This is a genomic window from Bradyrhizobium sp. CCBAU 51627, from assembly GCF_028128765.1.
Taxonomy (GTDB): Bacteria; Pseudomonadota; Alphaproteobacteria; order Rhizobiales; family Xanthobacteraceae; genus Bradyrhizobium.
The window spans coordinates 55,618-166,763 of sequence record NZ_LBJG01000023.1 but is presented as its reverse complement, the minus strand read 5'-3'; the positions used below and the strand labels follow the sequence as shown (position 1 = coordinate 166,763).

The following is a 111,146-nucleotide window of genomic DNA, read 5'->3' as shown; positions in this document are numbered from 1 at the left end:
CCGCGGAGATCGGCGACGGTGACGAAGACGTGCATGGCTTCAAGGCGGTCCATGGTATTATTGCATAAGACGCAACGATGAAGTGTCAAGCGATCTGATTGTTTTGAACGCCGAAAGGCCCCAACTTGACGGCCGAAAGACGCAGCGATGCGCCGGAAGTTTTCAGGAGACAATCCGATGACCGGTGTTCAGACCTATGCCAGCGACGTGGCCTTCACCCCCGCTGTGAAGGCCATCCAGGCGCGCAAGGGGTCACGCGAGGCCTATGCTCGCGCCGAGCAGCGCGGCTGGCGCACCGAGGTCGACGAGAACCTGGAGGCCTTCCTCGCCGATGCCAACAGCTTCTATTTCGCCACGGCGTCCGCCGACGGCCAGCCCTACATCCAGCACCGCGGTGGCCCGAAGGGGTTTCTGAAGGTGCTCGACAAGCAGACGCTCGCCTTCGCCGACTATGCCGGCAACCAGCAATACTTGACCCAGGGCAATCTCTCCGAGAACCCCAAGGCCTACATCTTCGTGATGGACTACGTCCACCGCCGACGCGTGAAGATCTGGGGCGAAGCTCGCGTGGTGGAGGACGACGATACGCTGACGGAGGCGCTGATGCCAAAAGGCTATCGCGCGCGCCCAGAGCAGGTGATTCTGTTCAAGATCGCTGCCTGGGACACCAACTGCCCGCAGCACATTCCGCAGAAGTTCGACGCCCCGGATGTTGCGGCGGCCTTAGCGGCAAGAGACCAGCGGATAGCGGAGCTTGAGGCGGAGGTGGCGGCGCTGAAAGGACGGACAACCGCAGGCTAATCGTCCACGTCGTCCTGCGTGCGGCCGAAGAGGTGCACGATGCCCGGCGTCGCGATCGTCACGAACACGAAACGTGAGAGGTGATGGGCGCCGACGAAGATCGGGTCGATGTGAAGCGTGAGCGCCAGCGCCAGCATCGCGTCCATCGCGCCGGGCGCGAACGCAACGACCACGTCGGAGAATTTCACCTGAGTCGTGAGCGCGACGATGCCAACGAAGATGGCAGAGACGGCGATGGCGACGGCAAACGATCCCAGCGCCGCGTTGATGTGACCGGTCAGCGTCTTGATCCGCATCCGGGCAAAGCGGCTGCCGATCAGGGCACCGATGCCGACCAGCGAGACGCCGCGCACCCAGTTCGGCAGGCCACCTTCAACCCAGCCCGCGCCGTGCAGCACGCTGGAGGCAATCATCGCGCCGAACATCCAGCTCGCCGGAAACCTGATCAGCCGCAGCACGAGCGATGTCGCGAGGGAAGCTGCGACCAGTTCGAGAAGATCGAGCGGCGAGGCGATCGTTGTCGTGAGCGACGGCGCGACGGAAGGGGCAACGCCCGCGATCGCCAGCACCATCGGCAGGGCTGCGGTCAGGATGATCACGCGCATGGTCTGCACCACTGCGATTCCAGGCAGGTCGGCGCCGCGCTCGACCGCCAGAATCGTGATCTGCGACAGCGCGCCGGGACTGCCGGCGAGGAACGCCGAGGTGCGGTCCCAGCCGTGGACGCGCTGAAGGTAATAGCTCGAACCGAAGGTCGAGCAGAAGGTGGCGAGCGCCAACAGGCCGATGGTCAGCGGATAGGCGCTGACTTGCTGGATCAGATGGCGTGAAACGACGGAGCCCAGCGAAATCCCGAGCAGCACCAGCACGGTCTGGGTCAGGAGCGGCGGGATGGCAAGCTGGCGTCCGGCAATCGCGGCGATGCCGACCGCGATCATCGATCCCGAGATCAGTCCGCCCGGCAGGCCTGCGACAAGGAAGACGAGACCGCCCGCCGCGCCGACAACTAGCGTTTCGGCGGTCCTCAAGACCTTGGCACGGCTCGGCCATTCGAACGGCGGGGAGGCGGTGATTTGCTTCACGCCGCCTTATCGCAAATCGGCGAGAGGTGCACAATTGCAGGCTCGTCATGCCGCAATGCGTGCGCCCCTCACCGAAGGCCGGCGGTGAATTGTGACGGATTTACTTCTTGTCGGCGGCGGGAGCAGTGCCGGCCTTGGCGCTCTTGATGCACTCGGAGCGGAATTTCTTGCGCTCCTTGCCGTGCAGGCCCTTGGCATCCGCCTGCTTGGAGCATTCGAGCGATTCGGCCGAGCGCTCCTTCGGCGCCTTCTTCTCGGTGGTGGTGGCATCGGTCTTGGCCGCCGGCGCTGCGGTCTGTGCGAAGGCGGTGCCGGTGGCGAACAGGGAGGCAATGGCGACGACGGCGAGGCGGGAGGCGAGGGTCATGATGTTGCACTCTTCCTTCTTGGGAGAATTGCGGAGGACGCGACCGTCGGCCCGTATTGCTGAACGCGACATGAATAATCTCAACGGCGGCATCACTATATTTTGGCGTCGATTGCCATCGCTTCCTTGTCGGAAGTGCGGGACCCGTTAGGATAGTAATCCCGTTTTTGTCTGCCTGAGGGAGACCAAGGATGACCATTCAAGCGAAATTGTTGTGTGCGATTGCAGCATCGGGCGTTGCCGCGCTGATCGCGAGTGCGCCGGCGCAGGCGCTGACCACGCAGGAGTGCAGCGCGAAATACCAGGCCGCCAAGAAGGACGGCTCGCTCGGCACCATGAAGTGGAACGACTTCCGCAAGGCCCAGTGCGGGGCGGATGCGACGCCGGCGGCCGCGCCTACTGCCGCGGCACCGGCTGCGCCGCCGCCCGCTGCCGAGCCGAAGCAGGCGAAGAAGGAGGCTGCTCCTGCCGCAGCTCCGGCGCCGACCCTGCCTTCGGGCCCTGCGATCTTCCCGAACGCGGTCGATCCGAAATATGCCAAGGAGACCGCCGGCAAGGCTCGCCTCCATACCTGCGTCGATCAGTACAACGCCAACAAGGCTACCAATGGCAATGGCGGCATGAAGTGGATCCAGAAGGGCGGCGGCTATTACAGCGAGTGCAACAAGAAGCTGAAGGGCGCTGCCTGAGCTTCCAACAGACGCGATGGCCGGAGCAAAGCTCCGGCCATTTTGCTTAGTCCAATAGCTTCTCGGCCGATTTCGCCACGAGCTGCGACCGCTTGCGCGGGCCCCGCTCGATGAACAAAAGGCTCTGGCCGAAGATGAAGCAGTAGAACAGGAAGGCCTGCGCCTCGGCCTCTTCGGACTCGAGGCCGGTCGCGCGATAGAGCTCGGCCACATGCTTGAGCCGTGCCGCATCCACGCCGGCCACCGCCGCTGCCGCGTTTTCGTCCGAGCGCGCCCATTGCCGGATCGCGAGCTCGATCGCCATGCCTTCCGGATTGAGCCGCTCGGAATAGAGCTGGATCACCGCCCTCAGCCGCTCGCGGGGCTCTTGCCCGTCGAGACTGGTCTGCTGCGCGATGGACGCTGCGCGACCCTCGCGCCAGCGCACCAGCATGGCCTCGAGCAGCGCGGCGCGGTCGGCGAAACGGCGGTAGAACCCGCCCTTGGTGACGCCGAGATTCTTGGCGAGCACTTCGACCCGCACGCCCTCGACGCCTGCGCGGGCGAGCTCGCTAAACCCAGCCTCGACCCAGACATCGCCCTTGCCGTCACTCATGAAGGAAGCCCGCTCTTGATACGCTGCCGTATTGCTAACGCGCCTGCCTCATGATACGCTACCGTATCAAGACCAAGAACACGGGCCAGGGCAGGAAATGACGATGGAGCACGAGGCGACCTATCGCGGCACGGTCTATCCATGGCAGTGCGATCATGTCGGTCACATGAACATCATGTGGTATGTCGGCAAATTCGACGAGGCCAACTGGAATCTGTTCGCCCGGCTTGGGCTGACGCCGAGCTATCTGCGCGCCTCCGGCCGCGGCATGGCGGCGGTGCAGCAGAATATCACCTACAGACGCGAACTGCTCGCCGGCGATATCATCGAAGTCCGCAGTCACCTGCTCGAGCTTCGCGGCAAATCGATCCGCTTCCGGCACGACATGACGAACGCCGAGTCGGGCGAAATGGCTGCGTTCTGTGACATCACGGCCGTGCATATGGACCGCAGCCTCCGAAAATCTGCGCTCTTCACCGACGCCATTCGCGAGATCGCGTTGCGCCATCTTGTCGAACCGGCGCAGGCCTGAGCCATGGCGGCGTTCGAGCCGAAAAATCCGGGCTACCGTGCGGCGGCCATCGCCATGTTCGAGGGCCAGCCGGCGATGCGTACGCTCGGCATCGTGATCGTCCGCCTGGCGCCGGGCGAGGTCGAACTGGCCATGCTGCATTCGCCGACCTTTACGCAGCAGAACGGTTTCATTCACGCCGGCATCATCACCGCGGGGCTCGACAATGCCTGCGGCGTCGCCGCCTTCACGCTGATGCCGTCCGAGGCCGATATTCTCACCGTCGAGTTCAAGACCACGCTGCTCGCCCCCGCCCGCGGCGAGCGCTTCGTTTTCAAGGCCGAGGTGGTCAAGCCCGGCCGTACGCTCACCTTCTGCGAAGCCAGGGCGTTTGCCGAGCACGAAGGCAAGACCACGCTGATCGCCGCCATGAGCGGAACGCTGATGGCGATGATGCCCCGCGTCGCGGCTTCGCCCGAACCGCGCGGCCTCCGCGCCGAGCGGTGATTGACAACCCCGGCGGCGCATCCCTTGATGCGCCATGCTTGCGAGTCTCAGCCTTATCCTGCTCTGCCAATTGATCGGCGAGGCCGTGGTCCGCGGTCTCGGCCTGCCGCTGCCAGGGCCCGTGCTCGGCCTGCTGCTGCTCCTGATCCTGCTGCTGGCCCGCGATCGCTTTGCGTCGCTCGCGCGCGGACCGCTGCGCGATGACGGTGTGGAGTCCGCAAGCAAGGGCCTGTTGGCTCATCTTTCGCTGCTGTTCGTGCCTGCCGGCGTCGGCGTGGTGCAAAAGCTCGATCTGCTCGCCTCCCATGGCATCGCCATTGTCCTGGTGCTGGCACTCTCGGTGGTTCTCACCTTGCTTGCCACCGTCCTGACCTTCCGCCTGGTCAGTGGCCTGTTGAAACAGCAGGACCTCAGATGAAGGACAATCCGTTCTCGCTCTGGGTCTATCTCTCGCAGTCGCCGCTGCTCTGGTTGACGGTGACGCTGCTGGTCTATGCGACCACGGACGCGGTGTCGCTGGCGACGCGGCGGCATCCGTTCGCCAATCCCGTGCTGCATGCGATGTGGATCATCGGCGCGTTCCTGCTCGTAACAGGCACGTCCTACACCACCTACTTCGCCGGCGCGCAGTTCGTGCACTTCCTGCTCGGGCCTGCCACCGTGGCGCTCGCCGTGCCGCTTTATGAAAACCGCAAGCGCGTTGTCTCCTCCATTGTGCCGATGCTGGTGGCGCTGGCCGCGGGTTCGGTGACGGCAGTGGTGTCTGTTGTCCTGCTGGCGGAGTTGGCCGGGCTCCCGCGTGACGTGGTGCTCGCGCTGGCGCCGAAATCGGTCACGGCCGGCGTTGCCATGGGCATCGCCGAATCCCTGCATGCGGATCCGTCGCTGACAGCGGTTGCGGTCATCCTCACCGGTATTATGGGGGCGATCGTCGTCACGCCGCTGATGAACCGCACCGGCGTGACCGATTTCCGCGCCCGCGGTTTCGCGGCTGGTCTTGCCGCGCACGGTATCGGCACGGCCCGCGCGTTTCAGGTCGATGAAATCGCCGGCGTCTTCTCCGGCATCGCCATGAGCCTGAACGCTTTGGTGACGTCATTCCTGGTCCCTTTGGTGGTGACCCTGCTGGTGCGATGACATCGCCGCTGCGACTCTCTATATGGAGCGTAACAAGTGCCAGTTCCCAGGCGTATGTGCGGAAATGGGACCGAAACGGGACGAGATATGGGATTCAGGAATAGGGGCCTTGAGCCGACGCGGCGCGTCGCTTTGACGTTGATCGGGGCGGGTGCGCTCGCGGCCGGCGGGGTGACGCTGGCGCGCGCCGCAGCGACGGGTGATGACGAGGTGCTGACCGAAGCCAAGGTGCTGCGCGACCCTGATGTTCCCGTCGCCGGTAATCCCGAGGGTAACATCAGCATCATCGAATGGTCCGACTACAATTGTCCCTATTGCCGCAAGCTCGAGCCAGAGCTGCGCCAGGTCGTCCAGGACGACGGCAAGGTCAGGCTGGTCCTGAAGGACTGGCCGATCCTCGGACCCGTCTCGGTGACGGCCGCCCGGATCGCGCTCGCCGCGAAATTTCAGGACAAGTACCACCAGGCCCATGACGCCATGATGGGCGTCAGCTCGCGCCTGACCGAGTCGCGGATCAACGAACTGCTCGCATCCGTCGGCGTCGACATGAACCGCCTCAAGAGCGACCTCGCCGCGCACGGCAAGGACATCGACGCGATCCTCAAGCGCAACAACGATCAGGCCGAGGCCTTCGGCTTCCGCGGCACGCCGTCCTTCATCGTCGGCAAGTACCGCATTCCACGCGCGCTCAGCATGAACGAGTTCGAGCAGGTCATCGCGGATGCCCGCAAGGCCAAGATGAACTGATTACGGACAAGCAAAGGCGCCGCCGCGGAGCCGCGACGGCGCCTTGTTCATTGTGCTCGTTACTTCGATGAGATGCGGACCCAGTCCTTGTGCGCGCGGTCGCGCAACGCGTCCCAATCGGCCTTTGCGACATCCCAGTTCACGATGGTGCGGTTGGTGATCGCGACTTCACCATTGGCGACCGACGACGTCTGCATGGAGTCGTAGATATAGACGCCGCAAGCGAGCAGCAGCGCGCCCAGGATCATTCCGAAAAAAGTCTGCATGGCGAACCTCCGGTGACGGACCGATAACGTTGGTCCCGGAGTGATGGTTCCGCGGCAGTGCGGCGCGGTTAAGGTCGCTTCGTTCACGCCCCGTTCAGCCACGCCAGCAGCTCGGCGTTGATCTCGCGCGGATAGGTGTGGCTGAGATCGTCGATCTCGCGATAGGTGACGTCAGCACCGGCCGCGGCGAGCGCGGCTTGCGTCTGCCGTGCGGTCTGCACCGGAAACATCCAGTCAAGCCTGCCGTGGGTGATGAAAACAGGCAGTCCCTGCAGACGCGCGGCGTCCGCCACCTCCGCCATCAGCGGATGGAAGGTCGCCGACACCGGTGCGAGATGCGTGAAGGGCGAGGTGCCATCGAGTCCGCTGACATAGCAGAAGGTGCCGCCGTCGCTCATGCCCGTCAGCAGCATGCGTGAGGCATCGACCGACCAGCGGCTGCGCACGGCTTCGAGGATTCGCATCAGGTTGGGCGTGTCGGTGTCGTCGCCCATCAGCGCCCAGGTTTGTCCTGTTGCGGTCGGCGCCACCAGGATTGCACCAAGGCTGCGCGCATCGCGCAGCCAGCTCCATAGGAAGCCGCGGCCATTGCCGCTGCCGCCATGCAGTGCCACGACCAGCGGCCAGGTGCGATCGGCCGTATAATATTCGGGCACATATACCGAGAAGCCGCCGCGGCTGCCGAGCTCGTTGTGATCGTGGAAGATGCCGGTGTGCTCGCTGGCACCGACCTCCAGCCGCGCCAGCAACGCCTCATTGTCGCGATTGGCCGCATTGAGGAAGAAGTTGCTCACCGGCGGAAACTGCGCCGAGAGCGGATAAAGAGCCTCCTGCGCGCGCGGCAGATGGCGTAGCGCGCGGAACACAGCGACGAGATCGCCATTGCCGCGCTCAACGTCGCGGATGCCGGCAAAGGCGGCGAGCGTCTCGTTGCAGGCGCGATCCAGTCGCTCCCGAAGTTCGGCGAATTGCTCCGGCCACCCGCCGATCGTTGCCTGTGCCGACCGGAGCGTATCATCCGGCGCGCCGATTGCGTTCATCACCGAGCCGAACGCCGGCGGATGCAAATGCCGGGCGAAGTAGCCGAGCGCTTCCAGCGCATTGAGCAGCGGCGGCAGCACGGCCACGATGTCGTCAACGACGGCCTCGGTCATCGCCCCTTCCTCTGCTTGGAGCCGGTTCAATCTTTGTCAGTGCAGCTTCGGCGCCTTCAGTAGCTTGAAACGGTCGGTCGACGTCACGGTGACGTCGAAGGTGACGCCCTCATGATGCGCGGTGCCTTGATGATGCACGGTGAGAGGCACATCGACGCCGGCGGCGCCGAGCCCCCACATCTTCTTGTAGAATGCCGTCTGGCTCGTGACCTTCTCGCCGTCCACCGCGAGGATGATGTCGCCGGTCTTGAGCTCGGCGCGGGCGGCCGGACCGTTGGCGGAGATCCCGATCACCACCACGCGGTTGTCGATCTCGGTGGAATAGAGCCCGAGCCACGGCCGCGCCGGCTTGTTGACGCGGCCAAACTTGCGGAGGTCGTCGAGGATCGGCTTCAACAGGTCGATGGGCACGACCATGTTGACATGCTCGGCCTTGCCGTCGCGCTCACGCTCGAGCTGGAGCGAGCCGATGCCGATCAATTCGCCGCGCTCGTTGATCAGCCCCGTGCCGCCCCAGTTCGGATGGGCGGGATAGGTGAACAAGGCCTCGTCGAGCAGATACTCCCAGTAGCCGGCGAACTCCTGCTTGGCGACGATCTGGCTCGCGACCGATCGCGTCCGTCCCCCGGCGCCGCCGACCACGACGCGGTCGCCGAGCCTGATATCCGCAGACGAACCGAGCGGCAATGGCTCGATGTCGAGCTGGCCGAGAACCTGCACGAGGCCGAAGCCGGTGACCGCGTCGAACCCCAGCACATGCCCCTCCACGACGCGTCCGTCGCCGAGATGAAGCCAGACCGATTCCGCCTCGGTGATGAGATAGCCGATGGTGAGCACCAGCCCGTCGTCAATCACGACGCCGTTGCCGGCGCGCTCGGTGCCGAGCGTTTCGGCGCTAAAGGCGTCCGGCGGGATGATGGCGTGCAGTCCGACGACGGATGCGAGCGCACGATCGAGGTCGAAACCGTAGTCGCTCGCGCGCGGCTGATTGGCTGGCGGCACTCTCCATTCGGTCAGAGCGGGCATGGAGGTCTCCTGATCTGCGAGCGCGGTCCCTTCGCCGCAAGAAGGAGGCGCGCGAAGGAGAGGTAATTTAGGCCGAGGGCGGTCGTCTTGAAAGACTTGACCTCAACTATTCCGGACGCTTCGGCCCAATTCAGCGATCGTACCAGGAACTGCCGCGGCTCAGCGTCGCCAGCGCCGGACCGGGGTTGGTCGCGCGGGCCGCATGGCTGATGTCCGGCGAGCCGCTGGTCGTTGACGGGTGAAGCTGCTAACCATTGCCGCTTCGTTCGACCAAGAGATCACGGACCGAAGCAATGGATAACCGTAGCGACATCTGGCGTGGCATCGACACGATCAAGGGACGATTCATCGACCTCAGCGACAAGGTCTGGGGCATGCCCGAGGTCTGCTACACCGAGGCGCGCTCCGCCGCCGAGCATCTCGCCGAACTGCGCCACCAGGGCTTCCGTATCACCGAGAAGGTCGCGGGCATTCCGACCGCTGTGATGGGCGAATGGGGCGAGGGTGGTCCGGTCATCGCGTTCATGGGTGAATATGATGCTCTCCCGGGCCTCAGCCAGGAGGCCGGTATTGCCGAGCATCGTCCGGTCGAGACCGGCGGCCATGGCCATGGCTGCGGTCACAATCTGCTCGGTTCCGCGGCGCTGCTCGCGGCGACCGCGGTCAAGGACTGGCTCGCCGAACACAAGGTGCCCGGTCGCGTGCGCTATTACGGCTGTCCGGCGGAAGAGGGCGGCGCGGCCAAGGCCTTCATGGTGCGCTCCGGCGCGTTCGCGGACGCCGATATCGCCATCACCTGGCATCCGCACAGCTTCTGGGAAGTCGCGGTGACGCCGTCGCTCGCCAACACCCGGGCCGACTTCATCTTCACCGGGCGCACCTCGCATGCGGCGGCTTCGCCCCATCTCGGCCGCTCCGCGCTCGACGCGGTCGAACTGATGAATGTCGGTGTGAACTATATGCGCGAGCACATGCCGAGCGATGCGCGCGTGCATTACGCGTTGCTCGACACCGGCGGTATTGCGCCCAACGTGGTGCAGGCCCATGCCCGGGTGCGCTACTCCATTCGCGCCCGCGACCTTCCCGGCATGAACGAGCTGGTCGGGCGCGTCAGCAAGATCGCAGAAGGTGCGGCCTTGATGACCGAGACCAAGGTCGAGATGAAGATCATCTCCGCGGTCTCCAACATCCTGCCCAATACGCCGCTGGAGCACGCGCTGCATCGGGTCATGGAAGAGCTCGGACCGCCGCATTTCGATGATGCCGACAAGGGCTTTGCCAACCAGATCCGCGCGACGCTGACCGACAAGGACATCGCCTCGGTCTATTACGCAATCGGCATGGAGCCGACCGATCGGCCGCTGGCCGACTTCCTGGTGCCGCTGGACGCCAAGCGCAACCCGCTGGTCGGTTCAACCGACGTTGGCGACGTGAGCTGGGTGGTGCCGACCGTGCAGGTTCACGCACCCACGGTTGCAATCGGCACGCCTTTCCACACGTGGCAGGTGGTGGCGCAGGGAAAGAGTCCGCATGCCCACAAGGCGATGGTGCAGGCAGCCAAGGCCATGGCCGGCCTCGGCATCAAGGCGCTGACAGAACCGGAACTGATCAAGGCCGCGAAGGCCGATCTGACGAAGCGGACGGCGAAGACACCTTATGTCTGCCCACTGCCGGACCACGTCGCGCCGCCGCTCAATATGTCTGTGGCGTAGAATTCCATCTCGATACTTCGTCTGATCTGAAGAACAAATTTTCCGCAGTGCAACTTGCGTTCCGGCCGATTTTGACGCCGGAATGCCGAACTGTTGGGCTGCGGAACGAAGTTTTGCTCAACAGAAAGCCAGAAGTCCGTTTGCACACACACGGTCGCAGTTGACGTACGGCCTATTCAGTGTGCCATCTACGGCCAGTCAAAACCCGGCGACCGTTCCGCGGCCGCCTGCATCCATACGGGAACCAGACGGGGGACAACCATGCTGGACAAAGAACTGCGTTCAATGATCGGTGAGGTGAAGGACGGGCGGATGGATCGCCGTGCCTTCATCCGGCGCATGGCCGCGGTCGGCCTCACCGCGCCGCTCGCCAACCAGCTTCTCTCGATCGGCGGCGTCGCCATGGCCCAGAGCCCGACCCCGTATCCGCCGACCAAGCGTGGCGGCGGCGGTCCGCTCAAGCTGTTGTGGTGGCAAGGTCCGACCCTGCTCAATCCGCATTTCGCCACCGGCACCAAGGATCAGGACGGCTCGCGTCTCTTCTATGAGCCGCTCGCGAGCTGGGACGTCGACGGCAATCTCAATCCGATCCTCGCCGCCCAAATTCCGTCGACCGCGAACGGTGGCCTCGCAGCCGATGGCAAGTCGGTGACCTGGAAGATCAAGCCGGGCGTCAAATGGCATGATGGCAAGCCGCTGACGGCCGATGATTTCGTATTCACCTGGGAATACGCTAGCGATCCCGCCACAGCCGCCGTCTCCATCAGCACCTATGCCGACATGACGGTCGAAAAGGTGGATGACCTTACCATCCGTATCCTGTTCAAGAATCCAACGCCGTTCTGGGCCAATGCCTTCGTCGGCGCGTACGGCTGCGTTATCCCGAAGCATCTGTTTGCGGAGTACAAGGGATCGAAATCCCGCGAAGCGCCGACCAACCTGGCCCCTGTTGGTACAGGCCCCTACACATTCGTCGAGTTCAAGCCGGGCGATCTGGTCCGCGGCAAGCTCAATCCCGACTATCACATGCCCAACAGGCCGTATTTCGATACGATCGATATGAAGGGCGGCGGCGATGCCGTCTCCGCGGCACGGGCCGTGATCCAGACCGGAGAATTCGATTTCGCCTGGAACATGCAGGTCGAGGACGAGGTGCTGCTGCGCTTGGAGAAGGGCGGTAAGGGCAAGACGATCTATGCCACCGGTGGCGACATCGAGTTCATCGCGATCAACTTCACCGACCCCAACACCGAAGTCGATGGAGAGCGGTCGTCGATGAAGACCAAGCACCCGATCCTCTCGGATCCGAAGGTCCGCAAGGCACTGGCGCTGCTCGTCGACCGCGAGTCGGTCAAGAAGGCGATTTACGGTCGCGCCGGACGCACCACGGCGAACTATCTCAACGGGCCCGAGAAGTTCGTCTCCAAGAACACCTCTTGGGAATTCAGCGTCGAGAAGGCGTCGAAGATGCTCGATGAGGCCGGCTGGAAGGTCGGCGCGGATGGCATCCGCGAGAAGGACGGAAAGAAGCTGAAGCTCCTCTACCAGACCTCGACCAACGGCCCCCGGCAGAAGACCCAGGCCATCGTCAAGCAGGCCTGCCAAAAGGCCGGGATCGACGTCGAACTCAAATCCGTCGTTGCCTCGGTGTTCTTCTCGTCCGACGTCGCCAACCCCGACACCTACTCGAAGTTTTATTCCGACATCGAGGAATTCCAGATTCCGATGACCCAACCGGATCCGGCCCTGCACATGAGGCGCTATGTCTCCGCCAACGTCGCCACCAAGGAAAATAAGTGGCAGGGCCCGAATTTCCCGCGTTATGTCAACAAGGAGTATGACGACGCGATTACGGCGGCCGAGACCGAGACCGATCTGGTCAAGCGCGCGGCCCTCTACATCAAGTGCAACGACCTGCTATGGCAGGACACCGTGTTCATTCCGGTGATGCACCGTCTTGTGGTGGATGCCTGCGCCACCTCGCTGAAGCCCGTGGTCTCGGGCTGGGCCAACAGGACCGACAACATCCAGGACTGGTACCGGGAGGCGTGATCGTAGGCCGGGATTCTCCGCGATGAGCCAGTATGTCCTGCGCCGCCTTCTGATTGCCGTTCCGAGCCTGCTGGCGATTTCGCTTGTCCTGTTCGTCGTCCTGGCGCTTGCGCCAGGCGATCCCTTCAGTGATCTCGCGACCAACCCGAACGTGCCGCCCGAAGTGCAAGCCGCGCTTCGGGCGAAGTTCGGCCTCGACGATCCGATCTATCTCCGTTACCTGCATTGGCTGAACGCCATGGTGCACGGCGACTGGGGCTTCTCCTTCGTCAGCCGGATGAACGTCGACACGCTTATCCTCCAGCGCCTGCCGGCCACGCTCTATGTGATCGGCTCGGCACAGATCCTGGCGCTGTTGATCGCGATTCCCGTTGGCGTCTATGCGGCGACGAAGCCATATTCGCTGTTCGACCAGATCGCGAACACGTTCGCCTTCATCGGCTTCTCGCTGCCGACCTTCTTCACCGGCCTGCTGTTCATCCTGATCTTCTCGGTCACGCTGGACTGGCTGCCGTTTGTCTACTCCACCGACATCAAGGCGACCGGCATTCATTGGGTGCTCGAGATGATCCGGCAGGCGATCATGCCGGTGGCCGTGCTCGGCCTGTTCCAGGCGGCGTCGATGACGCGCTTCGTACGCTCGGCGATGCTCGACGTCATCCGGCTCGACTACGTCACCACGGCGCGCGCCAAGGGCCTCGGTCAGGCCAAGGTCATCGTCAAGCACGTCATGCGCAACGCCATGATCCCGGTGGTGACGCTGATCGCGTTGCAGATGCCGGCCGTGTTCGGCGGCGCCATCGTCACCGAGCAGATCTTCCGCATCCCCGGCATCGGCTCGCTGCTGATCTCCTCAATCCTTTCCAACGACACGCCGGTCGTGATGGCCGTGACCTTCGTGTTTGCGTGCCTGGTCGTGTTGTTCAATCTCATCGCGGACGTCCTGTATGGCTGGCTTGACCCTCGCATCTCCCTCCGCTGAGCGGCGCACCTATTCGCCCTGGCGCGAGACGTGGCGGCGCTACAGCCGTCACCGGCTTGCCGTCGTCAGCGCATTCTTGCTGCTTATCCTGATTCTGGCGGTGGTGGTCGGTCCCTTCATCTGGCGCGTGAAGATCAACGACATCGACATTGTCGCAGGCTTGCAAGGGCCGTCGCTGTCTCATCCCTTCGGCACCGACGACCTCGGCCAGGACATCCTGGCGCGCATGATCTATGGCGGCCGGATCTCGCTCGCGGTCGGATTGGCTGCAATGCTGGTGTCGGTGTTCATCGGCACGCTGATCGGCGCGCTCGCCGGCATGTCTCGCGGCGCGCTTGGCCACGGATTGATGTGGCTCACCGATCTCTTTCTGTCGCTGCCGCAATTGCCGCTGCTCCTGCTGCTGATCTATCTCTTCCGCGACGGGCTGAAGCAGGTGTTCGGCCCCGAGGGCGGCATTTTCATCCTGATCGTGCTCGTGATCGGCGGACTGCGCTGGATGCCGGTCGCGCGTCTCGTTCGCGCCCAGTTCTTGTCAATCCGCGAGAAGGAGTTCGTCGAGGCGGCGCGTGCACTCGGCGCGAGCCCGGTGCGGCAAGTGGTGAGGCACATCCTGCCGAATGCGCTCGGTCCGGTGATCATCGCCGGCACCATCGACGTTGCCGCCGCGATCATCGCGGAATCGACGCTGTCCTTCCTCGGCCTCGGCTTTCCGCCTGATACCCCCACCTGGGGGCGGCTGCTGTTCGATGCCAAGGACTTTCTCGACATCGGCCCGCACTGGGCGCTGTTCCCGGGCGGCGCGATCTTCATCGCAGTAGTCGCCATCAACTTCATCGGCGACGGTCTGCGTGACGCGCTCGATGCGCGACGGGTAATCTGATGGCGCCGCTGCTCGAGATCAAGGGACTGAAGACCCACTTCTCTACCGACGACGGCATCCTGCAAGCCGTCGACGGCGTCGACATCACCATCAACAAGGGCGAGACGCTCTGCGTCGTCGGCGAATCCGGTTGCGGCAAGACCGTCACGGCGATGTCGATCCTGAAGCTGATCGCGATGCCGCCCGGCCGCATCGCAGCAGGCGAGATCATCTTCGAAGGTCGCGATCTGGTGCCGCTGACGAGCAATCAGCTCGACGACATCAGGGCGAAGGAGATCGGCTTCATCTTCCAGGAGCCGATGACCTCGCTCAACCCGGTGCTCACCATCGGCGAGCAGATCGCCGAAAGCCTGCGCCGGCACGAGGCTGTGACCAAGAAGCAGGCGCTCGAGCGCACCATCGAGATGCTGAAGCTGGTGCAGATCCCGAACGCCGAAGGCCGCGTGCACCATTACCCGCACCAGTTCTCCGGCGGCATGCGCCAGCGCGTGATGATCGCGATGGCGCTCGCCTGCAGGCCCAAGCTCGTCATCGCCGATGAGCCGACCACCGCGCTCGACGTCACCATCCAGGCGCAGATCCTAGATCTGCTCCAGGACATGAAGGAGCGCTTCGGCATGGCGGTGATGCTGATCACCCATGCCATGGGTGTCGTGGCCGAAACCGCGCAGCGCGTCGTGGTGATGTATGCCGGCAAGGTGGTGGAGGAGGCCGGCGTCGACGCTCTGTTCGCCGATCCGCGCCATCCCTACACGCAGGGCCTGATCCGCTCGATTCCGCGCATCGATCTCGATAGCGAGCACAAGACGCGGCTCGAGGCGATCGGCGGTTCGGTGCCGATCCTGATCAATCCACCGGTCGGCTGCCGCTTCGCACCGCGCTGCAAGTTCGCCATGAATGTCTGTATCGAAAAGGAGCCGCTGCTGCGGGAGATCGCGCCCGGCCATCGCATGGCCTGTCACCTCGGCGATACGCAAGTAGGAGGCGCGGCATGAGCGAGCCCTTGCTCCGCGTCAGCGGTCTGAAGAAGTATTTTCCCGTGCTCGGCGGCCTCTTGTCGCGCCAGGTCGGCAGCGTCTACGCGGTCGACGGCGTCTCGTTCTCGGTCAATCGCGGTGAGACACTCGGTCTCGTCGGCGAGTCCGGTTGCGGCAAGTCGACGACGGGGCGCTGCGTGCTGCGCCTGATCGAGCCGACCGATGGCGAGGTCGTATTCGATGGCCAGGACGTGCGCCAACTCGGCGGCAGCGATCTGCGCGCGATGCGGCGGAACATGCAGCTCGTGTTCCAGGATCCGTTTGCCTCGCTCAATCCGCGCATGACGGTCGGCTCGATCCTCGGCGAAGCCTTCATCATCCACAATCTCGCATCCAGCGCCAAGGAGCGCGAGGAGCGTGTCGCGGGTCTACTGGTCAAGGTCGGCCTCAAGGCCGAGCACATGCGGCGCTATCCGCACGAGTTCTCCGGCGGCCAGCGCCAGCGTATCGTGATCGCGCGGGCGCTCGCGGTCGAGCCCAAGCTGATTGTCTGCGACGAGCCGGTGTCCGCGCTCGACGTCTCGATCCAGGCCCAGGTGATCAACCTCCTTGAAGATCTTCAGGCCGAGCTGAACCTCACCTATCTGTTCGTGGCGCATGACCTCTCGGTGGTCGAGCACATCTCCGACCGCGTCGCGGTGATGTATCTCGGCCGCATCGTCGAGCTGGCAAAGGCGAGCGACCTCTACCGCAATCCGCAGCATCCCTACACCAAGGCGCTGCTCTCCGCCGTGCCGGTGCCCGATCCCAAGCTCAAGCGCAACCGCATCCGCCTCAAGGGCGACGTACCGAGCCCGATGAAGCCGCCCTCGGGCTGTCACTTCCATACCCGCTGCCCGATCGCCCAGCCGCGCTGCGCCGAAGCCGCGCCGGAGTTGAAGGAAGGCGCGGGAGGACATTTCGTGGCGTGTCATCTGGCCTAAGCTACCGCAAGGGGGAACGTATGGGCCAGGTACAGGACGTGATGCTCGGCGCGATTGATATTGCCGCGACGGACCGCGACGCATCGGCGCGGCGGGCGCTGTGGGGATCGGCGCTCGGCTACGCCATGGACGGGTTCGATCTTCTCATCCTCGGCTTCATGCTGACGGCGATTTCGAAAGACCTCCATCTCACGCAGCCGCAGGCCGCCTCATTGGTGACGGGCACGCTAGTCGGCGCGGTGGTCGGCGGCTTTGTCCTCGGCATGCTGTCGGACCGGCTTGGCCGCGTCAGGGTTCTGACCTGGAGTATCGTCCTGTTCGCGGTCTTCACTGGGCTGTGTGCGCTGGCCCAGGGCTACTGGGACCTGCTGGCCTACCGGGCCATCGCCGGCATCGGTCTCGGCGGCGAATTCGGCATCGGCATGGCGCTGGTGGCCGAGGCCTGGCCTGCGGCCAAGCGCGCGCGGGCCACATCCTATGTCGGGCTTGGCTGGCAATTCGGTGTGCTCACTGCGGCGCTGGTGACCCCGCTCTTGTTGCCGGTCATCGGCTGGCGCGGCATGTTTGCGATCGGCGTGTTTCCGGCGGTGATCGCCTACGTGATCCGGCGCAAGCTCCACGAACCTGACGTCTTCATCGCGCACAAGGCGCAGGCGGCGGACACCGGCTCGTCGCTTCGCGCGCTGGTGGCTGATGCGCAGACGACCCGGACCGGCATCGGAATGATCATTCTCTGCTCGGTGCAGAATTTCGGCTATTACGGCATCATGATCTGGCTGCCGAACTATCTCTCGACGCGGTTCGGCTATGGCCTGACGCAATCCGCGCTCTGGACCGCGGTCACGATTGCCGGCATGGCGCTCGGCATTTTCCTGTTCGGCCATTTCGCCGATCGTTTCGGCCGCCGTGCGGCGTTCCTGACCTATATGCTGGGTGCGGCGATCATGGTGGTGGTCTACTCGCAGCTGACGAGCGCCGGCGCGCTGCTGATCGGCGGGGCCGTGATGGGCTTCTTCGTCAACGGCATGCTCGGCGGCTACGGCGCGTTGATGAGCGAGCTCTATCCGACCGCGGCGCGCGCCACCGCGCAGAACGTGTTCTTCAACATCGGGCGGGCAGTGGCCGGCTTCGGCCCGCTGGTGGTCGGCATCGTCAGCGCTGCCTACGGATTTCCGACCGCGATCGCGGGGCTTGCGCTGCTTTACCTGATCGACATCGTGGCGCTGCTCGTGCTGATCCCTGAGCGGCGCGGCGTCGATCTCGTCTGAGACTGGTCACTGTTCGCGAAGCAGGCCGTGACCTGCAAGAGCTTGCCTGAAAGTTTCGACAGAGGTGTGGTGATGCGCAAAGAGGCCGGCTTCTCTGGCGCCGGCGACATTCGCTGCGAGATCGTCGACAAAGAGGATGGTCTCGGGTCTCACCTTGAGCTCTGAAGCGCAGAGGCGGTAACAGAGGGGATCAGGCTTGGCCGTCTTGAACTGAGCCGAGGTGTAGATCTTGGCGCCGAACAGCGGTCGCAATTCCGGCAGCAGCGTATCGATGTGATCGGCAACCAGCGTGGTATTGTTGGTCAGGACCGCAACATCGACGGTTCGGCGCAGCTGCCCGACAATCTCCAGCATCGCGCGATCGGCCTGCATTGAACAGCGTCGCGCCTCTACCCATTCGCCGAGCGACAGCGGATAGCCGATGCGCTCGCCGAAGCCTCGCAGGTAGTCGACGGGATCGAGCGTGCCGGAGTCGCCAAGCAGCTCGAAGCCACTGTCCCAGATCGCCTGGTGAACGAATTCGTCGGTCGATCCGGCAAGCTCTGCCAAGCGTGCGACGCGCTTTCCCCTGTCATAATCGCAGAGGACATTGTCCATGTCGAAAAGGATCAGCTTGATTCCATCGGTCACGGCAGCACTCTCGGCCCGGCCAGGACGTCCGGCCGCGATCCGAGTGATATCCAAGACGCTGCCGGGCGCAAGCCCGGCTCATCCTTCCAGCGTGAAGCCGACGCGCAAGGTCACTTGGTAGTGGCGTACGGCACCGTTCTCGATGTGGCCGCGAGTCTGCACCACCTCGAACCATTTCATCTCGCGGACCGTTTTGGACGCGCGGCTGATCGCGTTCTTGATCGCGTCCTCGATCGAGGTCTCCGACGATCCGACCAGTTCCAGGATCTTGTAGACATGGTCCTTCTCAGCAGTGGCCATCGCGAGCCTCCCTCGGTTGCGCTGCGGCGTTTTGCCGTCGCGTCGAGTCTGAACGGGCACCGGCCGATCCGGTTCCGTTCCCCGCGATACCTCTGCGCGCGCGAAGCTAAGCGGGCTCGCTGTGCAGGCTGGCTGCCGCAGGCCTGGCCTCGCGCAGCAGGACCCACAGGAGCATGGCGAGCACCGCCATCAGGGCGAAGCCTCCGATGGCCGGCGTCATGGTGCGCTCCAGGCCGCCCGCACCGACGTTCTCCGCGGACAGCCGGGCCGACTGCAGCAGCCCGTAGGCGTTGGCGAGCAGCAGGAGGGCGTAGATCGCGCCGCGCTCGCGCGGGCTCGCCAGCCCGGCAAGGTCTGGAAGCAGCAGCGCGAGCCCGATCCCGACGATCGGCAGGTCGTAGTCGTAGGCATAGGGGCTGATCATCACGGATGCGACCGCGACGATGCCGAGCGCGAAGCGGGCCGACGGTCCGCGCGCAATGGCGAGAGCGACGGCGACGAGCGCCAAGGCTGCCGTGGCCATCTGCCCCCAGAACGCGCCGGCAGGCGGGAGGCCGGCCGTGTACAACGCGGCATAGGCCGAGATCATGCGGAACAGCTGATAGCGGCCTTCCTCGAGATAGCTGGCTGCTTCGCGAATGCTGCCGAGCCAGGCGGTCCAGATCTGCGGACCGAAGGCGAGCGTGCAGGCGAGCGAACTCGCGATCACCACGCTTGCGGCGGCCAGCACCGCCGGCCAGCGGCGCGTCAGCAGCATGTAGATGCCGGCGGCAACGGCCAGATGAGGCTTGATGACCATGAGGCCGAGGGCGACGCCTGATAGCACGGGGCGCCGCTCCACATTGATGCAGACCAGTCCGATCAGCGCGCCGGTCAGGACGCCATTCTGGCCGATGCCGATCGTGATCGCGATAGCCGGGAAAAAGACGATGAGCACGAGTGCGAAGTTGTTTCCCGCGATGACGCGCAGCGTCGCCAGATAGGCCGCCAGCGTGATTGTCGTGAAGAGAAAATAGGCGGCCCAGCCCGGAAGGAGTGCGAGGGGACCAACCAGCAGGTCGAATGGCGGCGGGTAGGTCCAGGGCATGACGCCGGTGGTGCCGCCCGCCGCCGCCATCTGCATCTTGGTGAACGCGGCGAACTGATAGGTCAGGTCGAGATCACCCAGCCAGATCCGCTGCGCGACGATGTGGAAGGCGGCGAAGTCCGCGGTCTGGTTGCCGTACCAGAGGCCGCCTTCGAAGAATCGCCACGTCTTGAAAGCGAGGATGGCCACCAGCAGCGCAAGGATGACGCAGACATAGATCGCCCGCTTCCGGGGCGAGGCCTGGATCTGCTCCAAGGTTGCGGTGAGCATTGGTTCGACAATCTCTCGGGGCGGCATGACTTGCCATCTGCCGGCGAGATTGCGGAGGGAATGTTAAGGTCCGGTAACGAAACGATAAGGATTTGGCCGTGCCATCCGTCCTTGCTGGCTACGGATCCAGCTCCGTATCCCAGTAGAGATAATCCAGCCAGCTGTCGTGCAGATAGTTCGGCGGAAACAGGCGGCCGTTGCGGTGGAGCTGGTGCACGGTCGGCGCGAACGCGTTCTGGCGCGGGAACATCTTGGCCTGCGCCGGCGTGAGATTGCCCTTGCGCAGGTTGCAGGGCGAGCACGCCGCGACCACGTTCTCCCAGGTGGTCTGGCCGCCTTTGCTGCGCGGGATGATGTGATCGAAAGTGAGGTCTTCGGGCGAGCCGCAATATTGGCAGGCGAAACGATCGCGCAGGAAGACGTTGAACCGGGTGAAGGCGGGATGGGTGGTCGGCTTGACGAAGGATTTGAGCGAGACCACGCTCGGCAGCTGCATTTGCAGCGTGGGACTGTGAACCGCCTGATCGTAATGCGCTACGATATTGACGCGGTCGAGGAACACCGCCTTGATCGCGTCCTGCCACGACCACAGAGACAGTGGGTAGTAACTCAGCGGCCGGAAGTCCGCATTCAGCACCAACACCGGCCAACTGCCTTGCGAGACATGTGCGTTCAAGTAACGCTCCCGGCCTCCAATATACGCTGCGAAGCAGCATGTATTGACATACTACATGCAGCGTGACGGGATTGTGAAGCCCGTTGAGCGACTTATTCAGGCGCAAGCAATGCGGCGCCGAGGTGGCAAAGCGCTTAAAAACGACGTGATTTGGGAGGGCCATGCGGCCGGTTCGCCGCGCTGCTCGCGGCCATGTTCGGCGCGGCGTCTCTGCCGAGCTGAGGATTATCCGATACGTCGCATCGCCACGATGGTACCGTTCCCCGGCGCGCGGACCACCGAATACGCTGGCGGGGTTCCCGGCCGTCACCGAGCGTGTCGGCGGCACGGCCCGATGAGCCAGCGTTGAAAGCGCTTTATCCGAGCAGGGAAAGCATGTGGCCCTGCTCAGGCGGGATGCGTCCGTTCAGCGTATCGAGATAAATGCGCTTCACCGCCTCCGGCCCACGGCTCTCGACCACGCTCAAGCATCTTTCCAGCATCGGCGCGAAGCCCGACCAGGCCGTGCCAAAACGCTGCTCGATTCCACCCGGACCCCAATCCTTGGCGCGCTTGCGGATGTGGTCGGGCGCGAAGAACCAGCGTGGCTTGGCGCCGGGCAGGGCACCTTCGTCCGCATCGGTGGCGCGATGCGTCAGACCGACGCGCACTGAGGACTTCATCTGCTCGCCGAAGTGATGATGCAGCCCGGCCCGCAATGCGCTGCTCCCGGCCATGTCGACATAGGCAACCGGCTTGTCGGTCGGCAGCGAATCGATGCGCTCATAGGTGACGATTTCGTCGTAGCAGGGCAGCGAGCCGACGAAGCCGGTATTGCTCGCCGAAGTCAGCCCGATCACCTTGCGCCCGCGGCTGTGCAGAAGATGGGCAAGCCCGAACGCGGTCTTGCTCGAAGCGCTCGACAGCAACACGCTGCGCGCGCCAAAATCGTCGTTCTCGGCCAGAAAATCGTCGACCAGGAACGACAGCATGAACAGCGGCCGGAGCAGCGCCTGAAGGTCGCCCTGATGTCCGGCGAAAGCGGGATCGCCGGTCACCCGGCTATAGAGATTGTAGACCGGCGACACCTGCTTGCGGTGCTCGGCGCCGTCACGAAGCGAGCGCCTGCTGACGTCTGCGGCTTCTACGACGAGATGTGTCGCCATCGGGAAATAGCCGAACAGTCTTTCGCCCACGGTGATACCAGGGTGGTTCGAGGCAATGACCTCGCCGAATCCCCACACCGGGATATTGCCGAACCCCTGTGGCGCCGGAAAGATCTGCCAGTATTTCAGCTGGTCGCCCATCACGGCATAGGTAATGTTGTTGGCGGTGAACGCGAACCGCTCGACCTTCACCAGAAGCGCATCCGCAGGCAGCACGGCGGCGTCCGGGAGGACGGTCTCGATCAGCTTGCATTGCGCGAGATCGTTGCGGGCGACGACGAAGTCCGTCGATGTCATGGTGATGGTCCCGGCTTTTTCCGTGCCGGTATCTTCTCTTTCAAGGTTGCACGCTTTGCAACAGCAACATTGTTTGAAACGATGTTCGCTTCGCCGGCGATGACGCCCTCGCGCTTCTTCACCGCGCGGTAGTAGCTCCACCACAGGTGCGCCGCGGCACCGCGCAACGGACGCCAGGGTTCGGCGAGCGGTGCCATCTGCTTTTCCGTCGGCCGCGCCTGAAGGCCAAGACCGATCTTGATGCCCTCCTGCACGGCGAGGTCGCCGGCGGGCCAGGCATCGCCATGGCCGAGGCAAAACAGGAGATAGACGTCGGCCGTCCACGGTCCGATGCCCGGCAGCGAGATCAGCGTGTGATGCGCGGCGTCGGCATCTTCTTCGGCGAGCACTTCGAGATTCAGCCGCTCGGCAATGATCTCGCGCGCGAGATGTTTCAGCGTCTTGATCTTGGCCGCGGACAGACCGAGCCGCCCCAGCCGGTCGGTGCGGGCGCGGCGCACGGCCTCATGGTCGAACGGATCGAACGCGGCCGACAGCCGCCCCCAGATCGCCGCCGCGCTCGCGGTCGAAAGCTGCTGCCCGCAGACGATATGGGCAAGCCCGGCAAAGCCCGGCTCGCGCCGCCGCAACGCCGGCATGCCCGCAATCTCCAGCACGGGCTTGAGGCGCGGATCGCGCTTCACCAGCGCACGGATCGCTTCTTCGAGGTCGGCTTGGGTCTGGAGGTGGATGGTCATGGTGATTTGGCAAACTCTCTCCGACGCCATGGCCCGGCCTGGCCCGGCCATCCACGTCTTTCTAAGCCCAAGCATTATTTAGCATGAGCCCTGGTCATGTGCGTCCACGAGTTAACGCGATCAGTCTGTGATACCGATGAACGTGGATGGCTGGGACAAGCCCGGCCATGACGAGATTCACTTGATGGCACCACCCGTTTTCCGATTTGCCCCCAGTCCGAATGGCCACCTGCATCTCGGCCACGCCTATTCGGCGCTGCTGAACTTCGACTGCGCGCAAAAGACCCGTGGGCGGCTGTTGCTGCGGATCGAGGACATCGACACGACACGCTGCCGGCCGGAATATGAGGCCGCAATCTACGAGGATCTCGCCTGGCTCGGGATCGCCTGGGAGGCGCCGGTGCGGCGACAATCGGAGCATCTCGCCGATTATCGTGCCGCGCTGGACAAATTGTCTGCACTCGGGCTCGTCTATCCCGCCTTTGAAAGTCGCGCCGCGATCGCAAGGGTCGTCTCGGCGCGTGAGGCGGACGGTCCGTGGCCGCGCGATCCCGATGGTGCTCCTCTGTATCCCGGCAACGCCAGATCACTCTCCAGTGACGAGCGCGAGCGCCTGATCGCCTCAGGCGCGCCTTATGCGTTGCGCCTCGACATGACGGCGGCGTGCGGGCGCATCGCCGGCCTGACCTGGAACGAGTTGGGTGAAGGCCCGGATCGCGAGCGTGGCATGGTCGTGGCGCGACCCGAGGCGTGGGGCGACGTCATCCTGGCCCGCAAAGAGACGCCGACCAGTTACCATCTCTCCGTGGTGGTCGATGATGCGCTCCAGGGCGTGAGCGAGATCGTGCGCGGCCAGGACCTGTTTCACGCCACCTCAGTGCATCGTCTGCTCCAGGCCCTGCTTGGGCTGCCCGAACCCGCCTACCGCCATCACCGCCTGATTCGCGACAGCGAGGGACGGAAGCTGTCGAAATCGGACCAGGCGACCGGTCTGCACGAACTGCGCACAGCCGGGGTGACGCCTGCCGGCATCTGCCAGCTGGTGGGATTAGGTCAAGTTTCTCTGGGGGTTAGCCAAACGCCGCCGTGACTCCAGGGGTTCCGCCGTGCCATGCTCAGCCGATAGTCCGGGGTTCGAAGAGGGTACTTCGAAGGGAATCTATGGCGGCGAAAACGCGCCCATCACGCACCACGCGGACGTCCAGGCGGGCCTCTCGGAAGGGGGCCCGGCCAACCGGCAATGTGCGCAAGCGCAGCACCAAGGCGGTCGCGCCCGACGTCGTCCAGGCCGCGCTCGCGGCCTTTGCCCATGAGGTCCGTACACCCCTGACCGGCATTCTGGCGATCAGCGACTTGCTGTCGACGTCCGATCTCGGTGAGCGGGAACGGCGCTGGGCCGACACCATCAAGGCCGGTGCCGAGCATTTGGCAAACCTGGCCACGCTGTTCGTCGATGCCGCCAAGACCGGCAACAGGGCGGCGAAGAGTGGCGGCACGCTGCGTCAGGATCTGTTCGATCTGCGGGCACTTGCCCGCAGCACCGGCGATTCGCTGGCTGGCCGCGCCGCCGCCAAGGGTCTCCACGCCGAAGTCGATATCTCCGACAAGCTTCCGGGTCTCGTGGTCGGCGATCCCGTCCGCCTCCGCGCCGCGCTCGAGAACCTGATCGACAATGCAGTCAAATTTACCGAGCAGGGCGGTGTGGCGATCTCGGTGGTACCCTGGCGCCCCGTCAAGGGCAGAGCAAGCAGCACCGCGAAGGCCAAGGATAAACGCCGGGTCGGTGTCGCCTTCTCGATCTCCGACAGCGGCATCGGCCTGACCATGGCCGAGATCAAGCGGCTGTTTCGTCCATTCACGCAGGCCAATGTCACCATCGCCTCGCGCTTCGGCGGTGCCGGGCTCGGTTTGTCCTCGGTGAAGCAGCTGGCGCGCGCGATGGGGGGCGATATCACGGTCGCTCCGCGCCGCGGTGGCGGCGCTACGTTTACGCTGACGGTAACGCTCGATGCGGCGGGCCCGGCGAAGCCGCGAAAGCTCGATGGTGACGAAGCGGATGCACTGGTGGCGCTGCGCGTGCTCAGCGTCGAGGACAATCCATTCGGCCGTGTCGTGCTGAACACGATCCTGACCGAGCTCGGACACCATGCCGAGTTCATCGGGCGCGGTGAGGATGCGGTGAGCCGGCTTGCGCAAGGCGGCTTCGATGCGGTGCTGATGGACATGGTGTTGCCCGGCATCGACGGCGTCGAGGCTATCAGGCGAATCCGCAAGATGCAGGCGCCGCTGGCTCAGATCCCGATCATCGGCGTGTCCGGCCGCGGCGAGGACGAGGCGGCCTCGCGCGAGGCGGGCGCCGACGCCTTCCTGGTCAAGCCTGTGTCCCCGCGGGCTTTAGCGACTGCGCTGCTTGAAGCGACACGCCGTGAGGAAGCCGTGACTTGATGATCGCAGCGTTGAGTTCACCGCCGTAGACGAAAATCGCAGCGATGAAATACAGAAACACCAGTGCGATGATCACCGACGCAAGCCCCGCATACATGGTGACGTAATTGTTAGCGAAGCGCGCAAGATACTGGCCGAACACGACGCCTGAGATCAGCGACGCCACCATGGTGAAGACGATGCCGGGCAGGATCTGGAGGAAGCTCCGGCGTCCCGCCGGCAGCCAGGCATGCAGGATGAACAGCGCCACCACCAGCGCGCCGATGGTGATGCCGTAGCGCAGCCAGGTCAGGATACTCTCGTTGGACTCGACGAACAGGGGAATGTGGCGCCGCGCCGCCTCGATGATGAGCGGGCCGAGCACGATCAGGAACGCCATCGCGAGCGCCGTGAAGGCCGCCACCAGCGTGTAGCCGATCGACTCCAATCGCAACCAGTACCAGCGTCGCATCTCCACCACCGCATAGGCGCGGTTGAGCGCGACCCGCAATGCCTCGACGCCGTTCGAGGCAAAATACACCGACAGCACTGCGCCGATCGTCAGCACGCCGGAGCGGGTGGTGGTCAGCACGTCGTGGACTTCGCCCGAGATCGAATCGGCGACCTGCTTGGGCCAGACCTGAAGCATCAGGCTGGCGGCCTGGTCGGCAAGCTCCTTGGAGCCGAAGAAGCCAGCCAGTGACGTCAGAACGATCAGGAACGGGAATAGCGCCATCAGCGTCGACAGCGCGATGTGGCTCGCAATCGCCCAGCCGTCGTCGGCCAGGAATGTGTAGAAGGCGTCCTCCACGACGCAGTAGATGGCGCGGATGGCTTTCACGGTGTGCCCCGGAGCAACGTTGCTCTTGCTCCGCTTGCGGCCCCGATTCCGGCCTCTCCCCGCAAGCGAGGCGAGGCGAAGAAGGGGTATGCGCGCAAATCGGAAATCATCCAGCCAGCTTCTGACATTATTGGCTCAAAAGCCAGATTGGGAACGCCATGGCGCAGCGCCGCACACGGTGTTATCACCCCCAAATGGCATCTCTCCTGAGTACTTTCATCCTGCCGATCGCCGTGGCCGCCGTTGCGGTGGTGCTGCTGCTCGGCCTCGTCAACATGATGCGCGGTGGCTCGCCCAACACCTCGCAGAAGCTGATGCGCTGGCGCGTGCTGCTTCAGTTCGTGGCCATCGTCATTGCCATGATCGCGGTCTGGGCGATGGGACGCTGAACATGGTCGTGCTCAACCGCATCTATACCAAGACCGGTGACGACGGCACGACAGCGCTGGGAACCGGCGAGCGCCGTCCGAAATACGATTTGCGCATCGCCGCCTATGGCACGGTCGACGAGACCAATGCTGCGATCGGCGTGGTGCGCCTTCACACCAAGGATGCGCCGGAGCTCGATGCGATGCTCGGCCGCATCCAGAACGATTTGTTCGATCTCGGCGCCGATCTCGCGGTGCCCGAACGGGAAGGCAAGGCGGAACGTCTGCGGGTGGTGGCGAGCCAGGTCGAGCGGCTCGAGCACGACATCGATGCGCTCAACGATAAGCTTGCGCCGCTCACCTCCTTCGTGCTCCCGGGGGGGACCCCGGCCGCCGCCTACCTCCACGTCGCCCGCACGATTTGCCGCAGGGCGGAACGTGTGATGGTGGAATTGGCGGCCCAGCCCGGCGAGCCCGTGGGCGCCGCTGGCATCCAATATATGAATCGCCTTTCGGACTTCCTGTTCGTGGCGAGCCGCGCTGCCAATCATGATGGCGCCGGCGACGTGCTCTGGGTTCCGGGCCAGAATCGCTGACCCATTGAAGGGGCGCATTTCAGGGGGCTAAAATTAGCCTTCTTCGCGCGTTGACCGGGCCGGATCAGGCCTTTAGGTTCCGCGCCAGTTGAATAACCCCCTCCTAAATTGAGTGAAAGAGGATCGATGAAGGTCTTAGTGCCGGTAAAGCGGGTGGTCGATTACAACGTCAAGGTCCGCGTCAAGGGCGATGGATCGGGCGTTGAACTCGCCAACGTCAAGATGTCCATGAATCCGTTCGACGAGATCGCGGTCGAGGAAGCGCTGCGTCTGAAGGAAGCCGGCAAGGCGACCGAAGTCGTAGTGGTCTCCATTGGACCGGCGCAGGCGTCGGAGACGATCCGCACCGGTCTCGCCATGGGCGCCGACCGCGGAATCCTGGTGAAAGCCGAGGGCGCCGTCGAGCCGCTCGCGGTCGCCAAGATCCTGAAGAAGGTTGCCGAAGAAGAGCAGCCCGGCCTGATCATCCTGGGCAAGCAAGCCATCGACGACGACAGCAATCAGACCGGCCAGATGCTGGCCGCGCTGCTGGGCTGGTCGCAGGCGACCTTCGCCTCGAAGCTCGAGGTCGAAGGAAGCGATTTCAAGGTCACGCGCGAGGTCGACGGCGGTCTCCAGACCGTGAAGCTGAAGGGACCTGCGATCGTCACCACCGATCTTCGCCTCAATGAGCCGCGCTATGCGTCGCTGCCGAACATCATGAAGGCCAAGAAGAAGCCGATCGCGGAGAAGACCGTCGCCGATTACGGCGTCGATGTCGCCGCACGTCTCGAGATTCTCAAGACGACTGAACCGGCGGGCCGCAAGGCGGGCGTCAAGGTCAAGGACGTCGCCGAGCTGGTGTCGAAACTCAAGAACGAAGCCGGGGTGCTCTGATGACGACGCTTCTGATCGCCGAACACGACAACGCGTCGCTCAAGGATGCGACCAACAAGGCCCTGACCGCGGCCGCTGCGCTCGGCGCGGAGGTCGAGGTTCTGGTCGCCGGCCAGAATGCCAAGGCCGCGGCGGATGCCGCTGCCAAGCTCGCTGGCGTCAAGAAGGTGCTGCTCGCCGACGGCGAGACCTACGCACACGACCTCGCCGAGCCGCTGGCCGCACTGATCGTCTCGCTGGCTCCGGCCTATGACGCCATCGTCGCGCCCGCGACCTCGCGCTTCAAGAACGTGATGCCGCGCGTCGCCGCGCTGCTCGACGTCATGCAGGTCTCGGAGATCATCAAGGTGGTCGCGCCCGACACCTATGAGCGTCCGATCTATGCCGGCAACGCCATCCAGACGGTGAAGTCGAAGGACGCCAAGAAGGTCATCACGGTCCGCACCTCGACCTTCGCCGCGGCAGGCGAGGGCGGCAGCGCGCCGGTCGAGAGCGTATCGGCGGCGGCCGATCCGGGCCTGTCGACCTTCGTCGGCGAGGAAGTCGCCAAGAGCGACCGTCCCGAGCTGACCTCGGCCAAGATCATCGTCTCCGGTGGCCGCGCCATGCAGAGCCGCGAGAACTTCGCCAAATATATCGAGCCTCTCGCCGACAAGCTCGGCGCCGGCGTCGGTGCCTCGCGCGCGGCGGTCGACGCCGGCTATGCGCCGAACGACTGGCAGGTCGGCCAGACCGGCAAGGTCGTGGCCCCCGAGCTCTATGTCGCGGTGGGCATTTCCGGCGCGATCCAGCATCTTGCCGGCATGAAGGACTCCAAGGTGATTGTCGCCATCAACAAGGACGAGGACGCGCCGATCTTCCAGGTTGCCGATTACGGCCTGGTCGCGGACCTCTACCAGGCGGTTCCGGAGCTGACCGCCGAACTCGGCAAGCTCGGCAAGTAAAAGCCGTTCAAAACACCGGCCGGAGGTATAAACTCCGGCCGGTGTTTCATTTCTGAGGCGTTTTCTTTGGCGTGGGGCGCGCCTTCGAAGCGATCCAATCTAGGTTTCGAGCCAGGATTCTGATCTAATCGGGTTTCTGATCAAATCGGTCCTCCCGGCTCAGGGGATGTGGCAGGGCGCGATATGCGCGCCGTTCCGGTGGATGACATTATGGCGGCAGTAATCAAGAAGATCGGCGTAATCGGCGCGGGTCAGATGGGCAATGGCATCGCGCATGTCGCGGCCTTGGCCGGCTTCGACGTGGTGCTCAACGACGTCTCGGCCGACCGCCTCAAGTCGGGCATGGCTACCATCAACGGCAATCTGGCGCGCCAGGTCTCCAAGAAGGCCGTTACCGAGGACGACAAGGCCAAGGCAGTTGCGCGGATCAAGCTCGCCGAGAAGCTGGACGACCTCGCCGATTGCGACCTCGTGATCGAGACCGCGGTCGAGAAGGAAGAGGTCAAGCGCAAGATCTTCCACGACCTCTGCGCGATCTTGAAGCCGGAGGCGATCGTCGCCTCCGACACCTCCTCGATCTCGATCACCCGCCTTGCCGCCGCCACCGACCGGCCCGAGCGCTTTATCGGCATTCACTTCATGAATCCGGTCCCGCTGATGGAACTGGTGGAGCTGATCCGCGGCATCGCCACCGACGATTCCACCTTCGAGGCGTCCAAGGAATTCGTCGCCAGGCTCGGCAAGCAGGTCGCGGTTTCCGAGGATTTCCCGGCCTTCATCGTCAATCGCATCCTGCTGCCGATGATCAACGAGGCGATCTACACGCTGTATGAAGGCGTCGGCAACGTCGAGGCGATCGATGCGGCGATGAAGCTCGGTGCGCACCACCCGATGGGCCCGCTCGAGCTTGCCGATTTCATCGGCCTCGATACGTGCCTGTCGATCATGCAGGTGCTGCATGAGGGGCTCGCCGACTCAAAGTACCGGCCATGCCCGCTGCTGGTGAAATACGTCGAGGCCGGTTGGCTTGGCCGCAAGACCCAGCGCGGCTTCTACGACTACCGCGGCGCCAAGCCGGTTCCGACGCGGTAGGCATCTCCCCATCTGTGGCAATTCATGTCGCATTAACGCCTCGCGCCTAGGCTGCGGCCGGTACGAGGGTTCGCGTAATGGACATGATGGCGATGGTCAGCACCATGCTGGCCGCCCAGCAAGGCGCGCTGCAATCGAATATCGCAGCAACCGTGACAAAGCAGAACATGGACATGGAGAAATCCACCGTCCTGACGCTGCTGGGCGCCGGTCAGCCTTCCCTTGCCAATGTCGGCCCCGGCGTTGGTGGCAATTTGAACGTGACCGCCTGAACGCCCCTAAAGCGACGCGGCAGCCGGGCTTAATGCCGCCCGAAGCAGCTTGAGCGCATCGTCGCTCGCCCATTCCGCCGGTCCCGCGATGGTCGCAATCTCGCAGCCCTGCGGGTCCACCAGCACCGAGGTCGGCATGCCCAAGGCCCGGCCTATAGATTTAAGATCCTGAAAAACCTTGGCTTTCTGGTCGTTGAAGTAACCGAGCCGGGTCAGATTGGCCTCTTTCAGGAAGGTCTTGGGCTTTTCGGAATCGCGGGTGTCGATATTGATCGCCACCACCTCGAAATTGGGCCCCGCCAGCTTGGCCTGGAGCTGGTCCAGTGCCGGCATTTCTTTTCGACACGGCACGCACCAGGTGGCCCAGAGGTTCACCAGCAGGGTCTTGCCGCGGAAATCGGACAGTTTTTTCGGCTTGCCGTCGGCGTCCTCAAAAGTGAGATCGGGCAGCTTCAGGGGGGCGCTCGCCATGGTCAGCGCCGCCACCTCGCCATGGGCGAGCGGGGCGATCCTGTGCGCCGTCGCGACCGCCGGTTTGCAGGTTGGATCGCCTGATGGCGCCCGGCTCAGGCCCAGCCCGTACAGCGCGGCGAAGCCGGCCAGGCCGCCAACCACCACGGTGGCGATGACCATCGGGATCCGGCGCGTGGCGGAGGGTTTTGGGTCGAGCATATCGTTTGTCATCCGGTCGCAGATATGGCTATCAGGGGCCTCTTAATACGGCTGGCCTTCGCCAGCAAACGTGCGGCAAATCAAGGCGTGAGCAGGGGATCATGAGCAACAAGATGTGGGGCGGCCGGTTCTCGGAGCGTCCCGATGAGATCATGGAAGAGATCAACGTCTCCATCGACGTCGATCGTCACCTCTTTGCCCAGGACATTGCCGCGTCCAAGGCTCACGCCGCGATGCTGGCCGGTCAGGGCATCATCACGGCCTCTGATGCGAAAAATATCGGCAAGGGTCTAGACACGATTTTGTCAGAGATCGGCAAGGGGAGCTTCGAGTTCAAGCGCGCGCTTGAGGACATTCATATGAATGTCGAGAGCCGCCTGTCCGAGTTGATCGGCCCCGCCGCCGGCCGCCTGCACACCGCGCGCTCGCGCAACGACCAGGTCGCGACCGATTTCCGTCTCTACGTCCGCGACATCGTCGACGAGACCGATGCCGCGCTTGCCGCGTTCCAGCAGGCGCTGGTGGACCGCGCGCTGGAGCATGCCGGCACGGTGATGCCCGGCTTCACGCATCTGCAGACCGCGCAGCCGGTGACCTTCGGCCACCACCTGCTCGCCTATGTCGAGATGGCCGCGCGCGACCGTGGCCGTTTCCAGGATGCGCGCAAGCGGCTCAATGAATCCCCGCTGGGCGCCGCCGCGCTCGCCGGTACCTCGTTCCCGATCGACCGTCATGCCACCGCGAAGGCACTCGGCTTCGACCGGCCGATGGCGAATTCGCTCGATGCGGTGTCCGACCGCGACTTCGTGCTGGAGATGCTGTCGGCCGCCTCGATCTGCGCGGTGCACATGTCGCGCTTTGCCGAGGAGATCGTGATCTGGACCTCGCCGCTGGTCGGCCTCGTCCGCCTCAGCGACAAGTTCACCACCGGCTCCTCGATCATGCCGCAGAAGCGCAATCCTGACGCGGCCGAACTGGTCCGCGCCAAGACCGGCCGCGTCATCGGCGCGCTCAATGGGCTCCTGATCGTGATGAAGGGCCTGCCGCTCGCCTATCAAAAGGACATGCAGGAGGACAAGCAAGGCGCCATGGAGGGTTTTGCGGCCTTGTCGCTGGCGATCCGCGCCATGACCGGCATGGTCCGCGACCTTGTGCCTGACGAGGCGAAGATGAAGCTGGCGGCGGGCGAGGGCTATGCCACTGCGACCGATCTCGCCGACTGGCTGGTGCGGACGCTGAAAATGCCGTTCCGCGAGGCCCACCACGTCACCGGCCGGATCGTGGCCAAGGCCGCCGCAGGCGGCGTGGCGCTGCACGAGCTGCCGCTGCAGGAGATGCAGGCAATCGAGCCCAAGATCACCAAGGACGTGCTCGGCGTGCTCTCGGTCGAATCGTCGGTGAAGAGCCGCACCAGCTTCGGCGGCACCGCGCCGAAGAACGTGACGTCGCAGGCGAAGAGCTGGCTGAAGCGGCTGGAAAAAGAGCGAAAATTGGGCTGAAGGCCAAATTTCGCTTATGTTTCATGGTCATCCGGCTCTCGCCAGAGCGCGCCAATCTCTGTATGGTGCGCCTCGCGTAGTGGGGATTTCGTCGTGACGTCAAAGTTTCGCCCGGCCGGGTCGGGGTGGGCCATCATTGTCCTGAGCGTGAGCGCGCTTGCGCTCGCCGGCTGCGGCCGCAAGGGTCCGCTGGATCTGCCGCCAGGCGCCTCCAGTGCGTCCACGGCCAATGTCGCAGCGCCTGGTGACACCGAGACCGAAGCCCAGAAGACGCCGAGCGTGTTCAATCCAACCTACGGCGCGGATGCCGCACCGGCGGCGACCCGGGGCCGGAAAAAACCGTTTATCCTCGACCCGCTCCTGGACGAATCTCCCGGCAAGAGATGAGCCGGGATTAGCTGAGCCAACGCCATGAACCATTTCGACTATCGCAACGGCGTGCTGCACGCCGAGGCGGTGAACCTGTCCGAGCTGGCCGCAACCGTCGGCACGCCGTTCTATTGCTATTCGACCGCAACGCTGGAGCGGCACTACCGCGTCTTCACGGAGGCCTTTGCCGGCGAGAAGGTGCTGGTCTGCTACGCCATGAAGGCGAACTCCAACCAGTCGGTGCTGCGCACGCTGGCCAAGCTCGGCGCCGGCGCGGACGTGGTCTCGGGTGGCGAGCTGAAGCGGGCGCTCGCGGCCGGCATTCCCAGCAGCAAGATCGTGTTCTCCGGCGTCGGCAAGACAGAGGCGGAGCTGCGGGCTGCGCTCGCCGCCGACATCCTTTGTCTCAACGTGGAGTCCGAGCCCGAGCTCGAGTTGCTGTCGCGCCTTGCGAGTGAAATGGGCAAGACCGCGCGTATTTCGGTGCGCGTCAACCCGGACGTCGACGCCGGCACCCACGCCAAGATTTCGACCGGCAAGTCCGATAACAAGTTCGGCATCCCGATCGTTCATGCCCGCGAGGTCTATGCCCGCGCGGCGAAACTGCCGGGGATCGAAGTGACCGGCACCGACGTGCATATCGGCAGCCAGATCACCGACCTCTCCAAGATGGAGACGGCGTTCCGCATCCTCTCCGAATTCGTGCAGACGCTGCGCGCCGACGGCCACACCATTTCGCATGTCGATTTCGGCGGCGGCCTCGGTATTCCCTACTACATGGACCGCGACGCGCCGCCGGCGCCGGACGTCTATGCCGCGATGGTCAAGCGCGTCAGCCACAATCTCGGTTGCACGTTGATGTTCGAACCGGGCCGCATGATCGTCGGCAATGCCGGCATCCTGGTCGCCAAGGTGATCTATGTGAAGCATGGCGACGGCAAGAACTTCGTCATCATCGATGCCGCCATGAACGATCTCATTCGCCCGACGCTGTATGAGGCGCATCACGACATCCTGCCGGTGGTGCAGCCGGCCGATGGTGCGGCCACGATCGTGGCCGACGTCGTCGGCCCGGTCTGCGAGACCGGCGATTACCTTGCATTGGACCGCACGCTGCCGACGCCCAAGCCGGGCGATCTCATCGCCGTCATGACATCGGGTGCCTATGGCGCTGTACAGGCCGGCACCTACAACACGCGGCCGCTGGTGCCGGAGGTGCTGGTGAAGGGCGATCAATACGCCGTGGTACGTCCGCGCATCGAGGTCGAGCAACTGATCGCGATGGACAAGCCGGCGCCGTGGCTGTGAGGCGTTGACGTAGCCCGAATGGAGCGGACGCGAAATCCGGGTTCGTGCCAAGCCTTCACAACCCCGGATTACGCTGCGCTCCATCCGGGCTACGAGACTGGCGTTATTTCTCGCCGCCGACGACGACTCCCGCCTTCTTCTCGATCGGCTTGATCGCCGCGGTGAAATCGGACTCGGCGCCTTCTGCGCTGATCACCGTTTCCCAAAGCCGCCCGACGGCATCGGCGACTTCCATCGACAGCCCGAGCTGCTTCATCTCCTCGAGCGCCAGTCGCACGTCCTTCACCATCAATCCGGTGGCGAAGCCGAAGTCGAACGACCGCGGCAGCACCGAGCGAGGAAACTTGTCGCGGCTCGCGGTGTTCATGCCGGAGCCGGCATTGATGACGTCGATCATCACGGCCGGGTCGAGCCCGGCTTTCACGCCCATCACGACCGCTTCCGAGGTCGCCACGATCGCGGTGGCCGAGAGGAAATTGTTGGCGAGCTTCATGGTCTGCGCCGCGCCCGGCTTTTCGCCGATGAAGAATACCTTTCCGATCACGTCGAGCGCGGGCTTCAATAATTCGAACTCCGCCTTCGGCCCAGACACCATCACCGCCAGCGTGCCCTTCTCGGCGCCGCCGACGCCGCCCGACACCGGGCAGTCGATCTGCACGATATTGCGCTTCGCCAGCAGGCCGTGAATTTTCGAAGCCATCTGGGAGCCCACGGTCGACAGATCGATGAAGCGCTTGGCGCGGCTTCCCTCGATCACGCCGTTCGCCCCCGTCGCGACTTCGAGCGACGCTTGCAGGGACGGCAGGCTCGCCATCACCGTCTCCACCTTGTCGGCCACGTCCTTTGGCGATGTCGCAGCCGTGGCGCCCCACGCGACAAGCTTGTCGACGGCCTCCTTGCGGCTGTCGAACACGACGAGCCTGTGCCCGGCCTCGATCAGCCGCCGCGCCATCGGGAAACCCATGTTTCCGAGGCCGATGAATCCGATGTCCATGGTGTTAATTCCTTCCCATCGTCATTGCGAGGAGCAAAGCGACGAAGCAATCCGGTCTATTTCCGCGGGGAGTTCTGGATTGCTTCGCTCCGCTCGCAATGAAGGAGCAATAGAGTTGAGGGCGGTCAGCTTGGCTCACGCCTTCCCATCGATCTCCGCGAGCACCTCGCGCGCGATGCGAAAGCTGTCGACGGCCGCCGGCATGCCGCCATAGATCGCGACCTGCATAAGGATCTCGCGGATCTCGTCGCGCGTGACGCCGTTGGTGAGCGCGCCTTTCAGATGGGCGCGGAATTCGTGCTGGCGGTTGAGGATCGCGATCATCGCGATGTTGAGCATGCTGCGGGTCTTGCGCGGCAGCTCCTCGCGGCCCCACACCGTGCCCCAGCAATATTCGTTGAGCATCTCCTGGAACGGACGGTTGAAGTCGTCGACGTTCTTCAGCGCGTTGTTGACATAGGCCTCGCCCAGCACCGCTTTGCGGACTTCCAGGCCCTTGTCGTGCATTTTCTTGTCCATGGCGCTTCCTCTATTTCCCTGGGATTTCCTCGGGATGATGGCGCGGAAACTACGGGGTTGCGCCGGGCCAGTCACGTCCTCGTGTTATGCGGGAAAAGGGGTGCCTCCCGTACGGGAACGGATGCCTCAGTGCTGCCGTTGTGGTAGGCTTCTCTACCGGGCAACCTGGAGAGTTGATTGAACGGCGTCACCCCCGACCCGTCAGACCCGATCCGCGATGGCGACGCTCTGTCGCGGTTGAAGCTGGCGCAGGCCCTCAAGCGGTCCACTTATGCCATCGCGTGGGAGCGTGCCTGGCCAGCTCTGGCGCGTGTTCTCACCGTTGTCGGCCTATTCCTGGTTGTGTCTTGGGTCGGTCTGTGGCTGGTGCTGCCCTTTACCGCGCGTGCCATTGGCTTGGTCATTTTCGCAGGGCTTGCCGCTGGCGCCTTATTCCCGCTGATTCGTTTTCGCTGGCCTCGCCGCGAGGAGGCACTCGCCCGGCTCGACCGCGGCTCCGGTATCCGCCATCGCCCTGCGACCACGCTGACGGACACGCTGACCTCGCAGGACCCGATCGCGCAGGCGCTCTGGCAGGCGCAGCGCGAGCGCACGCTCGCCTCGCTCAAGCGCATTCGCGCCGGCTTGCCGCATCCGCGCCTTGCCATCCACGACCCCTGGGCGCTGCGCGCGCTGGTCATGGTGATGCTGGTCGCGACCTTCTTTGCCGCTGGCGACGAGCGCGCGATGCGGCTCGGCGCGGCCTTCGACTGGAACGGTGTGCTGACGCCGACCAATGTCCGCGTCGACGCCTGGGTGACGCCACCGCTCTATACCGGCAAGCCGCCGGTGATCCTGTCGGCCGCCAACAAGGAGGCTGCGGCGCTGCCCGCGAGCGGCCCGCTCGCCGTGCCCGCCGGTTCGACCCTGATCGTGCGCTCCTCCGGCGGAAGCCTTGATGTTGTCGTGTCCGGTGGCCTCAAGGAAGTCGCGCCGACGGAGGCCACGCCCAAGGGCACCAACGAGAAGCATTTCGCCATCACCGGCGACGGCACCGCGCATGTCCGCGCGCCGTCGGGCCAGCCGCAATGGGCCTTCGCGGCGACGCCGGACCGCCCGCCGACGATCGCGCTCGCCAAGGATCCGGAGCGCCAGGCGCGCGGGGCACTCCAGCTCGTCTACAAGATCGAGGATGACTACGGTGTTACCGGCGCCGAGGCGCACGTGGCGACGCGTTCCGCCGATGCCGGCAAGGACGGCGATAACAAGCCGGCGGCGCGGCCGCTGTTCCAGCCACCGCAGTTTCCGCTGGTGCTGCCGAACGCGCGCACCCGCAACGGTGTGGGTCAGACGGTGAAGGATCTCAGTGAGGATCCCTACGCCGGTGCCGATGTCACGCTGACGCTCACCGCCAAGGACGAAGCGGGCAACGAAGCGAAGAGCGAACCGTTCAACATGCGTCTGCCCGAGCGGCTGTTTACGAAGCCGCTTGCGCGCGCGCTGATCGAGCAGCGCCGCATCCTCGCGCTCGACGCCAACAGGAATTCGGAGGTCTACACCGCCCTCGACGCGCTGATGATTGCGCCCGAGATGTTCACGCAGCAGACCGGGCAATATCTCGGCCTCTACAGCGTCGCGCGCCAGCTCGAGGCGTCGCGCACGGATGATGCGCTGCGCGAGGTCGTGGCAAGCCTGTGGGCGCTCGCCGTGACGATCGAGGACGGCAACATCTCCGACGTTGAGAAGGCGTTGCGCGCAGCGCAGGATGCGCTGAAGCAGGCGCTGGAGCGCGGCGCCAGCGACGAGGAGATCAAGAAGCTCACGCAGGATCTGCGGGCGGCACTTGACAATTTCATGCGCCAGCTCGCCGAGCAGTTCCGCAACAACAAGGATGCGCAGAATCTGGCGCGTCCGCTCGATCCGAACACCAAGATCCTGCGTCAGCAGGACCTTCAGAACATGATCGATCGCATGGAGCGCCTGTCGCGCTCCGGAGACAAGGACGCGGCCAAACAGTTGCTCGAGCAGCTCCAGCAGATGCTGGAGGGCCTGCAGATGGCGCAGCCGGGACAGTCCGGCGAGAGCGACATGGAGCAGGCGCTCAACGAGCTCGGCGACATGATCCGCAAGCAGCAGCAATTGCGCGACAAGACCTACAAGCAGGGTCAGGATTCCCGGCGTGACCGCATGCGCGGCAAGCAGCAGCCCGGCGATCAGTCGATGTCGGATCTGCAGCAGGATCAGCAGGCACTGCGCGATCGCCTGAAGAAGCTCCAGGACGAAATGGCCAAGCGCGGCCTGTCGCAGAAGGGCCAGAAAGGCCAACAGGGACAGAAGGGCGATCAGGGGCAGCCCGGCCAGGATGGCGATCAGGATGCCGACCAGGGCGACGATGACGGCGGGCTCGATTCCGCCGACAGCGCGATGGGCGATGCTGGTTCGAAGCTCGGCGAGGGCAATGCCGACGGTGCCGTGGACTCCCAGGGCAAGGCGCTGGATGCGATGCGCAAAGGTGCGCAGAAGATGGCCGAAGCGATGCAGCAGGGCGATGGCGATGGCCAGGGCGACGGTCCCGGCAATCGCGCCGGCCGCCAGCAGAGCGGCGGCAATCAGACCGACCCGCTCGGCCGTCCGTTGCATGGCCGCGAATTCGGCGACGATTATACCGTCAAGATTCCCGGCGAGATCGATGTCCAGCGCGTCCGCCGGATTCTCGAAGAACTCCGCCGCCGCCTCGGCGACCCCTCGCGTCCGCAGATCGAGCTCGATTATATCGAGCGGCTGCTGAAGGATTTTTAAGGGAAAGTCACCACGAGCGCGGAATGTGTGGGGACACCGTCGCCCGCTATCCCTTCTTCGCCGCCAGCGCATCCGCCACCGCCGTGCGGATGTCGGCCACCGAGAACGGTTTTGTCACGACGTCATGCACCAGCGCATTCAAATTCGACGCGCGCTCGCGCTGGTCGGCGAAACCCGTCATCAGCAAGATGGTCAGCTGGGGAAAGTCGCGCGCCGCGGAGAGGGCGAGCGCGATGCCGTCCATGACTGGCATCTGGATGTCGGTGAGCAACAGGTCGAACGCGCCGTCCTCGCGGGTCAGGATCTCCAGCGCTTCGGCGCCATCCTGTGCCGTGACGGTTTCGTGGCCGTCCATGGCGATGGCGCGCGCCACCAACTGGCGCATCGAATCCTCGTCATCAGCGATCAAAACTTTGGGCATGAGACCAACCTTGGGACCAACCTCCAACGCGGACCTTGCGAACCCGATTATACGCTGCCGCCGGCGATGTCGCGCCGGTTGAAGAACCGAACGTCGATATTGCGGCCTTCCGGCGGCGGCGAGGCGAGCCGCGAGCGGAAGAAGGCGCGCTCGCCGGGTTGCAGCACGGTCTGTTCCAGCACCGAATTCCAGGCGTAGATCTCGGCGCCTTGCGCATCGCGCACGGCGAATCGCAGGCGCGGTATATCCAGCGGCTTCTTGCTCTGGCCGACGATCACGCCCTCGATCACCAGCACCTGCTTACCGTCAACTGTCTCGGTCGAGAGCTTGACGTCCTTGAAGGCGAGACCGCGCAGGTTCACTTCCAGCCCAACCAGCTTGTAGAAGGCGGCCGTCTGCGGCAGGAGGCGGACCATGTCGCTGCGCCAGATCACCAGCGCCAGCACCAGCGCGCCCATGGCAGCGCAGGCAGTCGGCAGGCCGAAATGGGATTTCCGCCGGACCACGGCAGGGGCTGGCCGGCTCACCCTTGCTCCGCGACGGCTGAACAGGCTGCGGAACCAGGATTGGTGTCGCACGCCGACGACCTCCTCCTCGGCGGCCTGGGCTGCCGCCGACCACTCGTCCTCGGTCTCCGTGGCATCCTCGGTCGGCCAGTCGCTGGCGATCGAGGGGCTTTCGACCACAGGGGTGTCGGCGGCGCCATCGTCCTTGGCGTAGGAGTTCCACTGCTCGGCGAGGTCCGACTGGTCCTCCGCCTGGCTGGCTGCGGCCATGGCCGGCACGGCGGCTTCCTCGATGGCATCCTCGGGATGCGCGATCCAGGTCTCCTTGCAGCGGGCGCAGCGGACCGTCCGTCCATTGGCTCCCAGGCTTGCAAGCTTGATGGCGTAGGATGTCGTACAATGCGGGCAGACAATATGCATGGACGGCCTCGACGATGAACCTTGTCGCGCGGAACCGGACGCCAAGGATATTCCTAAGAAGGATGACTCCCGAGAAGGAATACTTCTAAGGATGCTGCCGGGGATGCTACAGGCCGACCGTTAACGAACCGGAAACCATAACGGTCGCACAACCCCTTGCAGCATGCGGCGAGACCTCGCTGACCGTGCGGCCTACGTCCCCTCTCGAACGGAGCTGAGCTTGGTTCGGTTCGAAAATGTCGGATTGCGTTACGGTCTGGGGCCGGAGATCCTGCGCGACCTCAGCTTCCAGATCCCGGCGCATTCCTTTCAGTTCCTGACCGGCCCGTCCGGCGCCGGCAAGACGTCGTTGCTGCGTCTGTTATTCCTGTCGCATCGGCCAACGCGCGGCCTCGTCAATCTGTTCGGCCACGACGTTTCCCAGCTTGGCAAGGACGAGATCGCGGATTTGCGCAAGCGCATCGGCATCGTGCTCCAGGATTTCCGTCTGCTCGACCACATGACGACCTATGAGAACGTTGCGCTGCCGTTCCGTGTCATGGGCCGCAGTGAATCGAGCTATCGCAAGGAGGTCATCGACCTGCTGCGCTGGGTCGGACTGGGCGACCGCATGGATGCGCTGCCGCCGATCCTGTCGGGCGGAGAGAAGCAGCGCGCCGCGATCGCGCGCGCCGTGATCTCGCGGCCGCAGCTCCTGCTCGCGGACGAGCCGACCGGCAGCGTCGATCCGACGCTCGGGCGGCGCCTGCTGCGGCTCTTCATCGAGCTCAACAAATCAGGCACGGCCGTCATCATCGCGACCCACGACATCGCGTTGATGGACCAGTACGAAGCACGCCGCTTCGTACTGCACCAGGGGCGGTTGCACGTCTATGAGTAGGACCGACGAACGCGGCGTGCTGGTCGATCTCGGACAGGAGCGTCCGCCGCTGCCGGCCAGGGCGCGCAACCTGTCGCCGATCGTGCCGCGCGCCTCGATCCACGGTCGTGCGCTGGTCGCTGTCGTCGCCATCATGACCTTTCTCGCCTCGATGACGACGGGCGCAGTGCTGCTGGTCAGCGCCTCCGCCGCGGAGTGGCAGTCGGATGTCGCGAGCGAGATCACCATCCAGGTCCGCCCGCAATCGGGGCGCGACATCGAGCGCGACACCGCCGCCGTTACTGAGGCGATCCGCGCGCAGGCCGGGATCGTCGAGGTCAAACCGTTTACCAAGGAGGAAAGCGGCAAGCTGCTCGAGCCCTGGCTCGGCACCGGCTTGTCGATGGACGATCTGCCGGTGCCGCGCATGATCATCGCGCGCGTGCAGCCCGGGACGTCGCTCGATCTCGGCGCCTTGCGCGCTCGGGTGACTCAGGTGGCGCCAAGCGCCAGCGTCGACGATCACCGCGCCTGGATCGAACGGATGCGCTCGATGACCAATGCCACCGTGCTTGCCGGCGTCGGTATCCTCGCGCTCGTCATCGTCGCGACGATCATCTCGGTTTCGTTCGCAACGCGCGGTGCGATGGCGGCGAACCGGCCGATCGTCGAGGTCCTGCATTTCGTCGGCGCCGGTGATCGCTACATCGCCAATCACTTCCTCCGCCATTTCCTCAGGCTCGGGCTCGAAGGCGGCGTCATCGGTGGCGGCGTCGCCATGCTGCTGTTCGGCTTCTCCGAGTCGATCGCCGGCTGGTTCTCCGGCACCCCGGTCGGCGACCAGTTCGCGGCCTTGCTCGGCACCTTCTCGCTGCGACCGTCCGGCTATATCGTGCTCGCGGTGCAGGCCGTGCTGATCGGGGCGATCACCGCCGTGGCCTCGCGCCAGACCCTGTTCGCGACGTTGAATGACGTCGATTGACTTGCTGTCTTCCTTCTCCCCTTGTGGGACAAGGTGGGCGAAGCGTCGGATGAGGGGTTCTGTCCGCGCGCACGAACGCCACCCGTCTCGCCGCCAGGGAGAGGGTGAAGAAACCGGACTCCACTTCGCCTCAAAACCTCCTAAAATAACTCGGGGAAGGGACTACCGACATCATATGACCTCGCCAACCGACGATCGATCGCCGAAACTGCCGCGCGGCTGGCTCCGCGCGACCGTCGTGTCGACGATCGCGTTCGCCTTCGTTGGCGCGGCGGCGGGCTTCGTCGCGTTCCTGTCGCAGTTGCGCGGCGCCGAGATCGCCCCCAGCCGCAAGGCCGACGGCATCGTGGTCCTGACCGGCGGCTCCTCGCGGGTGTCGGATGCGATGGAGCTGCTGGCGGCCGGCTACGGCAGGCGGCTGCTGATCTCGGGCGTGCACCCGACCTCGACGGCGAGCGACATCTCCCGGACGCTGCCGGAGAACCAGTCCTTCATGACCTGCTGCGTCGATCTGGACCGCACCGCGCTCACGACTCGCGGCAACGCGGCAGAGGCGCGGCGCTGGGCCGCGGGACGCGGCTTCCAATCGCTGATCGTGGTCACCTCGAACTATCACATGCCGCGCGCACTGGTGGAATTCTCGCACGCGATGCCGCAAACAGCGCTGATCCCGTTCTCGGTGGTTGGTGACAAATGGCGTGAGGAGCCGTGGTGGACGTCGGCCTCGACGCTGCGGCTGCTCTTGTCCGAATATGTCAAGTACGTCGCCGCCGAGCTCAGGGTCCGGCTGGAAGATTTCGGGATTGACCTTTCGCCTGAGATGTCGGAGCAGCCTGCGGGCCTGCAATCCAAGCGGCCCGCCACCGCGCAGGCGAATTGACCGGCAAATCTAACGGATCGTCGATGTTTTTGATTTTCCTGCGTTCGCTCATATTCAACGTGCTGTTCTACACCGTCCTGGTGTGCCTCACGATCGTGGCGCTGCCGACCTTCGCGTTGCCGCCGCGCGCCATGCTGAGCGTTGCCCAATGGTGGGCGAAGGCGACGCTGGTTCTGATGCGCGTGGTCTGCAACATCAAGGTGGAGTTCCGCGGCGTCGAGAAGATCCCCAAGGGACCTCTGGTGATCGTGGCGAAGCACCAGTCGTTCTGGGAGACCTTCGTGCTGCCGGGCTTCTTCGATCGCCCGATCTTCATCCTTAAGCGCCAACTCATGCAGATCCCGGTGTTCGGCCAATTCCTGGTCAAGACCGGGATGATTGCGATCGACCGCAATGCCGGGGTGAAGGCGCTGCTCGACATGACGCGGCGCGCGCGCGAGGCGGTGCGCGCCGGCAGACAGCTCGTCATCTTTCCCGAAGGCACACGCCGCGCGCCGGGCGCGCCGCCGGATTACAAGACCGGTTTTGCGCAGATCTATTCGTCCTGCGGCGTGCAGTGCCTGCCGATTGCGCTCAATTCCGGCCTGTTCTGGCCGCGCCGCACCTTCATGCGCTATCCCGGCACGCTGGTGGTGGAGTTCCTCGATCCGCTGCCGCAGGGTCTGCCCAAGGACGAGTTTCTCGCGCGCGTGCAGGCGGCCATCGAGGACGCGACCGGCCGCCTCGTCGAGGCGGGCCGGAAAGAGCAGGAGCAGTTGATCGGCTCGGCGCCGAGCTACGCGGCTTCGGGCGGCTAGCGGCTGTCCCTGTTGTCGTCGGGAGCTTGAGCATGCAGCGAATGCGCCTCGCCATGTAGCATTATCGCGAGCTGATGCAATTGCGCGTCGCGAAAGCCTTCGGCCTCGATCGCCTTTACGGTTGCCGTGACATAGTCGCGGTTGGCGCCGGATTGGCCATGGCCCTGGACGACATGACGGTGCTGATCCGCGAGCGACAGCCGTCCGGCATATTGGACATGGCCGCGATCGACGACGTAGGTGAGCGCGGAGACGCGCTGCCGCGCATCGTTCTCCAGCCAGACCGAGCGCATCACCTCGCGGTAGACCGACGTGACCTGCTCGCGCGCGCGCAGATACGCGACCACATCGGTGCGGTTCTTTTCGGCGACGCGGAAGGCGATCCCGCGGCAAGCGCCGCCGCGATCGAGCCCCAGCACCAGGCCCGGCTGTTCCGGCGTGCCACGATGGACGAAGGAATAGACGCAGAGCGCACGGTGCTCGCCGACCAGCCGCGCCGGAACGCGTTCCTCGAATACGAAGCCTGGCCGCCACATCAGCGAGCCATAGCCGAACACCCAGAGGTCGCCCTTGGCCGTGGTGATGGAGGGGAGGGTAATTTCCGACATTTCGGGCACGGCTACCAGAACCGGACTGCCATGCGAAGCGAATTCTCCGCCTTTCGGCCGAGGCCCGCCTCGCTTACATTTGACAAAATCTGGGGTCAAAGGGTCGCCGCATGTCCGATATGACCATTGCCGCAGGCCGGCGCTCCCGTTGGGGGCTTTTCATTGCTCCTGTTCTTCTCTTGATCCTTGCTGCCGCCTGGAGCGGCTTCTGGTTCTATGCGGCCTCGCAGGCCGAGGTCGTGGCCGACGCCTGGCGCGCGCAGGAGGCCAAGGCGGGCCGCATCTATGATTGCGCCAAGCGTTCGATCTCGGGCTTCCCGTTCCGCTTCGAGGTGCAGTGCTCCGGCGCCAGCGTCGCTCTGGTCTCGCAGAATGCGAGCAGGACGCCCTTCACGGCCAGGCTCGACAACATTCTGGTTTTGGCGCAGGTCTACGATCCCAAGCACGTCATCGCCGAGTTTTCCGCACCGGCAACGCTGACCGATGGTGTCACCCAAAACACCTTCGTGGTGAACTGGAGCAAGGGCCAAAGCAGCGTGATCGGCTTGCCGGCCGTGCCGGAGCGCGCCTCCATCGTGTTCGACGATCCGAGCCTCAACAGGCTTGATGGCTCGGTGCAGGTGCCGCTCGCGCGCGCCAAGCAGATCGAGCTGCATGGGCGTCTCGCGGACGGATCGACCTCCGATCATCCCGTGATCGAGACGGTGCTCCACGTCGCGCAGGGCAGTATCCAGGGCGTTCATCCCTTGCTCGCCGAGCCATTCGAGGCCGACACGCGTGCGAAGATCACCGGACTCACCGACCTCACGCCAAAGCCCTGGCCGCAACGCTTCCGCGAAATCCAGGCCGCCGGCGGTCACATCGAGATCGTGCAATCGCGGATTCAGCAGGGCGAGATGATCGCCGTCGCGGCCGGCACGCTGGGCCTCTCGGCGAGCGGCCGGCTGGACGGCGAATTGCAGATGACCGTGACCGGCCTCGAGCGCGTCATTCCCGCACTCGGCATCGAGAAGATGCTGGAAGAGGGCGTGCCGCAGGCGACGCTTGATCGCGTCGCACCCGGCGTCAAGACGCAGGACCTCAACAATTTGTTCGGTGCGCTCGATCGCGCCGTCCCCGGCCTCGGCAAGGTCATCAAGCAGAACGCCAATGCCGGCGTTGCCGCGGGCATCAATTCGATCGGCACCGAAAGCACGCTCGAGGGCAGGAAGGCGCGCAGCTTCCCGCTGAAATTCGTCGACGGGGCCGTGCTGCTCGGCCCGGTCAAGGTCGGCCAGATTCCGCCGCTGTACTGATCTGCGGTCACGGCGCCTTCGCGCCCTCGTGATGAAGAGGCGGCTTCGCATCGGGAATGCGGAGCCGCAAAGCCCGGTCTCTCTCTCTCTCTCTCTCTCTCCATGTCGGCCGCACGATGAGGCGAGCCGCACAGGCAGGAGAGATATCATGACCCCATCCAAGCTGTTCGTCGCCGCCATCGCCGTCACGGCCGCCTTCGCGACGCCCGCGTTCGCGCAGTGGCAGTCGCAGGAGCCGGCTGCGTACGCAGCCCAGTACCCGAACGGCGATCGCAATCTGTCGAGCCCGACAACGCGCGCGAGCGTGGCGTACGTGCCTTCTGCGAAATCACCGCGCCCCACGGTGATCCGCGCGACCAAGGGCAAATAGCCGCCATCCCCCTTGAGACCCAGCGCATCGCGGAGTTGGGCCCGGCCATGTCCCGGCCGGGCCTAATGCGCTGCATCACCTGCGCGCTTATCGCGCGCGTGCAGATCGGTCGAGCGATGAAAATATTCCGGACATGATCGTCAGCAAAACGTGATGCTGGAGGTAGGCGGCCCCGCGAATAATCGCGGCCGCATTCAAATCACTCCACACCAGGGAAGCAAGCACGCGCCGGGGGCGCAACCATCAGGACCTGCTTCCCAAGTGGAGGGAGGCTTACGTGCGGATCATCACTCGCGGACTCATGCTGGGACTACTCGCTGCCTGTTCGGGCCAGGCGCGTGCCGACGACAATGTCACGTCAGAAATCCAGGCGCTGAAGGCCAAGCTGAAGGAGCTGCAGCAGAAGGTGGATTCGGAGGCGCGCAAGACGCGCCAGGTCGAGGCCGTGCAGACCAAAGTCATGCCGATGCCGGGGACCTACAAGGCGCTGCCCGTCGAGGCATGTGCGGGCGGCAAGGTCTGCTATAAGGGTATCACGCTGACATTCGGCGGCTGGGTCGATCTCACCGGGATCTACCGCTCGCGCAACATCGCCTCCGACACCGGCTCAGTGTACAATTTCATCCCCTATCCCCAGGCCCACAATTTCTTTGTCCCGGAGACACGGTTCTCCGCGCGCCAGAGCAGGTTCTCGGTGCTGGCCGAAGGCAATGCCGACGCCGATACGCATCTCGCCGGCTACGGCGAAATCGACTTCGAGGGCGCAGCGCAGACGGCAAGCTCCGTTGCCACCAACTCGTTCAACCCGCGGATGCGCCAGCTCAGTCTCGAAGTTGACCGAACCGACCTCGGCCTGCACTTCCTGGCCGGCCAGTCCTGGTCGCTGAACGCGCCGACCAAATCCGGGATTGATCCGCGCGGCGTCGATGCGCCCGGCGTGATCGACTTCGAATCCGTTCCGGGATTTTTGGCGGCACGCCAGCCGGGCCTGCGCGTCTGGAAGGATATCGGACCCGAGTTCAAGCTCGCCGCGTCCGTTGAAAATCCGCAGACCGCCTTCTTCGGCGGTAACACCCCGGCAGTCGGCACGCCGGCGGTCGGCCCGCAGGGCGTGCTCAATCCGAATCTGCAGGTCAATCTGACCGGGCCGGGCGGCAGCTTCTTCAACAACCTCAACAATGTCAGCCTGAACCAGGTGCCTGACGTCACCGTCAAGGCGGCGTGGGATCCGCGGCTCGGGCCCTACAAGCTGCATGTCGAGACGTGGGCGCTCTATCGCCAGCTGTTCGACCGCTTCAACGGCGCCAACCACACCTACGACACCGGCAGCTTCGGTGGCCACGTCTTTGCCGAGCTGATTCCGAAGACCCTCGATCTCCAACTCTACGGCGCGCATGGTGTGCTCGGCCGCTTCACGGCGACGCCGTTCCCCGATGCGGCACTGGCGCAGGACGGCACGGTGCTGCCGCTGACGATCACGGCGGCCGCGGCCGGCCTGATCTGGCACGCAACGCCTGAACTCGATGTCTACAGCTACGCGGGCCTGGAGAAGGCCAAGGCCAATTTCACCAACGTCGGAACGGTGCCGTTCGGCTACGGCAATCCGCTCTACAACAACACCGGCTGCTTTACCGAGAATACGCCGCCAGCGACCTGTAACGGCAATACCAAGGAAGTCCGGCAGGTCACCGCCGGCATCTACGACACCATCTACCAGGGCAATTACGGCACGCTCAAAGCCGGCGTGCAGTACTCCTACACGCAACGCTTCGCCTTCGCTGGCGTCGGGGGCGCCCCCAAGACTGACGACAACATCGTCATGACGCAGGTCCGGTATTATCCGTTCTGATCTTCTGTGAGCGGCAATTGTCCGACGGTCTTCTGATCCTTCGGCTCGCGCACGTCGTCGCCCGGCTTGGCCTGGCGATGACGGGCGCGGTCGGCGCCACCTTCGGCGCCGCATTGCTGATGCGGACCGAACTGCCCTGGTTCGACACCGTCGAATTTACTGTCCTGCTGATCCTGCTCGGAATGATCGGCGCGTATCTCGGGATCGATATCCCGCGCTGGCCGCAGCGTCAGTCCGGCCCAGCGCATCGATCGCCCGTGATCGGCCTTGCCAGCGCGACCGGCACGTTCTCGCGGCTGGAGCCGGCCTGCTCTCGCTCTATGCTTTCGTGGTCGACGAGATATCCGATCCCGCCGGCAATCTCCTGTTCGGCATCACCTGGATGGTGGGAGTGTGCATGCAGATCGGTGCCGGCCTCGCCGGCCGCCGCCGCATTGCGCGAGTCCGGGACCGCAATTAGCCGGGCTTCTTGTCGAGCTGTCCGTGCTGTCGGCCGAAATCCGCGGCCGCCGAATCCTGGCCGATCTCGACGATGCCGCGGCGGATGGCGCGGGTGCGGGTGAAATGGTCGAACAGCGCCTCGCCGTCGCCGCGGCGGATCGCGCGGGTGAGCTTGGCGAGATCCTCGGTGAAGGTGCCGAGCATCTCCAGCACGGCGTCCTTGTTGGCGAGGAAGACGTCGCGCCACATCGTCGGGTCGGAGGCCGCGATGCGGGTGAAGTCGCGGAAACCACCGGCTGAGAACTTGATGACCTCCGACTCCGTCACCTGCGCCAGCTCATCGGCGGTGCCGACAATGGTGTAGGCGATCAGATGCGGCAGGTGGCTGGTGATCGCGAGCACGAGATCATGATGATCCGGCGTCATCACCTCGACCTTGGCGCCCATCGCTGCCCAGAACGCGCGCAAATGCGCGGTCGCCGCGGCATCGACGCCTTCCGGCGGCGTCAGGATGCACCAGCGGTTGATAAAGAGCTCGGCGAAGCCGGAATCCGGGCCCGAATGCTCGGTGCCCGCGACCGGATGCGCCGGCACGAAATGAACGGTCTTCGGCAGATGCGGCGCCATGTCCTTGACCACCGCGCCCTTGACCGAGCCGACGTCGGAGATGATCGCGCCGGGCTTCAGATGCGCGGCGATCTCCTGCGCGACCTCGCCGCAGGCGCCGACGGGAATGCAGAGGATGACGAGATCGGCATCCTTCACCGCTTCCGCATTGGTCGCCACGACCTCGTCGACGATGCCGAGCTCGAGCACCCGCGCCCGCGTTTTTTCCGAGCGCGCGGTGGTGACGATCTCGCCGGCGAGGCCCTGGCGCTTCGCAGCGCGTGCGATCGAGCCGCCGATCAGACCGAAGCCGATCAGCGCGACGCGCTGGAAGTGCGCCTGCTCGCTCATTTGCCGGCCATGAAGTCGCGCAAGGCCTCGACGACGAGGCGGTTGGCCTCCTCGGTGCCGATCGTCATGCGCAGCGAGTGCGGCAGGCCGTAGTTCTTCAGCGCGCGCAGCACGAGACCGCGCCTGGTAAGGAAGGCGTCGGCGTCGTCAGCGGTCTTGCCCTTGTCGGTCGGGAAGTGGATCAGCACGAAATTGGCGACGCTCGGGGTCACCCTCAGCCCGAGCTTGCCGATCTCCTCGGTGAGCCAGCTGCGCCAGGTCTCGGTGAACTGCTTCGACATCGCCTGGTGCGCAGTGTCCTCGATCGCGGCAACCGCGGCATACATCGCCGGCGTCGACACGTTGAAGGGACCACGGATGCGGTTGACCGCATCGATGATGTGCTCGGGGCCGAACATCCAGCCGACGCGCAGCGCCGCAAGGCCGTGGATCTTGGAGAAGGTGTGCGTCACCACGGTGTTCTCGGTGGTGGCGACCAGCTCGATCCCCATCTCGTAGTCGTTGCGCGAGACGTAGTCGGAATAGGCGGCATCCAGCACCAGCAGCACGTGCGACGGCAGGCCAGCGCGCAGGCGCTTGACCTCGTCGAACGGGATATAGGTGCCGGTCGGGTTGTTGGGGTTGGCGAGCCAGACCAGCTTCGTCTTCGGCGTCACGGCCTTGAGGATGGCGTCGACGTCGCAGGTCAGGTTCTTCTCCGCCGCGATGACGTTCCTGGCGCCGACCGCCATGGTCGCGATCGGATAGACCAGGAAGCCGTGCGTGGTCGAGATCGCCTCGTCGCCGTGGCTGAGATAGGTGTGGGCGAGCAGATTGAGGATCTCGTCCGAGCCGGCGCCGCAGATGATGCGATTGGGGTCGAGCCCGAAGGAGCGGCCGATCGCCTCGCGCAGCACGCGCGAGGTTCCTTCCGGATAGTCTTCCAGATGATCCGCCACGTGTTTGAAGGCCTCGATCGCCTTGGGCGAGGGTCCGAACGGCGTCTCGTTGGCCGAGAGCTTGAACACCTTGCGGCCTGGCTCGGCGACCGGGCTCTTGCCGGGCGTGTAGGGCGCAATATCGAGAATGCCGGGGTTCGGCACGGGGCGGGACATTTTCAACTCCGAAAGTGACTGGGGCGCGAATTTACGATTTCGCCCCGGTCGGGGGCACCGTATAGCGCGTTGCGTGGCTGCCGACGAGGGCCGTGGAGCGGACCGAGGCACCCGCTTCGATCAGGGCAGCCCTGATTTTGTCGATGCTGGTATCGCTCGTTGCGGAGACCAGCAGCGCCGCGCCGTCGAAGGCGGTATCGGGCACCGCCACGATCTCGGCGAGCGGCGACAGCGCGCGCGCGACCTCGGCGTTCCACCCCGACACGCGCACGCTGAAGGTCTCGACCTCCGTCACCACGGCGCTGTCGGCGACACGGGAGATCGCGAACACCGGCAGCGCGGCCGGATGGTCGGCACGCTCGACGAAGGGCATGCGCGCGATGATCTTCGGCGCGCCATGGGCTTCCAGCTCCAGCCACCACGGCGTGCGGCTGGAGGTCGCCGAGACCAGCGCCAGATCGCCCTTGGACTTCGCCACCGCTTCGACCGCGGCCTGGGCGCTGAAATGGGCGACGTAAGGCACCGTGAAGCCAAAATGGAAGCGTACCGAATCGCGCATCGCCGGCTCGCTCGCCGAGATGTCGGCGTGCACGGAGAACGGCGCTTGGACATAGGTGAAGGTCGAGATGATGACGCGCCAGATGCTCTCGACGGTGTCGAGCGGCAGGATGCCGCGATGGCGTTGCACGATCTCGCGCATCATCGAGGCCTCGCGCGCGGGCCGGAACGCCGAGCCGACCTCCTGGGTCTGCTTCACCTGGATCAGGCGATCGATGATGTCGCCACGCTGCATCAAGAGGCGGTGCATGGCCTCGTCGATCGCGTCGATCTCCTTGCGCAATTCCTGGAGCGATGGTGGCGCGGGCGGACGTTGGGACATGTCTGACTGGCTGTTGTGAGGGGGCGGTCGAGGTTCTGATTAGGCAGTCGGGGCAGCGAAAGCAAAGAGAAATGCGAAAGGAAATGAGACCTGCCGGGCCGAGGGACGGGAGACTATTTTGGTTGATCCGGACCGCGACTTGACGAAATCGGCCCAAACCGGTAGGTTTTTGCTTGTTCCGTGGTCATTTGAGCCGGCCGGCTTGCAGCCACGTTAAAAAATTCGCTAAACAGGCCGGGGACGCTTCCGATCCCGGCCGAGCCTATCGTTCAGGCCGGGTTTTTCATGGCCTGATGTCAGCGGCGCTCTGGTGGCAGTCGCAAACGAGGTCGATGATGGTTGGCGTCAAGTCCGTGCCCAGTCCCGCGATCAGTGCCGACGATCGCTCGCATGAGGTCGATCATCCGAGCTCGCAGCTTGCACTGTTCGGCACGGAGCAGCCGCTGCGGCTCGATTGCGGCGTCGATCTCACCCCGTTTCAGATCGCCTATCAGACCTATGGCGAGCTCAACGCCGACCGTTCCAACGCGGTACTGATCTGCCATGCGCTGACCGGCGACCAGCACGTCGCCAATGTGCATCCCGTCACCGGAAAGCCCGGCTGGTGGGAGACGCTGGTCGGTCCCGGCCGGCCGCTCGATCCCAGCAGGTATTTCATCATCTGCTCCAACGTGATCGGCGGCTGCATGGGCTCGACCGGCCCGGCCTCGATCAATCCCGCGAACGGCAAGGTGTGGGGCCTGGATTTTCCCGTCATCACCATTCCCGACATGGTGCGCGCGCAAGCGATGCTGATCGATCGGCTCGGCATCGACACGCTGTTCGCCGTCGTCGGCGGCTCGATGGGTGGCATGCAGGTGTTGCAATGGACCGCGGCCTACCCTGCGCGCGTATACTCCGCGCTGGCGATTGCCTGTGCGACGCGGCACTCGGCGCAGAACATCGCCTTCCACGAGCTCGGTCGCCAGGCCGTGATGGCCGATCCGGACTGGCACAATGGCGGCTACGCCGACCGCGGCATCCATCCGCATCGCGGCCTCGCGGTTGCGCGCATGGCTGCGCACATCACCTATCTCTCGGACGCCGCGCTGCATCGCAAGTTCGGCCGGCGCATGCAGGATCGTGAGCTGCCGACCTTCTCGTTCGACGCCGACTTCCAGGTCGAGTCCTATCTGCGCTACCAGGGCTCGTCCTTCGTCGAGCGCTTCGACGCCAACTCCTATCTCTATCTGACCCGCGCGATGGACTATTTCGACATCGCCGCCGACCATGGCGGCGTGCTGGCAAAGGCGTTCGCGGGCATCCAGACACGCTTTTGCGTGGTCTCCTTCACCAGCGACTGGCTGTTCCCGACCTCGGAATCGCGCGCGCTGGTGCACGCGCTGAACGCGTCGAGCGCGCGGGTGTCCTTCGCCGAGATCGAGACCGATCGCGGCCACGATGCCTTCCTGCTCGACGTGCCCGAATTCTTCGACATCTCGCGCGCCTTCCTGCAATCGGCCGGCAAGGCGCGCGGGCTCACCAGCAAGGACGGCTGACATGTCGGCGCAAGAAGTGCTGCCGTTCAACGGCATCGTGACCACGCAATCGGGAAACTATCGTGCCGACCATTTGCTGGTCGCCGAGATGGTCAAGCCGGGCTCGAAAGTGCTCGACGTCGGCTGCGGCGAGGGCGATCTGCTTCAGCTGCTGGAGACCCGCGGCATCGACGGTCGCGGCATCGAGTTGTCGCGCGAGGGCGTCAACCGCTGCGTGGCGAAAGGCCTCGCAGTGGTGCAGGGCGATGCCGACACCGACCTCGTAAATTATCCGGATGACGCCTTCGACTACGTCATCCTGTCGCAGACGCTGCAAGCGACACGACAGCCCAAGGTCGTGCTGGAAAATCTCCTGCGCATCGGTCGCCGCGCCATCGTGTCATTCCCGAATTTCGGCTTCTGGCGGATGCGCCTCCAGCTCCTGATCGGCGGCCACATGCCGCGCACGGAGAATCTGCCGGCCAGCTGGTACGACACCGCCAACATCCATTTTTGCACGATCAAGGATTTCGTCGAGCTCTGCGACGAAATCCACGTCAAGATGGAACGCGCCGAAGCGCTCGACCTCTACGGCCGCCCGCTGCGACTGCGGCTGCCGTGGTGGGTGTGGAATCTGTTCGGCGAGCAGGGCGTGTTTCTGCTGAGCCGGGGGATCGGAAAATAGTTCCTCCGTCCTTCCGGGGCGCGCGAAGCGCGAGCCCGGAATCCATTTTGCCTCAGCCTCTGCCGTTTGATGGATTCCGGGCCTGCGCCTGTCGGCGCATCCCGGAATGACGACTTATCCTAGCGCCATCGACCGCGGATCGCGCGCCGGCCAGCGGCCGGCTTCCACCAGCGTCACGAACCGTTCCACGCTCTCGTTGAATAGCGCGGGCTCTTCGAGATTGAGCACGTGGCCGGACTTCGGAAAGATCGCGAGGCCCGCGGCCGGCAGATGCTTTTTCAGGAACAGGCTCGGGCCGACGCATGGATCATCCTCGTCGCCGCAGATGATCAACGCGGGCGTCGTCGCGCGTTTGATCGCCTCGGTCATGGTATAGATCGACGGCCTGCCGCCCTGGAAGCCGCGCATCGTGTTGGCCGAGCCTTTGGCATCGTGCCGCGCCAGCGCGGTGTAGAAATCGGCGTGGCCTCGCGGATCCTTCACCAGGAAGGGAATCCGGCTCGGCGCCTCGCGCGTGATCTTGGCGACCTCGGCTGATCCCAGCGTCTCGAACTGTTCGGCATTGGCGCGGCACTGCTTGCGCCAGGCCTCCAGGTTCTCGAGCTCCGAGCCTGAGCCGACCCCGGCCAGCGTCATCGACAGCGCGCGCTGCGGTGCGTTCAATCCGATCTGGAGCGATGAGTAGGCGCCCATCGACAGGCCGACGAGATGCGCGCGCTGGATTCCGAGATGATCGAGCACGGCGAGCGCGTCGGTGTAGAAATGCTCGAAGGTGTAGACCTCACCATCAGGCACATCAGACGGCGTGTAGCCGCGCGCAGAATAGGTGATGCAGCGGTGGCCGCGCGAGAAGTAACGCATCTGCGGCTCCCAGTTGGTGTAGTCGGCCGCGAACTCGTGCAGAAAAATGATCGGCGTTCCCTGGCCCGCTTCTTCGAAATAGAGGCGGACGCCGTCCCTGGTCGTGGCGTGGGGCATTAATCGTTTCCCTCTCTTCAAGCCGTAGCTCCAGGATCGCAGTTAATGCTGATGTCCGCAATGAGGCAGCTCACAACAGTACTGACGCAAAATCATCGCAGCTATTCACCCTCGCCGCGTCTTTTTCTCGCCACATCCGGAAGCTTTACGGCCCGTCGGATGTCGGCCACCGCACGGGTTGACGGGAAGTGGGGTGTCAACGAAGGATGAAGAATGGCTGAGTTGTTTGCGTCTCGCCTGTCGCGTTCTGTTGCCGCGCTGGCGATCTTCTTCGCGGCTTTTGCCGCGTTCGTTTCCCCGGCCTCAGCGCGGCCGTATCATCGTCATAGCGCAGAGCGGCACGCTTACGTGCATCACGCCAGCAGATCTCATCACCACCGGCACATGGCCCGCAGCTCGCGCTTCGAGCGCAGCGCGGCGGCCTTGCAGGCAGGTGGATTCGCCAACACGCAGGCCAGCTATGATCCGAACGCCAATGCGGGTGCGAGCATGAGCAGTGGATTCGGCGGCGGATCGGGTCTCGTCTCCGAGGCGCGGCGATATCTCGGCGGCAATCCCACGGGACGCGGCAGCCTGTGGTGCGCCCGCTTCATGAACATGGTGCTTCAGAAGACCGGCCATCAGGGCACCGGCTCCGACATGGCTAGCTCGTTCGCACACTACGGCACGCGCGTCTCCGGTCCCCAGGTCGGCGCCATCGCGGTGATGTCGCGCGGCCGCCGCGGCGGTCACGTCGGCATCATCACCGGCATCGACGCGCAGGGGAATCCGATCATGATCTCCGGCAACAATGGCAATCGCGTCCGCGAGGCGCCGATCTCGCGCGGCCGGATCTACGCGTATGTGATGCCCAACTAAGGCGCGTTGCCGTCGTCATTGCGAGGAGCGAAGCGACGAAGCAATCCAGGCGGTCTCAGCGGATAGATCTCTGGATTGCTTCGCTGCGCTCGCAATGACTGAGTGTGGTGCGCCGAGGTTGGCTCACACCAGCTTCGGCTGCTCCACCGCAACCACATCACCCACGCCGATCTCGCCGTCGGCGATCACCTCGGCATAGATGCCGCAATCCATGTGGCCGAGATGGCGCGAGAGCGTCGGCGGAATGTCGAGATCGCGCACGGCGGTGTCAGGATCGACATTGGTGGCCGGACAACGCTTGATGCGCTTGACCACTTTCAGGCGGGCCTGTCCGATCGCGAGCGTCTGGTCGAGGAGATCGAGCTCCGACCAGGCCGGCCAGCCTTTGACATAGAGATTGGCGCGGAAGCGCAAGGGATTGACGGCAACGCCGCCGAGCATGGTCTCGATGGCCTGGACGCTATTGAGATTGATGATGGACACCACCTTGCGGGCGACGTCGGAAAAGCTGTGGCCGTGACCGGACAGCACCTTCGGCGGCCCTTTCAGCTCAGGCTGAAAATTCTCGCTGAAATAGATCTCGATCGCCTTGCGCCCTGCCGCGGTCTCGAGATCGCCGCTCGCGACGATCTGGCCGTCTTTGCGGATCGTCAGATGGTTCGTGGCGTCCTCGAACCGGCTGTCGAGAGACGCCAGCCGCTCGTTGCGCGCCAGCATCAGGAACTGGATCTTCGGCTTCCACTCGGGAGCTTCAGGGTCAAACCCGCTCGGGCCGTTCTCGATGGCGTAGCGGCGGTCGGCGGGCAGGGTCTGGCCTGACCGCAAGGGAACGCGGGACAGGGATTCGGGCGTCAGGCCCTTGATCGGGTAGCGGTAAAGGGCGGTGATCTCGGCGGTCTGGTTGGCTGTCATGCCGCTACTTAGGGGATTCGTCCCGCGCCCGCCAAGCGGGTCGATCAGCGCACGAAATTGTGAACTCGCCTCTTCCGATCCGAGGGCGCGCTTCCCACATCTGGGTCAGGTCGGCGCCAGCGTCGGCTGATAACGACCGTCGTCGGTTGAGGAATGTCAACGCGGCTAGCGGAAACCCAATGAAGATGCCGTTTGGGGTGCCTTGGAGGGCCCCATGGGCAGGCCGAGGGAAAGAAAAGCTATGAATATCGAGAAGTACACCGAACGCTCCAGGGGCTTCATTCAGTCCGCGCAGTCGCTCGCGATGCGCGAGGGGCACCAGCAGTTTTCCACCCTGCACGTCCTGAAAGTCCTGTTGGACGACAATGAGGGGTTAGCTGCCGGTCTGATCGACCGCGCCGGCGGCAATTCCCGCGCAATCCTGAAGGCGACCGAGGATGCCCTTAACAAGGTGCCGAAGGTCAGTGGTGGCGGTGCCGGCCAGATCTATCTGGCCCCGGAACTCGCTCGCACCTTCGATGCCGCTGAAAAGGCCGGCGAGAAGGCCGGCGACAGTTTTGTCACCGTCGAGCGGCTGCTGCTCGGCCTGACGCTGGAGAAATCCAGCGAGGCGGGCACCATCCTGAGCAAGGGGGGCGTGACTCCGCAAAACCTCAACGCGGCGATCGAAGCGCTGCGCAAGGGTCGCACGGCTGACAGTGCGACCGCCGAGAACGCCTATGATGCGCTGAAGAAATATGCCCGCGACCTGACCCAGGCCGCGCGCGACGGCAAGCTCGACCCGGTCATCGGCCGCGACGAGGAGATCCGCCGCACCATCCAGGTGCTCTCGCGCCGAACCAAGAACAATCCCGTCCTGATCGGCGAACCCGGCGTCGGCAAGACCGCCATCGCGGAGGGGCTCGCGCTGCGCATCGTCAATGGCGACGTGCCGGAAAGCCTGAAGGACAAGAAGCTGCTGTCGCTCGACCTCGGGGCGCTGATCGCGGGTGCGAAATATCGCGGTGAGTTCGAGGAGCGTCTGAAGGCCGTGCTCCAGGAAGTCACCGGGAGCGAAGGCACCTTCATCCTGTTCATCGACGAGATGCACACGCTGATCGGCGCCGGCAAGGGCGACGGTGCGATGGACGCGTCCAACCTGCTCAAGCCCGCGCTTGCGCGCGGTGAGCTGCATTGCATCGGCGCGACCACGCTCGACGAATACCAGAAGCACGTCGAAAAGGATGCTGCGCTGGCCCGCCGCTTCCAGCCGATCTTCGTCAGCGAGCCCTCGGTCGAGGACACCATCTCGATCCTGCGCGGCCTGAAGGACAAGTACGAGCAGCACCACGGCGTGCGGATCACGGATTCCGCGCTCGTTGCGGCCACGACGTTGTCCAACCGCTACATCACGGATCGCTTCCTGCCCGACAAGGCGATCGACCTGATGGACGAGGCCGCGGCGCGGCTGAAGATGCAGGTCGATTCCAAGCCGGAAGAGCTGGATTCGCTCGACCGTGAGATCATCCGGCTCAAGATCGAGCAGGAAGCTCTCAAGAAGGAAAGCGACCTCGGTTCCAAGTCCCGGCTGCAGACGCTGGAGAAGGACCTTGCCGAACTCGAGGAGAAGTCAGCGTCGCTGACGGCGCGCTGGAGCGCGGAGAAGAGCAAGCTCTCCGACGCCCAGAAGCTGAAGGCCGAGCTCGACGGCTTGCGTGTCGAACTGGCCAACGCCCAGCGGCGCGGCGAATTCCAGAAGGCGGGTGAGCTGGCCTATGGCCGGATTCCGCAGCTCGAGAAGCAGCTTGCCGACATCGAGGCCAAGGAGAATTCCGGCGAGATGATGGAGGAGGCCGTTACCGCCAACCATATCGCGCAGGTGGTCTCGCGCTGGACCGGCGTGCCCGTCGACAAGATGCTGGAGGGCGAAAAGGAGAAACTCCTGAAGATGGAGGAGCAGCTCGGCAAGCGCGTCGTCGGCCAGGCCGAGGCCGTGCGTGCGGTCGCGACCGCCGTGCGGCGCTCGCGTGCCGGCCTGCAGGATCCGAACCGGCCGACCGGCTCGTTCATGTTCTTGGGTCCCACCGGCGTCGGCAAGACCGAGCTGACGAAAGCGCTTGCGGAGTACCTCTTCAACGACGAGACCGCGATGGTCCGCCTCGACATGTCCGAATACATGGAGAAGCATTCGGTCTCGCGGCTGATCGGCGCGCCTCCGGGCTATGTCGGTTATGACGAGGGCGGCGCGCTCACCGAAGCGGTGCGGCGCCGGCCCTATCAGGTCGTGCTGTTCGACGAGATCGAGAAGGCGCATCCCGACGTCTTCAACGTCCTGTTGCAGGTGCTCGACGACGGCCGCCTGACCGACGGCCAGGGCCGCACCGTCGACTTCCGCAACACGCTGATCATCATGACCTCGAACCTCGGGTCGGAGTTCTTGGTGAACCAGCCGGAGGGCGAGGACACCTCGGCCGTGCGCGAGCAGGTGATGGGAATGGTGCGTGGGCATTTCCGCCCCGAGTTCCTCAACCGTGTCGACGAGATCATCCTGTTCCACCGCCTGCAGCGGAGCGAGATGGGCCGGATCGTCGAGATCCAGTTCGCGCGGCTGCAAAAGCTGCTGACCGATCGCAAGATCGTGCTGACGCTCGACGCTGCCGGCCGCGACTGGCTCGCCGCCAAGGGCTGGGACCCCGCTTACGGCGCAAGGCCGCTGAAGCGGGTGATCCAGCGCTATCTCCAGGATCCGCTCGCCGAGATGATCCTGGCCGGCGACGTCAGGGACGGCGATACGGTTGCGATCTCGTCCGAAGGCAACGTGCTGACGTTCAACGGCAAGGCGCCGCAGACCGCGGAGATCACCCAGTTCGAGGCGCCGATGCCGAAGCGGAAGCTGAACTGAGCGCTGACGCGCGCCCACGAATATCGCCCCGGAGAGGTGACCCTCTCCGGGCTTTGCTTGTCGACTTGCTCGCCTAGCTGATTGCGGAGGCCGAGCCGGGGCCGGCTGGGCCTGGCTCGTCATCGTCCTGGTCGAGCTCCGAGAGAATATCGACGAGCTCTCGCACCCGTCCCTGCGCCAATGGCCGCAGATCGTTGATCATCGGCTCGTCGTTGGCGAGCCAGGCTCGAGCCTCGGTAAACTCGTCGACGGTCGCGCCGGTTCCGATGATCTCGGCAACCGTGGCGTCATCGATTCCGGGGAGAGCCTTGATCACGTCATCGCGTGAGAGCTGCTTCATTGGCGTAATCTCCTCTTGCTCGTCCGGCAGAAGCCAGAGCCAACAATCGAGAACACCGCCGAACGGTTCCGCCTCCGCAGCTGCGAAGATTTAATGAAACCGCCTCGGTCGCAACTGATTACCGTCATATGGGAGGGGCCGGCCGCGTCCCGCAAGCCATCGCCTCGCGATTTTGCGAAGACCCGCCAGTTTGACGACGGGGTAAATCTCTCAAACGAGCACGCCCGGTGAATCCCTCTCACGCAAGTGAAGGATCTTGCCATGAGCAGACAACCCGCCACGCATAACCGACCGGTCTTCGACCGGCTTCATCCAAAAATCTACGGTGCCGCGGCAGGGCTGGTCGCATGGTTCGCCTTGATGGCTTGGGTGCTGTTCGACCGCGGCGGCGGCGATGTCAGCCTTTCGCTCGCCTTTGTCACGCTGTTGTTTGTCATGGCGGTGGGCCTGCCCTGGACAATGTCGCGGCTGTGGCGGAAGCACCGGATGTCGAACGAGCCGCTTCATGGGCCGGTCTCGCTGCGCGATTGGGAGGCCGGCGATTTCGTCGTCTGGGGCGCGAAGCTGCGCAGTGTCCACGCCGCCATCGACGTGCTCTTACCCCTCATCGCGGTCTCGTTCGGTCTGACGGCGATCGGGATTGTGTTCGATATCGTCCGCGCGCACGCGCTCTTCTAAGGCGCGATGACGTGAAGGCGAATCATCATCGCGCTTTAGGTTGTTGTTCGAGCACCCCTAGCGGCTTGCGGTGAGCCGCGGCGGGTTCTGGGACATGATCCAGAGCTCGAGGGCGGCAAGCGCCGCGACCAGGATGCCGACCACGACGTGGACGGTCATGGCGGTCCTGTTGCCCTCGAAGCCGAGCACCCAGGGTGCAATCAGCGTCCAAAGACCGACGATCAGGTTCAGCCACTCTTCCCAGACGGCAAACGCCGCGAGCGCTGCGATCGCCAGCACCGCGATCACGATACCCGCAACGTAGGCGTTCTGGGATGCGTGCCCGGCGTCGAATCCGAAGATCCAGGGCGAGACGAACAGGAATCCGCCGAGGATCAAGTTGGCGACGTCGCACAGCTTGGCGTTCGTCCAATTTTCCATGACATCCTCCATTGGAGCCCCTGCCACTCATGCAAAACAACCGACGCGCGCACCGCTCGGTTCCACAGGGTTCCAATAAAATCGAATGGAAGAATCGAAGGGAGAACGCTTCTGGTCGCGCTTTCGGGCTGGAGCGCTGACGGTCCCTGACGCTAGCGGTTTAGCGGTTGGTGACCTGCAACGGCCCGCCGGTGGCGTCCGACATGCGGGCGATGGCGCCGCCGCGGCCGCTCATCATCGCGTCGAGGCGGTCGCGCTCCTTCTCGAAGCTGGCGAGCATCGCGCCTTCCAGCGAACGGCCGCGCGGCAGCTTCACGCGCATCGGGTCGACGAAGCGGCCGTTGACGAGGATTTCGTAATGGACGTGCGGGCCGGTCGACTGGCCGGTCGAACCGACGAAGCCGATGACCTGACCCTGCCGCACCTTCTTGCCGGCTTCCATGCCCTTGGCGAAGGCCGACATGTGGCCGTAGGCGGTCTCGTAGCCGTTGTTGTGCTTGATGCGGATATATTTGCCGTAGCCGCCCTCGAGCTGGGCCTTCTCGATCACGCCGTTGCCGGCGGCGAAGATCGGCGTGCCGTAGGCGGTGGCCCAATCGACGCCGGTGTGCATCTTCACATAGCCGAGGATCGGATGGCGGCGGCCGCCGAAGCCGGAGCGCATGATGGCGCTGTTGACGGGTTTGCGGACCAGGAACTTCTTCGCGCTCTTGCCGCTCTCGTCGTAATAGTCGACGACGCCGTCGTCGGGGCTCTGGTAGCGGTAGTATTTCTTGGTCTCGCCGCCGACTGTGAGAGAGGCGAACAGCACGTCGTTCTTCTCGGTCGAGGTCGTGCCATCTTCTTCGCCGGCATAGAACACGTCGAACGAGTCGCCCGGCTGCACCTTGCGCTGGAAATCGACGTCGTAGGAGTAGATCTTGATCATGTCGTCGATGACAGGCATCGGCACTTTGTTGCGCATCGCGGTCTCGTAGATGCTCTGGTAGAGCCGCACGCCGCTGCCGTCGTCGTCGTCGTCGTCCTCGCTGCTCGTGCTGGTCGTGGCATCGACAACGGTATTCATGCTGGAGACGTCGACCGCGACGTATTTGCCGAGATCGGACAGTGCCGCGATCGCCTCGACCACCGTGTCGTTTGCAACCACGACGCGATAGGGCTGGAGCCGCGCGCCGGGGCTGGCCGGCGCCATCAGGATGCGAAGCTTCTCGCCTTCCTTCAGGCCGCCGTCGCGGCCGCGCGGGCCGAGCGTCGCGGTGATCGCCTTGATCTCCTCGGCCGTGGCGCCGAGATCGCGCAGCACCGAGGCAACGCTGTCGCCCTTCTTGACCAGGTGCACGCGCTCGCCGGTGGGATTGCCCCCGGTGATCTGCTCCTTGGTCTTCGGCAGCAGCGTGACGTTTTCCGGCACCACGCGCGTCTCGAAACCGGCATAGGGATCGGACGGCGACACTTCGGTGGCATAGGCCATCTTCATGTCGGAGGCGCCGGTCGCGCCGGAGACGTCGGCGGTGGCATTGGCCAGCGAGGCATAGCGCACGCCACCATTGCCGCGCCAATTGGCGGCATCGCGCACCCGCATCAGGATGTCGTCGAGGGCCACCACGGCGGAAATCTTGGCCTTCGGCAGCACCGGCGAGAGATCCCTCGTGACGAAGGAGACCTCGGCGTCGGGCTCGACGGCTTCGGGATTGTTCGGATCGTCGGCCGCGGTCTTCGGATCGGAGCCGACGTCGGTGAGCAGACGCTGGGCGTTGAACGGTGGAATCTTCGCCGACAGATCGCTCGTCGTCATCGACAGATTGCCGGCGATCCGGATGAAGGGGCGTACGCGCATCACGTCGCGATTGCCGACGCGGGCCACTGTCGAGACGCGCACGATGCTGCGCGAGGCAGCGGAGTCGTTCGGCGGCGGCAGGCGATCGCTCTTGTGCAGCGTAGCGGTGCGATCGGCGGTGCCGAAGGCGCCGCGCAGCGCGCCTTCGACCCGCTCCGGCACCTTGGCGAAGGTCATTTCGCCGTCGAGCGATGCGAAAACGGCGCCGCCGATCAGGGCTGCGCCGCAGAGTCCGGTCAGAATCGTGCCGCTGAACCATTGCACCGAGACGCGACGGCGATCGATCACGGCGGCTTCGGAACCATCGACGGACAGCGGCGGTTCGTGGCCGAGATCGATGATCCCGGTCTCTCGCCCGTAAGCGCCGCGTGACGTCCTCTGGTTCAACCCAAGTCCCCCAATCCAACGACCCGAAAAACCTGCTTCGTGTCCTCCCTGGTTGCCCTCTTGGAGGGGCATCGCAGGAAAAGCCATGCCGCACAGGTGCTCGCGCTCAGAAGGCCCCGGATTGAGGCCCGGCCGAAATTACGAACAGCTGGGCAGGTGAAGGTCTCTCGATGTCTTTCGAAGGTCCGAAGAAGGCCGCGTCATTGTCAGATCGCCTTCTCCGAACCCCATGCAAACCGCCGGCAGCCCCCACTGGCATCCCGGCGATTCAAGCTTGTGTCTTATCAGAACGCCGCGGGATTGTGGCTCTAGTACGGCGCCTAAGATGGAAAAAGTTTCCTGAACGGCCGGCCGCGATGGCCTTGGGGCGAGGGTGGCCCGAGGCCACCTCCAGGCCCCCTCGGGGGTCCCTCCCGAGCCCCCAGGGAGGCAAACTTTTTTCAGATTTTTTGCCGGGCGGCGTCGCTCCGCGCGCTCTTGGGCCACCTAATCGTCTGGAATCGCAGGAATTTTTCCACCAATCCACTGTGCGACGATTTGTTGACGATTGGCGTTGACAGCCCGGAAGGTGGGGCCTATAACCCCAACCACTGAGCGCGGCGCCGCCGGGTCACTGACCAAGGCGAGCGAACGCGCCACTGATGCTCCTCAACTTGTTGAGTGACACAACAGCCGACACAATCGGTTGGAGTCATTCGACGTCGGTAAGAGTGTCGGAACCCTTCCACTCCGGAAGGTTGGGGCCTCCACGGTCCCGGGCTGTTTGACAAGTGAAGATGAAGAAAGAGAAACGTGGACGGCGGAGTCCTTGCGGGTCTCGCTTCCGAAAAGCTTCGGCTTTTCTGATCGAGACCGGACGAAAGACTTCGGCGGTACACGTTTCAAAGGAAACACCATCGTTGCCAGCGATGTGAATCGCAGGCAGCACATCGACTTCGGTCGATAATGGTGGGACCTCGTCAAACGTTGTGATCAGCCGGTTCAAAGTTCAAGTCCAACTTGAGAGTTTGATCCTGGCTCAGAGCGAACGCTGGCGGCAGGCTTAACACATGCAAGTCGAGCGGGCGTAGCAATACGTCAGCGGCAGACGGGTGAGTAACGCGTGGGAACGTACCTTTTGGTTCGGAACAACACAGGGAAACTTGTGCTAATACCGGATAAGCCCTTACGGGGAAAGATTTATCGCCGAAAGATCGGCCCGCGTCTGATTAGCTAGTTGGTAGGGTAATGGCCTACCAAGGCGACGATCAGTAGCTGGTCTGAGAGGATGATCAGCCACATTGGGACTGAGACACGGCCCAAACTCCTACGGGAGGCAGCAGTGGGGAATATTGGACAATGGGGGCAACCCTGATCCAGCCATGCCGCGTGAGTGATGAAGGCCCTAGGGTTGTAAAGCTCTTTTGTGCGGGAAGATAATGACGGTACCGCAAGAATAAGCCCCGGCTAACTTCGTGCCAGCAGCCGCGGTAATACGAAGGGGGCTAGCGTTGCTCGGAATCACTGGGCGTAAAGGGTGCGTAGGCGGGTTTTTAAGTCAGGGGTGAAATCCTGGAGCTCAACTCCAGAACTGCCTTTGATACTGAAGATCTTGAGTCCGGGAGAGGTGAGTGGAACTGCGAGTGTAGAGGTGAAATTCGTAGATATTCGCAAGAACACCAGTGGCGAAGGCGGCTCACTGGCCCGGTACTGACGCTGAGGCACGAAAGCGTGGGGAGCAAACAGGATTAGATACCCTGGTAGTCCACGCCGTAAACGATGAATGCCAGCCGTTAGTGGGTTTACTCACTAGTGGCGCAGCTAACGCTTTAAGCATTCCGCCTGGGGAGTACGGTCGCAAGATTAAAACTCAAAGGAATTGACGGGGGCCCGCACAAGCGGTGGAGCATGTGGTTTAATTCGACGCAACGCGCAGAACCTTACCAGCCCTTGACATGTCCAGGACCGGTCGCAGAGATGTGACCCTCTCTTCGGAGCCTGGAACACAGGTGCTGCATGGCTGTCGTCAGCTCGTGTCGTGAGATGTTGGGTTAAGTCCCGCAACGAGCGCAACCCCCGTCCTTAGTTGCTACCATTTAGTTGAGCACTCTAAGGAGACTGCCGGTGATAAGCCGCGAGGAAGGTGGGGATGACGTCAAGTCCTCATGGCCCTTACGGGCTGGGCTACACACGTGCTACAATGGCGGTGACAATGGGATGCTAAGGGGCGACCCTTCGCAAATCTCAAAAAGCCGTCTCAGTTCGGATTGGGCTCTGCAACTCGAGCCCATGAAGTTGGAATCGCTAGTAATCGTGGATCAGCACGCCACGGTGAATACGTTCCCGGGCCTTGTACACACCGCCCGTCACACCATGGGAGTTGGTTTTACCTGAAGACGGTGCGCTAACCGCAAGGAGGCAGCCGGCCACGGTAGGGTCAGCGACTGGGGTGAAGTCGTAACAAGGTAGCCGTAGGGGAACCTGCGGCTGGATCACCTCCTTTCTAAGGATGGCTCTTCAGAAGCTTGCTTCTATCGAGCTGTTTTAGAAACATCAGGGGCCAACAGATCGCCAGATCGTTGAGCTCCATTGGCGGGATTTCGCCGTCTACGTTTCTCTTTCTTCGCGGACGAACACGCGCTGGGCCTGCAACGGCAGGATCCAGGGTCCTTAACGGGATGTGCGTTAGGGGCTTGTAGCTCAGTTGGTTAGAGCGCGCGCTTGATAAGCGTGAGGTCGGAAGTTCAAGTCTTCCCAGGCCCACCACTTTCATCGAGTGAGCATTCGTCTTCTGGTTACGGGGCCATAGCTCAGCTGGGAGAGCGCGTGCTTTGCAAGCATGAGGTCGTCGGTTCGATCCCGTCTGGCTCCACCAGATGGTTTGATCATCGACTGATCATGCACCGTCGTCCGCGAAACATCACTTCGCATCCTGCTAGTCTGGATAGACAGCAGATTGCGTGTTTTCTGACATCGTAAAGAGGAGATCGATCCGAGTTGGGTCGTGTAGCAGATTGCTGCGCGGATCCTTCATTATCTCCGGATCATTTTCGGCGCTCGCTTTCAGCCGTGAGGTTGAGTGCGAGTTGTAAAATGATCCTTTTAGCGAAGCTTGACCGCCTCGCTATCGGAACGATCTTACGAAGCAAGCTGGTCTTTCTAGTCAATGTCCGGCTGTACGTAGCGTTCATCGAGGGCGCGTGCCGCAAGGCAGTCGTACAGACAGCATTCTGCCGAGTGTGTGGACATTGATAATGAGAGCAATCAAGTGCCTTAAGGGTGTTCGGTGGATGCCTTGGCGCTGAGAGGCGATGAAGGACGTGCTACGCTGCGATAAGCCGTGGGGAGCTGCGAAGAAGCTTTGATCCGCGGATTTCCGAATGGGGAAACCCACCTTCGATAGCCGGAACTCCAAGACCTTGTGTCTTGGTGTTCGACCAGAAATGATCGGGACCATGACCTCAGAGGTTTTGGATTTCCGGTTATCAAGAGAAGGTATGAGACTTCTGAATACATAGGAGGTTTCAAGCAAACCCAGGGAACTGAAACATCTAAGTACCTGGAGGAAAGGACATCAACAGAGACTCCGTTAGTAGTGGCGAGCGAACGCGGACCAGGCCAGTGATACATCAAAGACAATCGGAACCGGTCAGGAAAGCCGGGCCTCAGAGGGTGATAGCCCCGTACGAGTAATGCGATGATGTATCCACGAGTAAGGCGGGACACGTGCAATCCTGTCTGAACACGGGGGGACCACCCTCCAAGCCTAAGTACTCCTCAGCGACCGATAGCGAACCAGTACCGTGAGGGAAAGGTGAAAAGCACCCCGACGAGGGGAGTGAAATAGACCTGAAACCGGACACCTACAAACAGATGGAGCCCAAGATTCGTTCTGGGTGACATCGTACCTTTTGTATTATGGGCCAGCGACTTAATTTAACGAGCAAGCTTAAGCCGATAGGCGAAGGCGTAGCGAAAGCGAGTCTGAATAGGGCGCCAAGTTCGTTGTATTAGACCCGAAACCTAGTGATCTAGCCATGAGCAGGTTGAAGGTGAGGTAACACTCACTGGAGGACCGAACGGGTGCCTGTTGAAAAAGGCTCCGATGACTTGTGGTTAGGGGTGAAAGGCCAATCAAACTGGGAAATAGCTGGTTCTCCGCGAAAGATATTTAGGTATCGCCTCGGATGAATACCTCAGGGGGTAGAGCACTGGATGGGCTAGGGGGACTTACCGTCTTACCAAACCCAACCAAACTCCGAATACCTGAGAGTACTATCCGGGAGTCACACGGCGGGTGCTAACGTCCGTCGTGGAGAGGGAAACAACCCGGACCTACAGCTAAGGCCCCTAATTCGTGGCTAAGTGGGAAAGGATGTGGAAATCCCAAAACAACCAGGAGGTTGGCTTAGAAGCAGCCATCCTTTAAAGAAAGCGTAACAGCTCACTGGTCTAAATAAGGGTTTCTGCGCCGAAGATGTAACGGGGCTCAAGCCACGAGCCGAAGCTTAGGGTGTAGTCCGCAAGGGCTACGCGGTAGCGGAGCGTTCTGTAAGCCTGCGAAGGGCGACTCGTGAGAGCGCCTGGAGGTATCAGAAGTGCGAATGCTGGCATGAGTAACGACAAACACTGTGAAAGACAGTGTCGCCGAAAGTCCAAGGGTTCCTGCGTAAAGTTAATCTTCGCAGGGTTAGCCGGTCCCTAAGGCGAGGCCGAAAGGCGTAGTCGATGGGAATGCAGTGAATATTCTGCAGCCAGTGGATGGTGACGAATCCCGTGTGTTGTCCGACCTTATTGGATTGGTCGGGCCTCGAAGGGGTTCCAGGAAATAGCCTCCACATTAGACCGTACCCGAAACCGACACAGGTGGACTGGTAGAGTATACCAAGGCGCTTGAGAGAACTATGTTGAAGGAACTCGGCAATTTACCTCCGTAACTTCGGGATAAGGAGGCCCATTGCTCGCGCAAGCGGGCAGTGGGGGCACAGACCAGGGGGTGGCAACTGTTTAACAAAAACACAGGGCTCTGCGAAATCGCAAGATGACGTATAGGGTCTGACGCCTGCCCGGTGCCGGAAGGTTAAGAGGAGAGGTGCAAGCCTTGAATCGAAGCCCCGGTAAACGGCGGCCGTAACTATAACGGTCCTAAGGTAGCGAAATTCCTTGTCGGGTAAGTTCCGACCTGCACGAATGGCGTAATGACTTCCCCGCTGTCTCCAACATAGACTCAGTGAAATTGAATTCCCCGTGAAGATGCGGGGTTCCTGCGGTCAGACGGAAAGACCCCGTGCACCTTTACTGTAGCTTTGCGCTGGTATTCGTGACTGTTTGTGTAGAATAGGTGGTAGGCTTTGAAGCCGTGGCGCCAGCCATGGTGGAGCCGCAATGTGAAATACCACCCTAATGGTTATGGATATCTAACCGCGTTCCCTTAGCGGGAACCGGGACAGCGCATGGTGGGCAGTTTGACTGGGGCGGTCGCCTCCCAAAGAGTAACGGAGGCGTGCGAAGGTAGGCTCAGAACGGTCGGAAATCGTTCGTCGAGTATAATGGCATAAGCCTGCCTGACTGCGAGATCTACGAATCGAGCAGAGACGAAAGTCGGTCATAGTGATCCGGTGGTCCCGCGTGGATGGGCCATCGCTCAACGGATAAAAGGTACGCCGGGGATAACAGGCTGATGACGCCCAAGAGTCCATATCGACGGCGTCGTTTGGCACCTCGATGTCGGCTCATCACATCCTGGGGCTGGAGAAGGTCCCAAGGGTTCGGCTGTTCGCCGATTAAAGTGGTACGTGAGCTGGGTTCAGAACGTCGTGAGACAGTTCGGTCCCTATCTGCCGTGGGTGTTGGAATGTTGAGAGGATTTGCCCCTAGTACGAGAGGACCGGGGTGAACGTACCTCTGGTGGAGCTGTTGTCGCGCCAGCGGCAGTGCAGCATAGCTATGTACGGACGGGATAACCGCTGAAAGCATCTAAGCGGGAAACCCACCTCAAAACGAGCATTCCCTTGAGAACCGTGGAAGACGACCACGTTGATAGGCCGGGTGTGGAAGTGCAGTAATGCATGTAGCTTACCGGTACTAATCGTTCGATTGGCTTGATTGCTCTCATTTTCAGTGTCCATGAGGTCTTGAAGACCCAGACAGAATGAGAGGCGCTAGTCGCCATCAAAGATCGCTTGCTTCGTTTTCTTGTCCTTCGCCGGCCTGGTGGTTTTAGCGAAGCGCCTCAACCCGATCCCATCCCGAACTCGGCCGTTAAACGCTTCAGCGCCAATGGTACTATGGCTTAAGCCCTGGGAGAGTAGGTCGCTGCCAGGCCTGCCAAGGACAAGAAATTCTCCTCTTTCGATGTTCGAAATACAAAACGCCGTCTCCCCAGCGCAGGTATGCGCAAGGGGAGGCGGCGTTTTTGTTCGTGCAGTCATCTCGGGATGGTCTGGCGTTAGCCGGTTTCCCGCGGCCCCGGCCACTGGCTTCGCGCGTTCGGATCGACGACAGACATGCCGATGCCCTCCGTCGCACGCACGGGCACCGAAGCAGGATCGAAATCCTCGATGCAGAACACGTTGACTCCAAAATGATCCGGCGCCGCGCGCTTGCGATGAAACGTGTAGATGCCGCAGCGTGAGCAGAAGAAGTGCTTCGCGCGGTGCGTATTCCATTTGTAGACCGACAGCAGATCCTCGCCTGACAGCACGGTGAGTGCGCTTTGATGGACCTTCGTCATCAGCGCGTTCTTCTGCCTGCATAGCGAGCAGTCGCAGGTCGTGAGCTCGGTGATATCCGACACCAGCCTGAACGTCACTGCGCCGCAATGGCACGAGCCTCGATAGGTCGGCATGCTGCTCTCTCTTTTTTCGATGCGCCCGAGCATGAGCCGGGATGCGTTGTCGGCACAACAGCCGAATTGCACGCGGGACAATGTTTGGTGATCGGAGCGAGCACCACAAGCTTGTGATCATTCAGCCATGATCGGCCGTTAGCTGGATGCGCAGAAGTTCATGCGGAGTTCATTTCGAGTTCCCTAGCTTTCGTCCGTCGAGACCTTCCACGGCCAAAGCCCTTCCGCCAGCAAGACCATTGATCCCCCTTCAGGAGGAGACTTCCATGCCAGCATTGCTTCGTCCCGCTCTCACCGCGCTCGGCGTCGCGTGCCTCGTGTCCGCAACGTCGCTCGCCTTCTCCGGTGCGGCGCTCGCCCAGGCCAAGCAGCAGCCGGCCCCCGCTCAGCAGGCTGCGCCGGCGCAACAGCAGGCGCCCGCGCTCAAGCAGATCGCGCTGACCGACAAGCAGATCGATGGCGTGCTCGCTGCGCAGAAGGACATGGACGCGATCACGGAAAAACTGCCGGAGAACACCGCGCCCGACGCGAAGGTGATCGCCCAGCTCGGCGGCGTGGCCAAGAAGCACGGCTTCGCCAGCTATGACGACTACAACAACGTCGTCGACAATATCAGCCTCGTCCTCGGCGGCTTTGATCCCGCGACCAAGAAATATGTCGGCAACGAAGCCGTGATCAAGTCGCAGATCGCGCAGATCGAGGCCGACAAGAAGATGCCGGCCAAGGACAAGAAGGAAGCGCTCGACGAGCTCAACCAGGCGGTGAAGACGCCGGCGCCTGCGGTCGAGAACAAGGGCAACATCGACCTCATCGCCAAATATTACGACAAGCTGGTCGCCGCGCTCGGTGACGATCAGAACTGAGGATGTAGCTTTCGTCCCCGGGCTCCGCAGCGCATCGTCGAACCGACGTTGTGCTGCGTCCGAGGCACGAAGGCGCCTCCTCGCGCTGTACTGTCATGACCCTGGCTTGCCGTCTGCGCTGAAGCTTTGCCGGTCCGAGCGCGCGCGTGGGCCCGGCTTAGCCAAGCTTAGAACTGCGGCGTCGCTCGTTCGCTACGTCAAAGTCGCCGACATCTTGCGCATCACGCGGTCGAGTACTTCGACCTCCTCGGCGGTGAGCACCGCCAGCAGCGCCGTCTCCCGCTCGCGTGCGTAAGGGACGATCTTTCGATAGAGCGCGCGGCCGGCGGATGTCAGCGAGACGATCAACTCGCGCCGGTCGTCGGGATGCGGTTTGCGGCTCGCGACGCCGCGCGTCTCCAAACCCTGGACCGCGCGGCTCACCTGCATCTTGTCGAGCGTCGTGAGCGGACCGATTTCCTTGGTCGCAATCTCCTGACGCGCGCCGAGAATCGCCAGCACGCGCCATTCTTGCCGCGTCAACGAAAAACGCTCTGAATAGACCTCGGCAACCGCGAGCGACACCTGCTCGGCCAGGCGCGCCAGCCGATACGGAAAATATTGCTGCAGGTTGAGCTCGGCCGCCGCCTGCGCTGTGTCGCCCGAACGTCCCATCACTATGTCCACCCGCGTGCCGAAGGCTGCAAAATTTCTCCGACCCCAATTGATCCAGATCAAATCCAGCAGATAGTAACATCTGTTACGAAATTGGCAATCGCAGATCCAGGGAGCAAAACGCCATGAAAATCGAGAAGATCCATCACGTCGCCTATCGCTGCGTCGATGCCAAGGCCACGGTCGAGTTCTACAAGAAGGTCATGGACATGGATCTGCTCGGCGCCATCGCCGAGGATAAGGTGCCTTCCACCAAGGCGCCGGATCCCTACATGCACATCTTCCTGGATGCCGGAAACGGCAACATCCTCGCCTTCTTCGAACTGCCGAATTCGCCGCCGATGGGCCGCGATCCCAACACGCCGGACTGGACCCAGCACATCGCCTTTCAGGTCAAGGACCTCGCCGAGCTCGAGGAAGCCAAGGCGCGGGCCGAGGCGGTCGGGCTCGACGTCGTCGGCATCACCGACCACACCATCTTCAAGTCGATCTATTTCCGCGATCCCAGCGGCCATCGCCTGGAGATCGCGGCCTGGACTGCCACGCCGGAGCAGATCGACCGCATGAAATCGGTGGCGCACGAAATGGTCGAGGAATGGTCGCGGACCAAGCGCCCGCCGCGCCACACCGCCTGGATGCACGAGAAGGAGTTCGCGGACGCCCATTAGCTTCGGTTCAGCAGGACAGCGAACATGACGAACTACATCTATCCGAAGTTCGGCTATCTGCGCTCGAAGGAGCAGGCGGACGGCATTGTGAAGCGGCATCCGATCGTGGTGATCGGCGCAGGTCCCATCGGCCTCACCGCGGCGCTCGACTGCGCGGCGCGCGGCCAGCCGGTCGTCGTGCTCGACGACAACGATACCGTCTCGATCGGCTCGCGCGCGGTCTGCTATGCCAAGCGTCCGCTCGAGATCTGGGACCGGCTGGGTTGCGCCACGCCCATGGTCGATCGCGGCGTGAGCTGGAAGGTCGGCAAGGTCTTCTTCCACGACCAGCTGTCCTACCAGTTCGATCTGTTGCCCGAGTCCGACCACCAATGGCCGGCCATGATCAATCTGCAGCAGTATCACCTGGAGGAGATCCTGGTTGCCAAATGCAGGGCCAATCCGCTGATCGACCTGCGCTGGAAGCACCGCCTGATCAGCCTGAAGCAGGCCGCCGACTATGCGAAGCTCGCGGTGGAGACGCCCGACGGCATTTTCACCATGGAGGCGCAATGGGTGATCGCGTGCGATGGTGCCAACTCCGATACGCGCAAGATGGTCGGCGCCGAGTTCACGGGACAGTTCTTCCAGGACCGCTTTCTGATCGCCGACGTCGTCATGAAGGCGGATTTCCCGACCGAGCGCTGGTTCTGGTTCGATCCGCCGTTCCATCCCGGCCAATCCGTCCTGCTGCACCGGCAGGCGGACAACATTTGGCGGATCGACTTCCAGCTCGGCTGGGAAGCCGATCCCGATGAGGAAAAGCAGCCGGAGCGGGTGATCCCGCGCATTCGGGCGATGCTCGGCGACGGCGCGCAGTTCGCGCTCGAATGGGTCTCGATCTATCAGTTCGCCTGCCGGCGCATCGACAATTTCCGCCAGGGGCGCGTGCTGTTTGCCGGAGATGCGGCCCATCAGGTCTCGCCGTTCGGCGCGCGCGGCGCCAATACCGGCGTCCAGGACATCGATAATCTCGCCTGGAAGCTCGCGATGGTGCTGCGTGGCGAAGCGCCGGTGGCATTGCTCGACAGCTATCACGAAGAGCGGGCCTATGCGGCCGATGACAACATCCTGAACTCGACCCGCGCCACCGACTTCATCACGCCGAAGACCAAGGTGAGCCGCTATTTCCGCGATGCCGTGCTGGAGCTGGCCCAGCATCACGCCTTCGCGCGACCGCTGGTCAACAGCGGCCGCCTGTCGGTGCCGACGCCCTATCTGACCTCCGCCCTTAATACGCCCGACGTGGATCTCGCCGTCGGCGAGATGCGGCCCGGCACCAATGCGGCCGATGCGCCGATTTCCATTGCCGGCAAGCCTTCGTGGTTCCTCCATTGCCTCGGCAACGGATTCACGGTCGTGACCTTCGGCAAGGCCACCGAAAAGACCGTGATCGAGATCGGTCCTCTCGCGGCCAGGATCCTTCGCGTCGGGCGCGACATCGAGGATTCCTCCGGTTTGCTCGCTGCGCGTTATGGCGCGTCCCCCGGCACCACCTATTTGTTCCGGCCCGACCAATATGTCGCCGCCCGCTGGACGGGATTCGACGAGGCAAAGATCATCGAGGCGATGTTGCGCGCCACCGGCCAGGACAGCGCAGGTCAGAAGGAGCTTGCGGCATGATGCTCAACCTCGCACCGAACATCGCCAATCCCGACGACTTCTATGCCGAGCTGATCAACAGCCAGCGCAACCTCGACGAGGAGCAGGCGCTGCGCATGAATGCCCGGCTGATCCTGCTGCTCGCCAATCACATCGGCGATCGCAAGGTACTCACCGAGGCAATCGCCTGCGCTCGCGCCGCCGGCGGTTGAAGATTATGAGCCTCGCCTGAAGCTCCGATCGAGGCGGTTCCCACCTCTTGTGGGAAGGGGAAATCGCATACGTATCGAGCTATTGAAAATTCGCCGCGCAGAAAGCCCAGGAGATATCTCCGGGGCTTTCGTCGTTTCAGCACGGGCGCGTTGCCTACGTTCGCGTCCGCATCCGCATCATGAAGCTGTCGAAGCTGAGTTCGGCCACCTGCATCCAGGCGAGCGACTCGGCGCGATAGGCGGTGAGGCTCGCATACATCTTGCCGAAATGCGGATTGCTCTTGGCGAGATCGGCGTAGATCTCGTTCGCCGCGGCGTAGCAGCCCTCGAGCACCTCCTGCGGGAACGGCTTCAGGATCGCGCCGGCGACCAGCAGCCGTTTCAACGCCGGTGGATTAACGGCATCGTACTTGCCGGTCACCCAGGTGAAGGTGTCGCGCGAGGCGGTCTCGATCGCGGCCTGATAATGCCTGGGTAGCGAATTCCATTTGTCGAGATTCATGATGTTGCGGCCTTGGCCGCTGCCGCCGGTCGAGCCGGTGGGAATGCCGATGACGTTCTGCTCCTTGACCATGTCCTGCCCGCCGCCGGTCGCGCGGTCGGCCGGCCGTCAATGGTGCGCTGCGAACGCGGCCTCCATGGCCTTGCGCGTCTTCACCGTCTCGTTGCCCGCCTCGAACTCGACATCGCTCCAGCGTACTACCGCGCCATGCGCAACGTCGCGCTTCAGCATCACGCGGTGCGCGAGGCCTATCGGTAGTGCACCCCCCTTCAGGCTCGCGGCCGCCGGCACCAGCTTGCCCCATACGGTGTAGCCGCCTTCGCCGTCGAGCATTTCGCCGGCACGCAAGTCGCGCTTGGCCACCGAAGCGACGTCGCCGCGGAAGCCGTGGGGCTGTCCGGTCGGTTCGCCCCGCAGCGCCGCCGACAGCACCGAGATGTTCAGCTCGAGCCCGATCAGATGGTAGGGCTTGTACATGGCGGCATATCGACCGCTCGCATCCGTCTTCAAGCCGTATTGTCTGAAGCAATCGGCGGCATAATCGTTCGGGGCCTCCAGCACGACATAGACGCCCCAGCGCAGATCGCGAAACACCGGCCTCCCATCGCGCTCCAGCGAAGACACGACTTCCACGACGCCGGATCGCTCCAGCACGCCTCCCTTATCTCTGGGGCGCATGATGTGCGGGAGATCGTCGACGCCGCAGGGCGGAAACAGAAGTCCCTCCGCAGGGACGTCGAGTCCGCAGGCATTTGCAATCGCCGCCATCTCGATGGCCGATTTGGTGCCGTCGAGGAAGGAGTTGAACATCTGCGGATTCATCCCGGCCGACTGCGCTTCGCCGGCAGTCAGACCGTAGTGCTGCCAGACGCCGTCAGGCGTCACGTCGTGATAGACAGGCAGATATTTTGTCCCTTTGCCGGCGGCGACGACGCGGAATCCCGTCGCGCGCGCCCAGTCCACCATCTCCGCCGTCAGTGCCGGCTGGTCGCCATAGGCGAGCGAATAGACCACGCCCGCTTTGCGCGCTTCTTCGGCGAGGAGGGGACCTGCCAGCACATCGGCTTCGACATTGACCATCACGATATGCTTGCCCGCCCCGATCGCGGCGCGCGCATGGCGGATGCCGACGGCGGGATTGCCGGTCGCCTCGACCACCACATCCATCGCGCCCCCGGCGATGGCGCGTGGACCGTCATCGGTAAAAACGGTAGCGGCGATCCGCTCGGCGCTCCAGCCGACGGTGCGACAGGCCTCGCGCGCGCGGTCGCGGTCGATGTCGACGATGATGGGCACCTCCAGCCCCGGCGTGTGCGGCACCTGGGCCAGAAACATCGAGCCGAATTTGCCGGCCCCGATCAGCGCAACACGAACAGGCTTCCCGGTGGAGGCGCGGGCCTGGAGGAGATGATAGAGGTTCATGGGGGAGGTCCTGGCAATGATCGTGTCCCGGACGCGGTGCGGCGCGAGGTGCCGCTCCGCAGCGCCGGGACCCAGAGAGAAACTATCCGCGGAGCATGGGCCGGCTCTGCAGCGCATCGTCGAAGAGACGCTGCGCTGCGTCCGGGGTACGAGATTGTCTTACTCCGCCGCTTGCCTTGGCGCACGGGCCAGCCGCAGCAGCGCATCATCATCCACCGTCTTGATCGGGGTAAAATCGCGATGCGCGATGTAGTCCGGCCGCGTCGGCGTGCGGATATAGTTCGAGACCGCGTTCAGCGTCAGGTACACGATCTTGCGCGGGAAGGGCGTGATGTTGCCGCTCGAGCCGTGCACGAGGTTGCCGTGGAACATCAGCATGCCGCCCGGCTTGCCGGTCGGCGCGACGATGCCGCCCTGCTTGACGAGGCGCGTCACCGTGTCCTCGTCGAGCGTCCACAGCGGGTAGGACGTGGTGGCGAGGTCATGCGAAGCCTCGAGGTCGCCGGCATTCTGGCTGCGCGGCACCAGCATCAATGGGCCGTTGATCGGCATCACCTCGTCGAGGAAGATCGCGATGTTCATCGCGCGCGGCTCCGGCATGCCGTCGTCGCGCTTCCAGGTGCCGTAATCCTGGTGCCATTGCCAGACGTCGCCGGTGAAAGCCGATTTCGCGTTGATCTTGAACTGGTGCATGTAGACGGGCTCACCGAACACCTGCACGACCGGCTCGATCATGCGCGGATGCGCGCCCAGGATGCCGAACGCCTCGTTGTAGAGATGGGCGGCAAAGGCCGTCCGCGGCGCGCCGCTCTTCTCGCGCCAGACCTCGGGCCGGTTGGCGTCGTAAATGCCGACCGCCTCGCGCGCAAGCAGATCGACCTCCTCCTGGCTGAATAGTTCGGGCAGGAACAACCAGCCTTCGCGATGGAAGAACTCCAATTGCTCTTGAGACAATTTCATGGATCGTCCTCCTGTTTTTTTCATTTGTTGTCTCTCTCGTCATGGCCGGGCTTGACCCGGCCATCCACGTCTTTGCTCCACGTCAAGGAAGAACGGTCATGCCGGGGACAAGCCCGGGCATGACGGTGCAAGCGGTTGCGGCTTAAGCCGCCACCACGTCCGTCGCCCTCAATCTCTCCTCGGTCATTCGTCCCGCCGTCTGTGCATGCGCCAGCGCGGCGCGTTCGGCCGCCGCCGCGTCGCCCGCAAGTATGTGCTTGGCAATATCGGCGTGTTCGGCCCAGGCGCTGCCGCGATAATCGAGCTCCGACAGCACCGTCGCCATCGAGCGGCGCATATGCGGCCATTGCGGCGTGATCGTCTCTTCGATCACGGGATTGCCGGCGAGCTGATAGATCGCGCGATGAAAATCGACGTCGAGCGTAATCAGCTCGGCGAGCTCAGTCTTGCGATCGATGCGACGGCCGGCGGCGAGCGCCGCGTCGAGCCGCGCGCGACCTGCGGCGTCGGTCGCCGCACGTTCGGCGGCTAGCCTGGCTGCGAGCGCATCGATGGCGCCGCGCACTTCGTAGAGCTGGCGAATGCGCGCGGGATCGAGCTGGGTGACTTCAAAGCCGCGCCTGCCGCTCTCGGCGACGAGGCCCTGGCGATGCAACAGATGCAGCGCATGCGACACCGGCTGGCGCGACACGCCGAGCTTGTCGGCGAGTTCGTTCTGCCTGATGCGCTGGCCGGGCTGAAGCGTGCGATCAGAGATCGCCTCCAGAATCCGGGCATAGACCTGGTCGATCAGGTTCGGGAGCGGGTCGAGAGGGATCACGCCGGCGGCCCCAAATGGAATACGGAATTCCGTATTCGAAGGTAGCGCGGGAGGGAAGGGCCGTCAATGCCGACGCGATATGGATCGGTAAGCCATTGATTTTATTGGGGTGGTCTACTGTGCATGGGGTTGTTTTCGGCGGCTGAGGCGCCGACCTATTCGGCCAGGAAGCGGCTCACCACCTCTCCGAACGCCTCCGGCGCCTGCTCGAACATCCAGTGGCCGGCATTGGGGATCACCGCCGTCTGCGCTCCCGCGATGTGTTCGGCCAGTACGCGCCACATCACTGACAGGCTGCCGGTGGTCGCGCCACCGCCGATCAGCAGCGTCGGGGTCCTGATCGTCTGTGCATCCGCCAGTGTATAGGGCCGGCGTTGCTCATTGATCTGGCCGAGCAAGGTGAGCGTGTTGTCGCGCAGCTGCTGCTTTGCGGCCGCCGGCACGCGCCGCCAGGAGCCGTCGCCCTCGATGCCTTCGTAGAAGTTCTGCAGCGCGCCCTCGATGTCGCCGGCGCGGATCATCTCCACCGAGCGCATTGTCTTGGCGGCGAGCGGCGGATATGCGGGGGCGCCCTCCGGCAGCGGCAGGCTGGCGTCGAGATCGCCGCCGGGCTCGGCCAGCACCAGCCTGCGCAGCAGATCAGGCCGCGCCTGCGCGATGCGAAAGGCGATGTGCCCGCCGCGCGAATGTCCCATCAGATCGACCGGCCCGGACTCAACCTGCTCGATGAATGCGATCGCATCGGCCACGTGCTGGGCCATCTTGTAGTCGTCGCCGACGGCATTCCAATGTTCGGGAAAGAAATGCCGCAGGCTGACCGAGATCACGCGATGGTTCTTCGACAGCGGCCCGAGCACCGAATACCAGGTGCGGAAATCGCCGAGCGTGCCGTGCACGCAGACCAGCGGACGGCCCTCGCCGATCTCGAGATATGCCATGTCGTAACCGTTGACGCGAAAGCTCTGCATGATCAGCTCGCCAGGAAATCCAGGACCACTTCGGAATATCTTTGCGGCGCCAAGCTTCTCGATGAAGGCGATGACGTCACTGACATGTTGGGCGATCGAATAGGTATCGCCGACACCATCCCATTTTGCCGGGAAGAAGTGCCGCAGACTGACGGCGATCACCCGATGCCGCTGCGTCAGCGGCCCGAGCACGCAGCCCCAGACGCGGAAGTCGGACAATGAGCCATGCACGCAGACCAGCGGCGGTCGGCCCCGATCTTCGCCCACGTCGAGATAGGGCATGTCGTAACCGTTGACGTGGCGGCTTTGCATTTTGGACTCGCGAGGCGGGCGGAACTCCTGTGCAAGATTCCCGGAAACCGGGTGGATCGCAACTATTTCCAAGCTTAGATTTGAGCCGAGATCACATTGGGGGCATGCAACGACGCTAGTCCAGGAACCAAGCCATGACCGACCAGCATTTTGCCCTGTTCGACACCAGGATCGGCCTCTGCGCCATCGCCTGGGGCCCGCGCGGCATCAACGGCACGCAGCTCCCGATGGGCGGCGAGCAGAAGATCCGCACCCGCATCACCCAGCGCCACGCCGATGCCACCGAAGCCGAGCCGACTCCTGAAGTGCAGCAGGCGATCGACCGCATGACAAAATTGCTCGCGGGCGAGCACGATGACCTCACCGATATCGAACTCGATCTCGACGGCGTGCCGGAGTTCAACCGCGGCGTCTACGAGATTGCCCGGGCCATTCCGCCCGGCAAGACGGTCACCTATGGCGACATCGCCAAGCAGCTTGGCGGCGTGCAGCTATCGCGCGATGTCGGCCAGGCGCTCGGCCGCAACCCGTGCCCGATCGTCGTGCCCTGCCATCGTGTGCTCGCGGCCGGTAACAAGCCCGGCGGCTTTTCGGCCAATGGCGGCGTGGTGACCAAGCTGAAGATGCTCGAGATCGAAGGCGCGCTGGTGAACCACACGCCGAGTTTGTTCGATTGAGGCTCAAATCTTGGCCACCGCCTTCGGCCAATACCGGTCGCGCAAATGTCGCTTCACCAGCTTGCCTGTCGGCGTGCGCGGCAGTTCGGCCTCGAAATCGATCGAGCGCGGGCATTTGATCGCCGAGAGGCGCGTCTTGCAGTAGGCGATCAGTTCGGCTTCTAGCCCCTTGCCGGCGCGCGTCATGTCGTGCGGCTGCACCACGGCCTTGACCTCTTCCCCCATCTCCTCGTTCGGCACGCCGAACACCGCGACGTCGGCGACATCAGGATGGGTGATCAGGACGTCCTCGGTCTCCTGCGGATAGATATTCACTCCGCCGGAGATGATCATGTAGGACTTGCGATCGGTGAGGAAGAGGAAGCCATCCTTGTCGAGATAGCCGACGTCGCCGAGCGTTGACCAACCCTTGGCGTTGTAGGCCTTCTTCGTCTTTTCAGGGTCGTTGTGATAGCTGAATACAGGCGCATCGGCAAAATAGACCGTGCCGATTTCGCCTGTCGGCTGCTCCTCGTCGTTCTCGTCCAGAATCTTGATCTTGCCGACCACGGCGCGGCCGACGCTGCCGCGATGTTCCAACCATTCTTGCGAATTGCAGACGGTGACGCCATTGCCTTCCGAACCGGCGTAATACTCGATCAGGATCGGCCCCCACCATTCGATCATCTTTGCCTTGACGTCGACCGGGCAGGGCGCTGCGGCGTGGATCGCGCCCTTCAACGTCAAGACGTTGTACTTGGCGCGTAACTCGTCTGGCAGCTTCAGCATGCGCACGAACATGGTCGGCACGAGCTGCGATTGCGTGACCTTGTACGTCTCGACGAGTCTGAGGAAATCCTCGGCATCAAAATGCTCCATGATGATGGACGTGCCGCCGAGCACGATTGCCATCATGTTGAAGCGCAGCGGAGCCGCATGATAGAGCGGCGCGGGCGACAGGTAGATGGTGTCGGCATTCATGCCGCACATGCCAGCGCACAGCACGCGCAGGAACGCGTTCGGCTCGTCGATCGGCTTGCCCTCGAACGCCTTCTTGATGCCCTTGGGGCGGCCCGTCGTTCCCGACGAATACAGCATGTCGTAGCCGGCAACCTGGTCGGCGATCGGCGTGGTCGGCTGCGCCGCCGCTTCCTTGTCATAGGAGCGGAAGCCGGGCAGGGGCTCGTCGACCATGTAGAAGATCGGCTCGCTCGCCGTCCCCTTGATCAGGCTTTTGATCTGGTCGGCGCATTTCGGCGTGGTGATCACGACCTTGGTGCCGCAATCGGCAATGATGTAATCGATCTCGTCCTGCTTCAGATAGCGGCTGATCGCGGTGTAGTAGAGCCCGCTCCGTTGTGCCGCCCAGCAGATCTCCATGAAGGCGAGGCGGTTCTCCATCAGCAGCGCGATGTGGTCGCCGGCCTTCAGGCCGAGCGAGCGAAACAGTTGCGCGCCCTGGTTCGAGAGCTCGTCGAGCTCGCGATAGGTGATCGCCTTGCCGGTCCCGGCCATCTGATAGGCGATCTTGTTCGGTGTGGTCTTTGCGTAGACTGAGGGGTGAGTCATGGAAGTTGGTCTCGCAACAACATAGGTGTCATCCCGGCGAAGGCCAGGATCCATAACCACCGAACCAAATGGTTGGAACGCGATGTCGCCCGAGCCCTGCATAGCCACGGCCTTCCGTGGTTATGGGTCCCTTCGCCGGGACGACACCTTTATTGCGGCAACGCTTGAGCGCTGCAACGACCCCTTACAGCCGCTCCACGATCGTCACATTCGCCATGCCGCCGCCTTCGCACATGGTCTGCAGGCCGTAGCGCTTGTCGCGCTGGTGCAGGGCATGGACCAGCGTCGTCATCAGCTTGGTGCCGGAACCGCCGAGCGGATGGCCGAGCGCGATGGCGCCGCCATTGACGTTGAGGCGGGCCGGATCGGCGCCGGTGGTCTTCAGCCAGCCGGTCGGCACCGAGGCGAAGGCCTCGTTGACCTCGAAGAGGTCGATGTCGTCGATCTTCATGCCGGCCTTTTCGAGCGCCTTCTTGGTGGCGTGCAGCGGGGCATCGAGCATGATGACGGGATCGCCACCGGTCATGGTCATGTGGTGGATGCGCGCGAGCGGCTTGGCGCCGAGCTGCTTGAGGCCGCGCTCGTTCACGACCATGACGCCGGAGGCGCCGTCGCAAATCTGGCTGGCGCTGGCGGCCGTCAACTTGCCGTTCTCGGCGATCAGCTTGACGCCCTTGATGCCGTCGAGGGTGACGTCGAAGCGGATGCCTTCGTCGATGTGGTGGACGTCCTTGCTGCCGTCGGCTCTGACGATCTCGAGCGGCACGATCTCCTTCTTGAAGTGACCGGCTTGGGTCGCCGCGATCGCGCGCTGATGGCTCTGGTAGGAATATTCGTCGAGATCGTCTTTCGACAGGCCGTACTTCTCGGCCATCATCTCGGCGCCGGTGAACTGGCTGAACACGATGTTCGGATACTTCGCCTCGATGCCCGGGCTCTTGTAATTGCCAAACCCGTTCTTGGCCGGGAGCTGCGAGGACAGGCCCATCGGCACGCGGGTCATCGATTCCACGCCGGCGGCGATCACCACGTCCATGGTGCCGGACATCACGGCTTGCGCCGCGAAGTGCAGCGCCTGCTGCGAGGAGCCGCACTGGCGGTCAATCGAGGTTCCCGGAACGCTCTCGGGCAGTTTTGACGCCATGACTGCGTTGCGCGCGACGTTGTTGGACTGCTCGCCGACCTGCATCACGCAGCCCATGATTACGTCCTCGACCAGGGCAGGATCGACCTTGGTGCGATCGACCAGCTCGTCCAGCACTTTTGCTGCGAGATCAGCCGGATGCCAGCCGGCGAGGCGGCCCCCCTTGCGCCCGCCCGCGGTGCGCGCAGCGGCGACGATGTAAGCCTCGGCCATGTCGGTTTCTCCCGGGATTCTTGTTTGGAGTGGTTGTCGGGGTTGGATTTAAGAGACGGATGATCGTTTAGTCAATCGATCAATTAACTCTTGTGATGAGGCGCTGCTTGCGCTTATCTGCGCCAGCTTCAAGCGGCGAGAACAGAGATCTCCGTGGCCACCAGCGCAACGAACCGGCTCCCGAGCGGGAAAAATTCCACGGCGGAGAAATTGCTCGTGGCCGCGAGCGAATTGATGATCGAACGCTCGTCGATCGAGATATCGCTCTCCGACATCGCGCAGAAGTCGGGTGCCAATGCCGCGCTGGTCAAATACCATTTCGGCAACAAGGACGGCCTCCTGCTGGCGCTGCTCGCGCGCGACGCCGCAACTGAGATGTCCAATCTCGAATATCTGCTGGCCCAGCCGATCACATCGACGGCGAAGCTGAAGCTGCATATCGCCGGCATCATCCGTGCCTATCACCGGTTTCCGTACATGAACCGGCTGATCCATTATCTCTTGCACGAGAGCGTGGCCGGTTCTGCTGATGAAGTCTCGAAATTCTTCGTCGCGCCCCTGCTCGACTTTCATCGCCGGCTGTTGGCTGAAGGCGTCAGCCGCGGTGAGTTCCGCCAGACCGATCCGGTGCTGTTCTACACCAGCCTGATCGGTGCTTGCGATCATCTGTTCTTCGGCCGGCACGCGATGTCTCGTGCGACCGGCGTCGGTCCGGTCACCGATGACGTCTGCCGGCATTACATCAAGCACATGGAAACGCTGATCTGCGGCGGCATCCTCACGCAAGCCGGGGAAGCTGCTGCGGCCGGATGATCCGGCCATCTCTGTCAAAGTCTAGAGAAGAAACGTCCAAGGAAAGGTAGCCTGTCATGGAATTGAAAGACGTCGCCGTTCTCATCACTGGTGGTGGTTCGGGTCTCGGAGAAGCGACCGCTCGCGCCATGGCCGCCAAGGGCGCCAAGATCGGCGTGATCGACCAGAACAAGGAGAACGCCGAAAGGGTCGCCGCCGAGGTGAAGGGCATCGCGCTTCATGCCGATGTCACCAGCGAGGAGCAGATCAAGGCGGCGATCGCCAAGGCGGAAGCTGCGCATGGGGTCGCCCGCGTGCTGATGAATTGCGCCGGTATCGGCGGCTCGCAGCGCATCGTCGGCCGCGACGGCGTCTACCCGCTCGAAAAGTTCGCCCGCATCATCAACGTCAATTTGATCGGCACCTTCAACTGCCTGCGTCTGTTTGCCGAGCGCCTCGTCACCATCGAGCCTGTCGGTGAAGAGCGCGGCGTCATCATCAACACGGCTTCGGTTGCCGCTTACGAAGGCCAAATCGGCCAGATTGCCTATTCGGCCTCGAAGGGCGGGGTCGTCGGCTTGACCCTGCCGGCCGCGCGCGACCTCGCGAGCCAGAAGATCCGCGTCAACACCATCGCCCCCGGTCTGTTCTTCACGCCGCTGCTGATGGGCCTCAACGAGGAAGCGCGCAACAGTCTCGGCGCCCAGGTGCCGCATCCCTCGCGCCTCGGCGACGCCAAGGAGTACGGCGCGCTTGCCGTCCACATCGTCGAGAATGCGATGCTCAACGGCGAAACCATCCGTCTCGACGGCGCCATTCGTATGGCGCCGCGGTAATTCCGTTGACCTTCTTTCCTTCTCCCCCTGTGGGAGAAGGTGGCGCGGAGCGCCGGATGAGGGGTTCTCTCCGCGGAGACAGACCCTCATCCAAGCGAGTATGTGGTCAGCGATGTACATGCCCTCTCCCACAAGGGGAGAGGGCGCAATAACCGCCATTGGAAGAGCGGATGCAGGAGCGCCCCATGTCCCAACCGCTGCTGATCGAGCATGACGATGGCGTCGACCGGGTGACGCTCAATCGTCCTGACCGCCTCAATGCGCTCGATCCTGCACTGATCGATGCGCTCAACGTCTATTTCCAGGGCCTGCAGCGCAATTGCGACACGCGAGTCGTGGTTTTGAAAGGTGCCGGCAAGGATTTTTGCGCAGGTCTCGACCTCAAGGCGGCGATGGCGCGCCGGGCCGGGCAACAGGAGCCGCCCGGCGTCACGGTATCCCTGGACTCGCAACGTCGCATCGCCGACATCGTGATGCTGATGCGGCGCTGTCCGCAGCCGATCCTGTCGCTGGTTCAAGGCGCGGCAGCCGGCGGCGGTTTTGCGCTGGCACTAGCCTCCGACATCCGCATCGCAACGAAGTCGGCGCGGATGAACTGCGCTTTCATCAAGCTTGGACTCGGCGGTTGTGACATCGGTACCAGCTATTTTCTGCCGCGGCTCGTCGGCGTCTCCGTCGCGTCCGAGTTGATCCTCACCGGCCGCTTCATCGGCGCCGAGCGCGCGCTTGCGGTCGGGCTTGTCTCCGAGGTCGTCGATGAAGACAAGCTCGACGCCGCGGCCGAGCCCTACGTCGATGCGATGATGACGGCCTCGCCGGTGGGGCTGCGCCTGTCAAAGGAATGCCTCAACATGAGCATCGATGCGGGATCGCTGGAGGCGGTGATCGCGATGGAGGACCGCAACCAGGTCCTATGCAGTCGCTCCGAGGAATTTTCGGAAGGCATCAGGGCCTTCCTTGAGAAGCGAAAGCCTGTCTATATCAAGCGCTGAGACGACCAAGATCCGCCAAGGACAGTAATTCCGGGAGACGCAAAATGAGTGGAAGCGCGGCGGCGGTGATGTCAAAGCCTGCCTTTCGCAAGGTCGAGTGGCTGAAGCGCGACATCGACGTCGAGCGCCGCGCTGACGGCACGCTGGTGCTGAAGTCGCGCATCCCGCTGCAAGCCTACGAGAAGCACCTCCCGGCCTCGCTGGCCAAATGGGCGTCGGAAGCACCCGAGCGCATCTGGTTGGCGCAGCGCGGCGGTCCCAATCGCGAGTGGCGCAAGGTCTCCTATGGTGAAGCCAAGCGCACGGTCGATGCGCTGACGCAGGCGCTGCTGAATCTGAAGCTTGAGGGGCACCCGGTCGCGATCCTTTCCGGCAATTCGATCGAGCACGCGCTGATGACGCAGGCTGCGATGCAGGCGCGCGTCCCCGCAGCGCCGGTGTCGCCGGCCTACTCGCTGATGAGCCACGACCACGTCAAGCTGAAGTACCTGTTCAACCTGATCAAGCCGGCCGTGGTGATGGTGCAGGACGGTCCGACCTTCGAGAAGGCGTTGAAGTCACTCGATCTCACCGGCGTCACTGTGGTTCACGTCGTCCGTCCCTGCGAGGGCATCAAGAGCGTCGGCTTCGCCGAACTCGCGGCCACGCCGGTGACGAAAGACGTCGAGGATTCGGTGGCGAAAATTACGCCTGATACCGTTGGCAAGCTGCTGTTCACATCAGGCTCGACTGGCATGCCCAAAGCCGTCATCAACACGCAGCGAATGATGTGCGCCAATGCGGCGATGATGATGCAGGTGCGGCCACGCACCGCGGGCGGCCCGCTGCCGGTGGTGCTCGACTGGATGCCGTGGAATCACACCATGGGCGGCAACGCTGCGTTCCATCCGGTGCTGGTTGATGGCGGCACGCTCTATATCGACGACGGTCGGCCGATGCCGGGACAGTTGGAAGAGACCATCAAGAATCTGCGCGAGATCTCTCCGACCTATTACGCCAATGTGCCGGCGGGCTATGCCGCGCTCGCCGCCGCCATGGAGAAGGACGACGCGCTCTGCCGGTCGTTCTTCAAGAACCTGTCGATCATGGCATATGGCGGCGCGCGGCTGCCGGACGATCTCTACGAGCGCATGCAGGCCCTCGCCGTGAAGGCCACCGGCGAGCGAATCGTGTTCTACACCGGCTGGGGCTCGACCGAGACCGCGCCGACTTCGACCGGCACCTATTGGGACACCGAGCGAGTCGGCCTGATCGGTCTGCCATTCCCCGGCGTCGAATTGAAGATGGTGCCGTGCGGTTCGAAATACGAGCTGCGCCTGCGCGGCGTCAACGTCACGCCCGGCTATTTCGGCCAGCCCGATCTCACGAAGAAAATGTTCGACGAGGAAGGCTTTTATTGCATTGGCGATGCCGGCATCTTCGTCAATGCTCAGGATCCCGTGCAGGGAATTATCTTTGCCGGCCGTGTCGTCGAAGACTTCAAGCTCACCACCGGCACCTTCGTGCATGTCGGCTCGCTGCGTACCGATGCCATCGCTGCGGCGACTCCGGTCGTGCACGATGCGCTGGTCGCGGGGCAGGACCGTGCCTTCATCGGTTTGCTGGCCTGGCCGAATCTGCACGCCTGCCGTCAGCTCGTCGGCAAGGCCGATCTCAGCTTCGAGGACGCGGTGAAGCACCCCGAGGTGATCGCCTGCTTCAAGCTCGGGCTCGAAGCGCACAATCGGGAGTGCGAAGGCGCCAGCAGCCGCATCATCGCGCGTGCGATGCTGATGGCCGAGCCTCCCTCGATCGACGGCAACGAGCTCACCGACAAGGGCTACATCAACCAGCGCGCCGGCCTCGAACGTCGCGCGGCGCTGGTGGAGCGGCTTTATGCCGACAAGCCGGACCAGGATGTGATTGTGCTGCGATGAATGCGACTTAATTCGTCGTTCCGGGGTGCCGCGCAGCGGCGAACCCGGAATCTCGAGATGAGTGAGTGACCTCTAGATTCCGGGTTCGCGACTGCGTCGCCCCCCCCGGAATGACAGCAAGAAAAAGGGTAAGCCGCCATGAACTTCGATTTCTCTGACGACCAGAAGCAGCTCCGCGATCAGGCGCGCAAGTTCCTCACCGAGAAATGTTCGCCCAAGGCAGTACGCGTCGTGCTCGACGGCAAGGCGCCTTACGACAAGCAGCTGTGGAAGGGTCTCGCCGAGATGGGCTTTCTCGGCGTCGCGATCCCCGAAGAGTTCGGCGGTGCCGGCGCCGGCCATCTCGAGCTCTGCGTGATTGCGGAGGAGATGGGCCGGGCCAATGCGCCGGTGCCGTTCTCCTCCACCGTCTATCTCGCCGCGGAAGCGCTGCTGATCGCTGGCAGCGACGCGCAAAAGAAGAAGTGGCTGCCGGCGATCGCCTCGGGCGAGGCGATCGGCACGCTGGCGCTGTTCGAGGGCAAGGGCAATCCGGCGCCGAAGAACGTCAAGCTGACGGCCGCGAATGGTGTACTCAACGGTGTCAAGAAGCCGGTGGCCGACGGTGCCATCGCCGACTTCGCCGTCGTCGCTGCGCGTACGGGATCGAGCGGACGTGAGAGCGACATCTCGCTGTTCCTGGTCGATCTGAAAGCTGGGGGCGTCGAGATCAAAGGCCTCACCAATCTTGATCCGACCCGCGGGCAGGCTGAGATCACTTTCAAGGATTACAAGGCAGAGTCGCTCGGCGCCGCCGGCGAGGGCTGGAGCATTCTCACCCAGGTACTCGATCGCGCCGCGGTGCTGTGCGCTTTTGAGCAGGTCGGTGGTGCCGACCGTGCGCTGGAAATGGGCCGCGACTACGCGCTTGATCGTATCGCCTTCGGCCGTCAGATCGGCTCGTTCCAGGCGATCAAGCACATGCTGGCGGACATGTATGTCTCGGCGACACTGGCGCGCTCCAACAGCTATTACGGCGCCTGGGCGCTCTCAACCAATGCGGCTGAGCTGCCTGAGGCCGCTGCCGCCGCGCGCATCAGCGCGACGCAGGCCTTCCAGCACTGCGCCAAGAACAACATCCAGGTTCACGGCGGCATGGGTTTTACCTGGGAGTTCGACTGCCACATGTACTACCGCCGCGCCAACGCGATGGCGCTCGGGCTCGGCAGCCTTAACTATTGGGAAGACCAGCTGATCGAGCGCATGCGCAAGAAGAACGCGGCGTAAGCGAAGGACACGATATGAACTTCGACGACACGCCGCAGGAAGCCGAATTTCGAGCTGCCGCCCGCGCCTGGATCGCTGCCAATGCGCCGAAGCAGTATGAGGACGAGCTACGCAAATCGTCGCTCGGCCGCACCGTGCTCAAGAACGCCAACATTCTCGAAGTCGCAAAGGCCTGGCAGAAGAAGAAGGCCGATGCCGGCTGGGCCTGCCTGCACTGGCCGAAGGAGTATGGCGGCCGGGGCTCGTCCCCCATCGAGCGCGTGATCTGGCAGCAGGAAGAGGGGCCGTTCGGCCAGCTCTCCCGCATGTTCATCATCGGTCACGGCATGTGCGGGCCGACCATGATGGCGTTCGCGCGCGAAGAGCACAAGCGCACCTATCTGCCGCCGCTCGCCTCCGGTGAGAAGGTCTGGTGCCAGCTGTTCTCCGAACCAGCCGGCGGATCCGATGTCGCAGGCCTCCGCACGCGCGCCGAGAAGGACGGCGACGACTGGATCATCAACGGCCAGAAGATCTGGACATCCGGCGCGCATTATTCCGACTACGGGATCCTGCTCACCCGCACCGATCCGACTGTACCCAAGCACAAGGGTCTCACCATGTTCTTCCTGGACATGAAGAGCCCTGGTGTCGAGGTCAGGCCGATCAAGCAGGCGAGTGGCGCCTCCGACTTCAACGAGGTCTATTTCACCAACGTCCGCATCCCCGACCACCAGCGTCTCGGCGAGGTCGGTGACGGTTGGAACGTTTCGTTGACCACGCTGATGAACGAGCGTAGCGCGATCGGCGCGGCCGTCTCGACGGGCTTTCCCGAGTTGTTCGAATATTGTTCGAGCCTGATGCTCGACGGTGGGCCGGCGATCGAGGATCGTGCTGTACGTTCGAAGCTGGCGAACTGGGCGGTGAAGGCGAGCGGGTTGAAATACACGAGCATGCGCGCAATCTCCGCGCTGTCGAGGGGCGAGCGACCGGGGCCGGAAAATTCGATCGGCAAGCTGGTGGCGGGTTCGATGATCCAGGATGTCGCAACCTATGCGCTCGACCTTCAAGGCGCCGCTGGCGTCGTTAGTGGCCCGGAGGATGCCGAGCTCGCCGGCCGTTTCCAGGCCATGCTGCTGCGTGCGCCGGGCACGCGCGTGGAAGGCGGTACCGACGAGATCATGCGCAACATCATCGCCGAGCGGGTGCTGGGCCTGCCAGGGGATATCCGTGTCGACAAGGACGTGCCGTTCAACAAGATCCCGACCAGGGGAAGATGAGTTCGTGTCCCGGACGCGATGCAGCGCATAGCGCTGCTTCGCAGAGCCGGGACCTAGAAATTGCAGATGGGCCCGGCTCTGCAGCGCACCGCTTCGCGCTGCGCAGCGTCCGGGGCACGAGAGAGGAGAGTTCGAAGATGAATTTCGACGACACCGCGCAGGAAGCCGCATTCCGCGAGACCGCGCGCAAATGGATCGCTGCGAACGCACCGAAGGAGTTCGAGCAGGAGCTGTCAAAATCCTCGCTCGGCCGCATCAGGCTTGCCAAGCACGACATGGTCGAGGTCGGCAAGGCCTGGCAGAAGAAGAAGTTCGAAGGCAATTGGGCCTGCCTGCACTGGCCCAGCGAATATGGCGGCCGCGGCGCCACGCCGATCGAGCGTGTGATCTGGCAGCAGGAGGAGGGCGTCTACGGCAAGCTGACGCAGCCGTTCCAGATCGGCGAGGGCATGTGCGGCCCGACCGTGATGGCCTGGGGCAGCGAAGATGCAAAACGCCGGTACCTGCCGAAGCTGGCCTCCGGCGAGGAGATATGGTGCCAATTGTTCTCCGAGCCGTCGGCCGGCTCCGACGTCGCGGGCCTGCGCACGCGCGCGGAGAAGAAAGGCGACAATTGGGTCGTCAACGGCCAGAAGATATGGACGTCTGGCGCGCACTATTCCGACTACGGTCTGTTGATCGCGCGGACCGACCCGAACGTGCCCAAGCACAAGGGACTCACCATGTTTTTCCTGGACATGAAGAGCCCCGGCGTCGAGGTGCGGCCGATCAAGCAGGCCAACGGCATGCAGGAGTTCAACGAGGTCTATTTCACCGACGTCGTGATTCCCGACAATCAGCGGTTGGGCGCCGTCGGCGAAGGTTGGAGCGTGTCGCTGACCACGCTCATGAACGAGCGCATGTCGATCGGCGCACGGCTTGCGACCGGCGTCCCGGAAATGTTCGAATTCTGCTCGAATCTGATGCTGGAGGATGGCCCCGCAATCGACGATCCCGCCGTGCGCTCGAAACTTGCGAGCTGGGCCGTGAAGTCGAGCGGGCTGAAATACACCAGCTACCGCGCGATCTCGGCGCTGTCGAAAGGTGAGCGGCCGGGTCCGGAAAATTCCATCGGCAAGCTGGTCTCGGGCATGATGCTGCAGGACATCGCAACCTACGCCATGGACCTGCAAGGCGCGGCAGGTGTTCTCACCGGCAGCGACGAGGAGACGGTGCAGGGCCAGTTCCAGCAGATGCTGCTGTCCTCACCCTCGATGCGCATCGCCGGCGGCACCGATGAGATATTGCGTAATATCATCGCCGAGCGGGTGCTGGGCTTGCCCGGCGACATCCGCGTCGACAAGGATGTGCCGTACAACAAGATTCCGACCAAGGGACGGTGAAGATTCTCGTGTCCCGGCCGCGCGAAGCGCGAGCCGGGACCCAGGGGGCCACAATGGGCCCCGGCTCTGCAGCCGCACCGCTGAAGAAGCGCTGCGCTGCGTCCGGGGCACGAAAGCGAGGCAAGCCATGGACGCCAAAGTATCCAACGCCCGCCACTCCACGGAAGATCGGATCGGCGTGCTCGAGGAGCTCCTTAACGAACGCTACTCCGTTCGCGCTTTCCTGCCGAAGGAAGTCGACCGCGCCACCATCGAGCATGTGCTGACGACCGCGCAGCGCACCGCGTCATGGTGCAACAGCCAACCCTGGCAAGTCATCATCGCCAGCGGAGAGGCCAAGGAACGCTTCCGCCAGTTGATCTACAAGGAGGCTTCGGGTGGTCTCGGCGATGATTATGATTTCACCCCGCCGCGCGAATATGTCGGGGTCTATCTCGAGCGTCGCCGCGAGAGCGGCTTCCAGCTCTACAACACGCTCGGCATCGCCCGCGGCGACAAGACGGCCTATGCCAAGCAGGCGCTGGAGAATTACAATTTCTTCGGCGCGCCGCATGTGGCGATCATTCACACCAACGAGCCCCTCGGCATTTACGGCGCGATCGATTGCGGGGCTTATGTCTCGAATTTCATGCTCGCTGCCCAGGCTCTCGGGCTCGGCACGATCCCGCAGGCGGCGCTCGCGCGCCATTCCGGCCTGATCCGCCGCCACTTCAACCTCTCCGACGATCGCCGTGTCGTCTGCGGCATTTCATTCGGCTATGCCGACGTCGAGCACAAGGTCAACAGCTACCGCACTTCGCGCGCGAGCGTTGCCGACACGGTAACATTCGTCGAGAAGTAACCGAGCGAACATCAGTCAGCCACACGCGTATCGAGGCGGCCGCGTAAGCGGCCGCCTCGATTGCAGTGATCTCAAGTCGATTGACGCGCTATCCGCCGCTGCCGCCGATCACGGCGCGCACGGTCTCGTCGGGTCCGAAGTCTTCGGCGCCGTCGACATAGAGCAGCGCCGCAAGCTTCGAGCGCGCGCGGTTGACGCGGCTCTTGATGGTACCGACCGCGCAGCCGCAGATCGAGGCCGCGTCCTCATAGGAGAAGCCGGAGGCGCCGACCAGGATCAAGGCCTCGCGCTGGTCCTGCGGAAGCTTGTCGAGCGCGGTCCGAAATTCCTCGAACTCGAGATGGGCGTTCTGCGAGGGCTGCGTCTTCAGCGTCTTGGCGTAATTGCCCTCCGCATCCTCGACCTCGCGCCGTCGCTTCCGATAGTCGGAACGGAACAGGTTGCGCAGGATCGTGAACAGCCATGCGGGCAGGTTGGAGCCGGGCTGGAACGAGTCGATATTGGCGAGAGCGCGTAACAGCGTTTCTTGTACCAAATCGTCGGCGCGGTCCGCATTACCGCTGAGCGAGATCGCGAACGCGCGCAGGCTCGGCACAGCCGCGAGGATGTCGTCACGCAGGGAATTCGTGAGAGGCATTAATCCCTCCCATGGTTGTCGTTGGAGCCCCCAGCCTCATTCTCATTTGGAGATCCACCGCCCGGCGCATCAAGTTTCTTGATGAGCTCCGCGAAGCGGTCCGGGACCCCCTGCCGGACAACGTCATCGTACATGGCGCGCAGTTGGTGCCCAATCCGGGATTGGATCTCCGGCGTGAGCCCTCCCTTCCCGGGGGTCGTGCTTTTGCTGGCTTGAGACTTGAGATCTTTCATGACCTGTTCCACGTTTCCCCGAGTTAAGTGACTGCAAAATAGAGAAATTTTCTCAACCGGGAGCCGTTCCCTGGATAGGCACAATTCCAGGTTCGATAAAAAGTTCCCCCCTCGGCGGAACTTTTCTTATGTTGGGGCGTAGTCAGCCAGCGGGGGAACCCGGGCCGCCCCTCGTGCCGCCTGATCTTCGAGATTGGCCTAATGAGGAATGGAGTCGGGATGTCCCGTTCACAGCTCGTTGCTGAACACTTGCCGTTGTTGCGCCGGTATGCGCGCGCCCTGACGGGCAGCCAGGCCTCGGGCGACGCCTATGTCGCAGCCATGTTGGAGGCCATGCTGGGGGATCCGTCGGTGCTCGACGAGACCCATGGCCCGCGGGCCGGCCTATTCCGGCTGTTCACTCAGATCTGGAATTCGGTCTCGGTCAATGACGACGCCGAGGTGGCGACCCTGCCCATGCCACCGGAGCGGCGGTTGTCCAACATCACGCCGCTGCCGCGACAGGCCTTCCTGCTGCTCTCGCTCGAAGGATTTTCGGAAGAGGAAGTTGCCTACATTCTCGCGACCGATGTTGCCGAGACGCGGCGGCTGGCCGACGCGGCCGGCCGCGAGATGGCGGCCGAGATCGCGACCGACGTCCTGATCATCGAGGACGAGACCTTTATCGCCATGGACCTCGAGAGCCTGGTGAAGAATCTCGGCCACAATGTCGTCGGCGTCGCGCGCACTCACGCCGATGCGGTGGCGCTGGCCAAGAACAAGCGGCCGGGCCTCATCCTCGCCGACATCCAGCTTGCCGACGGTTCGTCGGGCCTCGATGCGGTCAACGAACTGCTCCGCACCTTCGAGGTGCCGGTGGTGTTTATCACCGCCTATCCGGAGCGCTTCCTGACAGGCGAGCGTCCGGAGCCGGCCTTCCTGATCTCAAAACCGTTCCAGCCCGCGATGGTGTCGGCGGTGGCGAGCCAGGCGTTGTTCTTCCAGCGTAACTCGCGTAACCGCGCACCGAAGGCACCTGCGGCTTAACAAGGCGCCGGCCGCGTAACGGCAAAGGGCGCGCCATTTGACGATGACGATCTGATCCGGCGTGCTGCAAGGCGCGCCGGATTTCTCGTACCCGCTTGACGCGCGCCGCGTACGCCGCCCATACCTCGTGCACCACCACGAATGGGAGACGTGCTCATGGACCAGCAACTCGTCGACCGCCTCGCCATCCGCGATCTCGTCGAGAATTGGGCGGTCTGGCGCGACGCCGGTGATTGGGAGCGTTTTGCCACCGTCTGGCACGAGGAAGGCTGGATGTCCGCCACCTGGTTTCAGGGGCCGGCGCGGGATTTCATGCGGGTGAGCCAGGAAGGCTTTGCCAAGGGCGTGCGTATCCTGCATTTCCTTGGCGGCACCAGCATCGAGCTTTCGGGCGAGCGTGCCATTGCGCAAACCAAGATGACGATCTCGCAGCGGGCCCTGGTGCACGACGTGCTCTGCGACGTCGTCTGCACCGGGCGCTTCTACGATTTCTTGGAGAAGCGAAAAGGCCAGTGGGGCATCGTCCGCCGCCAGCCGATCTACGAGAAGGACAGGATCGATCCGGTCGATCCCGCCGCGACGCTCCGCCTCGACCAGCAGACGCTCGCCGCGTTGCCTGAAGGCTACCGGCATCTCGCCTACATGCAGGAGCTGATCGGCTACAAGGTCAAGCGCGACATGCCGGGCCTGATCGGCCTCGAGGTCGAGAAGCTCTATGGCGAGGGACGGGACTGGCTGGCGGGGAAAGCCAAATAGTCAGCAGGCGAAAGTGAGCCCCAGACAAAAGTAAGGCGCGACTGGCATCACCACAGTCGCGCCCTACGTCGCCGGCTTATGGGGCAGGGGGGAATAGCCGGCTGTTGAAACGACTCCCAAGCCCGAGAGTCGTTCCAGACGGTTGCAAAATTTTTCCGGAGCGAGGCCTTTTTCGCACACGGTTAAGTGATCTTAACCCTTGGGAAACTCCGGCCCTCCGCTCGCGTTGTTCCCACGATCGCCATGGGGCCAGGGACGGACAAGCCATGCCACAGATTCAAAAGGTATTTTTCGGCGCCGTCGCTATCGTTGCGACGCTTGGCGCCGTCCAGGTTGGCGCCGTGCAACTTTCCTCCGGGCATGATCTGGCTGATCGCTGGCAGGCGCTCGCCGACCAGCCCGGCCAAACCGCAGGTCGCAACGTCGTAAGTCACAATGTCAACCGTACCGGCAAGGCTGACCGCCTGGCCGACCCGAAGCCGGCTCCGGTTCCCACTCGCACCGTCTCGATGCGGCTGAACGACCTGCCTGACACGTCGGTGCTGCTTCGCCTTCCCGCCGCCATCGAGACCGGCAATGCCAAGCCGGCCCCCACGCTGCTGAAGCCGGACCGCAGGCCGACGATTGCCTGCGAGCCGATGGTCAGCTCCCTGACCGAGGTTGCAAAACTGCTCCAGCCCGGCCGCTGCGTGACCTGATCTGCGTCGGCCCGCGCGCAAAGCCCACTCTCTTTTCGCGAGGGTGGTTGTGCGCGTCCACTTGATCCCCTATCCCATCGCGCTATATCCCGGCTTTCTCCATTTCCGATTGACTGGGTAAACGCATGACGACGTCCGATACGGCTACGCATACGCAGCCTTTCCAAGCCGAGGTTTCCGAGCTTCTGCACCTGATGGTGCATTCCGTCTATTCGGAGACCGACATCTTCCTGCGCGAGCTCGTCTCTAACGCCTCGGATGCCTGCGATAAGTTGCGCTATGAGGCGATCGCCAATCCGGCCCTGCTCGGCGAGGGTGACGCGCTCAAGATCCGCATCATGCCGAACAAGGCGGCGGCAACGCTAACGATTGCCGACAACGGCATCGGCATGGAGCGGCAGGAGCTCATCGATCATCTCGGTACCATCGCCCGCTCCGGCACCAAGGCCTTCGTATCGAAGCTGAAGGAGGCCAAGGACGGCCTTGGTCTGATCGGCCAGTTCGGCGTCGGCTTCTATTCCGCCTTCATGGTCGCCGAGAAGATCGTCGTGATCAGCCGCCGTGCCGGCGAGAGCGACGTCTGGAGCTGGACGTCCTCCGGCGGCTCCGGTTTCGAGATTGCGCGGGCCAGCGACGAGGAGGCCGCACGCGTGACGCGCGGCACGGAGATCGTGCTGCACCTGAAGGACGATGCGAAGAAATACCTCGAAGCTTTCGAGATCGAGCGTATTGTCAGTGCCTATTCCGACAATATCCTCTTCCCCATCGAACTCGTGCCGGAAGAAGGCGAGCCGCGCCAGATCAATTCGGCGAGCGCGCTATGGCAGCGCCCGAAATCCGAATTGACGGCAGAAGACTACAAGAAGGCCTATCAGCAGATCGCGTCCGCCTTCGACGATCCGGCGATGACGCTGCACTACCGCGCCGAGGGGCGCTACTCCTACGCGGTGCTGCTGTTCGCGCCGTCGGCCAAGCCGTTCGACCTGTTCGAGCCGAACCGCAAAGGCCGCGTCAAGCTCTATGTCCGCCGTGTCTTCATCACCGACGACGCCGACCTGCTGCCGGGCTATCTGCGTTTCATCCGCGGCGTCGTCGACAGCGAGGATCTCCCGCTCAACATCTCGCGCGAGATGCTCCAGAACAATCCGCAGCTGGCGCAGATCCGCAAAGCCGTGGCGACCCGCGTCATCAATGAGCTCGAAAGTCTCGCCGAGAAGGACGCAGAGAGCTTCGCCAAGATCTGGGATGCGTTCGGTGCGGTACTGAAAGAGGGCATCTACGAGGATTTCGAGCGCCGCGAAAAACTGCTGGCGTTGTCGCGCTTCACAACCACGACCGGCGAGAAGCGCGCGCTCAAGGACGTCGTCGCCGATTTCAAGCCAAACCAGACCGAGATCTATTATATCGTCGGCGACAGCATCGAGCGGCTGAAGTCCAGTCCTCGGCTGGAAGCAGCTAGCGCGCGCGGCATCGAGGTGCTGCTGCTGTCCGATCCGGTCGATGCGTTCTGGACCTCGATGCCGACGGAGTTCGAGGGCAAGCCGCTGAAGTCGCTGAGCCAGGGCGACCTCAATCTCGACCTGATCCCGCGCGTCGACGAAAAGGACAAGGCGAAGACGGATGAGCCGGCGGCGGACGAGGCCGCGACCATCGCGGTGATCAAGGCGGCGCTCGGTGAGCGCGTCAGCGACGTCAAGGCTTCGACCCGCCTCACCAATTCCGCCTCCTGCCTCGTCGCCGACAGCCAGGGGCCGAGCCGCGAGCTCGAGCGCATTCTTGCGCAGCAGAACCGCGGCATGCGCACCAAGCCGATCCTGGAAATCAATTTGCGTCACCCCATGGTCACGGCGATCACCAGGGCCCAAGCGGGCTCGAAGACGGTCGACGACCTCAGCCTGCTCCTGCTCGAACAGGCGCAGATTCTGGATGGCGAGCTGCCGGAGGATCCGGCTGCGTTTGCGGCAAGGCTGAACCGTCTGGTGCTGCAGGGGCTGGGCTGACGTGAGCCCAGCCTACTCCGCCGCGTCCTTCTGCTCCTCGCTTTCGATCTCCGCCTCCGGCTTCCTTTCCGTCCAGCGTGACAGCGCGTTGGAGAAGCGGTCGAGGTAGAGGTAGACGACCGGCGTCGTGAACAAGGTCAGCGCCTGGCTCACGACGAGACCGCCGACCATGGCGTAACCGAGCGGCTGGCGGATCTCCGCGCCGGTGCCGTGACCGAGCATCAGCGGCACGCCGCCGAGCAGGGCCGCCATCGTCGTCATCATGATCGGGCGGAAGCGCAGCAGCGCGGCCTGGCGGATCGATTGCTTCGGTGTCAGATGCTGTTCGCGCTCGGCCGCGATGGCGAAATCCACCATCATGATGCCGTTCTTCTTGACGATGCCGATCAGGAGGATGACGCCGATCAGGGCGATCAGGCTGAAATCGAAGCCCGAGAACATCAGGATCGCGATCGCGCCGACGCCGGCTGACGGCAGCGTGGACAGGATGGTCAGCGGGTGGATGTAGCTCTCGTAGAGCACTCCCAGCACCAGATAGACCACGACGAGGGCGGCGAGGATCAGCATCGGCACGGTGCCGAGCGATTGCTGGAACGCCTGCGCGGTCCCCTGGAAGCTCATGGACAGCGTCGGCGGCGCGCCCATCTCGCCAGCCGCGCGCATCACGGCGGCAGTTGCCTGTCCGAGGGCGACGCCCTCGGCCAGGTTGAAGCTGATCGTCACCGCGGGAAACTGGCTCTGATGCGCGATCGCGAGCGGCCGCACAGGCTCGTTGTTCCAGCTGCAGATGACCGAGAGCGGGACTTCGTCTCCGGTCAGCGGCGATTTGACATAGAGCTTGTCGAGCGTCTCAAGCTTGCCCTGCAGCGCCGGCGTGATCTCGAGCACCACGTGATAGCTGTTGGTCTGCGTGAAATATTGCGCGACCTGGCGCTGGCCGAAGGCATCATAGAGCGTGTCGTCGATCAGCTGCGGCTGAATGCCATAGCGTGCGGCCGTGTCGCGATTGATCGTGAGCTGTAGCGTCGTGCCCTCGGTCTGCTGGTCGGTGGCGACGTCGCGAAGCTCCGGCAGGCCCTTCATCTCCGTCAGGATCTTTGGCGCCCACGTATCCAGCTCGGAAAGATTGGCGTCCTGAAGCGTGAACTCGAACTGGGTCCGGGTCGCGCGGCCGCCAAGCCGCACGTCCTGCGAAGCCTGCATATAGAGGCGTGCGCCCTCGACCTTGGCGAGCTTCGGGCGCAGCCGCGCGATGATCTGTTGCGCATTCGCGTCGCGTTCGCCGATCGGCTTCAGCGTGACATACATGCGCCCGGAGTTCAGCGCCGTGCCGCCGCCGCCGATGAACATCGCGATGGAATCGACGGCAGGATCAGCCTGCACGATCGCATTGAGCTCCTCCTGCCGCCGCTTCATCTCGGCGAAGGAGATGTCCTGGGGCATCTCCGACACTGCGGTGAGGAAGCCGTTGTCCTGCTGCGGGAAGAAGCCTTTTGGGATCAGGATGAACAGCAGTGCCGACAGTGCAACAGTGGCGAAGAAGATGCAGAGCGTGACGAGACTGTGCCGTAGCGCGAGGTCGAGCCCGCGCTCATACGCCCCAAGCAGGCGCTCGAACAGCCGCTCGCTCCATTGGTAGAAGCGGCCGTGGCGGGCCTCGTGGTCGGAGCGCAGGAAACGCGAGGCCATCATCGGCGTCAGGCTCAGCGATACCACGAGCGAGACGAAGATCGCCATCGACAGTGTCACTGCAAATTCTCGGAATAGCCGGCCGATGATGCCGCCCATCAGCAGCAGGGGAATCAGCACGGCGACCAGCGAGATGCTGATGGAGACGATGGTGAAGCCGATCTCGGCCGCGCCCTTGTAGGCGGCGGTGACCGGGTTCTCGCCCCGCTCGACGTAGCGCGTGATGTTCTCCAGCATCACGATGGCGTCGTCGACCACGAACCCGACCGCGATGGTCAGCGCCATCAACGACAGATTGTCCAAGGAGTAGCCGAACACCCACATCAGCGAGCAGGCCCCGAGCAGCGCCAGCGGCACCGTGATGCTCGGGATGATCGTGGCCCAGAAGCTGCGCAGGAAGATGAAGATCACCATCACCACGAGGGCAATGGTGATCATGAGCGTGATCTGCACGTCGTCGACCGCCGCGCGGATCGTGATGGTGCGGTCGCTGATGATCTTGATGTTGATCGCGGGCGGGATCGCCGCGATCAGCCGCGGCAGCTTCTGCTTGATGCGGTCGACCGTCTCGATGACGTTGGCGCCGGGCTGCTTGAAGATAACCAGGAACACCCCGCGCTTGCCGTCGGCCCAGGCCGCGGTCTTCATATCTTCCGGCCCCGACACGGCCTCACCGATGTCGCGAATCCGCAAAGGTGCGCCGCCGCGATAGGCGACGATGACGTCCTGCCACTGGCTGGCTTCGAGCAGCTGGTCGTTGGCGTAGACGGTATAGGCGCGTCGCGCGCCGTCGATACTGCCCTTCGGGCTGTCCGTGGTCGCGATCGCGATCTGGCTGCGCACGTCCTCCAGCGACAGGCCCTTGGCGACCAGCTTGGCTGGATCGACCTGAATGCGCACCGAAGGCTTCTGCTGCCCGCCGACGAACACCTGGGCGACGCCGGGGATCTGGCTGATCTGTTGTGCGAGCTGGGCGTCGGTGCGGTCGCTGACAGTGGTCAGCGGCAGCGTATCGGAGGTCGCCGACAGGATCATGATCGGCGAGTCCGCCGGATTGACCTTCCGATAGGTCGGCGGAGACGGCAAGTTCTTCGGCAATTGCCCGCTGGCGGCGTTGATCGCAGCCTGCACGTCGTTGGCGGCAGCGTCGATCAGGCGGTTGAGATCGAACTGGAGGGTGATCGAGGTCGAGCCGAGCGAACTCGTCGACGTCATCTGCGTGATGCCGGGAATCTGTGCGAGCTGGCGCTCGAGCGGCTGCGCCACGGAGGAGGCCATGGTTTCCGGGCTGCCGCCGGGAAGGGAGGCGGAAATCTGGATGGTCGGAAAGTCGACCTGCGGCAGCGGTGCAACCGGCAGCAGAGGGTAGGCCACGAGCCCTACAAACAGGATACCGGCCATCAGCAGCGAGGTGCCGATCGGATAGCGGATGAACGGAGACGAGATGCTCTCTTGCATGCCCTGAGACCACAGACCGCGGGCGCATCTTCTTCCACCCCATGGCGGAGCCGCGCCCAAGAGCCCGAGCGCGAATGTGCGTTTCCTTCAGCCCATACGCTTATTGATTGCCCCGGAACGTCATCGGTCCGGAGCCGGCGTTGTGGCCGAAAGACTAGTCCGTTCGCTCCGGCCCGCGAACGGTTTCGTGCGCCAATCGCTTGCGACCTTGGTCGAAGGATGGGTGTAGCGAGATATGCGTTCAGTGCAGGCCGGACCCGGTGCATCTCTTCGCGATTTCGGATCATTACGGCGCTGTGTCGCATCGTTTTTGCTGCGCGTCACAAGCGGGAGAGGTATTAATGGGAAACGGTCGCTTCTTCCGCTCTGCTGTGCCATATCGAAATGGCATAACGCGTGCCGCAGCCACCGATTCGAGGATATGTCCGATGCGCTCGTCTCTCCTGACCCTTACCGCGATTGCCACGCTGTTCGTCGCGGCAGATGCCAGCGCGCAGACCTACGATCCGCGCTACCCGGTCTGCATGCATGTCTACACGCCCGGAGGCTTCACTGGGGGCGGTGGCGACTATTTCGACTGCTCCTTCACCTCGCTGCCGCAGTGCCGCGCAACCGCTTCGGGCCGTGCCGCCAGCTGCGACCTCAACCCCTACTATGCTTTCGATCAGCCGCCCGCGCCGCGCAAGCGTCACAGGAAGGTGCACTGATCGTTTGCGATGCGAGGTTCAGTGAATATGACACGCTCTACCTTCGGCATGATCGTGACGACCGCTGCATGGCTTGCGGCTGCGCCGTCGCAGGCCCAGACCTTTGATCCCAGCTATCCCGTCTGCATGCACATCTATACCGGCGCTAGCGGCGGCGGCGGGGAATGGTATGACTGCTCTTTCACATCGCTGCCGCAGTGCCGTGCGACGGCCGCCGGCCGGGCCGCGACCTGCGACCCCAATCCGTATTATCCGGTCAACGTGCCGCCGTGGCGGCCCCGCCACAGGCGAGGCTAAGTGGCTGCAAACTATTCCTTCTTGATTCCGGACAGTTCGACCACCTTGCGCCAGCGCTCGGTCTCGGCGACGAGCATGCCGCCGAACTCGCCGGCATTGCCGTGCAGCGGGATCGCGCCGAGTTCGGCAATGCGCGCTTTGATTCCGGGATCGGACAAGGCCGTGTCGATCTCGCGATTGAGGAGATCGATGATCTCGTGCGGCGTCTCATAGGGCGCGCCGACACCGTAGAACGAGGATGTCTCGTAGCCGGGCAGCGTGTCGGCGATCGGCGGTACATCGGGCAAGATCTCCGAGCGCTCGCGTGTGGTGATGCCGAGCGCACGCAGCTTGCCAGCGCGCACCAGCTCGAAGGACGAGGTGACGTTGTCGAACATGCCCTGGATCTGGCCGCTCATCACGTCAGTCAGGCCAGGCGCGGAGCCGCGATAGGGCACATGGGTGAACTGCACGCCGGCCATCGATTTGAACAACTCGCCGGAGAGATGCAGCGAGGTGCCGATGCCGGACGAGGCAATCGACATCCTGCCGGGATTGGCCTTGGCATAGGCGATGAAGTCCGCGACACTCTTCACCGGCAGATCGTTGTTGATGACCAGCACCAGCGGAATCCGCGCGACGCCGGCGACCGGCGCGATGCCCTTGGCAAAGTCGTAGGGCAGAGCCGGATCGAACGAGGCGTTGATCGCATTCGCGGTCGAGGTCAGCAGCAGCGTGTAGCCGTCCGGCGCGGACGTGATCACCGCCTGTGTGCCGATATTGCTGCCGGCGCCGGGCTTGTTCTCGACCACGAAGGTTTGCCCGAGTCGTTCGGACAGGCGCTGGCAGATCAGCCGCGACAGGAGGTCGGTGGCCCCGCCGGGCGCATACGGCACGACCCACTTCACGCTGCGCGACGGATAGGATGGGTTGCCGATCGCAAAGGCGCGAGGCGTCGCGAGCGTCGCCGCGGCGCATGCGGCGGCCTGAAGGAAATGTCGCCTGGTGATCATTGTGGCCTCCAGTTCATGTCTCGCAGGGGCGAGAGATCGCGCATAGCGCGCTCGAATGACCGGAATTGCTATCGCAAGAATCACACCAGGCCGCACGTCGTTCCCGTTGGCTTGGTAAAGGATGACTAGAGTTAATCGCGCGCTAATCGGCTTTTACCTTGTCTCTTAACACCTGGGCAGGGCGTGCCGGCTAAGCTGCCGGCACAAGCAGATACCGTCCGAAAGAATGAACGGCATGACCACCGGCGTCATCGAGCAACCCAAAGCCGCACGCGCACCTTCGGCCTCAAAGATCTGGCTGAAGGCGATCGAGTTGACCGCCCGGATCGAGACGCTGCCGGGCCGTCTGTTCGCCGACGTTGTCGACGATTGGGCCCAGCGCCAGCCCGACCGCATCGCGCTGGTGATGGAAGACGCAACGCTCGACTACGAAGCTCTGTCGAAGCGCATCAGACGCTATGCGCGCTGGGCGCGCTCGGTCGGTCTCGCCAAAGGCGATATCGTCGGCCTGATCATGCCGAACGGTATCGATTATGTCGCAGCCTGGCTCGGCATCAGCCGCGTCGGCGGCGTGGTGGCGCTGATCAACATCAAGCTCGTCGGCAAATCCCTCGCGCATTGCGTCGACGTTGCTAAGCCCTCCCATATCATCGTTGCGCATGAACTCGCGGAGGCCCTGGAGAGCGCAAGGCCGCACCTGAATACGCAAGCCAAGGTCTGGACTCATGGCGATGCCCGCAGTGAGCGCGCAATCGATGTTGCACTCGCCGTGCTCGATGACGGGCCGCTGTCGCCGGAGGAGCATGGCGACGTCACCATCGATGACCGCGCGCTGCTGATCTACACTTCGGGCACGACAGGTCTGCCCAAGGCCGCCAGCATCAGCCATCGCCGCATCCTCAACTGGGGGTTCTGGTTCGCCGGTCTTACCGGCGCGACGCAGCAGGATCGGCTTTATGATTGCCTGCCGCTGTTCCACTCGGTCGGCGGCGTCGTCGCGCCGTGCAGCATGCTGGCCGCCGGCGGCGCGGTGGTGATCGCGGAGAAGTTCTCGGCGTCGAACTTCTGGTCTGACATCGTGCGCCACGACTGCACGATATTCCAGTATATCGGCGAGCTCTGCCGCTATCTGCTCAAGGCGCCTCCGTCGGAATATGAGAACCACCATCGGCTGCGGCTCGCGTGCGGCAACGGTCTGCGCGGTGACATCTGGGAGGACTTTCAGGCGCGCTTTGCCATTCCCCGCATCCTCGAATTCTATGCCGCGACCGAAGGCAATTTCTCGCTGTTCAACGTCGAGGGCCAGCCAGGCGCAATCGGCCGCGTCCCGCCGCTGCTCGCGCATCGCTTTCCCGCAGGCCTGGTCAAACTCGATCCCGAGAGCGGCGCGCCGCTGCGCAATGATGAGGGCTTTTGCATCGCCTGTGGCCGCGGTGAGGCTGGTGAGGCGATCGGCCGCATCGGCAGGGCGGATGAGGGCGGTGGCCGCTTCGAGGGCTATACCGATGCCGGCGAGACCGAGAAGAAAATCCTGCGCGATGTCTTCGTCATGGGCGATGCCTGGTTTCGCACCGGAGATCTGATGCAGCTCGACGACAAGGGCTTCTTCCATTTCGTCGATCGCATCGGCGATACTTTTCGCTGGAAAGGCGAGAATGTCGCGACATCAGAGGTCAACGACGCCGTGCGCGATTTCACCGGTGTGGTCGATGCGACCACCTATGGTGTCGGCATCCCCAGCGCCGACGGCCGCGCCGGCATGAGTGCCATCGTCGTCAACGAAGGATTTGATCTCGCGGCCCTGCCCGCGCATCTCGCGCGGCGGCTCCCGGCCTACGCTCGTCCGCTCTTCATCCGTATCTCGCGTGAGCTTGATGCGACCGAGACGTTCAAGCAGAAGAAGGGCGAGCTTGCGCGGGAAGGTTTTGACCCGGGCGCGGTGACGGATCCGCTGTTCATGCTCGAGCCGAAATCGGGTGCTTATGTCGCACTCGATTCAGGGGCATTTGCGCAGATCATGGATGGTACGACCAGGCTGTAGCCGCAGCAAAATCAGCAGATAGGTCCAATTTTATCTGAATTGTCCAAGAGGCCATTTACTTCTGTCGAGTAAACAGACGGTCATGGGAGGCGGTCATCTCAAAGGCCGCCGCAAGACAAACGATCGATTAACCAAGTAAGAAGCGAGCCAGCCATGTCGGTAAGGTCCAAGGTCATCGAAGCGATTCAGAAGATCGCCAAAGAGCAGCACGTCACGCTTCCCGCCCTCTCCGACGATCTGTCGTTGCACGAGACCGGCTTTGACTCGCTCGCCTTCGCGATCCTGGTCGCGCGGCTCGAGGACGAGACCGGCGTCGACCCCTTCACCATTTCCGAGGACGCCGCGTTCCCCCTCACCGTAGGCGATTTCGTGCGGGCCTACGAAAATGTCCCCGCGTGAAATTGTTGCGCTCCGCGACTATCTGAGCCCGGAGCTTAACGACCGTACGATCTCCGACGCCCATCATATGGTGTCGCTGACGGACGTCCTTTCGCATACGGTCCTGAGCGGCCGCCTGCATGAGCTGGCAGGCCGTTCTGTGCTGCTGAGATTGTCCAACCAGCTCAGGTCCGGCCTTGCCATGATCGAGCTCGACGGCATCGTCCGACGCATGCTGCTGTGCCCGCCGGATCTCAACCCCGCGCATCTGGACACGCTGATCGCGGATGCCGGGATCGATGCGGTCGTTACTGACGAGCCCGATCGCTGGGCCGGGACCGGCGTGTCGCTGGTTGTCACCGCGCAATTGCCGCTTCAAGCCACCGCGCCGGCCAAGACTGAGCGTGCGACCGAATGGCTGATGCTCACCTCGGGCACCTCCGGCGTGCCGAAGATCGTCGGCCATACGCTGGAAGCACTCACCGGCGCCATCGTCGCCGAGGGCCCTGCGAAGGGGCCCGCGCCGGTCTGGGCGACGTTCTACGACATTCGCCGCTATGGCGGCCTGCAGATCTTCCTCCGGGCTATTCTCTCCGGCGGCTCCATGGTGCTGTCGGACCCGCATGAGACCCTTGCCGATCACGTCATCCGGCTAAAGGCGCGCGGCGTCTCCCACATCTCCGGAACGCCTTCACACTGGCGCAAGCTGTTGATGAGCGGATCGGCCGCGCAGTTTGCCCCTCGCTATGTCCGCCTCTCCGGCGAGATCGCCGACCAGGCGGTGCTTGACGGTCTGAAGGCGGCGTTCCCCAATTCCTCTGTTGGACATGCCTATGCCTCGACGGAGGCCGGCGTCGGCTTCGCCGTCAATGACGGGCTCGAGGGATTCCCGGCCAACTATCTCGGCAATCGCAATGGCGTCGAGATGAAGATCGTCGACGGCTCGCTGCGGATCCGCTCGACGCGCACCGCGCATGCCTATGTCGGTCGCAACGCCGGCCCGCTCACCGATGGCGACGGATTCGTCGACAGCGGCGATATCGTCGAACTGCGCGGCGATCGCTACTATTTCGTCGGCCGTCGCGGCGGCATCATCAATATCGGCGGGCTGAAGGTTCACCCTGAGGAGATCGAGGCGGTGATCAACCGTCATCCCCTCGTGCGGATGTCGCGGGCCAAGTCGCGAAAGAGTCCGATCACCGGCGGCATCGTTGTCGCCGACGTGATCCTCACTGAGGGCACGGATCCAGCGCGCGCGAAGGAAATCCGGGATCAGATCCTGGATCAGTGCCGCGCCCAGCTCGCCCCCCACAAGGTGCCGGCAGTGATCTGCTTCGTCGAGGCGCTCGACGTCACCCCGGCCGGTAAACTGGCGCGCACCAATGCATAATGTCCTCGTCACCGGCGGCAGCCGCGGCATTGGCCTTGCCATCGGCAAGCGGCTAGCGAGTGCCGGCTTCAACGTGATTGCCGCGGCCCGGCACGAAAGCGAGGAGCTCAAGGCGGCGATTGCTGCCTCAGAGGGACGCCTGCATTTCCGCGCCTGCGATCTCGCCGTGATCGACGCGATCCCGGCTTTCGCAAAGCTCGTGCGTGATGAGTTCGGACCCATCTATGGCCTCGTCAACAATGCGGGTCTCGGCACCGAGGGCCTGCTTGCCACCATGCACAATTCGCAGATCGAGGCGCTGGTACAGCTCAATGTGCTGTCGCCGATCATCCTCACCAAATATGTGGCGCGGCAGATGATGGCGGACGGCGCCGGCCGCATCATCAATATCTCTTCCATCATTGCGACCACCGGCTATAACGGGCTGTCCGTCTACGGCGCGACCAAGGCGGCCGCCACCGGTTTTACCCGTTCGCTCGCGCGCGAGGTCGGCAAGCTCGGCATTACCGTGAACGCGATCGCGCCTGGTTTCATCGACACCGAACTAACGCACAATCTGTCTGATGAAGGCCGCAAGCGTATCGCCGGCCGCAGCGCGCTGCGCCGCTTGCCGGAGACCGAAGACGTCGCGCGCATGGTGGAGTATCTGCTCGGCGAGGGCGGCCGCAACATCACGGGCACGGTGTTCACGATCGACGCGGGGAATACAGCTTAGGTGGAACTCTGCCACTGCGATTAAGTTGATCCGGCTCGATGGCGCTCAACCGGATTTGGTCGTAGGATGCCCCGCAATCGGTTGGGTTACGTCAACCGATCTGCCCTAATCGAGGGAGCAGTCCATGACCACTTCAAGCATGACCGCTTCAAACCAGGGCCAGACGGACCAATCCCCCACACGGTCCGGCGACCTCAGCTGCCGGCCGATGTCACATCAGAATTCCGGTGATCACGGCCACGAAATGTATCCGCAGCAATTCGTCCGGCTGGTGGGCTGTCACGACGTGCCGATGGCGATGTTGCGCAAGCGACAGGAGGAGAAGCTGCATTAGCCATATCAGCTTTCACGTCCGGGGCGGCTTCGGCAGGTCGATCCGCTCATGCGAGAATTCCGGCGGCCCTTCCGTGAGGCGGCGGATGCGTCGCTCGCGCTCGTCCGCAGGCAGGGCCGGATCGAGCAGTCGGTCGATCTCATGCATCGCGATCTCTTCGATCCTCGCTGCGTCCGAGGCCGTCGTGTGCGCAGGCGCGGGGGCGATTTTCAGACCGAGTTCGACGAGCCTGCAGATCGCATCGGATCGCGACAGCTGGTAGGCCTCGGCCCAAGCATCGACCGTTGCGGTCAATCCTTCCGACATCTTCACCGCGCTGATCGCGTCAAGTCCCGTACGCCGGCGTACGGGAGCGGTCGAGTCCCTCTTGCCGGTGTCAGACACGTCGATGATCCCGAGCCATTTCAGATTCGTGAACCGTAAGCGCAATCGGAGACCGGCTGTTTGATGCCGATCAATGACGGGCTGCGTCATTGCGGCGCGGCGCGATCTTGTTGTCTTGCTCCGTTTCGGCCAATGATCGGCGCTTCGAGGGGGCACGGCAGCCGGCGAACCCGGACGGATCCTGCCCCGTATCTCCCTCGGACGCTGTTTCCAACTATCCGGCACCACCCGATGACACCAGGCGCTTCTTTCTACGGCAGCATACCTGTCTTTCGCGGCTTCACCAGCCTGATGGACCCGGCGCTCTATTCGCCGCTGCCGGACGATTGGAGCATCGGTGTTGCCGACATCGTCGATTCCACCAAGGCGATCGCGGCGCAGCGCTACAAGGCGGTGAACATGGCCGGTGCCGCCGTCATCGCGGCGGTGACGAATGCGCTGGAGGGACGCGAATTTCCCTTCGTGTTCGGCGGCGACGGCGCGAGCTTTGCGGTCGCACCTGGCGATCTCGAAGCTGCGCGCGGAGCGCTTGCTGCGACCGCGACCTGGGTGCGGGAGGATCTCGGTCTGAAAATGCGCGTGGCGCTGGTGCCGGTGAGCGCGATCCGCGCGAGAGGTCTCGACGTGCGCGTCGCGCGCTTCGGTCCATCGGCCAATCTGTCCTATGCGATGTTCTCCGGCGGCGGGCTCGCCTTCGCTGATGCCGCGATGAAGCGCGGCGAGTTCGCTGTCCCGGAGGCGCCGCCGGGCACGCAGCCCGATCTCTCCGGCCTGTCCTGCCGTTTCGAGGTGATGCCAGCCTCGCGCGGGTTGATCCTGTCCGTGCTGGTGATGCCGGCGGCTGATGCCGATCCGGTCGCCTTTCGCAAGGTCATCGAGGACATCATCCATCTGGTCGAGCGCAGCCCGGATGCGGGCCGGCCCGTGCCGCCGGAGGGGCCGCCCCTGAAATGGCCGCCCCGGGGATTGGATTATGAAGCCCGCAGCAGGCGCGGCGGTCCGCTCCTCACGCGTCGCGCCGGTGTGCTGGCCTATACCTTCTTCGTCTATCTGCTGATGCGCTTCGACATCGGGATCGGCGGCTTCCTGCCGAAGGTGTACAAGCGCCAGGTGGTCGAGAATTCCGACTTCCGCAAATATGATGATGGCCTGCGCATGATACTCGACTGCACGCCGGAGCTGGAGCGCGCCTTGAGCGATCGTCTGGCGACTGCTGCCCGCGAGGGCGTCGTCCGCTACGGGCTTTACCAGCAAGATGCCGCAATGATGACCTGCTTCACGCCTTCGGCGCTGCGCAGCGACCACGTGCACTTCATCGATGGCGCGCGGGGCGGCTATGCTGCGGCGGCGACGGCCTTGAAGGCGATGGTGGCGGCGGCGCGCTAGTGTCTCGCGCGTGTCCAGGTTTCGCCACCGCAGAGTGCGCCGAGGCAACCTTCGACCCGCAGCGTCTCAGCGCCCGTCACCGTGACACTGCTCGCATAGGTGCTGCCGTCATCGGCATTGTAGATCTGGCCCGACCATTTGTTCGGGCCCGCGGGCTGCATGCCGGCAAACAGCGGCAAGCCGATCATCGGACGCTTGGCGAGCGCGGGATTGGGATTCTTGCTGTCGGTCGCCGGCTGGCCGGTCGCGGTGTCGTAGGGCTGCTTCAGCCAGACGATGACACCGCAGATGCCGCCGCTGCACTTGCTGATCTTGACGCGTGCATCGCCAGCCTGGGTCAGCCAGGTCCCGCTGGCGTCAGCGCTCTGCGCATGCGCGGCCGTCGCGCCAGACAGCGACGCCAGCAGGACGGAGACAATGGCGAATCGTTTGAACATGGAGACAGCCCCGAAAATGGAGGTGCCTCCATAGCAGCCCGGCAGGATAGTGCAACGCTGAATGGAATCAAATTCCAGAGTTTATCCGCCTGCGTGCATTTGCCTCGGCCGGCAGCGCAATCGCGCGCGCGAAGCTCACCACGGCAGGCCGCACAGATCGATGGTGCCGAGCGTCGGCGCACGGACGATGTTGAATACGTAGGTCGCCATGTAATCGAAGCGAATCCGTCCCTCCGGCTGCTCACAATAGACCTCGCCCTTGAAGGGCAGCCAGCTCCGGCTCTGGTAGAACGCAAAATTGTGTGGCTCGCAGAACAGGATCGCAAAGCGAACCGCCTCGTTGGCGCGCATCGTGTGCACGGCGGCGTCGATCGCCATGGTCGCATAGCCGCGATTTCGGCGGTCCTCACGCGTACAGACGCCGCCGATGCCGCCGACATGTACCTTCTGTCCATTCCAGGTGATGGTGCGGAAATAGATGCCGACATGGCACACAAGGCCATCTTCGGGCGTCTCGATCAGCACGCGCAGATCGGCATTGGCCCATTTGACGTGAGCCCAGGGCTTGTCCGCGATCATGTGCGGGCCCCAGACCGCCTGATGTAGCGGCTCGGCGATCCGCCACGAGGCGTCGCCGTTCAGGATGTCGATCTCGATGCTCATGGCTTCTACCTTGCGGTGCGCGGCTGCGTGGTGCATTCGTTCCGCCATAAGCGCTTCAAAGGCAATGATATTTTGCAGCACATGAGGGGGTGAGCATGCGCCTTGCCTGCGGCGAAGATGTGCAATCAATCCAGGCGGTCGCATCGCGCCTTTTCGCAAATTGACGGTATTTTACGACGCAGGAACCTTCTATAAGGGGTCACCGTTAAGCCTCGTTCCCCACCAGTTGCGGACAACAACCCATGACCTTTACGCTGCCCCCACTCCCCTACGCCTATGATGCCCTCGGCCAGTTCATGTCGAAGGAAACGCTGGAATTCCACCACGACAAGCATCATCAGGCCTACGTCACCAACGGCAACAACGCGCTCAAGGGCACCGAATGGGAAGGCAAGTCCCTTGAGGAGATCGTCAAGGGCTCGTTCGGCAAGAACCCCGCGGTGTTCAACAATGCCGGCCAGCACTACAACCACATCCACTTCTGGAGCTGGATGAAGCCGAATGGCGGCGGCACCAAGCTGCCGGGCAAGCTCGAGAAGAAGATCAACGAGGACCTCGGCGGCTTCGAGAAGTTCAAGACCGACTTCCAGGCGGCCGGCGTCGGCCAGTTCGGCTCCGGCTGGTGCTGGCTCCAGGTCAAGAACGGCAAGCTCGAGATCTCCAAGACCCCGAACGGTGAGAATCCGCTGGTGCATGGCGCCACCCCGATTCTCGGCTGCGACGTCTGGGAGCACTCCTACTACATCGACTATCGCAACCGCCGTCCCGACTATCTGAAGGCGTTCGTCGAGAACCTCGTGAACTGGGAATATGTCGAGTCCCTGTTCGAGAAGGTCTGAGGCTTCTCGCTCGTTCCGGGGCGATGCGTAGCATCGAACCCGGAATTCCGAGAGTCTCAGGTGCGCAATCGCGCACCGTAGTTCGGCTTCGCCGCCCCGGAATGACAGGCAAAGGCGGTCGCTCACGCGGCCGCCTTTTTGCTGCGCGGATTACCCTGCGCGGCCCGCGTAGGTGCCGTTCCCCGCTCGTGGGCCGCCAACGCAATGATGATCGGTATGCCCTGAAACCCAGCCGTGGACAGACGTAATGTTATAATATAACGTTCTGGGCATGGTTCCCGCCGCGTCCCGCACCCACCACGCAGACCATGATCATGGCCATTCCCATGGCCATTTGCACGACCACCGGCACTCGCATGGGCTCGACCACACCCACGCCCATGTCCACGATGCAGCCTCGCCGCATCCGGCCCAGGACGCGCCCTGGTCGATCCTGCGGATGACCATGGCCGGGCGCCTTGCGGCCGCGTTGGCCGTCTGTGCCGTGCTCTGGGGCCTCGTCTTCCTGGCGATGAGGTGACCATGGCCCAGCTCGCATTCCGCAACGTCACGCTCGGCTATGACCGCCATCCGGCCGTGCACCATCTCAACGGCGAGGTCGCGTCAGGCGCGCTGGTCGCTGTGATCGGCCCCAACGGTGCCGGCAAGTCGACGCTGCTGCGCGGCATCGTCGGCATCCTCAAGCCGCTCGACGGCAGCATCCATCTTGGGGGTCTCGACAGCAGGGACATCGCCTATCTGCCGCAGAGCGCGGAGATCGACCGCAGCTTCCCGATATCGGTATTCGATTTCGTCGGCACGGGGCTATGGCGCGACGCCGGCTTGTTCGGCGGCATCGGCAAGGTGGCGCGGGTCAAGATCCTCCGTGCGATTGCATCCGTGGGCCTCAACGGTTTCGAGAACCGGTCGATCGGCACGCTTTCGGGCGGACAGATGCAGCGCGTGCTGTTTGCACGCGTGCTGCTCCAGAATGCGCGGGTGATCGTGCTGGACGAGCCCTTCAACGCCATCGACAGCAAGACCACGGCCGATTTGCTCGCGCTGGTGAAGCAATGGCACGGCGAGGGCCGCACCGTGCTCGCTGCGC

General features: G+C 63.6%; 111 protein-coding genes, 2 tRNA genes, 3 rRNA genes, 1 pseudogene and 1 riboswitch (2 of these 118 only partly in view). Of the genes and pseudogenes, 72 read left to right on the top strand and 45 right to left on the bottom strand.

Features of this window, described 5'->3' with window-relative positions:
- Nucleotides 1-53 carry the 5' portion of a LysR family transcriptional regulator gene (locus XH88_RS12655; protein WP_271668624.1) on the bottom strand. It extends 832 nt beyond the left edge of the window, so the window shows 53 of its 885 coding nt (coding positions 1-53); it begins with the start codon at nt 51-53; its stop codon lies beyond the left edge, outside the window.
- A gap of 124 nt (nt 54-177) precedes the next feature.
- On the opposite strand from XH88_RS12655, the gene XH88_RS12650 reads away from it, so the two are divergent.
- The gene (locus tag XH88_RS12650) at nt 178-801 is read left to right on the top strand and encodes a pyridoxamine 5'-phosphate oxidase family protein (RefSeq protein WP_271668623.1); all 624 of its coding nucleotides are present in this window, start codon (nt 178-180) and stop codon (nt 799-801) included.
- Here XH88_RS12650 and XH88_RS12645 read toward each other — a convergent pair.
- Complete coding sequence (locus XH88_RS12645) at nt 798-1,883, bottom strand: AbrB family transcriptional regulator (RefSeq protein WP_271668622.1); 1,086 nt, start codon at nt 1,881-1,883, stop codon at nt 798-800. The genes XH88_RS12650 and XH88_RS12645 overlap by 4 nt on opposite strands.
- A 100-nt stretch (nt 1,884-1,983) precedes the next feature.
- On the bottom strand, nt 1,984-2,250 hold the full coding sequence (locus XH88_RS12640) for a PsiF family protein (protein ID WP_271668621.1): 267 nt from the start codon (nt 2,248-2,250) through the stop codon (nt 1,984-1,986).
- A gap of 191 nt (nt 2,251-2,441) precedes the next feature.
- Here XH88_RS12640 and XH88_RS12635 point away from each other — a divergent pair, with 191 nt between their 5' ends.
- Nucleotides 2,442-2,939 (top strand): hypothetical protein, encoded by a 498-nt coding sequence (locus XH88_RS12635; protein WP_271668620.1) that lies wholly within the window; start codon nt 2,442-2,444, stop codon nt 2,937-2,939.
- Between the two features lie 46 nt (nt 2,940-2,985).
- Here the strand turns inward: XH88_RS12635 and XH88_RS12630 are convergent, their stop codons facing one another.
- On the bottom strand, nt 2,986-3,534 hold the full coding sequence (locus XH88_RS12630; protein ID WP_271668619.1) for a TetR/AcrR family transcriptional regulator: 549 nt from the start codon (nt 3,532-3,534) through the stop codon (nt 2,986-2,988).
- A 103-nt stretch (nt 3,535-3,637) separates the two neighbouring features.
- Between XH88_RS12630 and XH88_RS12625 the strand changes: the two genes are divergently transcribed.
- The 5 genes from XH88_RS12625 to XH88_RS12605 all read left to right on the top strand — a co-directional run bounded on the left by XH88_RS12625 (nt 3,638) and on the right by XH88_RS12605 (nt 6,436).
- Complete coding sequence (locus XH88_RS12625; RefSeq protein ID WP_271668618.1) at nt 3,638-4,066, top strand: acyl-CoA thioesterase; 429 nt, start codon at nt 3,638-3,640, stop codon at nt 4,064-4,066.
- A 3-nt stretch (nt 4,067-4,069) separates the two neighbouring features.
- Complete coding sequence (locus XH88_RS12620; RefSeq protein WP_271668617.1) at nt 4,070-4,552, top strand: PaaI family thioesterase; 483 nt, start codon at nt 4,070-4,072, stop codon at nt 4,550-4,552.
- Nucleotides 4,553-4,586: 34 nt separating this feature from the next.
- Nucleotides 4,587-4,970, top strand: coding sequence for a CidA/LrgA family protein (locus XH88_RS12615; protein WP_271668616.1), 384 nt, complete (start codon nt 4,587-4,589; stop codon nt 4,968-4,970).
- Nucleotides 4,967-5,689, top strand: coding sequence for an LrgB family protein (locus XH88_RS12610; protein ID WP_271668615.1), 723 nt, complete (start codon nt 4,967-4,969; stop codon nt 5,687-5,689). The genes XH88_RS12615 and XH88_RS12610 overlap by 4 nt, the downstream gene beginning before the upstream one ends.
- An 87-nt stretch (nt 5,690-5,776) precedes the next feature.
- Nucleotides 5,777-6,436, top strand: a complete 660-nt coding sequence (locus XH88_RS12605) for a DsbA family protein (RefSeq protein WP_271668614.1) — start codon at nt 5,777-5,779, stop codon at nt 6,434-6,436.
- Nucleotides 6,437-6,495: 59 nt separating this feature from the next.
- On the opposite strand, the gene XH88_RS12600 is transcribed toward XH88_RS12605, so the two are convergent.
- The 3 genes from XH88_RS12600 to XH88_RS12590 form a co-directional block, all read right to left on the bottom strand.
- Nucleotides 6,496-6,702, bottom strand: coding sequence for a hypothetical protein (locus tag XH88_RS12600; protein WP_092288893.1), 207 nt, complete (start codon nt 6,700-6,702; stop codon nt 6,496-6,498).
- Between the two features lie 83 nt (nt 6,703-6,785).
- The gene (locus tag XH88_RS12595; RefSeq protein ID WP_271668613.1) at nt 6,786-7,856 is read right to left on the bottom strand and encodes a phospholipase; all 1,071 of its coding nucleotides are present in this window, start codon (nt 7,854-7,856) and stop codon (nt 6,786-6,788) included.
- A 36-nt stretch (nt 7,857-7,892) separates the two neighbouring features.
- The gene (locus tag XH88_RS12590; RefSeq protein WP_271668612.1) at nt 7,893-8,882 is read right to left on the bottom strand and encodes a S1C family serine protease; all 990 of its coding nucleotides are present in this window, start codon (nt 8,880-8,882) and stop codon (nt 7,893-7,895) included.
- 293 nt (nt 8,883-9,175) lie between these two features.
- Here XH88_RS12590 and XH88_RS12585 point away from each other — a divergent pair, with 293 nt between their 5' ends.
- The 7 genes from XH88_RS12585 (at nt 9,176) to XH88_RS12555 (ending at nt 17,739) form a co-directional block, all read left to right on the top strand.
- A complete protein-coding gene (locus XH88_RS12585) occupies nt 9,176-10,594 on the top strand; it encodes a M20 family metallopeptidase (protein WP_271668611.1) in 1,419 nt (472 codons plus the stop codon).
- A gap of 261 nt (nt 10,595-10,855) precedes the next feature.
- Nucleotides 10,856-12,646, top strand: coding sequence for a peptide ABC transporter substrate-binding protein (locus tag XH88_RS12580; RefSeq protein ID WP_271668610.1), 1,791 nt, complete (start codon nt 10,856-10,858; stop codon nt 12,644-12,646).
- A gap of 22 nt (nt 12,647-12,668) precedes the next feature.
- Nucleotides 12,669-13,628, top strand: a complete 960-nt coding sequence (locus XH88_RS12575) for an ABC transporter permease (RefSeq protein ID WP_271668609.1) — start codon at nt 12,669-12,671, stop codon at nt 13,626-13,628.
- Entirely contained in the window at nt 13,594-14,511 is a 918-nt protein-coding gene (locus XH88_RS12570; protein WP_271668608.1) for an ABC transporter permease, read from the top strand. Before XH88_RS12575 ends, XH88_RS12570 begins: the two co-directional genes overlap by 35 nt.
- Nucleotides 14,511-15,506 carry an ABC transporter ATP-binding protein gene (locus tag XH88_RS12565; protein WP_271668607.1) on the top strand — a complete coding sequence of 332 codons (996 nt, stop codon included), beginning with the start codon at nt 14,511-14,513 and terminating at the stop codon, nt 15,504-15,506. Before XH88_RS12570 ends, XH88_RS12565 begins: the two co-directional genes overlap by 1 nt.
- Entirely contained in the window at nt 15,503-16,471 is a 969-nt protein-coding gene (locus XH88_RS12560; protein WP_271668606.1) for an ABC transporter ATP-binding protein, read from the top strand. Before XH88_RS12565 ends, XH88_RS12560 begins: the two co-directional genes overlap by 4 nt.
- 20 nt (nt 16,472-16,491) lie before the next feature.
- Nucleotides 16,492-17,739 (top strand): MFS transporter, encoded by a 1,248-nt coding sequence (locus XH88_RS12555; protein WP_271668605.1) that lies wholly within the window; start codon nt 16,492-16,494, stop codon nt 17,737-17,739.
- Between the two features lie 6 nt (nt 17,740-17,745).
- On the opposite strand, the gene XH88_RS12550 is transcribed toward XH88_RS12555, so the two are convergent.
- From XH88_RS12550 to XH88_RS12525, 6 genes are all read right to left on the bottom strand, one after another.
- Complete coding sequence (locus XH88_RS12550; protein ID WP_271669051.1) at nt 17,746-18,336, bottom strand: HAD family hydrolase; 591 nt, start codon at nt 18,334-18,336, stop codon at nt 17,746-17,748.
- Nucleotides 18,337-18,447: 111 nt separating this feature from the next.
- Entirely contained in the window at nt 18,448-18,669 is a 222-nt protein-coding gene (locus tag XH88_RS12545; protein ID WP_209960868.1) for a dodecin, read from the bottom strand.
- 106 nt (nt 18,670-18,775) lie between these two features.
- Complete coding sequence (locus XH88_RS12540) at nt 18,776-20,026, bottom strand: glycosyltransferase family 87 protein (RefSeq protein WP_271668604.1); 1,251 nt, start codon at nt 20,024-20,026, stop codon at nt 18,776-18,778.
- 118 nt (nt 20,027-20,144) lie between these two features.
- A complete protein-coding gene (locus XH88_RS12535) occupies nt 20,145-20,702 on the bottom strand; it encodes an HNH endonuclease (protein ID WP_028134115.1) in 558 nt (185 codons plus the stop codon).
- Between the two features lie 356 nt (nt 20,703-21,058).
- Nucleotides 21,059-22,144 carry a DUF2855 family protein gene (locus XH88_RS12530; protein WP_271668603.1) on the bottom strand — a complete coding sequence of 362 codons (1,086 nt, stop codon included), beginning with the start codon at nt 22,142-22,144 and terminating at the stop codon, nt 21,059-21,061.
- Nucleotides 22,141-22,881 (bottom strand): DNA-3-methyladenine glycosylase family protein, encoded by a 741-nt coding sequence (locus tag XH88_RS12525; RefSeq protein ID WP_271668602.1) that lies wholly within the window; start codon nt 22,879-22,881, stop codon nt 22,141-22,143. The genes XH88_RS12530 and XH88_RS12525 overlap by 4 nt, the downstream gene beginning before the upstream one ends.
- Nucleotides 22,882-23,065: 184 nt before the next feature.
- Between XH88_RS12525 and gluQRS the strand changes: the two genes are divergently transcribed.
- On the top strand, nt 23,066-23,971 hold the full coding sequence (gluQRS, locus tag XH88_RS12520; protein WP_271668601.1) for a tRNA glutamyl-Q(34) synthetase GluQRS: 906 nt from the start codon (nt 23,066-23,068) through the stop codon (nt 23,969-23,971).
- 71 nt (nt 23,972-24,042) lie between these two features.
- Nucleotides 24,043-25,326, top strand: a complete 1,284-nt coding sequence (locus XH88_RS12515; RefSeq protein ID WP_271668600.1) for an ATP-binding protein — start codon at nt 24,043-24,045, stop codon at nt 25,324-25,326.
- On the opposite strand, the gene XH88_RS12510 is transcribed toward XH88_RS12515, so the two are convergent.
- Entirely contained in the window at nt 25,253-26,146 is an 894-nt protein-coding gene (locus tag XH88_RS12510) for a YihY/virulence factor BrkB family protein (protein WP_271668599.1), read from the bottom strand. The two genes, XH88_RS12515 and XH88_RS12510, sit on opposite strands and share 74 nt — an antisense overlap.
- 194 nt (nt 26,147-26,340) lie before the next feature.
- Here XH88_RS12510 and XH88_RS12505 point away from each other — a divergent pair, with 194 nt between their 5' ends.
- The 6 genes from XH88_RS12505 (at nt 26,341) to XH88_RS12480 (ending at nt 30,294) form a co-directional block, all read left to right on the top strand.
- Nucleotides 26,341-26,535, top strand: a complete 195-nt coding sequence (locus tag XH88_RS12505; RefSeq protein WP_271668598.1) for a twin transmembrane helix small protein — start codon at nt 26,341-26,343, stop codon at nt 26,533-26,535.
- A 2-nt stretch (nt 26,536-26,537) separates the two neighbouring features.
- Nucleotides 26,538-27,110 (top strand): cob(I)yrinic acid a,c-diamide adenosyltransferase, encoded by a 573-nt coding sequence (locus XH88_RS12500; protein ID WP_271668597.1) that lies wholly within the window; start codon nt 26,538-26,540, stop codon nt 27,108-27,110.
- A gap of 126 nt (nt 27,111-27,236) precedes the next feature.
- Entirely contained in the window at nt 27,237-27,986 is a 750-nt protein-coding gene (locus XH88_RS12495) for an electron transfer flavoprotein subunit beta/FixA family protein (protein ID WP_271668596.1), read from the top strand.
- Nucleotides 27,986-28,930: an electron transfer flavoprotein subunit alpha/FixB family protein gene (locus XH88_RS12490; protein WP_271668595.1), complete on the top strand. Its 945-nt coding sequence runs from the start codon at nt 27,986-27,988 to the stop codon at nt 28,928-28,930. The genes XH88_RS12495 and XH88_RS12490 overlap by 1 nt, the downstream gene beginning before the upstream one ends.
- 210 nt (nt 28,931-29,140) lie before the next feature.
- Complete coding sequence (locus XH88_RS12485; RefSeq protein WP_271668594.1) at nt 29,141-30,022, top strand: 3-hydroxybutyryl-CoA dehydrogenase; 882 nt, start codon at nt 29,141-29,143, stop codon at nt 30,020-30,022.
- A gap of 77 nt (nt 30,023-30,099) precedes the next feature.
- Entirely contained in the window at nt 30,100-30,294 is a 195-nt protein-coding gene (locus tag XH88_RS12480) for a putative motility protein (protein ID WP_271668593.1), read from the top strand.
- 6 nt (nt 30,295-30,300) lie between these two features.
- Here the strand turns inward: XH88_RS12480 and tlpA are convergent, their stop codons facing one another.
- Nucleotides 30,301-30,966: a thiol:disulfide interchange protein TlpA gene (tlpA, locus tag XH88_RS12475; RefSeq protein ID WP_271668592.1), complete on the bottom strand. Its 666-nt coding sequence runs from the start codon at nt 30,964-30,966 to the stop codon at nt 30,301-30,303.
- Nucleotides 30,967-31,067: 101 nt separating this feature from the next.
- On the opposite strand from tlpA, the gene argH reads away from it, so the two are divergent.
- The 3 genes from argH (at nt 31,068) to lysA (ending at nt 34,142) form a co-directional block, all read left to right on the top strand.
- The gene (gene argH, locus XH88_RS12470; RefSeq protein ID WP_271668591.1) at nt 31,068-32,465 is read left to right on the top strand and encodes an argininosuccinate lyase; all 1,398 of its coding nucleotides are present in this window, start codon (nt 31,068-31,070) and stop codon (nt 32,463-32,465) included.
- A gap of 93 nt (nt 32,466-32,558) precedes the next feature.
- Nucleotides 32,559-32,852, top strand: a complete 294-nt coding sequence (gene lptM / locus XH88_RS12465) for an LPS translocon maturation chaperone LptM (protein ID WP_271668590.1) — start codon at nt 32,559-32,561, stop codon at nt 32,850-32,852.
- Between the two features lie 24 nt (nt 32,853-32,876).
- Nucleotides 32,877-34,142 (top strand): diaminopimelate decarboxylase, encoded by a 1,266-nt coding sequence (gene lysA / locus XH88_RS12460; protein ID WP_271668589.1) that lies wholly within the window; start codon nt 32,877-32,879, stop codon nt 34,140-34,142.
- A 103-nt stretch (nt 34,143-34,245) separates the two neighbouring features.
- Here lysA and XH88_RS12455 read toward each other — a convergent pair whose 3' ends face one another.
- Both XH88_RS12455 and XH88_RS12450 read right to left on the bottom strand, forming a co-directional pair.
- Nucleotides 34,246-35,136, bottom strand: coding sequence for an NAD(P)-dependent oxidoreductase (locus tag XH88_RS12455; protein ID WP_271668588.1), 891 nt, complete (start codon nt 35,134-35,136; stop codon nt 34,246-34,248).
- Between the two features lie 135 nt (nt 35,137-35,271).
- Nucleotides 35,272-35,655 (bottom strand): carboxymuconolactone decarboxylase family protein, encoded by a 384-nt coding sequence (locus tag XH88_RS12450; protein WP_271668587.1) that lies wholly within the window; start codon nt 35,653-35,655, stop codon nt 35,272-35,274.
- Nucleotides 35,656-35,832: 177 nt separating this feature from the next.
- On the opposite strand from XH88_RS12450, the gene XH88_RS12445 reads away from it, so the two are divergent.
- Nucleotides 35,833-38,433 (top strand): TIGR02302 family protein, encoded by a 2,601-nt coding sequence (locus tag XH88_RS12445; protein WP_271668586.1) that lies wholly within the window; start codon nt 35,833-35,835, stop codon nt 38,431-38,433.
- 46 nt (nt 38,434-38,479) lie between these two features.
- Here the strand turns inward: XH88_RS12445 and XH88_RS12440 are convergent, their stop codons facing one another.
- On the bottom strand, nt 38,480-38,854 hold the full coding sequence (locus XH88_RS12440) for a response regulator (protein WP_027530607.1): 375 nt from the start codon (nt 38,852-38,854) through the stop codon (nt 38,480-38,482).
- A 47-nt stretch (nt 38,855-38,901) separates the two neighbouring features.
- Complete coding sequence (locus tag XH88_RS12435; protein WP_271668585.1) at nt 38,902-39,780, bottom strand: MJ0042-type zinc finger domain-containing protein; 879 nt, start codon at nt 39,778-39,780, stop codon at nt 38,902-38,904.
- Between the two features lie 220 nt (nt 39,781-40,000).
- On the opposite strand from XH88_RS12435, the gene ftsE reads away from it, so the two are divergent.
- The 4 genes from ftsE (at nt 40,001) to XH88_RS12415 (ending at nt 43,298) form a co-directional block, all read left to right on the top strand.
- Complete coding sequence (gene ftsE, locus XH88_RS12430; RefSeq protein ID WP_092288863.1) at nt 40,001-40,660, top strand: cell division ATP-binding protein FtsE; 660 nt, start codon at nt 40,001-40,003, stop codon at nt 40,658-40,660.
- A complete protein-coding gene (locus XH88_RS12425) occupies nt 40,653-41,621 on the top strand; it encodes a cell division protein FtsX (RefSeq protein ID WP_271668584.1) in 969 nt (322 codons plus the stop codon). Before ftsE ends, XH88_RS12425 begins: the two co-directional genes overlap by 8 nt.
- A gap of 175 nt (nt 41,622-41,796) precedes the next feature.
- Complete coding sequence (locus XH88_RS12420) at nt 41,797-42,501, top strand: YdcF family protein (RefSeq protein ID WP_271668583.1); 705 nt, start codon at nt 41,797-41,799, stop codon at nt 42,499-42,501.
- A 23-nt stretch (nt 42,502-42,524) separates the two neighbouring features.
- The gene (locus XH88_RS12415) at nt 42,525-43,298 is read left to right on the top strand and encodes a lysophospholipid acyltransferase family protein (RefSeq protein WP_271668582.1); all 774 of its coding nucleotides are present in this window, start codon (nt 42,525-42,527) and stop codon (nt 43,296-43,298) included.
- Here XH88_RS12415 and XH88_RS12410 read toward each other — a convergent pair.
- The gene (locus XH88_RS12410) at nt 43,295-43,906 is read right to left on the bottom strand and encodes a gamma-glutamylcyclotransferase (protein ID WP_271668581.1); all 612 of its coding nucleotides are present in this window, start codon (nt 43,904-43,906) and stop codon (nt 43,295-43,297) included. The genes XH88_RS12415 and XH88_RS12410 overlap by 4 nt on opposite strands.
- 110 nt (nt 43,907-44,016) lie before the next feature.
- Here XH88_RS12410 and XH88_RS12405 point away from each other — a divergent pair, with 110 nt between their 5' ends.
- The 3 genes from XH88_RS12405 to XH88_RS12395 all read left to right on the top strand — a co-directional run bounded on the left by XH88_RS12405 (nt 44,017) and on the right by XH88_RS12395 (nt 47,420).
- Nucleotides 44,017-45,201, top strand: a complete 1,185-nt coding sequence (locus XH88_RS12405) for a DUF2125 domain-containing protein (RefSeq protein ID WP_271668580.1) — start codon at nt 44,017-44,019, stop codon at nt 45,199-45,201.
- Nucleotides 45,202-45,349: 148 nt separating this feature from the next.
- Nucleotides 45,350-45,571 carry a hypothetical protein gene (locus XH88_RS12400; RefSeq protein WP_271668579.1) on the top strand — a complete coding sequence of 74 codons (222 nt, stop codon included), beginning with the start codon at nt 45,350-45,352 and terminating at the stop codon, nt 45,569-45,571.
- 277 nt (nt 45,572-45,848) lie between these two features.
- Nucleotides 45,849-47,420, top strand: coding sequence for a hypothetical protein (locus XH88_RS12395; protein WP_271668578.1), 1,572 nt, complete (start codon nt 45,849-45,851; stop codon nt 47,418-47,420).
- Here XH88_RS12395 and XH88_RS12390 read toward each other — a convergent pair.
- The gene (locus tag XH88_RS12390; protein ID WP_271668577.1) at nt 47,408-47,668 is read right to left on the bottom strand and encodes a hypothetical protein; all 261 of its coding nucleotides are present in this window, start codon (nt 47,666-47,668) and stop codon (nt 47,408-47,410) included. The genes XH88_RS12395 and XH88_RS12390 overlap by 13 nt on opposite strands.
- Before the next feature lie 80 nt (nt 47,669-47,748).
- Here XH88_RS12390 and XH88_RS12385 point away from each other — a divergent pair, with 80 nt between their 5' ends.
- The gene (locus XH88_RS12385) at nt 47,749-47,880 is read left to right on the top strand and encodes a hypothetical protein (protein ID WP_271668576.1); all 132 of its coding nucleotides are present in this window, start codon (nt 47,749-47,751) and stop codon (nt 47,878-47,880) included.
- On the opposite strand, the gene XH88_RS12380 is transcribed toward XH88_RS12385, so the two are convergent.
- The 3 genes from XH88_RS12380 to XH88_RS12370 are packed head-to-tail and all read right to left on the bottom strand — an operon-like array spanning nt 47,877 to nt 50,792.
- Nucleotides 47,877-48,818: a prephenate/arogenate dehydrogenase family protein gene (locus XH88_RS12380; RefSeq protein WP_271668575.1), complete on the bottom strand. Its 942-nt coding sequence runs from the start codon at nt 48,816-48,818 to the stop codon at nt 47,877-47,879. The genes XH88_RS12385 and XH88_RS12380 overlap by 4 nt on opposite strands.
- Complete coding sequence (hisC, locus tag XH88_RS12375; protein WP_271668574.1) at nt 48,815-49,912, bottom strand: histidinol-phosphate transaminase; 1,098 nt, start codon at nt 49,910-49,912, stop codon at nt 48,815-48,817. The genes XH88_RS12380 and hisC overlap by 4 nt, the downstream gene beginning before the upstream one ends.
- A gap of 31 nt (nt 49,913-49,943) precedes the next feature.
- Complete coding sequence (locus XH88_RS12370) at nt 49,944-50,792, bottom strand: chorismate mutase (protein WP_271615633.1); 849 nt, start codon at nt 50,790-50,792, stop codon at nt 49,944-49,946.
- A gap of 170 nt (nt 50,793-50,962) precedes the next feature.
- Nucleotides 50,963-51,042, top strand: a riboswitch (SAM riboswitch).
- 85 nt (nt 51,043-51,127) lie between these two features.
- On the opposite strand from XH88_RS12370, the gene metX reads away from it, so the two are divergent.
- Together metX and metW are read left to right on the top strand one after the other, a co-directional pair.
- Nucleotides 51,128-52,330: a homoserine O-acetyltransferase MetX gene (gene metX / locus XH88_RS12365; protein ID WP_271615632.1), complete on the top strand. Its 1,203-nt coding sequence runs from the start codon at nt 51,128-51,130 to the stop codon at nt 52,328-52,330.
- Nucleotide 52,331: 1 nt separating this feature from the next.
- Nucleotides 52,332-52,994, top strand: coding sequence for a methionine biosynthesis protein MetW (metW, locus tag XH88_RS12360; protein WP_271615631.1), 663 nt, complete (start codon nt 52,332-52,334; stop codon nt 52,992-52,994).
- Between the two features lie 114 nt (nt 52,995-53,108).
- On the opposite strand, the gene XH88_RS12355 is transcribed toward metW, so the two are convergent.
- Nucleotides 53,109-53,972, bottom strand: coding sequence for an alpha/beta fold hydrolase (locus XH88_RS12355; protein WP_271615630.1), 864 nt, complete (start codon nt 53,970-53,972; stop codon nt 53,109-53,111).
- A 213-nt stretch (nt 53,973-54,185) separates the two neighbouring features.
- Here XH88_RS12355 and XH88_RS12350 point away from each other — a divergent pair, with 213 nt between their 5' ends.
- Nucleotides 54,186-54,830, top strand: coding sequence for a TIGR02594 family protein (locus tag XH88_RS12350; RefSeq protein ID WP_271615629.1), 645 nt, complete (start codon nt 54,186-54,188; stop codon nt 54,828-54,830).
- Nucleotides 54,831-54,953: 123 nt separating this feature from the next.
- Here the strand turns inward: XH88_RS12350 and XH88_RS12345 are convergent, their stop codons facing one another.
- Complete coding sequence (locus XH88_RS12345; RefSeq protein WP_271615628.1) at nt 54,954-55,742, bottom strand: MOSC domain-containing protein; 789 nt, start codon at nt 55,740-55,742, stop codon at nt 54,954-54,956.
- A 241-nt stretch (nt 55,743-55,983) separates the two neighbouring features.
- Here XH88_RS12345 and clpB point away from each other — a divergent pair, with 241 nt between their 5' ends.
- Nucleotides 55,984-58,623 (top strand): ATP-dependent chaperone ClpB, encoded by a 2,640-nt coding sequence (gene clpB, locus XH88_RS12340; RefSeq protein WP_271615627.1) that lies wholly within the window; start codon nt 55,984-55,986, stop codon nt 58,621-58,623.
- Nucleotides 58,624-58,696: 73 nt separating this feature from the next.
- Here clpB and XH88_RS12335 read toward each other — a convergent pair whose 3' ends face one another.
- Complete coding sequence (locus XH88_RS12335; protein WP_271615626.1) at nt 58,697-58,963, bottom strand: hypothetical protein; 267 nt, start codon at nt 58,961-58,963, stop codon at nt 58,697-58,699.
- A 246-nt stretch (nt 58,964-59,209) separates the two neighbouring features.
- Here XH88_RS12335 and XH88_RS12330 point away from each other — a divergent pair, with 246 nt between their 5' ends.
- The gene (locus XH88_RS12330; RefSeq protein WP_271615625.1) at nt 59,210-59,641 is read left to right on the top strand and encodes a hypothetical protein; all 432 of its coding nucleotides are present in this window, start codon (nt 59,210-59,212) and stop codon (nt 59,639-59,641) included.
- Nucleotides 59,642-59,698: 57 nt separating this feature from the next.
- Here the strand turns inward: XH88_RS12330 and XH88_RS12325 are convergent, their stop codons facing one another.
- Both XH88_RS12325 and XH88_RS12320 read right to left on the bottom strand, forming a co-directional pair.
- Nucleotides 59,699-60,061 (bottom strand): SPW repeat protein, encoded by a 363-nt coding sequence (locus XH88_RS12325; protein WP_271615624.1) that lies wholly within the window; start codon nt 60,059-60,061, stop codon nt 59,699-59,701.
- A 160-nt stretch (nt 60,062-60,221) separates the two neighbouring features.
- Nucleotides 60,222-62,285 (bottom strand): M23 family metallopeptidase, encoded by a 2,064-nt coding sequence (locus XH88_RS12320; protein WP_271615623.1) that lies wholly within the window; start codon nt 62,283-62,285, stop codon nt 60,222-60,224.
- A 995-nt stretch (nt 62,286-63,280) separates the two neighbouring features.
- On the opposite strand from XH88_RS12320, the gene XH88_RS12315 reads away from it, so the two are divergent.
- From XH88_RS12315 to rrf, 5 genes are all read left to right on the top strand, one after another.
- Nucleotides 63,281-64,767: ribosomal RNA gene (locus tag XH88_RS12315) — 16S ribosomal RNA — on the top strand.
- A gap of 186 nt (nt 64,768-64,953) precedes the next feature.
- Nucleotides 64,954-65,030 (top strand) — tRNA-Ile (locus XH88_RS12310).
- A 33-nt stretch (nt 65,031-65,063) separates the two neighbouring features.
- Nucleotides 65,064-65,139: transfer RNA gene (locus XH88_RS12305), tRNA-Ala, on the top strand.
- Between the two features lie 387 nt (nt 65,140-65,526).
- Nucleotides 65,527-68,373, top strand: a 23S ribosomal RNA gene (locus XH88_RS12300).
- Between the two features lie 100 nt (nt 68,374-68,473).
- Nucleotides 68,474-68,588 (top strand): 5S ribosomal RNA (gene rrf, locus XH88_RS12295).
- Together the 16S, 23S and 5S rRNA genes with 2 tRNA genes alongside form the textbook arrangement of a ribosomal RNA operon.
- 124 nt (nt 68,589-68,712) lie before the next feature.
- Here the strand turns inward: rrf and XH88_RS12290 are convergent.
- Nucleotides 68,713-69,111 carry a GFA family protein gene (locus tag XH88_RS12290; RefSeq protein ID WP_271615622.1) on the bottom strand — a complete coding sequence of 133 codons (399 nt, stop codon included), beginning with the start codon at nt 69,109-69,111 and terminating at the stop codon, nt 68,713-68,715.
- Between the two features lie 266 nt (nt 69,112-69,377).
- On the opposite strand from XH88_RS12290, the gene XH88_RS12285 reads away from it, so the two are divergent.
- Nucleotides 69,378-69,974 carry a hypothetical protein gene (locus tag XH88_RS12285; RefSeq protein ID WP_271615621.1) on the top strand — a complete coding sequence of 199 codons (597 nt, stop codon included), beginning with the start codon at nt 69,378-69,380 and terminating at the stop codon, nt 69,972-69,974.
- A gap of 192 nt (nt 69,975-70,166) precedes the next feature.
- On the opposite strand, the gene XH88_RS12280 is transcribed toward XH88_RS12285, so the two are convergent.
- Nucleotides 70,167-70,628 carry a MarR family winged helix-turn-helix transcriptional regulator gene (locus XH88_RS12280; protein WP_271615620.1) on the bottom strand — a complete coding sequence of 154 codons (462 nt, stop codon included), beginning with the start codon at nt 70,626-70,628 and terminating at the stop codon, nt 70,167-70,169.
- Nucleotides 70,629-70,753: 125 nt separating this feature from the next.
- Here XH88_RS12280 and XH88_RS12275 point away from each other — a divergent pair, with 125 nt between their 5' ends.
- From XH88_RS12275 to XH88_RS12265, 3 genes are read left to right on the top strand one after another with little or no spacing between them, the layout of a single operon-like run.
- Nucleotides 70,754-71,296, top strand: a complete 543-nt coding sequence (locus XH88_RS12275; RefSeq protein ID WP_271615619.1) for a VOC family protein — start codon at nt 70,754-70,756, stop codon at nt 71,294-71,296.
- 24 nt (nt 71,297-71,320) lie between these two features.
- Entirely contained in the window at nt 71,321-72,958 is a 1,638-nt protein-coding gene (locus XH88_RS12270; RefSeq protein ID WP_271615618.1) for an FAD-dependent oxidoreductase, read from the top strand.
- Nucleotides 72,955-73,149 (top strand): DUF2783 domain-containing protein, encoded by a 195-nt coding sequence (locus XH88_RS12265; RefSeq protein WP_271615617.1) that lies wholly within the window; start codon nt 72,955-72,957, stop codon nt 73,147-73,149. The genes XH88_RS12270 and XH88_RS12265 overlap by 4 nt, the downstream gene beginning before the upstream one ends.
- Before the next feature lie 154 nt (nt 73,150-73,303).
- Here XH88_RS12265 and XH88_RS12260 read toward each other — a convergent pair.
- The 5 genes and pseudogenes from XH88_RS12260 to XH88_RS12240 form a co-directional block, all read right to left on the bottom strand.
- Nucleotides 73,304-73,675, bottom strand: a pseudogene (locus XH88_RS12260) (ABC transporter substrate-binding protein); the annotation flags it as partial.
- Between the two features lie 84 nt (nt 73,676-73,759).
- Complete coding sequence (locus tag XH88_RS12255) at nt 73,760-75,073, bottom strand: NAD(P)H-dependent oxidoreductase (protein WP_271615615.1); 1,314 nt, start codon at nt 75,071-75,073, stop codon at nt 73,760-73,762.
- Between the two features lie 159 nt (nt 75,074-75,232).
- Nucleotides 75,233-76,033: a phytanoyl-CoA dioxygenase family protein gene (locus tag XH88_RS12250; protein WP_271615614.1), complete on the bottom strand. Its 801-nt coding sequence runs from the start codon at nt 76,031-76,033 to the stop codon at nt 75,233-75,235.
- Between the two features lie 142 nt (nt 76,034-76,175).
- On the bottom strand, nt 76,176-76,853 hold the full coding sequence (locus XH88_RS12245) for a GntR family transcriptional regulator (protein ID WP_271615613.1): 678 nt from the start codon (nt 76,851-76,853) through the stop codon (nt 76,176-76,178).
- Between the two features lie 155 nt (nt 76,854-77,008).
- Nucleotides 77,009-77,821: an alpha/beta fold hydrolase gene (locus XH88_RS12240; RefSeq protein ID WP_271669050.1), complete on the bottom strand. Its 813-nt coding sequence runs from the start codon at nt 77,819-77,821 to the stop codon at nt 77,009-77,011.
- A 446-nt stretch (nt 77,822-78,267) separates the two neighbouring features.
- Between XH88_RS12240 and XH88_RS12235 the strand changes: the two genes are divergently transcribed.
- Nucleotides 78,268-78,810, top strand: coding sequence for a methylated-DNA--[protein]-cysteine S-methyltransferase (locus XH88_RS12235; RefSeq protein WP_271615612.1), 543 nt, complete (start codon nt 78,268-78,270; stop codon nt 78,808-78,810).
- 3 nt (nt 78,811-78,813) lie between these two features.
- On the opposite strand, the gene XH88_RS12230 is transcribed toward XH88_RS12235, so the two are convergent.
- Both XH88_RS12230 and XH88_RS12225 read right to left on the bottom strand, forming a co-directional pair.
- On the bottom strand, nt 78,814-80,358 hold the full coding sequence (locus XH88_RS12230) for an acyl-CoA synthetase (RefSeq protein ID WP_271615611.1): 1,545 nt from the start codon (nt 80,356-80,358) through the stop codon (nt 78,814-78,816).
- A 184-nt stretch (nt 80,359-80,542) separates the two neighbouring features.
- Nucleotides 80,543-81,715 (bottom strand): acetyl-CoA C-acetyltransferase, encoded by a 1,173-nt coding sequence (locus tag XH88_RS12225; RefSeq protein WP_271615610.1) that lies wholly within the window; start codon nt 81,713-81,715, stop codon nt 80,543-80,545.
- 210 nt (nt 81,716-81,925) lie between these two features.
- Here XH88_RS12225 and XH88_RS12220 point away from each other — a divergent pair, with 210 nt between their 5' ends.
- The 8 genes from XH88_RS12220 to XH88_RS12185 all read left to right on the top strand — a co-directional run bounded on the left by XH88_RS12220 (nt 81,926) and on the right by XH88_RS12185 (nt 90,999).
- Nucleotides 81,926-82,528 (top strand): TetR family transcriptional regulator, encoded by a 603-nt coding sequence (locus tag XH88_RS12220; protein WP_442868442.1) that lies wholly within the window; start codon nt 81,926-81,928, stop codon nt 82,526-82,528.
- Nucleotides 82,529-82,584: 56 nt separating this feature from the next.
- Entirely contained in the window at nt 82,585-83,343 is a 759-nt protein-coding gene (locus XH88_RS12215; protein WP_271615609.1) for an SDR family NAD(P)-dependent oxidoreductase, read from the top strand.
- A gap of 185 nt (nt 83,344-83,528) precedes the next feature.
- The gene (locus XH88_RS12210) at nt 83,529-84,335 is read left to right on the top strand and encodes an enoyl-CoA hydratase/isomerase family protein (protein ID WP_271615608.1); all 807 of its coding nucleotides are present in this window, start codon (nt 83,529-83,531) and stop codon (nt 84,333-84,335) included.
- A 44-nt stretch (nt 84,336-84,379) separates the two neighbouring features.
- Nucleotides 84,380-86,251, top strand: coding sequence for an AMP-binding protein (locus XH88_RS12205; protein ID WP_271615607.1), 1,872 nt, complete (start codon nt 84,380-84,382; stop codon nt 86,249-86,251).
- Nucleotides 86,252-86,389: 138 nt separating this feature from the next.
- Entirely contained in the window at nt 86,390-87,517 is a 1,128-nt protein-coding gene (locus XH88_RS12200) for an acyl-CoA dehydrogenase family protein (protein WP_271615606.1), read from the top strand.
- Between the two features lie 14 nt (nt 87,518-87,531).
- Nucleotides 87,532-88,776 carry an acyl-CoA dehydrogenase gene (locus XH88_RS12195; protein WP_271615605.1) on the top strand — a complete coding sequence of 415 codons (1,245 nt, stop codon included), beginning with the start codon at nt 87,532-87,534 and terminating at the stop codon, nt 88,774-88,776.
- A 137-nt stretch (nt 88,777-88,913) separates the two neighbouring features.
- On the top strand, nt 88,914-90,158 hold the full coding sequence (locus XH88_RS12190) for an acyl-CoA dehydrogenase (RefSeq protein ID WP_271615604.1): 1,245 nt from the start codon (nt 88,914-88,916) through the stop codon (nt 90,156-90,158).
- A gap of 127 nt (nt 90,159-90,285) precedes the next feature.
- Entirely contained in the window at nt 90,286-90,999 is a 714-nt protein-coding gene (locus XH88_RS12185; protein ID WP_271615603.1) for a nitroreductase, read from the top strand.
- An 88-nt stretch (nt 91,000-91,087) separates the two neighbouring features.
- Here XH88_RS12185 and XH88_RS12180 read toward each other — a convergent pair whose 3' ends face one another.
- On the bottom strand, nt 91,088-91,636 hold the full coding sequence (locus tag XH88_RS12180; RefSeq protein WP_092288831.1) for a sigma-70 family RNA polymerase sigma factor: 549 nt from the start codon (nt 91,634-91,636) through the stop codon (nt 91,088-91,090).
- Entirely contained in the window at nt 91,636-91,869 is a 234-nt protein-coding gene (locus XH88_RS12175) for a NepR family anti-sigma factor (RefSeq protein WP_271615602.1), read from the bottom strand. Before XH88_RS12175 ends, XH88_RS12180 begins: the two co-directional genes overlap by 1 nt.
- A 219-nt stretch (nt 91,870-92,088) precedes the next feature.
- Between XH88_RS12175 and XH88_RS12170 the strand changes: the two genes are divergently transcribed.
- The 4 genes from XH88_RS12170 (at nt 92,089) to htpG (ending at nt 96,349) form a co-directional block, all read left to right on the top strand.
- Nucleotides 92,089-92,895, top strand: a complete 807-nt coding sequence (locus XH88_RS12170) for a response regulator (protein ID WP_164938909.1) — start codon at nt 92,089-92,091, stop codon at nt 92,893-92,895.
- Nucleotides 92,896-93,051: 156 nt separating this feature from the next.
- A complete protein-coding gene (locus XH88_RS12165; RefSeq protein WP_271615601.1) occupies nt 93,052-93,651 on the top strand; it encodes a nuclear transport factor 2 family protein in 600 nt (199 codons plus the stop codon).
- Between the two features lie 266 nt (nt 93,652-93,917).
- The gene (locus XH88_RS12160; protein ID WP_271615600.1) at nt 93,918-94,349 is read left to right on the top strand and encodes a hypothetical protein; all 432 of its coding nucleotides are present in this window, start codon (nt 93,918-93,920) and stop codon (nt 94,347-94,349) included.
- A 125-nt stretch (nt 94,350-94,474) separates the two neighbouring features.
- A complete protein-coding gene (gene htpG, locus XH88_RS12155; RefSeq protein WP_271615599.1) occupies nt 94,475-96,349 on the top strand; it encodes a molecular chaperone HtpG in 1,875 nt (624 codons plus the stop codon).
- A gap of 12 nt (nt 96,350-96,361) precedes the next feature.
- Here htpG and XH88_RS12150 read toward each other — a convergent pair whose 3' ends face one another.
- Nucleotides 96,362-99,496: a multidrug efflux RND transporter permease subunit gene (locus XH88_RS12150; protein WP_271615598.1), complete on the bottom strand. Its 3,135-nt coding sequence runs from the start codon at nt 99,494-99,496 to the stop codon at nt 96,362-96,364.
- Nucleotides 99,497-99,924: 428 nt separating this feature from the next.
- Here XH88_RS12150 and XH88_RS12145 point away from each other — a divergent pair, with 428 nt between their 5' ends.
- Nucleotides 99,925-100,203, top strand: a complete 279-nt coding sequence (locus tag XH88_RS12145; RefSeq protein WP_271615597.1) for a DUF3551 domain-containing protein — start codon at nt 99,925-99,927, stop codon at nt 100,201-100,203.
- 27 nt (nt 100,204-100,230) lie between these two features.
- On the top strand, nt 100,231-100,500 hold the full coding sequence (locus tag XH88_RS12140; RefSeq protein ID WP_271615596.1) for a DUF3551 domain-containing protein: 270 nt from the start codon (nt 100,231-100,233) through the stop codon (nt 100,498-100,500).
- An 11-nt stretch (nt 100,501-100,511) separates the two neighbouring features.
- Here XH88_RS12140 and XH88_RS12135 read toward each other — a convergent pair whose 3' ends face one another.
- Nucleotides 100,512-101,492 carry a Bug family tripartite tricarboxylate transporter substrate binding protein gene (locus tag XH88_RS12135; protein WP_271615595.1) on the bottom strand — a complete coding sequence of 327 codons (981 nt, stop codon included), beginning with the start codon at nt 101,490-101,492 and terminating at the stop codon, nt 100,512-100,514.
- A 226-nt stretch (nt 101,493-101,718) separates the two neighbouring features.
- On the opposite strand from XH88_RS12135, the gene XH88_RS12130 reads away from it, so the two are divergent.
- The 5 genes from XH88_RS12130 to XH88_RS12110 all read left to right on the top strand — a co-directional run bounded on the left by XH88_RS12130 (nt 101,719) and on the right by XH88_RS12110 (nt 106,350).
- Complete coding sequence (locus tag XH88_RS12130) at nt 101,719-103,533, top strand: long-chain-acyl-CoA synthetase (protein WP_271615594.1); 1,815 nt, start codon at nt 101,719-101,721, stop codon at nt 103,531-103,533.
- Nucleotides 103,534-103,686: 153 nt separating this feature from the next.
- Nucleotides 103,687-103,932: an acyl carrier protein gene (locus tag XH88_RS12125; RefSeq protein WP_271615593.1), complete on the top strand. Its 246-nt coding sequence runs from the start codon at nt 103,687-103,689 to the stop codon at nt 103,930-103,932.
- On the top strand, nt 103,919-105,301 hold the full coding sequence (locus XH88_RS12120) for a class I adenylate-forming enzyme family protein (protein ID WP_271615592.1): 1,383 nt from the start codon (nt 103,919-103,921) through the stop codon (nt 105,299-105,301). The genes XH88_RS12125 and XH88_RS12120 overlap by 14 nt, the downstream gene beginning before the upstream one ends.
- Nucleotides 105,294-106,016: an SDR family NAD(P)-dependent oxidoreductase gene (locus XH88_RS12115; protein ID WP_271615591.1), complete on the top strand. Its 723-nt coding sequence runs from the start codon at nt 105,294-105,296 to the stop codon at nt 106,014-106,016. The genes XH88_RS12120 and XH88_RS12115 overlap by 8 nt, the downstream gene beginning before the upstream one ends.
- A gap of 124 nt (nt 106,017-106,140) precedes the next feature.
- On the top strand, nt 106,141-106,350 hold the full coding sequence (locus XH88_RS12110) for a hypothetical protein (RefSeq protein WP_271615590.1): 210 nt from the start codon (nt 106,141-106,143) through the stop codon (nt 106,348-106,350).
- A gap of 12 nt (nt 106,351-106,362) precedes the next feature.
- On the opposite strand, the gene XH88_RS12105 is transcribed toward XH88_RS12110, so the two are convergent.
- Entirely contained in the window at nt 106,363-106,743 is a 381-nt protein-coding gene (locus XH88_RS12105; RefSeq protein WP_271669048.1) for a hypothetical protein, read from the bottom strand.
- A gap of 222 nt (nt 106,744-106,965) precedes the next feature.
- On the opposite strand from XH88_RS12105, the gene XH88_RS12100 reads away from it, so the two are divergent.
- A complete protein-coding gene (locus tag XH88_RS12100) occupies nt 106,966-108,120 on the top strand; it encodes a DUF3095 domain-containing protein (RefSeq protein ID WP_271615589.1) in 1,155 nt (384 codons plus the stop codon).
- Here XH88_RS12100 and XH88_RS12095 read toward each other — a convergent pair.
- Both XH88_RS12095 and XH88_RS12090 read right to left on the bottom strand, forming a co-directional pair.
- Nucleotides 108,117-108,557: a DUF2147 domain-containing protein gene (locus XH88_RS12095; protein ID WP_271615588.1), complete on the bottom strand. Its 441-nt coding sequence runs from the start codon at nt 108,555-108,557 to the stop codon at nt 108,117-108,119. The genes XH88_RS12100 and XH88_RS12095 overlap by 4 nt on opposite strands.
- A gap of 135 nt (nt 108,558-108,692) precedes the next feature.
- A complete protein-coding gene (locus XH88_RS12090) occupies nt 108,693-109,220 on the bottom strand; it encodes a GNAT family N-acetyltransferase (RefSeq protein WP_271615587.1) in 528 nt (175 codons plus the stop codon).
- A 242-nt stretch (nt 109,221-109,462) separates the two neighbouring features.
- Here XH88_RS12090 and XH88_RS12085 point away from each other — a divergent pair, with 242 nt between their 5' ends.
- The 3 genes from XH88_RS12085 to XH88_RS12075 all read left to right on the top strand — a co-directional run.
- Nucleotides 109,463-110,059: a superoxide dismutase gene (locus XH88_RS12085; protein ID WP_092288816.1), complete on the top strand. Its 597-nt coding sequence runs from the start codon at nt 109,463-109,465 to the stop codon at nt 110,057-110,059.
- A gap of 271 nt (nt 110,060-110,330) precedes the next feature.
- On the top strand, nt 110,331-110,579 hold the full coding sequence (locus XH88_RS12080) for a hypothetical protein (protein WP_271615586.1): 249 nt from the start codon (nt 110,331-110,333) through the stop codon (nt 110,577-110,579).
- Between the two features lie 2 nt (nt 110,580-110,581).
- On the top strand, nt 110,582-111,146 hold the 5' portion of the coding sequence (locus XH88_RS12075) for a metal ABC transporter ATP-binding protein (protein WP_271615585.1). The gene runs 191 nt beyond the window's last position; the window shows 565 of its 756 coding nt (coding positions 1-565); it begins with the start codon at nt 110,582-110,584; its stop codon lies beyond the right edge, outside the window.

Excerpts from the sequence above, each read along its gene's own strand:
- XH88_RS12650 (WP_271668623.1), top strand. The coding sequence starts at position 178 with ATGACCGGTGTTCAGACCTATGCCAGCGACGTGGCCTTCACCCCCGCT.
- XH88_RS12640 (WP_271668621.1), bottom strand. The coding sequence starts at position 2,250 with ATGACCCTCGCCTCCCGCCTCGCCGTCGTCGCCATTGCCTCCCTGTTC.
- XH88_RS12635 (WP_271668620.1), top strand. The coding sequence starts at position 2,442 with ATGACCATTCAAGCGAAATTGTTGTGTGCGATTGCAGCATCGGGCGTT.
- XH88_RS12630 (WP_271668619.1), bottom strand. The coding sequence starts at position 3,534 with ATGAGTGACGGCAAGGGCGATGTCTGGGTCGAGGCTGGGTTTAGCGAG.
- XH88_RS12625 (WP_271668618.1), top strand. The coding sequence starts at position 3,638 with ATGGAGCACGAGGCGACCTATCGCGGCACGGTCTATCCATGGCAGTGC.
- XH88_RS12620 (WP_271668617.1), top strand. The coding sequence starts at position 4,070 with ATGGCGGCGTTCGAGCCGAAAAATCCGGGCTACCGTGCGGCGGCCATC.
- XH88_RS12615 (WP_271668616.1), top strand. The coding sequence starts at position 4,587 with ATGCTTGCGAGTCTCAGCCTTATCCTGCTCTGCCAATTGATCGGCGAG.
- XH88_RS12610 (WP_271668615.1), top strand. The coding sequence starts at position 4,967 with ATGAAGGACAATCCGTTCTCGCTCTGGGTCTATCTCTCGCAGTCGCCG.
- XH88_RS12605 (WP_271668614.1), top strand. The coding sequence starts at position 5,777 with ATGGGATTCAGGAATAGGGGCCTTGAGCCGACGCGGCGCGTCGCTTTG.
- XH88_RS12600 (WP_092288893.1), bottom strand. The coding sequence starts at position 6,702 with ATGCAGACTTTTTTCGGAATGATCCTGGGCGCGCTGCTGCTCGCTTGC.
- XH88_RS12595 (WP_271668613.1), bottom strand. The coding sequence starts at position 7,856 with ATGACCGAGGCCGTCGTTGACGACATCGTGGCCGTGCTGCCGCCGCTG.
- XH88_RS12590 (WP_271668612.1), bottom strand. The coding sequence starts at position 8,882 with ATGCCCGCTCTGACCGAATGGAGAGTGCCGCCAGCCAATCAGCCGCGC.
- XH88_RS12585 (WP_271668611.1), top strand. The coding sequence starts at position 9,176 with ATGGATAACCGTAGCGACATCTGGCGTGGCATCGACACGATCAAGGGA.
- XH88_RS12580 (WP_271668610.1), top strand. The coding sequence starts at position 10,856 with ATGCTGGACAAAGAACTGCGTTCAATGATCGGTGAGGTGAAGGACGGG.
- XH88_RS12575 (WP_271668609.1), top strand. The coding sequence starts at position 12,669 with ATGAGCCAGTATGTCCTGCGCCGCCTTCTGATTGCCGTTCCGAGCCTG.
- XH88_RS12570 (WP_271668608.1), top strand. The coding sequence starts at position 13,594 with ATGGCTGGCTTGACCCTCGCATCTCCCTCCGCTGAGCGGCGCACCTAT.
- XH88_RS12565 (WP_271668607.1), top strand. The coding sequence starts at position 14,511 with ATGGCGCCGCTGCTCGAGATCAAGGGACTGAAGACCCACTTCTCTACC.
- XH88_RS12560 (WP_271668606.1), top strand. The coding sequence starts at position 15,503 with ATGAGCGAGCCCTTGCTCCGCGTCAGCGGTCTGAAGAAGTATTTTCCC.
- XH88_RS12555 (WP_271668605.1), top strand. The coding sequence starts at position 16,492 with ATGGGCCAGGTACAGGACGTGATGCTCGGCGCGATTGATATTGCCGCG.
- XH88_RS12550 (WP_271669051.1), bottom strand. The coding sequence starts at position 18,336 with ATGGACAATGTCCTCTGCGATTATGACAGGGGAAAGCGCGTCGCACGC.
- XH88_RS12545 (WP_209960868.1), bottom strand. The coding sequence starts at position 18,669 with ATGGCCACTGCTGAGAAGGACCATGTCTACAAGATCCTGGAACTGGTC.
- XH88_RS12540 (WP_271668604.1), bottom strand. The coding sequence starts at position 20,026 with ATGCTCACCGCAACCTTGGAGCAGATCCAGGCCTCGCCCCGGAAGCGG.
- XH88_RS12530 (WP_271668603.1), bottom strand. The coding sequence starts at position 22,144 with ATGACATCGACGGACTTCGTCGTCGCCCGCAACGATCTCGCGCAATGC.
- XH88_RS12525 (WP_271668602.1), bottom strand. The coding sequence starts at position 22,881 with ATGACCATCCACCTCCAGACCCAAGCCGACCTCGAAGAAGCGATCCGT.
- gluQRS (WP_271668601.1), top strand. The coding sequence starts at position 23,066 with ATGGCACCACCCGTTTTCCGATTTGCCCCCAGTCCGAATGGCCACCTG.
- XH88_RS12515 (WP_271668600.1), top strand. The coding sequence starts at position 24,043 with ATGGCGGCGAAAACGCGCCCATCACGCACCACGCGGACGTCCAGGCGG.
- XH88_RS12505 (WP_271668598.1), top strand. The coding sequence starts at position 26,341 with ATGGCATCTCTCCTGAGTACTTTCATCCTGCCGATCGCCGTGGCCGCC.
- XH88_RS12500 (WP_271668597.1), top strand. The coding sequence starts at position 26,538 with ATGGTCGTGCTCAACCGCATCTATACCAAGACCGGTGACGACGGCACG.
- XH88_RS12495 (WP_271668596.1), top strand. The coding sequence starts at position 27,237 with ATGAAGGTCTTAGTGCCGGTAAAGCGGGTGGTCGATTACAACGTCAAG.
- XH88_RS12490 (WP_271668595.1), top strand. The coding sequence starts at position 27,986 with ATGACGACGCTTCTGATCGCCGAACACGACAACGCGTCGCTCAAGGAT.
- XH88_RS12485 (WP_271668594.1), top strand. The coding sequence starts at position 29,141 with ATGGCGGCAGTAATCAAGAAGATCGGCGTAATCGGCGCGGGTCAGATG.
- XH88_RS12480 (WP_271668593.1), top strand. The coding sequence starts at position 30,100 with ATGGACATGATGGCGATGGTCAGCACCATGCTGGCCGCCCAGCAAGGC.
- tlpA (WP_271668592.1), bottom strand. The coding sequence starts at position 30,966 with ATGCTCGACCCAAAACCCTCCGCCACGCGCCGGATCCCGATGGTCATC.
- argH (WP_271668591.1), top strand. The coding sequence starts at position 31,068 with ATGAGCAACAAGATGTGGGGCGGCCGGTTCTCGGAGCGTCCCGATGAG.
- lysA (WP_271668589.1), top strand. The coding sequence starts at position 32,877 with ATGAACCATTTCGACTATCGCAACGGCGTGCTGCACGCCGAGGCGGTG.
- XH88_RS12455 (WP_271668588.1), bottom strand. The coding sequence starts at position 35,136 with ATGGACATCGGATTCATCGGCCTCGGAAACATGGGTTTCCCGATGGCG.
- XH88_RS12450 (WP_271668587.1), bottom strand. The coding sequence starts at position 35,655 with ATGGACAAGAAAATGCACGACAAGGGCCTGGAAGTCCGCAAAGCGGTG.
- XH88_RS12440 (WP_027530607.1), bottom strand. The coding sequence starts at position 38,854 with ATGCCCAAAGTTTTGATCGCTGATGACGAGGATTCGATGCGCCAGTTG.
- XH88_RS12435 (WP_271668585.1), bottom strand. The coding sequence starts at position 39,780 with ATGCATATTGTCTGCCCGCATTGTACGACATCCTACGCCATCAAGCTT.
- XH88_RS12425 (WP_271668584.1), top strand. The coding sequence starts at position 40,653 with ATGAGTAGGACCGACGAACGCGGCGTGCTGGTCGATCTCGGACAGGAG.
- XH88_RS12420 (WP_271668583.1), top strand. The coding sequence starts at position 41,797 with ATGACCTCGCCAACCGACGATCGATCGCCGAAACTGCCGCGCGGCTGG.
- XH88_RS12415 (WP_271668582.1), top strand. The coding sequence starts at position 42,525 with ATGTTTTTGATTTTCCTGCGTTCGCTCATATTCAACGTGCTGTTCTAC.
- XH88_RS12410 (WP_271668581.1), bottom strand. The coding sequence starts at position 43,906 with ATGTCGGAAATTACCCTCCCCTCCATCACCACGGCCAAGGGCGACCTC.
- XH88_RS12405 (WP_271668580.1), top strand. The coding sequence starts at position 44,017 with ATGTCCGATATGACCATTGCCGCAGGCCGGCGCTCCCGTTGGGGGCTT.
- XH88_RS12400 (WP_271668579.1), top strand. The coding sequence starts at position 45,350 with ATGACCCCATCCAAGCTGTTCGTCGCCGCCATCGCCGTCACGGCCGCC.
- XH88_RS12390 (WP_271668577.1), bottom strand. The coding sequence starts at position 47,668 with ATGCGCTGGGCCGGACTGACGCTGCGGCCAGCGCGGGATATCGATCCC.
- XH88_RS12380 (WP_271668575.1), bottom strand. The coding sequence starts at position 48,818 with ATGAGCGAGCAGGCGCACTTCCAGCGCGTCGCGCTGATCGGCTTCGGT.
- hisC (WP_271668574.1), bottom strand. The coding sequence starts at position 49,912 with ATGTCCCGCCCCGTGCCGAACCCCGGCATTCTCGATATTGCGCCCTAC.
- XH88_RS12370 (WP_271615633.1), bottom strand. The coding sequence starts at position 50,792 with ATGTCCCAACGTCCGCCCGCGCCACCATCGCTCCAGGAATTGCGCAAG.
- metX (WP_271615632.1), top strand. The coding sequence starts at position 51,128 with ATGGTTGGCGTCAAGTCCGTGCCCAGTCCCGCGATCAGTGCCGACGAT.
- metW (WP_271615631.1), top strand. The coding sequence starts at position 52,332 with ATGTCGGCGCAAGAAGTGCTGCCGTTCAACGGCATCGTGACCACGCAA.
- XH88_RS12355 (WP_271615630.1), bottom strand. The coding sequence starts at position 53,972 with ATGCCCCACGCCACGACCAGGGACGGCGTCCGCCTCTATTTCGAAGAA.
- XH88_RS12350 (WP_271615629.1), top strand. The coding sequence starts at position 54,186 with ATGGCTGAGTTGTTTGCGTCTCGCCTGTCGCGTTCTGTTGCCGCGCTG.
- XH88_RS12345 (WP_271615628.1), bottom strand. The coding sequence starts at position 55,742 with ATGACAGCCAACCAGACCGCCGAGATCACCGCCCTTTACCGCTACCCG.
- clpB (WP_271615627.1), top strand. The coding sequence starts at position 55,984 with ATGAATATCGAGAAGTACACCGAACGCTCCAGGGGCTTCATTCAGTCC.
- XH88_RS12335 (WP_271615626.1), bottom strand. The coding sequence starts at position 58,963 with ATGAAGCAGCTCTCACGCGATGACGTGATCAAGGCTCTCCCCGGAATC.
- XH88_RS12325 (WP_271615624.1), bottom strand. The coding sequence starts at position 60,061 with ATGGAAAATTGGACGAACGCCAAGCTGTGCGACGTCGCCAACTTGATC.
- XH88_RS12290 (WP_271615622.1), bottom strand. The coding sequence starts at position 69,111 with ATGCCGACCTATCGAGGCTCGTGCCATTGCGGCGCAGTGACGTTCAGG.
- XH88_RS12285 (WP_271615621.1), top strand. The coding sequence starts at position 69,378 with ATGCCAGCATTGCTTCGTCCCGCTCTCACCGCGCTCGGCGTCGCGTGC.
- XH88_RS12280 (WP_271615620.1), bottom strand. The coding sequence starts at position 70,628 with ATGGGACGTTCGGGCGACACAGCGCAGGCGGCGGCCGAGCTCAACCTG.
- XH88_RS12275 (WP_271615619.1), top strand. The coding sequence starts at position 70,754 with ATGAAAATCGAGAAGATCCATCACGTCGCCTATCGCTGCGTCGATGCC.
- XH88_RS12270 (WP_271615618.1), top strand. The coding sequence starts at position 71,321 with ATGACGAACTACATCTATCCGAAGTTCGGCTATCTGCGCTCGAAGGAG.
- XH88_RS12265 (WP_271615617.1), top strand. The coding sequence starts at position 72,955 with ATGATGCTCAACCTCGCACCGAACATCGCCAATCCCGACGACTTCTAT.
- XH88_RS12255 (WP_271615615.1), bottom strand. The coding sequence starts at position 75,073 with ATGAACCTCTATCATCTCCTCCAGGCCCGCGCCTCCACCGGGAAGCCT.
- XH88_RS12250 (WP_271615614.1), bottom strand. The coding sequence starts at position 76,033 with ATGAAATTGTCTCAAGAGCAATTGGAGTTCTTCCATCGCGAAGGCTGG.
- XH88_RS12240 (WP_271669050.1), bottom strand. The coding sequence starts at position 77,821 with ATGCAGAGCTTTCGCGTCAACGGTTACGACATGGCATATCTCGAGATC.
- XH88_RS12235 (WP_271615612.1), top strand. The coding sequence starts at position 78,268 with ATGACCGACCAGCATTTTGCCCTGTTCGACACCAGGATCGGCCTCTGC.
- XH88_RS12230 (WP_271615611.1), bottom strand. The coding sequence starts at position 80,358 with ATGACTCACCCCTCAGTCTACGCAAAGACCACACCGAACAAGATCGCC.
- XH88_RS12225 (WP_271615610.1), bottom strand. The coding sequence starts at position 81,715 with ATGGCCGAGGCTTACATCGTCGCCGCTGCGCGCACCGCGGGCGGGCGC.
- XH88_RS12215 (WP_271615609.1), top strand. The coding sequence starts at position 82,585 with ATGGAATTGAAAGACGTCGCCGTTCTCATCACTGGTGGTGGTTCGGGT.
- XH88_RS12210 (WP_271615608.1), top strand. The coding sequence starts at position 83,529 with ATGTCCCAACCGCTGCTGATCGAGCATGACGATGGCGTCGACCGGGTG.
- XH88_RS12205 (WP_271615607.1), top strand. The coding sequence starts at position 84,380 with ATGAGTGGAAGCGCGGCGGCGGTGATGTCAAAGCCTGCCTTTCGCAAG.
- XH88_RS12200 (WP_271615606.1), top strand. The coding sequence starts at position 86,390 with ATGAACTTCGATTTCTCTGACGACCAGAAGCAGCTCCGCGATCAGGCG.
- XH88_RS12195 (WP_271615605.1), top strand. The coding sequence starts at position 87,532 with ATGAACTTCGACGACACGCCGCAGGAAGCCGAATTTCGAGCTGCCGCC.
- XH88_RS12190 (WP_271615604.1), top strand. The coding sequence starts at position 88,914 with ATGAATTTCGACGACACCGCGCAGGAAGCCGCATTCCGCGAGACCGCG.
- XH88_RS12185 (WP_271615603.1), top strand. The coding sequence starts at position 90,286 with ATGGACGCCAAAGTATCCAACGCCCGCCACTCCACGGAAGATCGGATC.
- XH88_RS12180 (WP_092288831.1), bottom strand. The coding sequence starts at position 91,636 with ATGCCTCTCACGAATTCCCTGCGTGACGACATCCTCGCGGCTGTGCCG.
- XH88_RS12175 (WP_271615602.1), bottom strand. The coding sequence starts at position 91,869 with ATGAAAGATCTCAAGTCTCAAGCCAGCAAAAGCACGACCCCCGGGAAG.
- XH88_RS12170 (WP_164938909.1), top strand. The coding sequence starts at position 92,089 with ATGTCCCGTTCACAGCTCGTTGCTGAACACTTGCCGTTGTTGCGCCGG.
- XH88_RS12165 (WP_271615601.1), top strand. The coding sequence starts at position 93,052 with ATGGACCAGCAACTCGTCGACCGCCTCGCCATCCGCGATCTCGTCGAG.
- XH88_RS12160 (WP_271615600.1), top strand. The coding sequence starts at position 93,918 with ATGCCACAGATTCAAAAGGTATTTTTCGGCGCCGTCGCTATCGTTGCG.
- htpG (WP_271615599.1), top strand. The coding sequence starts at position 94,475 with ATGACGACGTCCGATACGGCTACGCATACGCAGCCTTTCCAAGCCGAG.
- XH88_RS12150 (WP_271615598.1), bottom strand. The coding sequence starts at position 99,496 with ATGCAAGAGAGCATCTCGTCTCCGTTCATCCGCTATCCGATCGGCACC.
- XH88_RS12145 (WP_271615597.1), top strand. The coding sequence starts at position 99,925 with ATGCGCTCGTCTCTCCTGACCCTTACCGCGATTGCCACGCTGTTCGTC.
- XH88_RS12140 (WP_271615596.1), top strand. The coding sequence starts at position 100,231 with ATGACACGCTCTACCTTCGGCATGATCGTGACGACCGCTGCATGGCTT.
- XH88_RS12135 (WP_271615595.1), bottom strand. The coding sequence starts at position 101,492 with ATGATCACCAGGCGACATTTCCTTCAGGCCGCCGCATGCGCCGCGGCG.
- XH88_RS12130 (WP_271615594.1), top strand. The coding sequence starts at position 101,719 with ATGAACGGCATGACCACCGGCGTCATCGAGCAACCCAAAGCCGCACGC.
- XH88_RS12125 (WP_271615593.1), top strand. The coding sequence starts at position 103,687 with ATGTCGGTAAGGTCCAAGGTCATCGAAGCGATTCAGAAGATCGCCAAA.
- XH88_RS12120 (WP_271615592.1), top strand. The coding sequence starts at position 103,919 with ATGTCCCCGCGTGAAATTGTTGCGCTCCGCGACTATCTGAGCCCGGAG.
- XH88_RS12115 (WP_271615591.1), top strand. The coding sequence starts at position 105,294 with ATGCATAATGTCCTCGTCACCGGCGGCAGCCGCGGCATTGGCCTTGCC.
- XH88_RS12110 (WP_271615590.1), top strand. The coding sequence starts at position 106,141 with ATGACCACTTCAAGCATGACCGCTTCAAACCAGGGCCAGACGGACCAA.
- XH88_RS12100 (WP_271615589.1), top strand. The coding sequence starts at position 106,966 with ATGACACCAGGCGCTTCTTTCTACGGCAGCATACCTGTCTTTCGCGGC.
- XH88_RS12095 (WP_271615588.1), bottom strand. The coding sequence starts at position 108,557 with ATGTTCAAACGATTCGCCATTGTCTCCGTCCTGCTGGCGTCGCTGTCT.
- XH88_RS12090 (WP_271615587.1), bottom strand. The coding sequence starts at position 109,220 with ATGAGCATCGAGATCGACATCCTGAACGGCGACGCCTCGTGGCGGATC.
- XH88_RS12085 (WP_092288816.1), top strand. The coding sequence starts at position 109,463 with ATGACCTTTACGCTGCCCCCACTCCCCTACGCCTATGATGCCCTCGGC.
- XH88_RS12080 (WP_271615586.1), top strand. The coding sequence starts at position 110,331 with ATGGTTCCCGCCGCGTCCCGCACCCACCACGCAGACCATGATCATGGC.